The sequence below is a fragment of the Blautia sp. HA8986 genome (assembly GCF_056504635.1).
In genome coordinates this window covers 1,732,648-1,847,990 of the sequence record NZ_JBWLUQ010000001.1, presented here as the reverse complement: position 1 = coordinate 1,847,990, position 115,343 = coordinate 1,732,648, and the positions used below count along the sequence as shown (strand labels likewise).

Genomic DNA, 115,343 nt, shown 5'->3' with positions numbered 1-115,343 from the left:
TGTGACATCATGTGCGACCTGCTGATCAAAGAGAATTACCTGAATGACTCCGGCTCGCAGACGGTAAACAGCAAGCTGGAGCTGCTGTCTAATATCTATGGGGGAAGAATTCTCATTGTGGACAGGGATTTCAGAATTATCAAGGATACTTACGGCGTGGATGAAGGAAGGACTCTTGTATCCCAGAAAGTAGTGAATTGTTTTAAGGGAGAAGATGACTACCGTTATGATTCGGCCAGCCAGAAGATCGTTCTGGCAGTCCCGGTAAAAAGCCCGGAAGTGAATCAGGTGCAGGGGGCTATGATGATCATGGCTTCATCCAGTGAAGTAACAGCGACCATACGTGAGCTGGAACAGAAAGGGATCCTGATCATCGGAATCATTGTAGTGCTGGCGATCTTCCTGGGATATATTTTGTCCACAGTGCTTGTGAAACCTTTTGCAAGAGTAACGAAAGCAATCGAAGATCTTACAGATGGTTATCAGAACGAAGAAATCTCAGTTCCGGATTATACAGAGACAGCCCTGATTACGGAGGCATTTAATAAGATGCTTTCCAGAATGAAGATTCTGGATGAATCCAGACAGGAATTTGTATCCAATGTGTCTCATGAGCTGAAGACACCGATGACTTCCATGAAAGTACTTGCAGATTCCCTGGTAGGACAGCAGGGCGTGCCGGAAGAACTTTATCAGGAATTTCTTTCTGATATTACAGAGGAGATCGATCGTGAGAACAAGATCATCACAGACCTTCTCTCCCTTGTAAAAATGGACAAAAAAGCAGCAGACATGAACATTGTCAACATGAATATCAATGAGCTTCTTGAGAATATCCTGAAGCGTCTCCGACCTATTGCAGATCAGAGAAGCATTGCCCTGATACTGGATTCGTTCCGTCCGGTTACAGCTGATGTGGACGAGGTGAAGTTTACGCTCGCTATCAGCAACCTTGTGGAAAACGGAATCAAATACAATGTAGATGAAGGCTGGGTTCGGGTAACGCTGGATGCAGACTACAAGTATTTTTATGTGACAGTAGCAGATTCCGGACTTGGAATTCCGGAGGATTCCATTGAGAGGATCTTTGAGCGCTTTTACCGCGTGGATAAATCCCATTCCAGGGAGATCGGCGGAACTGGTCTTGGCCTTGCCATCACCAGAAGTTCCATTGTCATGCACCATGGAACCATCAAGGTATCAAGCAAAGAAGGCGAAGGAACCACATTCAATGTGAAGATTCCGCTGTCTTATATCTCATCCTAGGAGGTAGCGCATGAAAAAAACGATCTGGATCATCTGTCTGGCTGCTGCGTGCCTTCTCCTGGGAATGGTAGCGTATATAAGCTTCTCAGGTAAAAAAGAGACCGAAGAGCAGCAGTACAGTTTTTACTATATCAACAATGAAGAAACAAAGCTGAAAGAGGAGAAATATGTTCCTGAAAAAGAATCAGCAGAAGTAATGCTCCGTGATTTTTCAGAGAGTCTGAATAATCGTGAGACAAGAGATGATGGAATCTCACTTTTTCCTGACGGTGTGAAGATTTCTTCCTATTCTGTGAATGACGGCGTGCTCCGTCTGGAATTCAATGAAGCCTTCGGTAAGATGTCCCGTACCAGGGAGCTTCTTGTAAAAGCAGGAGTTGTGAAGATATTTGTCCAGGTTCCGGGAGTCGATTCCGTAGAAATCTATGTTGGGAAAAAACCTCTCACAGATACAAAAGGTGACGAAGTCGGAGCTATGAACGGCGATACCTTTGTGGAGTTTTCCGGCTCTGACGGCGATGTATACAGCTATGACACTTTTACTTTGTATTTTACCAATAAAAACGGAGACAAGCTGGTGGAAGAACAGCGAAGTGTCCGGTACAGACGAAATCTTCCGAAAGCGACAGTTGTTCTGGAACAGCTGGCGCGCGGCCCTCTGGAAAAAGGCCATTATCCTACAATCCCGGAGAACTCAGAAGTGCTTTCCCTGACAAGGGCGAACGGCATTTGCTATGTAGATTACAATTCTGTATTTCAGGATTATGCATTGAATGTTTCTGAGGAGATTCCTGTTTATTCGGTGGTAAATACACTGATCGCAGCCACCGGAGTGGATAAAGTGGAGATTTCCATTGAAGGAAACAAAGAAGTAACTTTCGGCAAAAATATGCAGCTTTATAAATTTTATGAATGGAATGACAGTCTTCTTGCCAGCTCAGCGGCAAAGAAGAAAGAGAACTGATCATTCCGACAGCAAAAAAATATAATACGGGAGAAACATATGATAAGACGTCCAATGTGTCTTCTGTGTTTTTTGATGATGCTTTCATTTGGCATTGCGGATCTGGCGGGGATTCCTCTTATCAGGGGGAATCCCCTTCCTGCCAGTGTGCAGTCCTGGATTGAAGTACATCCCGCTTCCGAGATCTGCGGGGAGGTGGAACGGTACGAAAGCACAGAATTCTCCCAGTCTGTTTATCTGAAAAAAACATATCTCATCTATCATTCAAAAAAATTTCCAATTAATAATGTAAGAGTATTTCTGAAAAAAGAAGAAGAGCTGAAGCCTGGGATGCAGATTCTTGTAAAAGGAATCCTGAAAGAAGTGGAAGGCCCAACAAATCCGGGTGGTTTTGACAGCAGTCAGTATTACGCCTGCCGCCATATTTATTATTTTATGAAAAAAGCTGTACTTCTGAAAAAAACATCCACATATTCCGGCTATCATCAGGCAATGCTTATGGTGAAGGAGAAATGCAGACAGATCCTGGAAAATACAGCAGGAAAAGATGCACCTGTTTTTGATGCCATTGTTCTTGGGGAGAAAACAGGCCTGGACCCGGAGATCCGGATGCGTTATCAGCTGGCAGGAATCGTACATATTCTGGCGATCAGCGGACTGCATATCAGTATTCTGGGGATGGGGCTTTATAATCTGCTGAAACGTGCAGGGCTTGGTATCTGGCCAGCAGGGATTTTTTCTCTGGCTGTGATGCTGCAGTATGGGATGATGACAGGGGGAAGTGTGTCTACGATGCGGGCTGTCACCATGTTTCTCATTGCAATGGGAGCCAGGATCACAGGAAGGATCTACGATATGCCAAGCGCAGTGTCTGTCACTGCCATGATGATCCTGGCAGAGTCACCGGCGTATCTGCTGGACAGTGGATTTCTTCTGTCATTTGGGTGTGTTCTGGGAATCTGTGTTGCATCAGAAAGGATTTGCGCTCTCGCAGGAGCAAAGAGAAAGGTTACGAAAGCCTTCTGGGGATCGGTGGCTCTTTGGCTTGTGACGCTTCCTGTGATGCTGAAATTCTTTGGTGAGGTATCACTGGCCGGACTGATATTGAATCTTGCGGTTTTGCCAAGTGTAGGAGTTGTTCTCTCAGGAGGTGTGGCTGCAATGCTTCTTGGCTTTGTCAGTATTCCGGCAGCCAGAGCTGTGATTTTTCCTGCGAAGGGAGTCCTGCTTCTATATGAAAAGCTCTGTGAACTGGCCGGAAGAAGCCGCTGGTGCACCTGGATTGGCGGCGAACCGGAACTCTGGCAGATTTTGGTATATTATATGATATTAATTGCTGTACTGTTTATTGGACAGCATATAAAAGAATCAGATCAGAAGAAAAAAGAACTGGAAAAGGGAGAGGCAAAGGGATTACAACACATTCTTCGTATAGCTGCCATTGTTCTCCTGACCTTGAGTATACTGACGCTGGGCGTTCGGTCTTTCGGGTATCTCTTTAAATCTGAAACCCTGAAGATCACCTGTCTGGACGTAGGTCAGGGAGACGGAATCCTGGTTCGGACCCCGGATAACAAACATTATCTGATAGATGGAGGAAGCAGCAGCCAATCAGAGCTTGGAAGATACTGCCTTCTTCCGGCTCTGAAAAGTATGGGGATTTCCTATCTGGACGGAATTTTCATTTCTCACACAGATAAAGACCATTTAAGTGGTGTGCAGGAACTTCTGGAATATATGGAAAAAGGACTCACAACTATCCGGGCCGGTCATCTTGTTCTGCCAGGATGGTCAGAACCGCCGGAAGCCTGGACAGATCTTGCCAGGACAGCCGAAAAAGCAGGGGTAAAAACAGTGACAGGAAACACAGGAGATATCATTCATTCCGGGACAGCGACATTTGAGATCCTGTGGCCGGAAAGTACGGCCAGGGGAAAAGATGTGAATGAGGAGGCTATGGTTATGGAACTTACATACGGCGAATTCCGGATGCTTTTTACAGGGGATATCGGAGCAGACACGGAGAAAAAACTTCTGACTGCAGGATGTCTTAGTGATATTGACTGTCTGAAAGTCGGCCATCATGGTTCACGATATTCATCCTCAGAGGCATTTTTAAAGAAACTGAAACCCGAGCTGTCCATCATATCCTGTTCATCCACCAATACCTACGGCCATCCGTCACCGGAAACGATACAGCGTCTGAAAGACTGCGGAAGTCAGATTGAATACACCATGAAAAATGGCGCGATCACCCTGGAAACCAATGGGAAAAATCTCAGGATCCTCAGATTTTACAGCAACTGAAAAACCCCCGAAAAACATGAAAAAAACAGGTGACTTTTGCTGATACTTGTTGTAGAATAAACAGGGTTTGTGTGAAAATGAAACATATAAAAGTAACACAAGATAAGGAGCTTTTATTTATGAAATATGACGTACTGATCGTAGGAGCAGGTCCTGGAGGAATCTTTGCAGCCTATGAACTGATGAATAATGATCCGGAGAAAAAGATCGCGGTTTTTGAGGCTGGTCATCCCCTGGAAAAGAGAAAATGTCCAATTGACGGAAAAAAAGTAAAATCCTGTATCCACTGCAAAACATGTGCCATCATGAAAGGATTCGGAGGCGCAGGAGCTTTTTCCGATGGAAAATATAATATCACCAACCAGTTTGGCGGAACTTTGTATCAGCATATCGGCAGGGAAACAGCAACAGAGCTGATGGAGTATGTAGATAAACTGAACCTGATGCATGGTGGCGAGGGAACTAAGCTCTATTCTACAACAAACAGTGAGATCCGCAAGCTTTGCCTTCAGAATGGGCTGCATCTTCTGGATGCTTCTGTCCGTCATCTGGGAACTGATATCAACTATGTAGTTCTTCAGAATCTTTATGATGAAATGAAAGATCATGTAGATTTCTATTTTGATGCGTCTGTTGATAAAGTGGAAAAAACAGAAGAGGGTTATGCAGTTCTGACAGGTGACCAGCGTTACGAGGGAACATACTGCATCATTTCAGCAGGACGAAGCGGAAGTAAATGGATGGAATCTGTATGTACTGATCTTAGGATTCCGACACTTTCCAACCGTGTGGATATTGGTGTGCGTGTGGAGCTTCCGGCAGAGGTATTCAGCCGCCTGACAGACGAGCTTTATGAGAGTAAGATTGTTTACAGAACAGAGAAATTCGAGGATATGGTACGTACTTTCTGTATGAATCCGAGAGGTGTTGTTGTTAATGAGAACACCAACGGAATCATCACAGTAAACGGACACAGCTACGAAGATCCTGCAAAGCACACCAACAACACAAACTTTGCACTTCTTGTATCCAAGCATTTCTCCGAGCCGTTCCACGACAGCAACGGATATGGCGAAAGTATCGCAAGACTTTCCAATATGCTTGGCGGCGGTGTTATGGTTCAGCGTTTCGGAGATTTGATCCGTGGAAGACGAAGCACAAAAGCACGTGTTGACGAGAGCTTTGTAACACCGACACTTTCTGCCACACCAGGAGATTTAAGCCTTGTTATGCCGAAACGTATCCTTGACGGCATCATTGAGATGATCTATGCACTGGATAAGATCGCACCTGGAACAGCAGACGATGATACTTTGCTTTATGGTGTGGAAGTTAAATTCTATAATATGGAAGTTGAGATCGATGAGAATCTGGAAACCTGCCACAAAGGTCTCTTTGTTATCGGAGACTGCAGCGGCGTGACACATTCTCTTTCCCACGCATCAGCCAGCGGAGTTTATGTTGCAAGATATCTTGATCAGGAATACTTTAATCGAAGCAAGTAAGTCCCCTGCTTCAATTGAGAATATTCGCCTGACTAAATAATTTGAACCAGAGAGACCGCAGATCAGGTGAAATTATAGATTCTATAAAAATAAAACATATATCATGCATAGGTATGCCTGGTGTGCATGAATATTTGAAAGCATTCTGACAATAACACAAATATTTTGAGGGGGATTTTGGAATAGTCCGACAGTAAGCTTGACATTTTTGTAACTTTGTGGTAAAAAAGAAGAAACCAGATTAAATTGAATATGTGCAAATGTTATAACGATAAGGTTGCATCAGAACCGATGCGCAAAAGAGAATCCGGTGCGAATCCGGAACGATACCGTCACTGTGAAGGGGAGTGGCTTTTGAGAACCACTGGGAGACCGGGAAGGAAAGGCTACGCTGAACCAAGTCAGGAGAACTGCCTTATTGTGAGATCTTAGATTCGCGGTTTACGAATCTGTATTCTCCATAACAATACAGAACTTCTTTTTATGTATTGCGCAGAGAATCCTATGTAGGAGCAGGCGGCCGCGTTAAGCTGCCGCTTTTTTGTACATGTTGGTTATCTGGAAATACATGAAAAGAGGACTATAAGAAATGAAAAGAAAAACTATGTTAGCTCTGATGCTTGCAGTTTCCATGACATGCTCTATGGGTGCAGCTACAACAGCAATGGCAGCTGATGATTCCGCTACAGAGGAAGCAGCTGATACCACAGCAGAAGAAAATACTGAGGCAGCTGATACCACAGAGGCTTCTGATGAGGATCAGAAAGCAGCTGATAATGTAGCAGCACTGATCGACAAGATCTATGTTCAGGAGAGAACAGATACAACAGATGAGGACTGCAAGGCAGCTAAAGAAGCATGGGATGCCCTGACAGACGCACAGAAAGAGCTGGTAGAAGGCGAGAATGCTGATCCGGATTACTTCGGACGTGATACAGGAGATGCTTCCAAAGACGATCCGCGTAACCAGGATGAGATCGGTGAGAACGAGCTTCTTGTTGTAAGCTTTGGTACTTCCTTCAACGACAGCCGTGCTGAGGATATCAAGGGAATCGAGGATGCTCTGGCAGCAGCATATCCGGACTGGTCTGTAAGAAGAGCTTTCACAGCACAGATCATCATCAACCATGTTGAGGCAAGAGATGAGGAGAACATCGACAACATGCAGCAGGCTCTTGACCGTGCAGTAGAGAATGGCGTTAAGAATCTTGTTGTTCAGCCTACACATCTGATGCATGGCGCTGAGTATGATGAGATGACAGAAGCTATTAACGGATATAAAGATAAATTCGAGTCTGTGGCAATTGCAGAGCCAATGCTTGGTGAGGTTGGAGATGATGCAACTGTTATCAATGATGACAAGAAAGCAGTTGCTCAGGCAATCACAGATGAAGCTTGTAAAGAAGCCGGATTCGACAGCATGGATGCAGCAGCTGAGGCTGGCACTGCATTTGTATTCATGGGACATGGTACATCCCATACAGCCAATATTACATATGATCAGATGCAGACACAGATGGAAGACCTTGGATTCAAGAACGCTTTCATCGGTACTGTAGAAGGTAAGCCGGAAGACACAGCATGCGATAAAGTTATCGAGAAAGTAAAAGAAGCAGGATACAAGAATGTTGTCCTTCGTCCGCTGATGGTTGTTGCAGGAGACCACGCTAATAATGATATGGCTGGTGATGACGAGGATTCCTGGAAGAGCCAGTTTGTAGCATCCGGAAACTTTGAGAATGTTGACACTCAGATTGCAGGTCTTGGAAGAATCGAAGCAGTTGAGCAGATCTATGTAGATCACACAAAAGCAGCTATCGATTCTATCGGAAGCACTGATGAGTCCGCAGATTCTGATGCAGCAGCAGATACAGAGGCTGATTCCGCTGAGGATTCCGCAGAATAAACAGTATAGAATATCCGTGTAGAAGCGGATATATATAAGAAATAAAGTAACTGCCCGGAAAGATCAAAAAGACTGTCTTCCGGGCAGATTCTTGTCACAGGGAAGGGAGAAACAATCATGAAAAAACGTTACGTAAATCTTCTTCTTGCAATGGTAAGTGCATCTGCCCTGATGCTTGGCTCCGTACCGGTACTGGCAGAGAGTGATTCTGCGAAAACGGAATCCGGGGAGAATGCAGAAGCAGCTGATGAGAAAGATGTATCCACAGATAAAGAGAACACCTTGGAAGATGGCGTTTACACAGCTGAGTTTGACACAGACAGCAGCATGTTCCATGTAAATGAGGCAAATGACAAAAAAGGAAAGCTCACAGTCAAAGATGGCGAGATGACTATCCATGTAAGCCTGGTTTCCAAGAAAATCGTAAATCTGTTTGCGGGAACAGCTGAAGATGCACAGAAAGACGGAGCAGATATCATTGAACCGACCACAGATACTGTAAAATACAGCGATGGTTATACAGAAGAAGTGTATGGATTTGATATCCCTGTACCTGCCATTGACGAGGAGTTTGATGTAGCGATCCTGGGAGAAAAGGGTAAATGGTATGATCATAAAGTAAGTATTAAGAATCCGGTAAAAGAAGATGCAGCAGAAACTGCTGATGATTCCGACGAGAAAGATGACGATAAACAATCCAAAGGCAAAAAGCTGAAAGATCTGAAGCTTGAGGACGGAACTTATGAGACAGAAGTAACTCTTACAGGCGGTACAGGAAAAGCAACTGTGGAATCTCCTGCAAAGGTAGAGATCAAGGACAAAGAAGCGACAGCGACCATCATCTGGAGCAGCCCGAATTACGATTATATGATCGTTGACGGTGAGAAATATGAGCCTGTAAATAAAGACGGAAACTCTACATTTGAAATTCCGGTCAGTGTTTTTGATGCAGAGATGGAAGTGACTGCAGATACAGTGGCCATGAGCACTCCTCATGAGATCGACTACACCCTGAATTTTGATTCTTCAAGCATGAAAAAGGCAGACAAATGAAAAAAATAATCTCCTACATATTTCTGACGATAGCTCTTATCCTGGGCTGTACATCAGGCGTACAGGCAGCTGAAAAAGAGCATACGCCTGCAGATATCCCGGGACTTACTTTTGACCACAGCATGGAGCTTTCCTATGCGAAAGAGTTCAATGTAGACTATTATGATGACGGCTACGCACTGATCACTATTGATCAGGAAGGACAGTTTCTTGTAGTTCCGGAGGGAAAAGAAGCTCCGGAAGGCCTGGACAGTGATATCGCAGTGCTGAAACAGCCATTGGATCATATTTATATGGTGGCAACTTCCGCTATGGATCTTTTCCGCGCTATTGACGGAATCGACAGCATCAATCTTTCCGGTACAAAAGAGGACGGATGGTATATCCAGGAAGCGAAGGATGCCATGGAACAGAATAAGATGATCTATGCAGGCAAATACAGTGCACCGGATTATGAGCTGATCTTAAATGAAGGCTGTGATCTGGCAATCGAGTCCACCATGATCCACCATAATCCGGAAGTTCAGGAAAAACTGGAGCAGTTTGGAATCCCTGTTATGGTAGAGCGTTCCAGCTACGAGAGCCATCCGCTTGGAAGAACAGAATGGATGAAGCTTTATGCAGTTCTCCTTGGAAAAGAAGATCTCGCAGAAAAAGTTTTCAAGGAGCAGACAGACAAGCTGGATAAAGTTCTCACAGCAGATAAGACAGACAAGACCGTAGCGTTCTTTTATATCAACTCTGTAGGCGCAGTAAATGTGCGAAAGAGCGGAGATTATGTTTCTGAGATGATTTCTCTTGCAGGTGGCAATTATGTCCCTGAAGACACAGGAGAGAATGATAATGCCCTTTCCACCATGAATATGCAGATGGAAGAATTTTACGCGAAAGCGAAAGATGCAGATTATATCATCTACAACAGCACAATTGACGGAGAGCTGAATACTATAGATGAACTTCTTTCCAAGAGCGAGCTTCTTGCAGATTTCAAGGCTGTAAAGAACGGCAATGTCTGGTGCACAGGTAAAAATCTTTTCCAGGAGACAACGGGGCTTGGAACTATGATCGAGGATATCCACACCATGCTTACCAGTGACGATGATTCTCTGGATGAGTTGACCTATATGCATCGTCTGAAATAAATAAAAATACTATTAAAACCAGGAAAACAGATTGGGCGGATTGAGAAGATCCGCCTGATCTGCTATAAATAAACACGGAGGGAGACATACAGAAAAATGAACGACCGAAAACGTGCAGTCCGATACGGAATCTCATTTGTGATTCTTGCAGTACTGCTGATAATTTTATTTATATGGAATGTAAATTCCGGAAGTATCCATCTCTCTGTGAATGAGATCCTGAATATCATATTCAAACGTCAGGGAGATCAGACTTCCTATAATATTGTGTGGGAGATCCGTCTTCCGCGAATTCTGGCAGTTATCATCCTGGGTGGGGCATTGTCTGTATCCGGATTTCTGCTGCAGACATTTTTTAACAACCCTATTGCAGGACCGTTTGTACTGGGTATTTCTTCCGGAGCCAAGCTGATCGTGGCACTGCTGATGATCTTTCTTTTAAGCAGATCCGTATCCATCGGTTCCGGAGCCATGATCCTGGCTGCTTTTGCAGGTTCCATGATTTCCATGGGCTTTGTTCTCCTTGTGGCAAAAAAAGTCCACAACATGTCCATGCTGGTTATCAGTGGTGTTATGATCGGTTACATTTGCTCAGCCATCACGGATTTTGTGGTGACATTTGCGGACGATTCCAATATCGTCAACCTCCACAACTGGTCTCTGGGAAGCTTTTCCGGTATGACCTGGGGCAATGTGCGGACAATGGTCGTGGTGGTACTGATTACCATGGTAATCGTATTTTTTATGTCAAAACCCATTAGCGCATACCAGCTGGGAGAGACTTACGCTCAGAATATGGGAGTAAATATCAAGCTGTTCCGGATTCTTCTGATCCTGCTTTCCAGTATTCTCTCTGCCTGTGTTACTGCTTTTGCAGGACCGATCTCCTTCGTTGGAATCGCAGTTCCCCACATTGCAAAAAGCCTTCTGAAAACAGCAAAGCCGATCCTTGTAATCCCGGCCTGTTTTCTTGGGGGTGCGGTGTTCTGTCTGTTCTGCGACCTGATCGCAAGAACTGTTTTTGCACCGACAGAGCTCAGCATCAGTTCTGTAACGGCGGTATTCGGAGCACCGGTGGTTATCTATATTATGATTCGCAGACAACAGAGGATATAAAAGATGAAATCATATTTTTTCTATACAGATCAGCTTACTGTAGGTTATGATGGAAAACCGCTGATCAAAGAGATCAATATCAGACTGAACAAAGGCGAGATCCTGACACTGATCGGCCCAAACGGAGCTGGTAAATCCACGATACTGAAAAGCATCACAAGACAGCTTTCCCTGATCAGTGGTACTGTTTATCTGGAACAGGCTGAAATGAGCCGTATGACAAATAAAGAAGTTTCAAGGAAGCTGGCTGTTGTGCTTACTGAACGGATGCGCCCGGAACTTATGACATGTGAAGATGTAGTAGCAACCGGACGTTATCCTTATACAGGAACCTTGGGGATTCTTTCTGAGGAGGATAAAAAGAAGGTTCAGAATGCAATGGAAATGGTTCACGCATGGGACTTAAAAGACCGGGATTTTACAGCGATCAGTGATGGACAGAGACAGAGGATCCTTCTGGCGAGAGCAATCTGCCAGGAGCCGGAGATCATTATCCTGGATGAACCTACCTCCTTTCTGGATATCCGCCATAAGCTGGAACTTCTTGCTATCCTCAAAAAGATGGTACTGGAAAAACAGGTGACAGTAATCATGTCTCTTCATGAGCTGGATCTTGCCCAGAAGATATCCGATCAGGTGATCTGTGTTCACGGAGATTACATTGAAAAATACGGCGCACCGGAAGAGATTTTTACATCAGATTATATTAAGAATCTTTACGGAATTACCCGCGGAAGCTATAATGCAGAGTTTGGATGTGTGGAGATGGAGCCGCCATCCGGAGAACCGGAGATATTTGTGATCGGAGGCAACGGAAGTGGGATTCCGGTATATCGTAAACTTCAGAGACAGGGAATTCCTTTTATCACAGGAGTTCTTCATACCAATGATGCGGATTATCAGGTGGCAAGGGAGCTTGCCGGTAAGGTGATAGCAGAGAAACCTTTTGAGTGCATTTCACGGGAGAATTATCAGAAGGCACTGGAAGCCATGAAAAAATGTCGGGAAGTTTACTGCCCGCTGAAAGATTTCGGCACCATGAATGCCGGAAATCAGGAATTGCTGAAAGAAGCGGAAAAGTTGGGAAAATTAAAGAAAATCGGATAATATCTATATGGAGCGACAGTATATTGGGTATTTGGAGAGACCATTTCTCAGAGATGGTCTTTTTTTAATTACAAATATCTATACAACTGTGTTATAATATGAAACAGAAAAAACGTCAGTAAACTTATAGCAGCAGTTTATAAAAAAGCTATAGTACAATTAACCTGAAAAGTCATAAATTGGAGGGAAATTCAATGAAGAAAAGAAATTTGATCGCAGCATTACTCTGCAGTGCATGCCTTGTTGCGGGCAGCGTAAATCCAGTAATGGCAGATGCAGCCAGAGTTGTAACACTTGGTGCAGACCTTACAGATGCACAGAAACAGACTATGATGAAATATTTTAATGTAAGTTCTGATCAGGTACAGATCATGACCATTACCAATCAGGATGAGCATAACCATCTGGACAATATCGCACCGCAGTCTCAGATCGGTACCAGAACTTTGAGCTGTGCATATGTGAAGCCTACACAGTCCGGAGGAATCAAGGTACGTACTGCGAACCTGAACTGGGTAACAGGTAATATGATCGCAACCACACTTTCCACATCTGGCGTAAAGAACTGTGAAGTTGTTGCAGCCTGCCCGATGGAAGTATCCGGAACAGGTGCTCTTACAGGTATCCAGATGGCATATGAGCAGGCCAGTGGAAAGAAGCTTGACGAGACCAAGACAAAACTTGCAAACGAAGAGATGGTAGTTACCGGAAATCTTGCAGATCAGGTTGGAAAGAATGAGGCAACTACAGTTGTAAACCAGTCCAAGATGGACGTGATCCAGAACAATGTTCAGAATGCAGATGAGATCCAGAATATTGTTATCAATGTGGCAGAGCAGAACAATGTTTCTGTAAGCCAGGAGGAGATTGACAAGATCGTATCTCTTCTCGAGAAGATTGCAGAGCAGGGCTACAATTACGATGATGTAAAAGAAACTCTGGAGCAGGTTAATGAGAACACAACCGGCCAGGCGTCTTCAGGTGATGATACTCTGGACGGAGAGAACAAAGATGATACTGTAGAGGTTGACGGTGATTCAGATGATATCACAAACAGTGTAGATGACAGCGTACTTGGCGATGATGTGATCCAGAGTTCTACAGAAGATCCCACACTTGAGATCGAGACAGATAATTCTTCAGACAGCAGTGACGGAAACGGAACAGGAATCCCGGATGCAACAGATGACGGAACTTACAGCGGCAGCTCTGATGAGAGCACATCTGACGAAAGCGGCAGCTCTGATGAGAGCACATCTGACGAAAGCGGCAGCTCTGATGAGAGTGCATCTGATGAGGCTGCATCCACAGAGACTGACAGCACAGAACCTGATACTTCTGTACTCAGCGAGGAAGCCAGAAATAATTATGATAAATTTGCACTTTTTGCAAAAGGAGAGTATGAGGGAGATCCAGATTCTCTTCTTGCAGCAACTGAGAATACAGAAGAAGCTGCAACAGTGACACTGGATGAGCAGACAGGTAAGAATCTGGCTGCTACAGTTGAGAAGGACTACTACGATATCCTCAATAATGGAACAGATTCCTATGAGGCAGATGGAACTGAAACTTACCAGAGCACAGAGCTTAACATGATGGATAAGAAGCTTAAGAAGCTTTTTGGTATTGACGATTCCGAGGAGGATACAGATGTTACAGACGAGACTAAAGCCCTTCTTGCTGATGTCACAGAGGAAGATAAAAAGACTCTCTATAAAGACACTATAAAATTTCTTGCAGGACTTTATGGTGAGAGTACAGATTCTGCAGCAGATGAGTCTGCAGCAGAATAATATCAGAACAGCATTTTATTAAAAAATCAAGTATGACCCGCGGCAGAAGTTTTTTAACCTTCTGCTGCGGGTCTTTTATATAAGAAAAATATCTGCCGGATAAGTATTCGGGGAACTCTGTTAAAGGAATCGGACAAGTTCGCAGCTTATGAAATTTCTGTGATTTATATTAAGGATTTGGGTAAGCACTGGAAAAATGATTTTTTCTGTGATAGAATTGTCCTTAAATTGGTTTATACACAGGCAGTGAGAGGAATTTATCCAATTTATTTCTGCGCTGCCTCGGGAAATGAGAAAGGGAAAAGGTAGAATTTATGAGCCTGGCAGTAGTAACATTAAAAAAAGGCGAAGGAAGATTTCTGAAATCAGGAGGCCTATGGGTATATGATAATGAAATTTCAAGTATCATGGGAAGTTTTAATAACGGAGATATTGTGCTGGTTCACGATTTTGACGGTTATCCCATGGGAAGAGGGTTTATCAACACCAATTCCAAGATCGCGGTTCGTATGCTTACCAGAGACGAACATACAGAGATCAACGAAGAATTTTTGAAACAGCGTGTCCGTGACGCATGGGATTACCGCAGGAAAGTGGTAGATACCGGAAGCTGCCGTATCATCTTCGGTGAGGCTGATTTTCTTCCGGGACTTGTTGTGGACAAGTTTTCGGATGTTCTTGTCGTACAGTCCCTGGCTCTGGGAATCGATCGCCTGAAAGACACCATTATCCGCGTGCTGAGAGAGATCCTGGAAGAAGACGGGATCCATATCAGAGGCGTGTATGAGAGAAGTGACGCGAAAGTACGCCGCCAGGAAGGAATGGAACTTACCAAGGGATTTATCGGAGAAGAATTTCCGACCATCGTTCAGATCGAAGAAAATGGCGTGAAATACGAAGTAGATATCAAAGACGGACAGAAAACAGGATTTTTCCTGGATCAGAAATATAACCGTCTGGCGATCCAGAGACTCTGTAAAGGAGCAAAAGTTCTGGACTGCTTCACCCATACAGGATCTTTTGCCCTCAATGCGGGAATTGCAGGGGCTAAGAGTGTAACGGGTGTAGATGCTTCTGAGACAGCTGTAAAGCAGGCAACACGCAACGCAGAACTTAACGGGCTGGACAGGAAAGTGAAATTCATCTGCGAGGATGTTTTTGAGCTGCTTCCTGAGCTTGAGGAGAAAGGTGAGAAGTTTGATGTGGTTATCCTTGACCCGCCGGCTTTCACGAAATCCAGAAGCTCTGTGAAGAATGCAGTAAAAGGATACCGTGAAATCAATCTCCGTGCTATGCGTCTTGTAAAAGACGGCGGCTTTCTGGCAACCTGCTCCTGTTCTCATTTTATGACATATGAGCTTTTTACACAGACCATCGGACAGGCAGCGAAGAACGTTCATAAGAGACTGCGTCAGGTAGAATACCGCACACAGGCTCCGGATCATCCGATCCTCTGGTCAGCAGACGAGTCCTATTATCTGAAATTCTACATTTTCCAGGTATGCAATGACAGATAAGAACTGTCATTGTGAGAGGTAAATGTAAAGGAGACAGATTTTTATGAGAGACAAATTTAATAAATTTATGCAGGGACGTTACGGTGTGGATGAGCTTTCCAGATTTACGATGGGAGTTGCCCTGGCACTTATCATACTGACTATGTTTGTGAACATTGTAAACCGCAGTGTAGGAAGTGTGCTTGATTTCCTGGGAATCGCGGCTATCGTGTATGCGTATTTCCGTATTTTTTCCAGAAATATCCAGCAGCGTTATGCAGAGAACCAGAAATATCTTCAGATGACATCGAAGCTCCGTCTTCGTTTCAATAAAGAAAAGAATTTAATGAAACAGAGAAAAACTCATCACATCTACGCCTGTCCGGGCTGCGGACAGAAGATCCGTATTCCACGAGGCAAGGGAAAAATCGAGATCGAATGTCCCAAATGCCATACGAAATTTGTAAAGAGGAGCTGACATGTTTGGATATGTGACAGTCAACAAACCTGAGATCAAATTCAAAGATTTTGATATGTACCGCTCTTTTTACTGCGGCCTGTGCCGGGAGCTGCGGGAGCGTTACGGGATTCCGGGACAGGTATCCCTGACCTATGATATGACCTTTGTGGTGCTGCTTTTAAGCGGGCTTTATGAGCCGCCTACCAGAAAGGGAAAATCCCGTTGTGCCGTCCATCCGCTGAAAGCGCAGCCTGTGCGGAAAAACGAAGTGACAGAGTACTGCGCAGATATGAATGTGATCCTTTCTTATTATAAGTGTATGGATGACTGGCAGGATGAAAGAAAGCCCTTCCGTTATGCCTATGCCATTCTTCTTAAGAATATCGGTCGGAAGCACATGTCGGGTTATCCGGAGAAAATGCGCAGGATTCAGGAAACACTTTCAGAGCTTTCCGGGCTGGAGAAAGAAGGAGAGACAGATGTGGATCTGGTAGCCGGCTGCTCCGGCAGGATCATGGAAGAGGTTCTGGCTTTTCGTGAGGATATGTGGGAATCCTCTCTTCGCAGAATGGGCTTTTACCTGGGAAAATTTATTTACATCCTGGATGCCTACGATGATGTGGAGAAAGACGCAGAAAACGGAAATTACAATCCGTTTCTCAAAAAATATAAGATGGAAGGGTTCGAGGAGGAAATCCGCAGGATGCTGGTCATGATGCTTTCCGAGGCATGCAGGGAATTCGAGAAACTTCCTGTTATCCGTTATGGAGATATCCTCCGAAATATTTTATATTCCGGCGTGTGGTGCCGTTTTACGGCAATCGGACAGAAGCGCAAGGGAGAACGGGAGAAAGAAAAACAATGTTAGATCCATACAGTGTGCTGGGAGTTTCCAGAAACGCATCTGATGACGAAATAAAAAAAGCATACCGCAAACTCAGCAGGAAGTATCATCCGGATGCCAATATCAACAATCCGAATAAGGATCAGGCTGAGGAGAAATTCAAGGAAGTACAGCAGGCATACGAACAGATCATGAAAGAACGGGAGTATGGCAGCAGCTCAGGCAGTGATTATGGCGGATACGGAAATTACGGCGGATTCGGCGGCTATGGAAGCAATGGTAATTCCACGGCCTACCAGGATGAGGAGAGTATGCGCAGACGTGCAGCCGCCAATTATATACAGAGCGGTCATTATCAGGAAGCTATGAATGTACTGAATTCTCTTGGACAGAAAAATGGTGAGTGGTATTATCTGGCTGCCATGGCCAATATGGGACTTGGAAACAATGTGACAGCCCTGGATCAGATCCGGGAAGCAGTCCGCCAGGAACCGAACAACATGCAGTACCGTATACTGCTTCAGCGTATGGAAGGCGGAGGCGGCTGGTACCAACAGCAGCAGGGGCCTTTTGGAGGTATGCCCACAGCAGGGGATGATATGTGTGATGCCTGCTGCAGGACCATGGCCTGTGCCATGTGCTGGCCGGGCGGTATTTTCTGCTGCTGATGCAGCGGATTTAAAAAAGTTTGTAAGGCGGATCCTGCAGACCCGTTTTGCGATATAGATTGCAGATGACTGAAACTGCATCTGCAAAGAAAAAGAGGAGGAAATCGTTATGAGCATAAGAATTGGTATTTTAGGTTACGGTAATCTGGGCCGCGGTGTGGAGTGCGCCATCAAACATAATCCGGATACAGAGCTGGTTGCAGTATTTACCAGACGTGATCCGGAGACTGTAAAGATCCTTACTGAGACAGCTAAGGTGTACTCTGTAAAGGATGCTGAGAAAATGAAAGATGAGATTGATGTTCTCATCATCTGCGGAGGAAGCGCAACAGACCTTCCTGTTCAGACACCGGAATATGTAAAATATTTCAATGTTGTAGACAGTTTTGACACACATAAGAGAATTCCGGAGCATTTTGCGAATGTTGACAAGGCAGCAGAAGAGACAGGACATGTAGGAATCATCTCTGTAGGCTGGGATCCGGGAATGTTCTCCCTGAACCGCATGTATGCAAATGCGATCCTTACAAATGGAAATGACTATACATTCTGGGGCAAGGGTGTAAGCCAGGGACATTCCGATGCAGTTCGCCGTATCAAAGGTGTAAAAGACGCAAAACAGTATACAATTCCTGTAGAGGCTGCTCTTGAGTCTGTAAGAAACGGAGAGAATCCTGAGCTTACAACACGCCAGAAACATACTAGAGAGTGCTTTGTAGTAGCTGAGGAGGGTGCTGATCTTGCACGTATCGAGGAAGAGATCAAGACTATGCCGAACTACTTTGATGAGTATGATACAACTGTACATTTCATCTCCCAGGAAGAGCTTGACCGTGATCACAGCGGAATCCCGCACGGCGGCTTTGTGATCCGCAGCGGCAAAACCGGCTGGAACAACGAGAACAGCCATGTGATCGAGTACAGCCTGAAACTGGATTCCAATCCGGAGTTCACATCTTCTGTTATCGTTGCCTATGCAAGAGCTGCATATCGCATGAACCAGGAAGGACAGAAGGGCTGCAAAACTGTATTTGATGTTGCACCTGCATACTTAAGTGCACTTGACGGAGCAGAGCTTCGCAAAAAATTCCTGTAAGAATCTGTAACAGATCTGTTATAAACAGCTGTACGCTGGTTAAATGATCGTATCCCCGGAATGTCTGTAAATATCAGATGTCCCGGGGATTTTCTACGTAAAAATATCACAAAATACTGGTTATAGTTATGTGCAAATGGTGGAAAAAACAGAAAGAGTTGACGTAGAGTAAAGAATGGTATATAATATGGACGTAAATTTGTAACAGAATTGTAATGAATTCAGCAGCTAACGATCAGCCGGACTTCAGAAATAGTAAATATCAATTATCTATCAAAGGAAGGTATGTATGCGAAAATTAAGCAGGAAATGGAAATTTTGGGGACTTTTTTTGATCTTGATGTTTTTTGCAGCTGGGGCGACTGTACACACAACTGCAACAGATGTACAGGCTGCAACCAAGAAGGGCTTTAAGACAGAAGGCGGAAAGTCTTATTACTACAAGAATGGCAAGAAGGTTAAGGGATGGCTTACACTGAACGGCAAGAAGTATTACTTCAATGCTTCCACAGGCGTGCAGGTAAAGGGCTGGACCAAGGACAGAAAAGGTAAACGTTACTTCTATAATGCCAACGGTGTCAAAGGATACATGGCAACAGGCTGGCTTACAGACAGTAAGAAGAACACCCGTTACTTCAATACAAGCACAGGATACATGACGACCAGATGGGCGACCATTAGTAAGAAGAAGTATTATTTCTACAGTGGCAATGGTGTTGCTGCCAAGAACATATTTCTTACAGATACTAAGAAGGTTACCCGGTATTTTACCAGCAAGTGCTTTATGGCAACCGGTTGGGCAACAAACAGTAAATCCCAGAAACGTTACTTTGATCCGAGTACAGGAGCTATGTACAAGGGATTTAAGAAGATCGGAAATAATACATATTATTTCTACAGTGGCAGCGGTGTTATGGCAACTGGCTGGGTGAAGAATACATCCAAGGGATATAAATATTACTTTAATCCATCTACCGGTATCATGGTAACCGGTACTGTGACCATTGACGGTAAGAAATATACATTCAACAGCAGCGGAATTCTGCAGGTGAATAATAATCCTAATACGACACCATCCACAGGAACCAGAACTATTAAGAATTTCCTGGCCAATGCGTTGAAGCCGGTTGGACAGACACTTTATGTATGGGGCGGAGGACATAATGATTCCGATGCAACCAGAAAGGGTGTAAGCCCTAGATGGAAACAGTGGTACGACAGTAATTCCAGTTCTTATAATTATAAATATTATATGGATCTTACAGAAGCTACAGAGCAGAAAGGTCTTGACTGCTCCGGCTATGTAGGATGGTCTGTATATCAGATCATGCAGAATAAATCCGGCGGTGTGAACTATACAACAGTTTCAGGAAGCATCGGATCTTTATATTCAGGCAGAGGAATGGGAACAATCGTTTCACAGGCGCAGCTTGCAAGCTCCGGATATAAGCTTTATCCTGGAGATATTGGATATAATGGCGGACATACATGGATGGTTCTCGGACAGTGTGCAGATAAGAGTGTTGTGATCCTTCACTGCACACCGAATGCAGGTGTTCAGATTTCCGGAACCCCGACACCGAGCGGAACATATGGTAGCCAGGCTATCGCACTGGCAGAGACTTATATGGCCAGGTATCCTGGAGTTACCAAATATGACTATCATGAGTCAAGTGGTAACTATATCCGTAACGGAGCATACTTCAGATGGAACAGAAATACACTTTCTGATCCGGAAGGCTATCTGAATAAGACAGCGAATCAGATCCTTGCAGATCTGTTCTGAATTAGAAGAACAGCTGATATAAAAGAAAAAAATATGTAACAAACAGAACAGGGGAATCCTTGATGCGTCAGGTTCCCCTGTTTTTTAATGTCAAAACCATTAATAAATGTTACAAAGTTTTAAACTAAATAATAGAAAATCCTTGCAATCCAAATAACACTGTGTTAATATATAAAAAGATTGAAACAAGATATTGCAAAAATATTACACGGACTGTTAAAAATGAAATAACAACAGACGTGAGTAAACTTGAAACAGCGGAGAACTTTTGCCGCTATAGAATCAGAATTAGATTGTGAGGGTGAACAGTCATGAAGAAAAGAATATTATGTCTGACACTGGCGCTCATCATCAGCGGAGCACAGGTAGTCAGCGTAAGCGCAACAAGAGAAGATGAAGCAGCACTTCAGCAGGAGATGGATGCAACCAATGACCAGCTGAACGCTACATACTCCAGATTGGATGAGCTTTCCGCTCAGAAATCCCAGATCGAAGGTGAGATTTCTACTCTTGATGCGAATCTTGTAAACGTGATGGTTTCTATTCAGACACTGGAAGGAGATATCTCCAATAAAGAAGCCGACATTGCATCTACACAGACTAACCTTGAGAAGGCTAAGAACGCCAAGGCGAAGCAGTACGAGGCAATGAAGAAACGTATTCAGTATCTTTATGAGAAGGGTGGCGACGATGCATGGTTTCAGATGATGCTTAATGCAGAGAACCTGTCAGAGCTTCTTACAAGAGCTGAGTACACACAGAAGACATATGAGCAGGATAGAAAAAGTCTTGAGAAGTATTCCAACACGATTCAGCAGGTAGCCAACCTGGAGACACAGTACACACAGGAGAAAGCAGAGCTTGAGGGAATGAAGCAGGAATATGAGGCGGAGTCCCAGAACCTGCAGGTACAGCTGGATGAGAAACGTGCCACATCCGCAGATTACGATAATGAGATTGCTTATGCACAGCAGCAGGCAACTGATTATGCGAACCTTCTTGCAGAGCAGACGGCAGAGCTTCAGAGATTAGAGGCTGAGCGTATTGCTGCTGAGGAAGAGGCGAGACGTCAGGCTGAAGCTGAGGCTGCAGCGAGAGCACAGGCTGAGGCAGAAGAGGAAGCAAGACGCCAGGCTGAAGCAGAAGAGCAGCAGGCAGAAGAAGATCAGAGTGAAGATGTTCAGTATGATGAGAATGGCGATGTGATCGAGAATACAGACGAAGACACTGCAGAAGACGATGATGAGTATGTAGAGGGAGACACAGATGACAGTGAGGACGATGGTGTTCAGTATGACGAGGATGGAAATGTGATCTCTGATAATACAGATGAAGCAGAAGACAACACAGACGCTGATTCTGATAACGGTGATTACTCTGAGGCAGATACTTCAGAGGATACATCTTCTTCCGAAAGTGAGAGCTCTTCTTCCTCTTACAGCAGTGGTTCCGGTTCTTCGGTTGTAAATTATGCAACACAGTTTGTCGGCAACCCATATGTATGGGGCGGTACAAGCCTTACTAATGGAGCAGACTGCTCTGGTTTTGTGCAGAGTGTATATGCAAACTTTGGCGTCAGCCTTCCGAGAACATCCTATGAGCAGCAGAATGCAGGTACAGAGGTGTCCTATGCAGATGCACAGCCAGGAGATCTGATCTGTTACGGTGGACACGTTGCAATTTACATGGGCAACGGACAGATCGTCCATGCATCCAACTCACAGGACGGAATCAAGGTCAGCAATGATGCTACATACAGAACAATCGTGTCTGTAAGACGTCTTGTATAATTTTGTTCAAATGCGGATGCTTTTGTCCGTCTGATAACAATAATATACAGCATCCCGGTGGTTTTCTGCCGGGATGTTTTTTGATGAAAAGTTTGAAAAAAGTTTTCAAAATATATTGACATATAATTAACATGGTGTTATTATGATGTCAGTATAATTCCATATTGAACATAGCAAGTGCTGCGGGAGTCTGACAGTTATCTGATAATTATCGGAATCTCACAGAAAAGGGAATCAGGTGAGAAACCTGAGCGATCCGGTCACTGTAACGGAGGAGCGAATCTCATAATCCATTGTACATATGTATGAGAAGGAGAGACAAGCCATGATCCCGGAGCCAGGAAACCTGCTTGTTATGGCGAGGTTAAACTTCCGTGTAAAGTGTAACAACCATTTCAGGGACTCCGCACCCCTGGGACGTTGTCTACTTTTTTACGAGAGTAGGCATTTTTTTATGGAATGCGCCTGTTCATATGAATTATACATGATTAAATGGCAGGCGATACTACTCCGGATACATTCGTTCCCTCCGCGCACTCATGAACGGATTATATTTCTACCCCGGGGTGGCATCGCTACCTCTTTTTTTATGGGAAAAATCATGAGTGTACAACCTTGGGAGGAGGTAACGATCATGGCAAAACCATATTGGGAGGGGAAGGAGTTTTCCTATTTCAGTCATAAGAACTGTGAATATTTTCCATGCCATACAGGAGCAGATCCGGATAATTTCAACTGTCTGTTCTGCTATTGTCCTTTATATGCACTGGGAGATAAATGCGGTGGTAATTTCCGTTTCCTGGACAGCGGTATTAAGGACTGTTCCAGATGTAAGGTTCCGCATAAGAAAGAGAATTTCGGGTATATCACAGGCAAGTACAAGGAACTTGCGGAACTTGTTCGTAAACAGAGGGAGAATTCCACGGAAAATGTGAAGAAACCGTATTAAGAAAATAGATATAGAAATAAATACATTAGATAAAATAAAAGCCAGCTCTGATACAGGATAAAAATGTCAGAGCTGGCTTTTTTCAGAATTAAACAGGTTTTCTTGTCTGCAGAAATACTTTCAGCTTCGGAATCTGATTGTTTAATATCAGGCTCTCCGGAAACATGGCCTGATGGACAAAATCAGCGGCATATGTAAAGTCGCCGATATGTTCCGGTCCGTGGCTGTCACTGGAAAGAAGCAGTGGTAGGCGGTATTTGCGGCAGTAATGAAGGATCTTGAAACAGTTCTCCCTGGTATCACCACGATAGCCATATGGTGCAAGAGAAGCCTCGTTGATCTCAAAGATCGTGCCGGTTTCCTTAGCAGTCCTGGCAAGCACATCATAATTAACCGGGTAATGAGTGTTATCACTATGTCCGAGGATCTTCACACAGGGGTTTTTCATGACATTGATAAAAGCTTCTGTATTTTCGGCTCTGGTGCCACAGCGGTAATTCCAGGAATGCATGCTGGCAATGGCATAATCAAGCTTACATAATAATTCCTGATCCAGGTCTACGCTGCCGTTTCTGTCGAGGATATTCAGTTCGATTCCGTAGAGAAGCTCTACTCCGAAATGCTTTTTTGGAGAGTAGGTAAGGCTGCGGAAATAAGAAGAAGTTCCGGCTGCCAGAGTGCCGGGGCCATGATCTGTGATCCCCAGGAGACGAAGACCCTTCGCAGCAGCAGCACGGGCCATATTGGTGATCGTACATTCAGTGCCATGGCCGCTGGCAATGGAATGCGTGTGCATATCGGAAAGATACATAAAATCAACACCTCTTTTACAGTTAAAATAACGAGTTTTTTACTGAGAATAAAAGAACTTCCTATATAAAAACAAGTATGGCAGAGCGGAAAACCAAAGTCAATATATAAAATATCAAATTTGCACAAAACAAACAAAACAGACATAATCGGATTGATAAAAACCACAGAAACAGCAATAAATGAGTGTTGGATTTCGTTGACACTGAATTGCGGGTGAGGTATAATAAAATTACATGAGCACATAGCCGGAAGTGTGGAAAAATCACCAGAAACAACCGGCTGTGAGAAAGGAGAATCATGGAGAAATTTCATATAGCAGATATCCCGAAAACAGACAGAATCACCCATCTGGTAGATAACCTCTATGCGAAGATGCCGGTGATCGAATCAGCCAGAGCCAAGCTGATCACAGAATCCTACAAGGCAACAGAAGATGAGCCGATCATCACAAGAAGAGCCAAGGCTTTTGCACACATCCTGCACAATATCCCTATCATCATCCGTGATGAGGAACTGATCGTAGGAAGCAGCACACTGGCACCAAGAGGATGTCAGACATTCCCGGAGTATTCCTTCCAGTGGCTGGAGGATGAGCTGGACACAGTAGCCACCAGAACAGCCGATCCATTCTATATTGCGGAGGAGACTAAGGCCGAACTTCGCGAGGTACATAAATACTGGAAAGGTAAGACAACCAGCGAACTGGCAACCTCCTATATGGCACCGGAAGCAATTCTTGCTATTGACCATAACATCTTCACACCGGGAAATTATTTCTACAATGGTGTAGGTCATGTAACTGTTAAATACGAAGAGGTGCTGGCTATCGGTTATGAAGGAATCATTGCAAAAGCTCAGAAAGAGCTGGATGAGTGCAATGTAGGGGATGGCGATTACGCAAAAAAATCCCGCTTCCTGGAAGCAGTTATCATAAGCTGTCAGGCGGTTATCGACTATGCACATCGTTATGCTGAGCTTGCAGAGCAGATGGCATATCAGTGCCAGGATCCGACAAGAAAACAGGAGCTCCTTCAGATCGCATCCAACTGCAGCCGCGTACCGGCTAAGGGTGCACGCAACTTCTACGAAGCATGCCAGTCCTTCTGGTTTGTACAGCAGCTGATCCAGATGGAGAGCAGCGGACATTCCATTTCACCGGGACGTTTTGACCAGTATATGTATCCATATTATAAGAGTGATATGGAGGCAGGCAACCTTACAAGAGAATTCGCCCAGGAACTGATGGACTGCATCTGGGTTAAATTAAATGACCTGAATAAATGCCGTGACGCTGCATCCGCAGAAGGCTTTGCAGGCTACAGCCTTTTCCAGAACCTGATCGCAGGTGGACAGAACAAGGAAGGCGAGGATGTGACCAATGATCTCTCCTTTATGTGCATCCAGGCATCTATGCATGTACATCTTCCGGCACCATCTCTTTCAGTAAGAGTATGGAACGGATCTCCTCATGAATTCCTGATCAAGGCTGCTGAGCTTACAAGAACAGGAATCGGACTTCCGGCTTACTACAATGATGAGGTGATTATTCCGGCACTGCAGAACCGGGGACTGTCCCTTGCAGATGCCAGAGAGTACAACATCATCGGATGCGTAGAACCGCAGAAAGCAGGTAAGACAGAGGGCTGGCATGATGCTGCATTCTTTAACATGTGCCGTCCGCTGGAGATGGTTTTCTCAAATGGTATGGACAAAGGGGTGCAGATCAGTGTTCAGACCGGCGATGTCACAGAGATGAAGACTTTTGACGAGTTCTATGAGGCATATAAGAAACAGATGGAATATTTCATTTCTCTGCTTGTAAATGCTGACAATTCCATTGATGTGGCACATGCGGAGAGATGTCCGCTGCCATTCCTTTCCTGTATGGTGGATGACTGCCTGAAACGTGGTAAATCCGTTCAGGAAGGAGGAGCTGTTTATAACTTTACAGGTCCTCAGGGATTTGGTATCGCCAACATGGCAGATTCCCTGTATGCAATCCGCAAGCTTGTATATGAAGAGAAGAAGATGACCATGGAAGAGCTGAAGGAGGCTCTGGCATGGAACTATGGCAAAGGCATTGATGCACAGTCTGCGGCAGATATCACTACCGTTGTAATGAAGAAGCTTCAGGAGAATGGTATCAGTGTGAATGAGCAGACAGCAACAGCCGTTATGACAGCAGCTCTCGGAACAGAGCCATCTCCTGAGAAGAAAGCAAGATTCGAAGAGATCCACAAGATGATCGAGGAGGTTCCGAAATTCGGAAACGATATCCCGGATGTGGATTATTTTGCAAGAGATGTGGCTTATACTTACACCAAGCCGCTTCAGAAATATATGAACCCACGAGGCGGACATTATCAGGCCGGACTTTATCCTGTATCTGCAAACGTTCCTCTTGGCGAACAGACCGGCGCAACACCGGATGGCCGTTATGCACATACACCTGTTGCGGATGGCGTTTCCCCGTCAGCAGGCAAGGATGTGAAGGGACCGACAGCGGCAGCTACTTCTGTATCACGTCTGGATCATTTCATTGTATCTAACGGTACACTGTTCAACCAGAAATTCCATCCGTCAGCACTTGCCGGAAGAGAAGGCCTGGAGAAATTCGTGGCACTGATCCGTGGATACTTCGATCAGAAGGGTATGCACATGCAGTTTAACGTTGTCGACAGAGAGACACTTCTGGATGCACAGAAACATCCGGAGAAATATAAACATCTGGTTGTACGTGTTGCAGGTTACAGTGCGTTGTTTACAACTCTTTCCCGTTCTCTGCAGGATGACATCATCCGCCGTACCGAACAGGGATTTTAACCGGATTTAAGAGGTAAATTATGGACTATTTGGATACAAAGGGCAGGATCTTTGATATTCAGAAATATTCGGTGCATGACGGTCCGGGAATCCGTACTATCGTATTCCTGAAAGGCTGTGTCCTTCGCTGTCGCTGGTGCTGTAATCCGGAATCGCAGGAGTACAGGATTCAGAACATGAAAGTACTGGGCGAGGACAAGGTGATCGGCCGTGATGTGACAGTCCGTGAGATGATCGAGGAAGTAGAAAAAGACCGTGCATATTATTACCGTTCAGGAGGGGGAATCACCCTCTCCGGCGGTGAATGTATGTGTCAGGCAGATTTTTCCAGAGATCTGCTACGGGCAGCCAAAGAACGCGGTATCAATACAGCCGTGGAGAGTATGGCCTGTGCCCCGTGGGAAAAGATCGAGCAGGTTCTTCCGTATCTGGATGTATATCTGATGGATATCAAGCACATGAATCAGGAGAAACACAAGGAATTCACAGGACGCGCCAACGGACTGATGCTGGAGAATGCAAGAAAAGTTGCCCTCTATGGAAAAACAAAGCTTGTGATCCGTGTCCCGGTTATTCCTACATTTAATGATTCTGTTGAAGAGATCCAGGCAATCGCCAGATTTGCGGATTCTCTTCCGGGCGTAAATAAGATTCATCTGCTTCCTTATCACAGACTTGGACAGGATAAGTATGAAGGCCTTGGAAGACCCTATTTAATGGAAGGAATTCTTCCACCGACTGCCGAACATATGCAGATGCTTAAGGGTGCTGTACATGCTGTATGCGGTCTGGACTGCCAGATCGGAGGCTGAAAGACAGCACTTTATAAAGAATGAGATCCTTTTTCAAAAGAAAACATAAAAAACAATAAAAACAACATAAAAAGCAACAAGAAACCAACATAAAACAACGGATTGCCCTTGACTTATTCTGTGGTATGGAGTAAAATATTGACAGAAACAAAATAGTGCAATCCAATGCTCAAGGAGGAAATTAAGCATGGTAAACGAGTTTGAAATCAAAAAACAGCTTTGTGACATCGGTAAAAGAATCTACAACCGTAACATGGTTGCAGCAAATGACGGAAACTTTTCTGTTAAGATCGCAGAGAACGAGTATCTTTGCACACCAACAGGTGTATCTAAAGGTTTCATGACACCAGAGTTCATCTGTAAAGTAGATGGCAAGGGTAATGTAATCCAGGCTAACCCGGGATTCAAACCATCATCTGAGATCAAGATGCACATGAGAGTATATGAGAAGAGACCGGACGTAGGATCTGTTGTACATGCTCATCCGATCTATGCAACATCTTTCGCAATCGCAGGTATCCCGCTTACACAGCCGATCATGCCGGAGGCAGTTATCGCTCTCGGATGTGTTCCGATCGCTGAGTACGGTACACCTTCCACAATGGAGATTCCGGATAACCTTGAGAAATACCTTCCATATTTCGATGCAGTACTTCTTGAGAACCACGGAGCACTTACATGGAGCACAGACCTTAACGCTGCATACATGAAGATGGAGTCTGTAGAGTTCTACGCACAGCTTCTGTATCAGACAAAACTTCTTGGTGGCCCGAAGGAATTCGACAAAGAGAACATCGAGAAACTGTACGCTATCCGTCGTAAATTCGGTATGCCAGGTAAACATCCGGCAAGCCTTTGCCTGAACAAAGACGGAAAGAACTGCCACAACTGCGGCGGCGCATGCCACAATGATGATTACAAACAGTTCCCAGGATATCAGTATGATTTCGTTGGAAAAGACTGTGATAAAGAAGCTGCTCCAGCAGAAACACCGGCTAACAACGATGCAGAGCTTGTAGCTCAGATCACAAAACAGGTTATGGCTCAGCTTGGCCTGAAATAATCTTTTGACGGAATAATTAAGGAGGACAATCTCATGCCAATAAGTGAGAATATGGTACAGGAAATTGTACAGGAAGTTATGGCAAAGATGCAGATTGCAGATGCTCCGGCCGGAAAACATGGCGTTTTCAAGGATATGAATGATGCTATCGAAGCAGCCAAGAAGGCTCAGCTGGTAGTTAAGACAATGTCTATGGACCAGAGAGAAAAGATCATCACCTGCATCCGCAAGAAGATCAAAGAAAATGCGGAAGTACTGGCACGTATGGGTGTTGAGGAAACTGGTATGGGTAATGTGGGAGATAAGATCCTGAAGCATCACCTGGTAGCAGACAAGACACCTGGAACAGAAGACATTACAACAACTGCATGGTCCGGAGACAGAGGACTGACTCTGATCGAGATGGGACCGTTTGGTGTTATCGGTGCGATCACACCATGCACTAACCCAAGTGAAACAGTTCTCTGCAACACAATGGGTATGCTGGCAGGCGGAAATACAGTAGTATTCAATCCACATCCGGCAGCAGTTAAAACTTCTATTTACGCAATCAATCTTTTAAATGAGGCTTCCCTGGAATCAGGCGGCCCGGATAATATCGCTGTCACAGTTGAGAAACCAACCCTCGAGACAAGCAATATTATGATGAAACATAAAGATATCCATCTGATCGCAGCAACAGGAGGTCCTGGTGTTGTGACAGCAGTTCTTTCCTCTGGTAAGAGAGGAATCGGTGCAGGAGCAGGAAACCCGCCGGCACTGGTTGATGATACTGCTGATATCCGTAAGGCAGCTCAGGATATCGTAAACGGATGTACATTCGATAACAACCTTCCATGTATCGCAGAGAAGGAAGTTGTTGCAGTATCCTCCGTAGTTGATGAGTTAATGCACTACATGCTTACAGAAAATGACTGCTACCTTGCATCCAAGGAAGAGCAGGACAAGCTTGTTGAGACTGTACTTGCAGGCGGCAAGCTGAACCGTAAATGTGTAGGACGTGACGCGAAAACACTTCTTTCCATGATCGGAGTTCAGGCACCGGCTAATACCCGCTGCATCATCTTCGAGGGACCGAAGGAACATCCGCTTATCACAACAGAGCTTATGATGCCGATCCTCGGAATCGTAAGAGCAAAGGATTTTGATGACGCTGTAGAGCAGGCTGTATGGCTTGAGCATGGCAACCGTCATTCCGCACATATTCATTCCAAGAATATTGATAACATTACAAAATATGCGAAAGCAATCGACACAGCAATCCTTGTAAAGAACGGCCCGTCCTATTCCGCGCTTGGATTCGGTGGAGAAGGCTTCTGTACATTTACCATTGCAAGCCGTACCGGTGAGGGACTTACAAGCGCAAGCACATTCACAAAGAGAAGACGCTGCGTAATGACAGACAGCCTTTGCATTCGTTGATCAGGAGGAACATAAATCATGGATATGAACAATGTAAATATCGAAGAAATCGTTAAACAGGTTCTTTCCGGCATGACAGGAAACGCTCCTGCAGCAGCTGCTGCAAGCGCTCCGGCTGCTCCGGCAGGAAATACAATTCCTAAAAAAGCAAGAGTGGCAATGATGACAGAGAAGAAACATTTTGAGCTTCAGGAGTATGATCTTCCGGAAGTTGGTGACGACGACATCCTTGTTAAGGTTGAGGGATGCGGTGTCTGCGGAACAGATGCTCATGAGTACAAAAATGATCCGTTTGGTCTTATTCCGGTAGTTCTCGGACATGAGGGAACCGGCGAGATCGTAAAAATGGGTAAAAACGTTAAGGTTGATACAGCTGGCAAACCGGTTAAAGTCGGAGATAAGATCGTTACATGTATGATCTTCAAAGATGATCCGGAAATCACAATGTTCGACCTCAACAAGAAAAACGTAGGCGGCGCTGACGTATACGGACTTCTTCCGGACGATGATGTTAAATTCAACGGATGGTTCGCTGATTACATCTTCATCAGAGGCGGAAGCTTCGGTTCCACATTCTTCAATGTAAGTGATCTGGATCTTGATTCCCGTATCCTCATCGAGCCATGTGCAGTACTTGTACATGCAGTAGAGAGAGCAAAAACAACGGGAATCCTGAAATTCAACAGCAGAGTTGTTGTTCAGGGCTGCGGACCGATCGGTCTGATCTGTATCGCCGTTCTTCATACAATGGGTGTTCACAACATCTGTGCAGTAGACGGAAACGAGCAGCGTCTTGAATTCGCCAAGAGAATGGGCGCAACTACAACTGTAAACTTTATGAACTTCAAGGGTGTTGAGGCACTTACTGAGGCTGTGAAAGAGGCTCAGGGCGGACATCTTGCAGATTTCGCTTTCCAGTGCACTGGAAATCCTCATGCTCATTCCAATATCTACAAATTCATCCGCAACGGCGGCGGCCTCTGCGAGCTTGGATTCTTCATCAACGGTGGAGATGCAACCATCAACCCGCATTTCGACCTCTGCTCCAAAGAGATCAACCTTGTTGGTTCCTGGGTATACAACCTCAGAGATTATGCAACAACATTTGATTTCCTTAAGAGAGCAAAAGCAATCGGACTTCCAATGTCTGAGCTGATCACTGACAAGTATCCGCTGGAAGAGATCAACGAGGCACTTGAGAAGAACCTGTCAATGACAGGTCTTAAGATTGCGGTTGTTAACAAATAACCTTAACGGGAAAGGAGAAGCAACATGGCAGAAGCTGTAGGAATTCTGGAGGTCTTCGGACTTGCGACAGCCTTTGTGGCAGCTGACGCCGGGTGCAAGGCTGCAAATGTCCACCTGGAGGTATTCGATAAGAATAAACCGGCGAATGCGGACAGCCTGCCAGTACCGCTTCTTGTCTGCATCAAGTACCGCGGAAGCGTGTCAGATGTCACAGCAGCGGTAGAAGCCGGCATGAAGGTCGCAGAGAGCATGACAGGTGTGGTACAGCATTACATAATCCCCAACCCGGAACCAGGTACACAGAAAATGCTGAAGATCAGCGCCCTGGATAAAGATTAAGAGGATTTCGGAACTTAACTTTACAAAAGTTGCGGAATCATATATGATAAAAAAGTAACGAATGTAAGATTCAGGAGGATAGAATCATGGCACAGGAAGCATTAGGAATGGTTGAGACAAGAGGCCTCACAGCTGCAATCGAAGCAGCAGATGCAATGACAAAAGCAGCAGAGGTTGCTCTGGTAGGAACAGAGAAGATCGGTTCCGGTCTTGTAACTGTTATGGTTCGTGGAGACGTAGGCGCTGTAAAAGCAGCAGTAGAGAGCGGAAGCGCAGCAGCATCCAGACTTGGAGAGCTTGTAGCTACACACGTGATCCCGAGACCTCATACAGATGTTGAGAAAATTCTTCCGAAGCTTTAATTCAGGCTTTGAAAGAAAGAGAAATTAATTAAGGAGTTCGCTCATGGGAAAATCATATGGATTTATAGAAATCACAGGTGTCGTTGCGGCTATCAATGCCCTGGATATCATGTGCAAAACGGCAGACGTTGAGTTGGCGTCATGGGAGCGTAAGCTGGGCGGACGACTGGTGACCCTGATCGTACAAGGCGATGTATCAGCAGTTACAGCAGCTGTCAATGCAGCAGTAGAACAGGCTATCAAGAAGCCTGCCAGCTATGCGGTAATTGCCAATCCACACGAGGAAATCGTCAAACTGGTTGAGCTGAGTGCAAGCCGATGGAAAAAGAAACAGCAGGAAAATCCGGAAGAAGCACTGGAAAGCAAAAACAGCAGCAAAAAATAAGCTGCTGCACCAAAATAGTCAGAAGTAAACAGAACAAATAAAGCATTTATAATCCACAAGGAGGATATGATCATGACACAGGAAGCATTAGGAATGGTTGAGACAAGAGGACTTACAGCAGCTATCGAGGCAGCTGACCAGATGTGTAAAGCAGCTAACGTTGCACTGGTAGGAACAGAGAAAATCGGTTCTGGTCTCGTAACAGTTATGGTTCGTGGAGATGTAGGAGCAGTTAAATCTGCAGTAGAGAGCGGAAGCGCAGCAGCATCCAGACTTGGAGAGCTTGTAGCTACACATGTAATCCCGAGACCTCATACAGACGTTGAGAAAATCCTTCCGGTTCTTAAATAATCTAACTGATCAGTTCCAAGACGCACCGGCCTGAGGGCCATTAAGGCTTCGAGCCGGTGCGTTTTGAGTTAAGTTCAGTATGAAACCGAAAGAAAGCAGGTGTACTCTTGGAAACGAATAATATTGAAATGATCACAAAAATGGTGATCGATGCGATCAACAAAAACGAAGACAAGGGCAATGGTTTCGTTGTTCCTATCGGAGTTTCCGCAAGACATATTCACCTGACACAGGAGCATGTGGAGGCATTGTTCGGAGAAGGCTATCAGCTCACAAAGAAAAAAGATCTGATGGGCGGACAGTTTGCATCCAACGAAACAGTTACCATTGTGGGACTGAAGCTCCGTGCGATCGAGAATGTAAGAATCCTCGGACCTGTCCGCAGTAAATCACAGGTTGAGGTTTCCGCAACAGATGCGATCAAGCTGGGAATGAAGGTTCCGGTACGTATGTCCGGTGATCTTGCAGGAAGTGCACCGATCGCCATCGTCGGACCGAAAGGTGCCATTTATCTGAAAGAGGGATGTATTGTGGCTATGCGTCACATCCACATGGCTCCGAAGGATGCCCAGGCTGCGGGTGTACATGATGGTGATGTTGTTTCCGTCAAAGCTGACAATGAGCGCGGAACGATCTTTAATCAGGTTAAGATCCGTGTTGATGACAGCTTTACACTGGAAATGCATATTGATACAGATGAAGCAAATGCAGCAAGAATTGCCACAGGCAATACAGTTACCATAATTAAATAATATTCCTCCTTCGGGGATGCCGCTTAATGGCATCCCTAATAGAGGATATAGAGAAAAAACGGAGGCTCATATGATCGTAGGCAAAGTAGTTGGAAGTATTGTTTCCACACGAAAAAGTGAAAAACTGATAGGAAATAAATTCATGATCGTGGAGCCGGTGCATCATATGAAAGCCGAGCACAGCCAGATTGTTGCCATCGATATCATCGGTGCAGGAATCGGCGAATATGTATTGGTGGCACAAGGAAGCGCAGCAAGAATTGGCTGCGGCGTAGAAACAGCACCGGTAGATGCCGCAATCGTCGGAATCGTAGATGACGGTGCAGGATTGGAGTAACGCCATGGATATCAAAGAATTACAGAAAATTATGCAGGAGAATGGTGTTGTCGGAGCAGGTGGAGCAGGTTTCCCTACATACATGAAGCTGACAGACAAAGCTGAAATCATTCTCATGAACTGTGCAGAGTGCGAACCATTACTGAAACTTCACAGACAGTTGTTGGAGAAGCACGCATACGAGATCATGAAAACATTCGATATGGTTGCGGAGACAGTAGGAGCTTCCCAGGCCATTATCGGAATCAAAAAATCTTATGTACAGACGATCAATGCTTTAAATCAGCATATTGAAGAATTCCCAAGGGTTAAGATCCATCTTCTGGATGAGGTTTATCCGATGGGTGATGAGGTTGTTCTTATTTATGAAGCAACCGGACGTGTGGTACGGCCAGGAGGACTGCCGATCGAGCAGGGAGTAGCCGTATTCAATGTAGAGACTCTCTACAATGTATACCGCGCGGTAGAAGAACACAAACCGGTAATAAGCAAATATGTTTCCGTTGTTGCTGAGGTCGAGAATCCTGTTACAGTGAAAGTTCCACTGGGATGTACACTGGAAGAGGTTGTTGCCCAGGCAGGCGGTACAACTGTAAAGGATCCTGTATATTTCGTTGGCGGCCCGATGATGGGACGTATCGGAAACGGTTCCGACCCGGTTACAAAAACAACGAACGCAATCCTGGTTCTTCCAAAGGACCATGTTATTGTTATGAAGAAGCAGCGGACTTCTTCTATAGATCTGAAGAGAGCAGCATCTATCTGCTGTCACTGCCATACATGTACGGATCTTTGTCCGAGACATAATCTGGGACACCCGATCGATCCGGCAATGTTCATGATGGCAGCATCCAACCAGGATTTCAGAAATGTAAATCCTTATATCAATTCTGCATTCTGCAGCTCCTGTGGTGTCTGCGAGATGTATGCGTGTCCGCAGAGCCTGGCTCCGAGAACACTGCTTGCAGATATGAAAGGCGGACTTCGTAAGGCCGGAATCAGACCACCTCAGGGTGTTCAGCCGAAGCCGGTACAGGAGTCAAGAGAATACCGCAAGGTTCCTGAAGAGCGCCTGATGGCACGTCTGGGACTTACCAGATATGACAAGGATGCACCACTTCAGGAAGAACTTGTAAACGTATCAAAGGTAAAGGTTCTCTTAAGCCAGCATATCGGTGCACCGGCACAGGCAATCGTAAATGTAGGCGATATGGTAACAGAAGGACAGATGATCGCACAGCCTGCACAGGGATTAAGTGTCGGAATTCATGCAACCATCAGCGGTAAGGTTACAGAAGTGACAGACCGCCATGTTGTAATTGCAAGAAATTAGAAAGGACGTGCACAAAATGAGTAGAGCAATCGGAATGATTGAGTTTAAAACCACACCAGCTGGTATCACTGCAGCAGATGCCATGGTTAAGACATCTGAAGTAGAGATCGTGGAGGCGCAGACAGTATGTCCGGGAAAATATATTGCAATTATCACCGGAGATTTAAGCGCAGTGAAAGCTGCTGTAGACACAGCTGTAACAACATACGAGGACAAATGCATTGACAGCTTTGTACTGGGCAATCCGCATGAGTCCATTTTCCCAGCGATCTACGGAACCACACAGGTTGAGGAGATCAGTGCCCTGGGAATTCTTGAGACCTATGATGCAGCATCTATTATTGAAGCAGCAGATCAGGCAGCTAAGACAGCTATCGTTGATCTGATCGAGCTTCGTATCGCCAAGGGTATGTGCGGTAAATCCTACATGCTTCTTACAGGCGAGGTTTCTGCAGTAGAGGCTTCTATCGAAAGAGCAAAAGAGCTGGTAGCTGAGAAAGGAATGTACATGGATTCCTCAGTGATCGCTCATCCGGACAAGAGAATGATCGATACGATCCTTTAATATTGTTTTTTATATCTGAGGGATATCCTTTTGAAGGATATCCCTGCAATGACATCTGAAAAGGAGGCATCTTATGCTAGCGTTAGAGAGAAGAAATCTGATTCTCGAGAAATTACAGGAAGAGAAAAGGGTTGTTGTAAGTGAACTAAGCCAGCTTTACAGTGTCTCAGAAGAAACAATCCGCCGTGATCTGGACAAGCTGGAAAAAGAGGGACTTGCCACAAAGAGTTATGGCGGTGCGGTGATCAACGAAGATGTCGGTATTGATTTACCATTTAATATTCGTAAAAACCAGAATGTACAGGGAAAGCAGAAGATGGCAGAGATTGCTGCTTCCATGGTGAATGACGGAGATCATATTTTTCTGGATGCCAGCACAACTGCAGTTTTTGTAGCCAAGGCACTGAAAGAAAAAGAACGTCTCACAGTTGTTACCAATTCAATGGAAATCCTCCTGGAGCTCTCTGATGTATCCGGATGGAATATTATTTCAACCGGTGGAGTGATGAAGGAGGGATATCTTGCATTTCTTGGTGCCAGAACCGAGGAAGTGATCCGCTCTTACTATGTGGACAAGGTTATTTTTTCCTGTAAGGCATTAAATGAAGATATGGGGATCATGGAATCCAAAGAAGCTTTTGGAACAACAAAAAAAGCCATGATCAATTCCGGAAAAATGCGTATTCTGGTGGTAGACAGCACGAAATTTGATCAGACCGCCTTTTCCGTGGCAGGACAGTTGCGGGATATCGAGATGGTTATTACAGACAAAAAACCATCTGAAAAATGGCTGAAGCATTTCAGCGATCATAAGATCGAATGCATCTACCCGAAATAGACTGAACATATATCGGGAAATGATTATGTTTATGAGCATGCAGTGTATGCGGAATGCGGAGATCCGCTTTACTTTATCCGAACACAGGCAGACAAAAGAGAACTGTGTTACGGTATGACGAGAGGGAGCAGTTTCTATGAATACATTTGAAATGAAAACAGCCATCCACTTTGGAGCTGATGCCCTGGGAAGACTGAAAGATATTCCATACAAAAGAGTCCTTGTTGTCACGGATCCGTTTGTCGTAAAAAGCGGAATGATCGACATGATCACAAAACCGCTTCAGGCAGGTGGAAAAGAATTTGATATTTTCTGTGATGTTGTTCCGGATGCACCGGTTGGGAAAATTGCCGAAGGAGTCAAAAAATTCCTTCAGTATCAGCCGGAAGCGATTGTTGCAGTAGGCGGTGGCTCTGCTATCGATTCTTCCAAGGCAATCCGTGAGTTTGCCCTGAAGATCAACAATTACGGAAAGGTTGGACTGGTTGCCATTCCTACAACAAGTGGCACAGGTTCCGAGGTTACTTCTTTTGCTGTTGTAAATGATACAGAAGCACATGTGAAATATCCGCTGATCTCAGACAGCCTGACAGCAGATGAGGCGATTCTGGATGCTGAGCTTGTACGCAGTGTTCCACCTGCAATCACAGCAGATACAGGTATGGATGTTCTGACTCATGCAATTGAGTCTTATGTCAGCATCAATCATAATGAATTTACTTCTGCACTTGCCGAGAAATCTATTGAGATCTGTGGTGTATATCTTTACCGTGCGTATGTTGATGGTAATGATATGCATGCAAGACAGAAAATGCATGTAGCATCCTGTCTGGCAGGACTTTCCTTCAATGCAGCAGGTCTTGGTATCACTCACAGTATGGCTCATCAGCTGGGTGCTATTTTCCATATTCCTCACGGAAGAGCTAATGCGATGCTGTTGCCGCATATTGTTGAATACAATGCAAATATCAACAAACGCAGCAGAAGCCAGAAAGAATATCTTCCGGCAGTAAAGAGATATTCCAATATTGCACATCTTCTTGGACTGAGCAATTATAACGAAGTTATGAGCGTAAGATCTCTTGTGAACTGGATTCAGTTTATGCAGAAAGAGATGAATATCCCGCTTACTATCGAAGAGATGAAGACGATCACACCGGATGCATATTTTGCGGCGGTTGATAAGATGGCGGATATGGCACTTGCGGATGCCTGCACAGCGGCAAATCCGCGTGTACCGAAGAAAGAGGATATTGTTAAGATTTATACTAAATTGTGGTCTTTTTAAAAAGAAAAGGAAATCGCAAAGGAATAGCAAAGGGGCCGCAAAGCCGCGGCCCCTCTGCACACCCCTCGGGCTTTTTTTAGAGTGCTTGACTGTGGCGGGCGGAAGGGTATTGACTTTTGTCTGTATGCTGCGGTTGTTTCGGGTTGAACGTTGTGCCGATTAATTGTCGAGGATTGTAAAATTGGTCTGATATGGATAGGCTTATTTATCAGGTGTTGCTGGGAGGTTGAGCTGGTATGGAGGTTTATACCGGATATGGTGATAAGGGGATGACGGATCTTTCCCATACGAAGAATGTTTCCAAGTCGGATGATCGGGTTTGTCTGATGGGGTCAGTTGAGGAACTGATGAGTCATATTGGGCTTGTGCGCGTTCTGGTATCGGACGGGGATGTTGTCCGGATGCTGGAGAAGATTTCGGAGTCTCTGAAGAAGATTACGGATGGGGTTTCTGATCCTTATAACAGAGAATTTAAGGTGAATGAAGACCGGACAGAGCTTCTGGAGGAAGAGATTGGCCGGATGAAAGAAATTTTTTCCGGGGAGAGACTTCCGGTTCTTCCTGGGGATTCCAGAGTTGCAGCTGAGATTGATGTGACAAGAGCTGTGGCAAGGAGAGCAGAGAGAGAGCTTGCGCTGGTGAGTGTGAAGTTTGGATCTGACACAGGTGCCAAGAAGTTCATGAATCGGCTGTCCGATTATTTTTATGTGCTGGCAAGATATGTGGATGCTGCGAAGATCGGAGAGAAGAATGCAGAAACTGCTGAAGGTGTTCAGAGATCTGTGAAATCAGAAACTGCCGGGATTGAGGATAATGTTGGGGCAGAGGCTTCAGGAACTGTGACAACAACAGCGGGAGGAAATACGGCGATGGCACAGAATGACAGTATGGCAGTAAACACGGCGATAATCCAGGAAGTACTGAAGCGTATGGGTATCCAGGGACGTATCACCTTGGATTCTGCCAAGAGGCTTATTGAGAAGATCGAGCAGGAAGCACAGCGGAGAAACAAGCCTTCTGTGATCGCAGTATGCAGCCCGGACGGAAATCCGGTTGCGGTTCATGTGATGGACGGATCTTTTCTTGTAAGCTTTGATATGGCAGTAAAAAAGGCCTACACATCTGTGGCAGTAAAAATGTCAACTATGGAGCTTTCCAGACTGACACAGCCGGGCCAGACGTTTTACGGTCTTGGCAAGATGAGCGACAATATCGTAATATTCGGAGGTGGAGTACCGCTTAAAGTCGGAGACACCATTATCGGAGGTCTTGGTATCAGCGGTGGTACCGGCGAAGAGGATAACAGCCTCGCGGAGTATGGACTGCAGATTCTGAATGAAGTACTGTAGGATAAAGGATAAAAATAAAATGTACAGACAGCTCAAAGAGCATAAATAAAAGGGACGTGCTGCAGTGATGATTTTTAAATCAATACTGCAGCACGTCCCTTTTGTGAACATTTTACAGAAGGATAGCTTACTTCCAGTTAAGCTTCAGGCATTTGATGGAAATATCACTTTTTTCCGGTGCCTGAACCATATTTTGGATAAAATAGGTCTTTGTCATAGTTTTTCCGGGCTTCAGGTTCAGTGTCAGAGTTTTTGTCCAGTATATCTGGTCATAGATACCGGAGCCTGTGGTGATCTGTACTTTTGCTTTGGTGATGGTTTTCGCAGAAGTATTAGTGAATTTTAAGGTATAATAGGTTTTCATGTCATTAGGGCCGTACTTGATGCCGGCAACACTGATCTTCAGATTTTTTGCGGTAGGTTTGGTGGCCGGGGCGGATACGGTAATGGTGATCTTGCGATTAACACCATTTAATTTTACGGTAACTGTGGCTGTCCCTTTTTTCTTTGGGACAAGATAGTTTCCGGAAATGGCAAGTACAGAAGGCTTGCTGGATTTTGCATTTTTGATGGTCAGACTGGTACCTCCCTTCAGATTAATGAGGGAACGCATGGTAATTTTAGAGCCAACCCTAAGCGTAGTTTTGGAAGCGCGGAAGGTTGCTACGGTTTTTGATGGAGATGTTACTTTTCCGGTCAGTTTACAGGCTGTGGCTTTGGGGTAGGATAAAGTGATCTTTGCGGATCCGGCTTTCATGCCCTTCAGAGTAACTGTGAAACGGCTGCGTTTTTTTGAATCCTGAGAGATGCTCTGCACCTTGAGAACAGAGCTGTTGGAAGAAGTAACCTTGAATTTTGATTTGCTGATGGTTTTTACGTAAGGATCAGAAATTCTCAATTCCGATTGAAGTAGTTTTTCCGGTTCGGATACTCTGGGTCAGATAATTGTTGTTGATGATAAAAATTTCCGGAATTGCCTGTTTGATGGTGACTTCATAGTCGCAGTCTACAGGCACCGGACATTCTTTATTGCCGAAATCGAATTCCAGGTAGCCGTCCTCCAGGTTGTCATCGTAGGTGAAAAAAGTCTCTTTGTATGCCAGTGGTGTATAATTTGAAGTGTTCAGCTTAACTACATTGATCCCATCAATAGAAAATGTGGTGCTTTTGGGTATGACTCCTTTAGGAGAATAAAAGCTTACACGGACGGTTATGGCATAGATTCGTTTTTGGCATTTGGCATTTTTGATGTTGATCGGGAAATTAATGTCTGAAAACTCATCTTCGATCACACCATCGGTATCACGGATCGTGGAAGTGGTTCCTTTGGTCACTACCCGGACTTTGGCGTGGGCATCCTGGGGAAGCAGGAGCATGATAACTGAAAAAAGAAGCAGGAAAAAAATTGCCTCGATGGTTTTTATTTTTCTTTTACACATAATAACTCCTCCTTTTTTGAGTATTCCGGCTGTCACTGATCAGAAGAACCGGATACTATATGAATGCATGGTTCAATGTAATGGGACAGTATAAACAGACTTTTTCATTTATATCATTATAGCAGGTAAATACACAGAGGTAACTTTGTGATTTTTTACGATCAATTGGCAATTACCCGAAAAATATGTTAAAATTAAACATTCGGAAAACAGCAGCAATTTGGATATATATAAGCAGCGAATGCGGATGATTTGTCCGCTTGATTAAAGAAAGGATCATGTCGATTTATGACGAAACAGGAACTTTTAAAGACCCACTTCGGGTATGATACTTTCAGAGAAGGGCAGGAAGCAGTGATTGATGCACTTCTTGCAGGAAAAGATGTTCTGGCAGTGATGCCAACCGGAGCAGGAAAATCCATCTGCTATCAGGTGCCGGCACTGATGCTGAAGGGGATTACGTTGGTAATATCACCGCTGATTTCTTTGATGAAAGATCAGGTGCGAAGCCTGAACCAGGCAGGAATCTCGGCGGCTTATCTTAACAGCTCTCTGACGCAGGGACAGTATTTCACAGCTTTGCGTTACGCAAAAGCAGGACGTTATCCGGTCATTTATGTGGCACCGGAGCGGCTTACTACCGAGGCATTTCTGGATTTTGCGCTGAGTGCGGATATCTCCATGATCGCAGTAGATGAGGCACACTGTGTATCCCAGTGGGGACAGGATTTCCGGCCAAGTTATCTTAAGATCGCGGAGTTTGTGGCACAGCTTCCGAAGCGACCGGTGATCAGTGCATTTACAGCCACAGCAACGAAGGAAGTACGGGAAGACATTGCAAGACTTCTGGACCTTCGAGATCCCTTTTGCACAACAACAGGATTTGACAGAGAAAATCTTTACTTTGCAGTGAAAACCCCGAAGGATAAATATAAAGAAGTACATGATTACATAATGGAACACCCGGACGACAGCGGTATTATCTACTGCCTTACCAGAAAACTGGTGGAAGAAGTCTGCGGAAAACTGATCCGGGACGGGATCTCCGCAACCAGGTATCATGCAGGCCTTTCTGATGAGGAACGCAGGAATAATCAGGATGATTTTATCTACGACAGATGCCATGTGATGGTGGCTACCAATGCTTTCGGAATGGGAATCGACAAGTCGGATGTGCGGTATGTCATTCATTACAATATGCCGAAAAACATGGAGGGCTATTATCAGGAGGCGGGCCGTGCAGGACGCGACGGAGATCCTGCGGAATGTATCCTTCTCTATGGCGGCAAGGATGTTGTCACTAACCAGTACCTGATCGAGCGCGGACAGGAGAATCTGGAGATGGATGCGGCAACACAGCAGCTGATAAGAGAGAGGGATCAGGAGAGACTGAGACAAATGACTTTTTACTGTTTTACCCATGACTGTCTCAGGGAATATATCCTGAAATATTTTGGCGAATATGGAAAAAGCTACTGCGGAAGCTGCCTGAACTGCCAGACAGAATTCGAGGAAAAAGATATCACAGAGGAAGCCGGAGCTATGGTCCGCTGCGTGCAGAGCTGCGGCCAGCGTTATGGCGTCAATGTGATCCTGGATACCATCCGCGGTGCATCCACAGCCAAGATCCGGCAGTACCATATGGAGGAGAATCCTGCATACGGAGACTGCGCTAAGATCCCTGCACATAAGCTGCGTCAGATTTTTAATTATCTGGTGCTTCGTGACTATCTTGCCCTTACAGATGACGGCTATACGATTGTGAAGCTTACAGGTTCCTCAGAGAGCCTTCTTGACGGGGAAAAACATCTCACAATGAAGATGCCGAAAGAACAGGAACCAAAGCGAAAAGAGAAGCGCAGCCGCCTTTCAAAGGCTAGCGCAGGGGAACTTGGAGAACAGGACGAGCCGCTTTTTCAGAGGCTCCGTGCGCTCCGCCTGGAGATTGCCCGGGAAGAAAAAATTCCTCCATATATGGTATTTTCCGACAAAACTCTCATTCATATGTGCATTCTGAAGCCGGGAAATGAGGAAGAAATGCTGAATGTGACAGGAGTAGGCAGACACAAGTTCGAAAAATACGGAAAAAGGTTTATTGATGCGGTGCAGAATATGTAGGAAAGAGCCGTTTGCCGTCAGAAAATGCAGAGCGAAATGTTCCGGATTGTCTTGCATTTAAAGGTCACATTTGTTAGAATAAGACAAGCAGGAGACATCCGGCGGACATTATACAGCCGGATGTGCACACCTTGCGGACTATTTTCTGTCTGCACATTCCGGTGCAGTGTACAGGCATTTCGCAAGCAGAGTTCTATGCAGCCGTGGAATCCCTTCAAATAAATGGAATCGACTTACGTCGGTCAGAAGCAAGCAGTGAGGTGGATGGTCGTATCCGCTTTCCATTAAGACATAATCTGTTGCTGTTCCCAGGCGCGAAGGAACAGTGATCAGAATCATACACGATCTGCGTCGGCTTTTTCATGCAGAAAATCTGCCCTGCCGGCTTTTTTCTCATACATAAGAGAAGCGTGTATTCCTAAACATGAACGTAGCCTGCCCATGAAGCAGGAATCAGTTCCGGTACAGCGTTTCTGCTGTAAGGCCGAAAAAAGAGGTGTTAGTTACATATAGCTGTATGCTGGTCGCAGATACGGAGAAGCAATCTCCAGTGCAGCAGCCAGTTATAAATTACCAGACAGCTTAAATCTGAAAAAAGCAGGATCTCCGCATATGCGTGTGCGAAATCCTGCTTTTGGTCTTTTATCGTCGCTTATACTTTCCGGGTGTAACCCCCTTATATTTTTTAAATGTCCGGATAAAATAACTCAGGTCATTAAATCCGTTTCGGTATGCGATCTCTGTAATGGAATCATCAGTAGTAGCCAGCTGGCAGCAGGCCTGCTCGATCCTCTGCCTGTTCAGGTAGTCCATAGGAGTCTGATGTGTCATCTCGGAAAAAAATCTGCAGAAGTATTTCGGTGACATGGAAACAGAGGCCGAAAGCTCCTGGAGGGTGATGGGATTTGCGTAGTTCTTCTCAATGAATTCAACGACCTGCTTCAGCTGGACGATACGCTTGTAGTCACGGCGGGTTTTGCGCAGGCTTTCCAGGTAGTAATGATTACCAAAAACCAATCCGAAAAAGTGGTAAAATTGTCCAAACACAATCAGCTCATATCCAGGCTTTTTCTGCCAGAAAGAATCGAAAAGAGAATTGACGGTCTGCCGGATATCCGGATGTCTCTCGGTAAAATGGTGATAAATAAGAAGCTCCTGATGGCTGAGCTTCTGCATGTATTCTGTACAGACAGAATTGAATTTCAGAAACATGTTCATATCAAAAACAATGCACTGATAGATACAATCATGAGGAATTCCGGAATGGAGCACTCCACTATTGACAAAAATAACATCTCCGGCTTTTGCTGTAAAACTTTTTTCGTCTAAAGTGACGGTGAGAGTGCCCTGGAGTATCCGCATGATTTCACATTCCACATGCCAGTGATAGGACATGACGTAGCGGGGATGCGTGCTGTCAATGTGGTGAAACTCAAAAGGAAATTCATAGGTACCCCGGAGCCGGTCTTCGTTTCTTCCAAGATCGTGCAAAATAAAACCCTTCTTTCATAAATTTTATAGATTTTTTAGGAACTTATATGGAAAAGTGAATATTGTACTATTTTTTGCTATTATAACACAAGTAATTTATAAGATGCAATCGTATAATAAAATCATCAATCAGGCAAAGGATGCCTGAACACAAATTGTGAAGCAGGAATCTATGCTTTGCATTATGAAACAAGTTCATACTAATAACGAAGAATATATATGTAGGAGGTAATTTTTACTATGGCAAAGAGCAGATTAGTAGGAAGCTATCCAGTTATCGGTATCAGACCGACAATCGATGGACGTAGAGGAGCACTGGATGTAAGAGGATCTCTGGAAGACCAGACAATGAACATGGCTAAATCCGCAGCCAAGCTTTTCGAGGAGAACCTGAAATACTCCAACGGTGAGCCTGTAAAGGTTGTAATCGCTGATACAACAATCGGACGTGTTGGCGAGAGTGCTGCATGTGCTGATAAATTCCGTAAAGAGGGTGTAGATATCACTCTTACAGTTACACCATGCTGGTGCTACGGTGCTGAGACAATGGATATGGATCCGCAGACGATCAAGGCTGTATGGGGATTCAACGGAACAGAGAGACCTGGTGCTGTATATCTTGCATCCGTTCTTGCTACACATGCACAGAAAGGACTTCCGGCATTCGGTATCTACGGACATGACGTTCAGGAAGCTGATGACACATCTATTCCGGAAGACGTTAAAGAGAAACTGTTAAGATTCGGCCGCGCAGCAGTTGCAGCAGCATCCATGAGAGGTAAATCCTATCTGCAGATCGGTTCTGTAACAATGGGTATCGGCGGATCTATCATTGATTCTGATTTCATCGAGTCCTATCTTGGAATGAGAGTTGAGTCTGTTGATGAGGTAGAGATCATCCGTCGTATGACAGAAGGCATCTACGATCACGAAGAGTTTGAGAAAGCTCTCAAATGGGCAAAAGAAACCTGCAAGATCGGCTGGGACAAGAACCCGGAAGAACTTCAGTTCTCACCGGAGAAGAAAGAGGAGCAGTTCGAGTTTGTTGTTAAGATGGCAGTTATCATCAAAGAACTGATGAACGGCTGTGACAATCTTGCTCCGGAATTCTCCGAGGAAGCAATCGGACACAATGCTCTTGCAGCTGGATTCCAGGGCCAGAGACAGTGGACAGACTTCTATCCGAACGGTGACTTTGCAGAGGCTATGCTGAACACTTCCTTTGACTGGAATGGTGCTCGTGAGCCGTACATTCTTGCTACAGAGAACGACGTTCTCAACGGACTTGGAATGCTGTTCATGAAACTCCTTACAGGACGTGCTCAGATTTTCGCTGATGTTCGTACATACTGGAGCCCGGAGGCAGTTAAGAAAGCTACAGGATATGACCTTGAGGGTGTTGCCAAAGAAGCTGGCGGATTCCTTCATCTGATCAACTCCGGTGCTGCCTGCCTGGATGCTAACGGACAGGCTAAAGAGGCTGACGGAACACCGGTTATGAAACAGTGGTGGGATGTTACAGAGGCAGACCAGAAAGCTATCATGGAGAATACAGAGTGGTGTATGGCTGACAACGGATACTTCCGTGGAGGCGGATATTCCAGCCGTTATGAGACACGTGCCCAGATGCCTGCAACAATGATCCGTCTGAACCTTGTAAAAGGACTTGGACCGGTTCTTCAGATTGCAGAGGGATGGACAGTAGCTCTTCCGGAAGAGGTATCTGACAAACTCTGGAAACGTACAGACTACACATGGCCATGCACATGGTTCGCTCCAAGATGCGATGGCAAAGAGGGACCGTTCAAGACAGCTTACGATGTAATGAACAACTGGGGTGCTAACCACGGCGCAATCTCCTACGGACACATTGGTGCAGACCTTATCACAATGTGCTCTATGCTGAGAATCCCGGTATCCATGCACAACGTTCCTGAGAAGGATATCTATCGTCCGGCAGCTTGGAATGCATTCGGTATGGAAAAAGAGGGTGCAGACTTCCGCGCTTGCAAGAACTATGGACCACTTTACAAATAAATCATACTGTTAAAATAACAGAATATCGATCCCCCGGCATGTATGTGCCGGGGGATTTTTTGGGCTATAGTGCAGGATAGTCAGGAAACACTCTGTTCGGATTCCGGGAAAAAAGTTATAATGGGAACAGATTTATAAACAGATATATAAGAATACAGGAGGTTACTGAAATGAAATATATACAGCTGAACAATACTGATCTGAATGTCAGCCGTATCTGCCTTGGAACAGCAGGATTCGGGGATAAACTGGATCATGAAAAAAGCTTTAAGGTACTGGACACTTTTGTGCAGGCAGGCGGAAATTTTATTGATACAGCCAATGTGTACTGCAAGTGGCTGGAAGGACACGGAAACTGCAGCGAACAGATTATCGGAAAATGGCTGAAGGACCGGGGAACACAGGGAAAAGTGATCGTGGCTACCAAAGGTGCACATTATTCTTTTGAAGATCAGGGCCGCAGCAGAGTAAACAGAGAAGACATTCGCACAGACCTGGATGAAAGCTGCCGTACACTTGGAACGGATGTGATTGATTTTTACTGGCTTCACAGAGATGATCCGAAGAAACCGGCAGAGGAAATCGTTGACATTCTGGAAGAACTGCAGAAAGAAGGAAGAATCCGGTATTTCGGATTTTCCAATTACAGGACAAAAAGACTGAAAGAGATCCAGAAATGTCTGGAAGAAAGAAATCATCCGGGAATCACGGCAGTTTCCAACCAGTGGAGCCTGGCCGGGATCAATCCGGGAGGAAACACCAATCCGGATCCGACACTTGTAGAATTTTCCAGGGAGGAATATAAATGGCACTGTGAGACAAAAACTGCGTCCATTCCGTTCTCATCCACTGCTATGGGATTTTTCTCCAAGCTTCAGAAAATGGGAGTTCTTTATACAGAAAAAGTGGATACATTCTGGATGCGGAATATGGAATCACAGATCGCAGATCTTTCAGAAAGCATAAAAAAATCATACTGGAATGAGACAAATCTTCGCACATACCAGAAGCTTCTGAAACTTCAGAAAGAAACAGGACACAGCCTGCAGTCTTTGTCTCTGGCGTACTTTTTCCATCAGCCGTTCCAGACGGTGCCTGTAACAGGAGTCAGCAATCTTAACCAGTTAAAAGATGCTCTTGCTGCCTGTGATATTGATTTTGAACCGGAGCTGTTTGGTGGTTGGGTGATAGACGGAGGTGATAGATGAAGCTGATCCATTTATCGGACCTTCATCTTGGAAAAAGAGTGAATGAGTTTTCCATGATCGAAGATCAGAAATATATTTTAAATCAGATACTGGGTATCATTGATGAAGAAGCACCGGATGGGGTCCTTCTTGCAGGAGATATCTATGACAGACCGGTTCCCTCTGCGGAGGCCGTACAGCTTCTGGACAGTTTTCTTACCAGACTGGCGAAGCGAAAGATACCGGTTTATGCCATCAGTGGCAATCATGACAGTGCTGAGAGGATCGCATTTGGCTCCCACATTATGAGCAACAGCGGGATCTGCATGTCACCTGTATATGACGGAAAAACAGAAAAGTACTGTTTAATGGACAGTTATGGAGAAGTGTGGATTCATCTTCTTCCGTTTATCAGACCGGCAGTAGTACGCCATGCACTTCAGGGAGAAGAAGGTGCAGAGGAGATCCGCAGCTATCAGGAAGCTGTACAGGCTGCAGTAGAGCATATGGACATTGACACCGAGAAACGAAATGTTCTGGTTGCGCATCAGTTTGCAGTAGGAGCTATGAGCTGTGATTCCGAGGAGATCGCAGTTGGAGGAATCGACCAGATTGAAGTGTCTGTATTTCAGGACTTTGATTATGTGGCACTTGGGCATATCCACAGTCCCCAGAATGTGGGAAGCAATCAGATCCGTTATTGCGGAACACCGCTGAAATACTCTTTTTCCGAGGCAGGACAGCAGAAATCCGTGACTGTAGCGGAGCTTTTTGAAAAAGGAGATCTGGAAGTGCGGGAGATTCCGCTGAAACCTTTTCGGGATATGAGAAAGCTGAAAGGCACATATATGGAGATTACCTCACTGGCCAATTATCAGGATACTAACACAGAGGATTATATGCAGATCACTCTGACAGATGAGGAGGATATTGTGGACGGAATGCAGAAGCTGCGTGCTATTTATCCAAATTTGATGAGGCTGGAATACGACAACCGCAGAACAAGAGAAAATCAGGAAATCTCCGGAACGGAGACAGTGGAAAAAAAATCCGAGCTGGAATATTTTCAGGAATTTTTTGAGCTGCAGAATAATCAGCCTATGAATGAGGAACAGCGGAAATTTTCAGAAGATCTGATCCGAAAGATACAGGAGGTGAGCATTTGAGACCGGAAAAACTGACCATCAGTGCCTTCGGGCCTTATGCAGACAGAACAGAGATTGATTTTTCCAGGCTTGGGGACAGTGGCCTTTATCTCATCACCGGAGATACGGGAGCTGGAAAAACTACTATATTTGATGCAATCACTTTTGCACTTTACGGCCAGGCAAGCGGCCAGGTAAGAGACTCTGCCATGTTCCGAAGCAAGTATGCAGACACTGCCACGGAGACTTTTGTGGAGCTTGTTTTTTCTTATCAGGGAAAAAAATATCAGGTCTTTCGAAGTCCGGAATATATGGCACCAAAGAAAAGGGGCACAGGACTGACTCTCCGGAAAGCGGAGGCACAGCTTATTTATCCGGATGAGCGTCAGCCCGTGACAAAGGCAAGAGATGTGACAAAAGCCATCGAAGAATTGCTTGGACTTGACTACGAGCAGTTTACCCAGATCGCCATGATCGCACAGGGAGATTTCCAGAAGCTGCTTCTTGCAGGAACAGTGCAGCGAGGGGAGATATTCCGGCAGATCTTTCATACAGGGATTTATCAGCAGGTACAGCTGAAGCTTAAGGAGGCGGCACAATCCAGATATAAGGAGTACGATGAAATGCGCAGAAGCATTGCACAGTATCTGGACGGGGTGAAGCTCCGGCAGAGAGAAGGGACAGAAGCAGAGGAATTTGCAGAATTGAAAAAGGGGAAATTCGAAGGTAAGCTGGAGCGGAGCCTTGAGATTTTGAAGAGCTTTATTGATCAGGGAGAAAAAAGGGAAAGCGAGCTTCTGAAACAGGAACAGGAGGTGGATCAGAAGATTCGCACAATGGAAAATATACTGCATCTCTCTGCGCAGAAGCGGAACCTTGAACAGAAAAAAGATTTTGCCAGGAAGCAGCTTGAGCAGCTTCTTCCGGATCTTGAGAAGGCTTCCGGGGAGGCGGAAAAATATAAAGATGCAGACCAAAAATGCGAAGCACTGGGGATTCTGATCCGTGAAAAACAGGAGCAGCTGAAAAAATATCAGGTTCTGGAACAGCTTAAGAAGGAACTGGATGAAATCAGGATGCAGCTGAAAAAATGCAGAGCCGGACAGGAAGCAAATATCCGCCAGGAACAGCAGCTTCATAAAGATATGGAACAGCTGAAAAAGGAGCGTTCCCTGCTGGAAAATTCTCAGCTGGATCTGCAGAAAGCAATAACAGAGAAGGAAAAACGGACACAGAGAAAGTCGGAACTGAATGGGTTTGAAACAGAAATGCGGGAATTCAAAGGCCTTTATGAAGCCACAAAAGAGCAGCAGAAAAAGTATCAGGCTGCATATGAAAAAGCACAGCAGCAGAGTGAATACTATCAGCAGATTTTTCACAGCTTTCTGGACGCCCAGGCAGGGATCCTGGCACAGGAACTTAAGGAAAATGAGCCCTGCCCGGTGTGCGGTTCTTTAAGCCATCCACACCCGAGAATAATCTCCAAAGGTCGCACTGTTACTTCGGAAATACTGGATAATGAGAAAATCAAACTGGATAAACTGGAAAAGATTTCCGCAGACCAAAGCCTGGAAGCCGGAAAATTAAAGGAACGGAGCAATGCCTCCTGGAAACAGATCGTGTCCGGTGCAGAAGAGCTTCTGGAAGAGTTCCAGGAATTCCGTAAGGAAACAAAAAATGGAAATGGACAGGCGGGAGATTTCAGGACTGTATGGAAACAGATGATCCTCATGATAAACCGGGAAAAAGAACAGTGCAAAAATCTTTTGACAGAAAGTGACAGAAAGATCAGGGAAGCAGAGGAAAACACAAAAAGAAAGCAAAAAGTGGAAAAACTTCTGGAAAATCTTGAAAAAGAAAAAGATATACTTCAGGAAAAAAAGAATTCCTGTGACCGGGAACAGACCGGGCTTACAACAAAAGCATCCGAAAATGAAAAACAGCAGAAAAATGCAGCAGAAGAAATCAGACAGGTCCATTCGGAGGTAGGAAAAGAAGTTCTGGAAAAAGAGATCAGGGAAAAACAGCAGGAATATATTGATCTAAAAGAAAACAGCAGAAAGATGAAAGAAACCTTTGAGAGATTTCAGGCAGAAAAGGCAAGGATAACTTCCACGATAAAAACTCTTGATGAGCAGCAAAAGGAGATCGGGGAGATACGGGAAGATGAAATTCGGGAGCAGTATACAGAAAGTACAACGCAGAAAACAGAACTGGCAGAAAAAAGAAAAGAACTTTTTTCCATTCAGAGCGGAAACCTGGAAATTTTCCGGAAGGTACAGAAACGGAAGGAAGAGATGACAAAAGCCGAAGCAGAATACGTCTGGATGAAAAATCTCTCAGATACAGCCAACGGCAATTTAAACGGCAAGGCCAAGATCGAGCTGGAAACCTATATCCAGATGGCATATTTCGACAGAATCCTCAGAAGAGCCAATGTCCGCCTTATGACCATGAGCAGCGGTCAGTATGAGCTGAAGCGTCAGGAGCAAAGCGAGAACCGCAAGGAAAAAGCTGGTCTTGATCTTAATGTTATTGACCATTACAACGGAACGGAAAGAAGTGTAAAAACTCTTTCAGGAGGGGAATCCTTCCAGGCATCCCTGTCCCTGGCACTGGGACTTTCTGATGAAATCCAGGCCAGCGCAGGAGGCATCCGCTTGGATTCCATGTTTGTAGACGAAGGTTTTGGCTCTCTGGATGAAGAGGCTCTTTCTCAGGCTGTGAAAGCCTTAAGCAGTCTTGCGGACGGCCACCGTATGGTAGGAATCATTTCCCACGTGGCGGAACTGAAAGATCGGATCGAAAACAAGATCATTGTGACCAAACAATGCAGCGGAAAAGGTGTTGGCAGCAGCATTCAGATTCAGTAGAATGCAGAAAACTATCAGCTGGCTTTTTCAATGTCTTTTCTGAAACAGAAATTCCATAAAAGTCTGTCTGGCATTTTTTGCCAGCTTCTGGCTGACCGGAACCTGATTTCCATTATCCATAACAAATACCGTACCATCAAAATCAACAGCGTGTTCCAGATTGATCACAATTCCCCGGTTGCACTGATAAAACCGGGGATCCATTTTCAGAAGAGCGTTAAAAGCTTCAAAAGACTGTCTGGTAACAAGCTCTTTTGCTTTTGACGTGTGAATATGGATCATATGGGAAAAATGCTCTGCATATATGATGCTGCGGAAAGGAACCTGTATATTACTTCCGTTTACCTTTACATCAATATATTTCCCGGAATCAGGAATACGGGAAAGAATCTCATCGATCAGATCCGAAAGCTCTTTTATGTTATAAGGTTTTACAAGATAGTGCAGGGCACGGACCTTAAAGCCCTCCAGAGCATGGTCAGTAGAGGTTGTAGTAAAAATCAGAAGACAATCCGGATCAGATTTTCGAAGTTCTCTGGCAATCTCCACACCGTTTGCACCATTCATATAAATATCCAGGAACAAAACTGTGAAAGGCCGTTCCCTGGAAGCTTTCAGAAAAGCTTCTCCATTTTCAAATTCAGTCAAGTCAGCGTGAACACCACGTTTCGTCAGCTGTTCTTCCAGCCGTGTATGCAAGAGCACCCGTTCGCTGTGAATATCATCTACAATCGCAATTCGCATAACTATTTTCCTCTCTATCTGTCTGTCAACAGTATAGCATAAAATATCAGGCCAAACTATGGTCTGTGTTGGAATTTCGTGCCATTTTAAGTGGTTTCGTGCCAGATGGATTGAAAAACGGCAGGATTTTTTTATAATGTGGTTAACATGTGAAGGAAAAAATCGAACAGAAAAGGAGGGCGATTTGTGTATTGCATTGATGTATTGACGGATAAAGCGCAAAGTGGTCGGGAATACACAGAATATATTTTGAATTGCTGCGCTGAAAGAAATATATTTCCGCTGGTTCAGGTTTATTATGATCAGGAAAAATTTTTTGCACAGATACAAAAGACTGTGCCGGCCATTGTACTTCTGATACTGCCGGGAGTGAAAGGACTCAATGCAGCAGAGCATCTTCGGTCTCTGTATCCGAGATGCAGGATCATCTGGAGCAGTGACCTTGATTTTTCCCTTCATGCATTCAGACTGCGGGTGGAATATTTCTTCATGGAACCGGTAGAAGAACAGAAGATCAGGGAAGGACTTGCTGCCTGTTTCGGACACAGCAGATAATTTTTTAATTCAGGAGGAAGATGATATGAAAAAAAGAGCGATAATTCTTGCAGTGATCACAGCTATGCTTACGGTTAATTCCGGTTATGCGGCAAATACTGTTTCTGCGGAAGAAATGCAGAAGGAAGAATCACAGGCATCAGAAATTCAGGCAGAATCCGGAAGTGAAGAAGCTTCTCAGGTTCCCATAAAGCCACTTTCCTCAAAGGTGGTTTCTGAGAATCCATACATGGCAAAAGCTGATGCCAATATCCATCACGACTGCTATAACACGGACAGTACGGACGAAGTGCTGCCGGTTGGAATTTATCCTGAGATCAATGTTTCCTACGAAAAGGTAAATGCAAACGCATCTCCGGCGATCTTTTTTGATTCTTACGGTCATGCGGTGGTTCCTCTTCTTGGAGGTCTTGCAATCCGTGATATCAATGCGGATGAGACACAGACAGAAGGATATTTTTCCCCGAAACAGCATGACAGCGGCGACTATGTGATTCAGAGCTCCTATTCTTTTGTTGATGAGAGCAACCGGATCGTGTGTCCTACCAGCAACAACCATGTGCTGATGCTGAAAGCCACAGATGAGGAAGGAAATGTGCTGCCTGAATTCGAAAAAGTACTGGATATTGATATCAAAGCTGCAGCAGAGGCAGTTCTTGGAAAAACACTGGATCAGAACCTTCTTTCTGTAGTATTTGACTATGACGGGAATTTATGGTTTGCCACCGGTGGATTCCGTATTTATCCTGACCGAAAACAGCAGGGGGCAGTTGGCTATATTTCCCGCAGTGCCATTGATGCTATCTTAAACGGAGAAGAAGCAGATCTTACAAATGCTGTGTTTGTATATGAACTGACTCCGGGCGAGGGTGCGGAAAATGGCATTGCTTCCTCCAAAGAGGGTGCGGTGATCCTGACCAATCTCAACTGCTATCTGTTTTCTGCTGATAATGGAGTACAGAAAGTATGGGAGACTCCTTATGAGAGCGTTGGTGCAAAAGAGAGCAAGGAGGGAGATGCCACTACAGGTGGCGGCCTTGCATGGGGAAGCGGCTGTTCTCCGTCTATGACAGATAATCTGGTCATGTTTACAGACAACCAGAATCCTGTGAATCTTCTTGCTGTTGATATGAAAACAGGGGAAAAAGTTGCAAGCCTTCCTGTGATCGATGAGCTTCCGGAGGAAAAACAGGTTTCTGTGGAAAATTCAGCGATCGTATATGATAACGGAGAGGGAACGGTAAGCACCATTGTATGCAACTGGTTTGGTGCCGGAAGTGCAAATCTCGGAAAAGAGGACAGTGATTCTTCCATTCAGAGTTATGCAAATATTTATGATGTAAACTGGCTGAGCCAGGGAAATAAGATGATCATGCCAGGTGTGGAGCGAGTGGACACTATCAGAACAGAGAATGGATATGAAATGAAGAGTATCTGGTGCAGAAGTGATCTGTCTGATACTTCCATGATGAAGCTTTCCACTGCGACCGGATATATTTATGGTTATGTCCAGAATCTGGAAACAGGTATGTGGCAGTATATCATGCTTGATTTTGAGACAGGGGAAACAGTATTCTCCATGGATGTTTCCAGCAAACCGGGATACAACAATATGGCCATAGGCATGTATGCAGGAAACAGCGGAAATGCACTTTACTGCCCGACCGGATATCTGGAGCTGTTAAGACTTCAGGACAGATTCGTTTATCTGCCGGAAATGCCTTACCGAAAAGTGGATCTGGACAAGGCAATGAGAAATGTGCTGACCCAGGAAAAATTCGAGGCAGATGGAGGTCAGGGCAGCGTCTGCGGATGGCTGAGTACGGTAACTGTGGAAAATATCCACCCGAATACTACAGTTGCACTTCGGATGAAAGGGCTGTCAGGTAGCGCAGATGCACTGAAACTCTACGGTTATGGTACAGACGGTACGCTTAAAGAAGTACCGCAGGATTTGTGGCATATCCAGACAGAAAGCGGAGAAACACCGGAGACGCTTTCAGAAGATGTTCTGTATGAGGTCCATGTTTCCGTACAGGATGGCGGTGACTTCGATCTCAGCGAAAACGAAGACGAAAAAGAAATAAAAATATCAGTTGTTACGGTTCAGTAAATACCTGCAAAACATTAAACGGGCTGTCTGCTAATAGACAGCCCGTTTTAAAATATACTATTTTTGTTTTTTCTCAGCTTTTGCTTCGCAGGTGAGTTCAACACCAAGCTTACGGAAGCTGATCACATCCACATCAGAGAGCATAACAGAAGTATGAACCTGGCATCCGCGAATATTCGGGATCTGCTCCAGGGCAAGACGTGCGGCATCACTTGTGGCAGCACTCATAGAGAGGGCAATCAGGATCTCATCAATGTGAAGGCGAGGGTTCTTGCTTCCAAGATATTTGGTCTTCAGCTGCTGGATCGGATGGATGGCATCAGGGGAGATCACGTGGAGCTCGTGATCAATACCTGCAAGCTCTTTCAGTGCATTGAGGAGAAGAGCTGCAGATGCACCCAGAAGGTCGGAAGTTTTTCCGCATACGATCTTTCCGTCCGGAAGTTCCATTGCAGCTGCCGGGCCGCCTGTTGCTTCTTCTTTTGCCAGGGCAGCAGGAACGACCTTGCGGTCATGAAGTTCTGCGTGAGCCTGCTGGAGAAGGAGCTCGATCTTGCGGACCTCGTTTTCAGTGCCGGAACCGGAAACAAGTGCATTCATGCTCTTATAGTAACGGCGGATGATCTCCTGACGGGATGCTTCCTGGCAGGCTTCATCGTCAATAATGCAGTTGCCGGCCATATTGACACCCATATCAGTAGGAGATTTATAAGGACAGCTTCCCATGATTTTCTCAAACATTGCCTGTACAACAGGGAAAACTTCCACATCACGGTTATAGTTGACGGTTGTTTCGCCGTAAGCTTCCAAATGGAACGGGTCGATCATATTAACATCGTTAAGATCAGCGGTAGCTGCTTCATATGCCAGGTTTACCGGATGCTTCAGCGGGAGGTTCCAGATCGGGAAGGTCTCAAATTTCGCATAGCCGGCCTTTACACCGCGTTTATATTCATGGTAGAGCTGGGAAAGGCAGGTGGCCATCTTTCCGCTTCCGGGTCCTGGAGCTGTGATCACAACCAGGGGTCTGGTAGTCTTGATATAATCATTCTTTCCATATCCCTCATCACTTACGATGAAAGAAGTGTTGCTTGGATATCCAGGGATCAGGTAAAGCTTGTAAACACGGATTCCCAGTTTCTCCAGGCGTTTCTTGAAGAGATCGGCACTTTCCTGGCCGGAGTACTGTGTGATGCACACGCTTCCCACATAGAGGCCACGGCTTGTAAATTCACCCATGAGACGAAGAACATCCTCGTCATAGGTAATGCCAAGGTCGCCACGTACTTTATTCTTGTCAATGTCATTGGCACTGATAACAATAACGATCTCCGCCTGATCAGAAAGCTGCATCAGCATGCGGAGTTTGCTGTCTGGTTCAAAGCCCGGAAGAACACGGGAGGCATGGTAGTCGTCAAAAAGCTTGCCGCCGAATTCAAGATAAAGCTTGTTTCCGAACTGGCTGATTCGTTCCCGGATGTGTTCTGACTGCATTTTCAGATATTTGTCATTATCAAAACCTATTTTCATTTGTCTGATTTCCTCTCCTCTTTTAATTTTCCAAATCACTGGGAACAGTATACTACAACTTACTATTTACTGGCAATATCCAGTATGTGTTTTTTTACATTACCGTTCATTGGCAATATCCCGTAAAGTTTTTTTACCTTTTATTTTTATAATATCGCGGTTGATTTATGCAGGTTTTATCTTTATAATAAAGAAATGACAAGAGGAGGAAAAAAATGAATAATCAACTGAATAATGATCAGGGCGGGAAACAGCCTGATAACAAAGATCCCAAGAACCAGGGATCCAATAAGAACCATCAGTCGATTCTGGCTTTTCTGATATGCCTCCTGGTAACACTGGTCTGCTTCGCATTGTTTACCAACATGCTGAAGGACAACAGCAGTGAGATATCCTATGATAAATTCATCGATATGGTGGATAAGGACCAGGTTAAGGAAGTAACGATTCAGTCCAGTACACTGACGATCGTACCGAAGAAGCAGAATTCCGAGTACGAGGATATGAGCTACTATACTACGAAAACCGAGGATAGCACAGCCCTGACCAAGAGACTGGAAGGTAAGGGCATCAAGTTTAAGACTGACCCGCCGGATGTGTTTGGCGAGTTTGTTGCAATGATCTTAAGTGTGGTACTGCCGACACTGCTTCTTTTTGGGCTTCTGATGTTCTCCATGCGCCGTATGAACAAAGGCGGCGGTATTATGGGAATGGGCGTAGGCAAGAGCAAGGCCAAGGCTTATGTTCAGAAAGAAACAGGTGTCACCTTCAAGGATGTGGCAGGACAGGATGAGGCCAAGGAATCTCTTCAGGAAGTGGTGGATTTCCTTCACAATCCTGGGAAATACACAGCTATCGGAGCGAAGCTTCCGAAAGGTGCCCTTCTTGTGGGACCTCCTGGAACAGGTAAGACACTTCTTGCCAAGGCAGTTGCAGGTGAGGCGCAGGTACCGTTCTTCTCACTTTCCGGTTCGGAATTTGTGGAGATGTTCGTAGGTGTAGGTGCATCTCGTGTCCGTGATCTTTTTGAGGAAGCCAAGAAGAATGCTCCTTGTATCGTGTTTATCGATGAGATCGATGCCATTGGTAAGAGCCGTGATTCCCGTTACGGCGGAGGCAACGATGAGCGTGAGCAGACACTGAACCAGCTTCTTGCAGAGATGGATGGATTTGATACTTCCAAGGGTCTTCTGATCCTGGCAGCTACCAATAGACCTGAAGTTCTTGATCCTGCACTTCTCCGTCCGGGACGTTTTGACAGACGCGTGATCGTAGACAGACCGGATCTTCGAGGACGGGTGGATATTCTGAAAGTACATGCCAAGAATGTGCTTCTGGATGAGACGGTTGACTTTGAGACCATTGCACTTGCAACATCCGGAGCAGTAGGATCTGACCTTGCCAATATGATCAATGAGGCAGCGATCCTTGCAGTTAAGAAAGGCCGTAAGGCTGTATCACAGAAAGATCTTGAGGAGTCCGTTGAGGTAGTTCTTGTTGGTAAAGAGAAGAAAGACCGTATCTTAAGCAAGCAGGAACGCCGGATCGTTTCCTACCATGAGGTTGGACACGCTCTGGTAAATGCCCTTCAGAAGGATTCAGAGCCTGTACAGAAGATTACCATTGTACCACGTACCATGGGAGCTCTCGGCTACGTTATGCAGGTTCCGGAGGAAGAGAAATATTTAAACACCAAGAAAGAACTGGAAGCTATGCTGGTTGGATATCTCGGCGGACGTGCCGCAGAGGAGATTGTTTTTGACACGGTGACAACCGGCGCAGCCAATGATATCGAGCAGGCGACCAAGGTGGCGCGAGCCATGATCACTCAGTATGGTATGTCTGAGAAATTCGGGCTGATGGGACTGGCTACACAGGAGAATCAGTATTTAAGCGGAAGAGCAGTTTTAAACTGCGGTGATGATACAGCAACAGAGATTGATCATGAGGTCATGAAGCTTCTTCACCACTCTTATGAGGAGGCCAAGAGAATACTGGGCAGCCACAGAACAGAGATGGATAAGATCGCAGAGTATCTGATCCGAAAGGAGACCATCACCGGAAAAGAGTTTATGAAGATTCTCCGCGCAGTACAGCAGGGAATGGATATTCCTGAGAATCTGGAAGATCTGGTGCTTTCCGAGAATGAGAAAGCAGTGTCCAATAAACAGGACAGTGTAAAGATCGAGTCTGTACCGGAGGCTGATACAGCAGTAGTACATGAACTCCGGTCAGCAGAGAATCCTGAGATGCAAAGTTGTGATGCACAGGATCAGACAGAAACAAAAGAAAAGCCGGGACCGCAGGCATAAAACAAGGTCATACAAAAACCGGGAGTGATCCCGGTTTTTGCAGTATTATACCGGAAACAGCAGTTATAAGCATCAGGAGAGAGTATATGTTCATAATTGAGGAAGAATTAAAGAAACTGCCGGGGAAACCGGGAGTCTATATCATGCATGGTGAAAAAGACGAGATCATCTACGTGGGAAAAGCCGTCAGCCTTAAGAACCGTGTGCGCCAGTACTTCCAGAGCAGCCGCAACAAAGGCGCAAAGATTGAGCAGATGGTAACGCATATCACCAGGTTTGAGTACATTATTACGGACTCTGAACTGGAAGCACTTGTTCTGGAATGCAACCTGATCAAGGAACACCGTCCGAAATACAACACCATGCTGAAAGATGACAAGAGTTATCCTTTTATCAAGGTAACAGTTAATGAGCCATATCCAAGAGTGCTTTTTGCCAGAAGAATGAAAAAAGACAAGGCCAGATACTTCGGCCCATACACAAGCGGCAGTGCAGTAAAAGATGTGATAGAGCTGGTGAGAAAGCTTTATCAGGTGCGTTCCTGTAACCGTACCCTGCCAAGAGATACAGGAAAGGACAGACCTTGTCTGTATTATCACATGAAGCAGTGTGATGCACCTTGTCAGGGATATATCAGTCAGGAAGAATACCGTAAAAACATCAGTAAAGTGGTCCGTTTTCTGAATGGTGATTTCAAGGCCACTATTGACGAGCTTACAGAGAAAATGCAGAAAGCTTCCGAGGAGATGCGTTACGAGGATGCAATGGAATCCCGTGACCTGATCCGCAGTATCCAAAAGATCGGGGAACGCCAGAAAATCACAGGATATGGCCGGGAAGACCGCGATATTATCGCAGTAGCTATGGATGAGAGTGAAGATCTTAGGGATCAGGATGCGGTTGTGCAGGTATTTTTTATCAGAGATGGCAAGCTGATCGGCAGGGATCACTTCTATCTCCGGGTAGCAAAGGGCGATACAAAAGCTCAGGTGCTCTCAAGCTTCCTGAAGCAGTTTTATGCAGGAACACCGTTTATCCCGTCTGAGATCATGCTCCAGAGTGAGATCGAGGATGCGGACATTATCGAAGAATGGCTTACTGCCAGAAGAAAGCAGAAAGTGCATATCCGTGTCCCGAAGAAAGGTACCAAGGAGAAACTGGTAGAACTTGCCCTGGAAAATGCCCGCATGGTTCTTTCCAAAGACAGAGAGCGGATCAGGAGAGAAGAAGGACGTACCATCGGCGCCGTCCATGAGGTAGAAGACTGGCTGGGACTTAAAGGTGTAGTCCGCATGGAAGCCTACGATATCTCCAATATCAGCGGTTTTGAGTCTGTAGGTTCCATGGTCGTTTATGAAAAAGGCCGCCCGAAACGCAGCGATTACCGCAAATTCAAGATCAAATGGGTTCAGGGTCCTAACGATTATGCAAGTATGGAGGAGGTTCTGACCCGAAGATTTACCCATGAAAGCAACGGTGAATTTGACAGCTTTGCAAGGCTCCCGGATCTGATCCTTATGGATGGAGGAAGAGGCCAGGTAAATATAGCTCTTAAAGTTCTGGATAAGCTTGGAATCAGCATTCCTGTATGCGGCATGGTAAAGGACGATCACCATCGAACAAGGGGCCTGTATTACGACAATGTGGAAATCCCTGTTGACACATCTAGCGAGGGATTCCGCCTGATCACAAGAATCCAGGATGAAGCTCACCGTTTTGCCATTGAATACCACCGTTCCCTCAGAAGCAAGGGACAGGTGCATTCTGTTCTGGATGATATCCCCGGAATCGGAGATGCAAGGAGGAAAGCTCTTCTTCGAAAATTCAAATCTGTGGAAAATATCCGGGATGCTTCGGAGGAAGAACTGGCACAGACAGAGAGCATGAACACAGGAAGTGCCCGTCAGGTGTATGAATTTTTCCATAAATCCTGATGCCGCATTGCAGTTTTTATCATGATTGTGTATAATTAAACATAAGGTGTCTCACGCCCCGGTAAAACGGCAGTGAGAATGCAAACTTTCAGTGAAAAGGAGATAAAAAAGTATGAAGGGTGTACAGTTGACAAAGATGGCACAGGAACTGGAGCTTACCAATCTGACTCCGGAAATCGACCTGTCAGGCATCGTGATCAAGACTGCAGAGATCAACAGACCTGCGCTTCAGCTTACCGGATATCTGGAGCATTTTGCAAATGAGCGTGTTCAGATTATCGGATATGTAGAGTATACGTACCTGATGCAGCTTAATGAGGAGGAGAGACGTTTTAAATATGAGCGTTTCATCTCCAGCAAGATCCCATGTGTTATTTTCAGTACTATGACACGTCCGTCTCAGGATATGATCGATCTGGCTGTTAAATATAATGTCCCAACATTCGTGACAGAAAGAACAACTTCAAGCTTTATGGCAGAGATCATCCGTTGGCTTGGCGTACAGCTTGCTCCTTGCATTTCCATCCATGGAGTACTTGTGGATGTTTACGGTGAGGGTATCCTGATTACAGGTGAGAGCGGAATCGGTAAGAGTGAGGCAGCCCTGGAGCTGATCAAACGTGGACACCGCCTTGTCAGTGATGATGTTGTTGAAATACGTAAGGTCAGTGATGTAACACTGGTAGGATCTGCTCCGGATATCACACGTCACTTTATCGAGCTTCGTGGTATCGGCATCATCGATGTAAAGACTTTGTTCGGTGTAGAGAGCGTTAAGGATACACAGTCTATTGACCTTGTTATCAAGCTTGAGGAGTGGGACAGAGACAAGGAATATGACCGTTTGGGACTTCATGAGGAGTATACGGAATATCTTGGAAACAAGGTTGTATGCCATTCCCTTCCGATTCGCCCAGGTCGTAACCTGGCAATCATTGTTGAGGCAGCAGCTGTCAACCACAGACAGAAGAAGATGGGATACAATGCAGCAGAGGCATTGTATAAGCGTGTGCAGGCAAACCTTGCTAAGAAGAGAGAGAATCCAGAGGACGAAGAATAAGAGGGGATAAGAAATGAGAACATATTGTTTTGGAATTGATGTAGGCGGAACAACTGTAAAATGCGGACTTTTCCGCACAGACGGAACTCTTGTTGAGAAATGGGAGATCCCGACTCGCAAGGATAATAACGGAGAGCAGATCCTTCCGGATGTGGCTGCGGCCGTAAATGCCAAGATCGAAGAGAAAGGCATTTCCAAAGATGATGTAGAAGGTGTTGGAATCGGTGTTCCGGGACCAGTGAACTCCAAAGGTGAAGTACCGCGTGCAGTAAACCTTTACTGGGGATATAAGAATGTTGTAGGCGAGCTGGAAGAAATGACAGGACTTCGCGCGAAAGCAGGAAATGATGCCAATGTAGCAGCACTTGGTGAGGCATGGAAGGGTGCAGCAGCAGGTTCCTCGGATGTGATCATGGTAACGCTTGGAACTGGTGTCGGCGGCGGAATCATTGTTGACGGCAAGATTGTAACAGGACATCACGGAGCTGGCGGTGAGATCGGACATGCCAATGTGGATCATCATGAGACAGAGTCCTGCAACTGTGGAAACAAAGGCTGTCTGGAGCAGTTTGCTTCTGCAACAGGAATTGTCCGCATGGCAAAAAAAGAACTTGCAGCATCCGGTGAGAACAGTGTTCTCCGCGATATGGATGATATCTCTGCAAAAGCTGTTCTGGACGCATTTAAGGAGAATGATCCGGTAGCTGTGGCAACGATGGAGAAAGTAGGCGAGCAGCTTGGCGGCTCCCTGGCAATATTTGCCTGTGTGACAGATCCGGAGACTATCGTGATCGGCGGCGGTGTTTCCAAGGCCGGACAGCCTCTGATCGACTGTATCCGGAAATATTACAAAGAGTATACTTTTTCATCCTGCAAAGATACGCCGATCGTGATCGCAACACTTGGTAATGATGCCGGAATCTACGGTGCCGCTAAGATGGTTCTGTAATTGAACGAATATAAGTGTGAATTTCTGAAAAAAATACCGACCCCTGGATATCAGATTAATATCTGACATCCGGGAGCCGGTATTTTTTTAGAAATCAGTAATATTCTACAGGGTCCTCTTCGGAACCGCCGCCGTCATCACCGCTGCCATCGTCACCGGTATCATCACCAGTGTCACCGCCGCCAGAGTCATCACCATTATCGCCATTTCCGGAATCGTCAGTATTATCACCGGAACCATTATCTGTGCTGTCCGTATTATCTGTACTGTCGCCGTTGTCTGTGCTATCCGTGCTGTCAGGAGCAGCGCTTGGAATTGCTTCTGCTGCTGAGTCGGTGTCTGTATCTTCATTATAGTAGTCTTCATCGTAATCATAACTGCTTTCATAGAAGTGCTGATCACAGTATTCAGTTGGAAGACTGGAAATATCGAAGTACTCTGTGATAGTCGGGCAGCCTGCACGCGGCAGGAGACCTGTCTCAGAGCAGACACTTGCTTTCTCAACACTTGCCGGCATTTCGAAATCTTTGTCCTCCAGTCCTTCGTGGATACGATTCATAACTTTTTTCCAGAGATTCTTGTGGAAATTGCGGGCATCTTCCGGAATCTTCTCATTATTATCATAACCGGACCATACAGCACATGTGTAATATGGTGTATAACCTACAAACCAGAGGTCATTGTAATCCTCGGTAGTACCTGTCTTACCTGCAACTGTCATATTGTCAAGCTGGCAGGCTGTACCGGTACCTTTTTTGACAACATCTTCCATGGCACTTGTAAGAAGATAGGCTGTGCTGTCTTTGATGACGGATCTGGAAACAGAAGAGTTCTCAATGAGAACATTGCCGTCATGATCAAGAATCTGTGTATAATAGATCGGTTTGATATAATTTCCGTTGTTTGCAATAGCTGCATAAGCGGCACAGAGCTCAACGTTCTTGACACCGTTGGTAATTCCGCCAAGTGCAGTTGCAAGGTTGGCGTCACTCCATACATTTCCGTTGGCATCCTTATCTGCGTCTGTTCCGTGGGCCAGTGTGGTAAATCCGAAATCATCCAGATATTTAAGACCAAGAGAAGGAGTAACCTGCTCCAGGCATTTAACAGCTACAACGTTGATGGAGTTCTGGATCGCTTTACGGATGGTTGTCTCGCCGCCGTAACTACGGCTTGCATTGTTGACCGGAGAACCGTCCGGATATTCATAGGGTTCATCCATAAAGGTAGTTGCCAGTGTATCCCCTTTTTCATTGAGAGCCGGTGCATAGGTAGATACGATCTTGAAAGTAGAACCAGGCTGTCTGGTTGTATCTGTTGCACGGTTCAGGGTAAGGCTGGCAGTTTTTTCGCCGCGGCCGCCGATCAGGGCTTTCACATATCCGGTGTGCTGGTCGATGACAGTCATGGAAGACTGCGGCTGTGGGGCGAAGTTGACACGTTCGGAAACAACAGTGCTTCCGTCGGCAAGGATATTGGCTTTGTATTGGTCAACATACTGCTGTCCTTCTTCAGGAGAACTGAAAAGAAGGTCAAATTCAGGATCCTGATCACGGAAATAAAGCTGCAGCATTTCCTTGCTGTAGTTGACCTGCTCTCCGGACGGAGTCTGTACAGTCAGTGCATAATCCAGCTCGTACTGAGTATCAGCCGGATAGTTGGATGGATCTGCATATTCTTCATCCAGTATCTGCTGGATATTGGAATCCAGAGTAGTCATGATCTTCAGACCGCCGCTGTAAAGAAGGTTGGTAGCCTGTGTCTTGGTATATCCTTTGATGTTCATCAGATCGCTGATAACCTGATTGGTAACTTCATCTTCAAAATATGTGTAGACAGTGCTTTCTTCCTCTGTATTTTCCATCTGTGCAAGCTGGATCCGGGAGTAAACATCGTCATTTAATGCTGCCGTATATTCATCCTGGGAAATATATTTCTGATCCAGCATATGATCCAGGACTTCCTTACGTCTCTTGGCATTAGCCTTGGGATTTGTAATAGGGTTGAACTTGGTCGGATTCTGGGTGATGCCTGCAAGTGTGGCACATTCAGAAAGGTTCAGGTCCCATACATCTTTATTAAAATATTTCTTGGATGCAGCCTGTACACCGTAGGAACCTGCGCCCAGGTTGATGGTGTTCAGGTAATTCTCAAGGATCACATCTTTGCTGTATTTTTTCTCAATCTGCACGGCAAGATACTGTTCCTGAAATTTACGTGTAAAACGTTCCAGCTGTGTGGATTCGTTAGTCCAGTCTGTAAAAACATTGTTCTTCAGAAGCTGCTGTGTGATGGTACTGGCACCCTCCGAAAAATTACCGGTTGTGATTGCTTTCATACCGGCACGTGCAATACCCCGGACATCAATACCGTTATGTTCATAAAAACGTTCATCCTCAATAGCCACCACTGCATGCTGCAGGCTGACCGGGATCTGCTCCAGAGCTACCGGGAGACGGTTGGATGTAGGTGCTGAAAGCTGCCGCATCTGAGTTCCCTGATCATCATACAGGAACGTTGCATATCCGAGAGGTGAAATATCCACATCATTGACATCAGGTGCACCGGCGATCACGCCTCGGAAAGAACCGATGCCAAGGCAGATAACCATGACGCAGACAGCAATCAGAGCTGTAAATAAAACCCGGATAAACGAAACGTGAGCTCTTTTTTCCAGCATGGAAGTACGGGAGATCAGAGCATTCCGCTTCTTAGAAGTGGATCTTTTTCCGTAGTTCATGTTATTCCTCCTTTATAATCCGTTCCATTATATCAAATATGGAATGCTAAATAAACCCTTAAAAAAAATTTCACAAATCGCGATATTAAATCAGGAAACGTTATCTGAATACCATTGATTCACTAGTGATATTCCGCGAGGTGTTTTGTGTGAGCGAAGGTCACAGAAAACCTGAGAATTGCTGTAGTCATTGATATCTTATACATTGCGCAAAGCTGTCAATTATTATACAATAAAGAAAACAGGTAACTGTAAGTTACGAAAACTCAGAAAAAACGGAGGCATAAAAGATATGCTGGAACACTATAAAACCATATATGAAGGCGGAGAAGGGGAGCTGGTTGAGAAGAAATCCCGCTTTATTGCAACTGTCCGTCCTGTGGAGACAGAAGAAGAGGCACTTGCCTTTATCGAAGAAATGAAGAAGAAATACTGGGATGCACGGCATAACTGTTATGTATATTCTGTAGGAATGAACAGGGAAGCTACCAGATGCAGCGATGACGGAGAGCCGTCCGGAACAGCTGGAAGACCGATGCTGGATGTGCTTCTTGGTGCAGGAATCTATAATGCGGCAATTGTTGTGACAAGATATTTTGGCGGCGTGCTTCTTGGAACCGGCGGGCTTGTACGGGCCTACTCAGGTGCTGTGCAGGCCGGACTTGCAGCAAGTACTGTGATCGAAAAACATCATGGGATCTCCCTTCAGGTAACAGCAGATTATACAGGAATCGGAAAGATCCAGTACATAGCAGGAGAAAGAAAGCTTCCGATCCTGGATTCTGAATACACAGATAAAGTAGTTCTCAGGCTTCTTGTACCGGATGACCAGATTGAAGAGGTGAAGAAAGCAATCACAGAAGGAACCAACGGAAGAGCCGGACTTGAAAAAGATGCAGAGCTTTATTTTGCAAAAGTCAATGGAGAAGTGAAAACTTTCGATAAATAAGAAATAGTCGATATATTGATTTTTCGGATAGCCATAGTTTCCGATAATATAAAAAATCCCGGTAAGTGAACAGGCATATCATATTACGATATACTATCCATTTTCCGGGATTTACTTATATTACAAATTACAGTTTTCCTGCGGAAAAAATACTTCTTAGCATTTCTCCGGTTCCGGATAATCCACGCCAAAAGTCTCAACAGTCATGGATTTGATCTTCTGCTCGTCAAGAGGACGGTCACTGTAGTCAGTGTCTGTCTCAGCAATAGCATTTACAACATCCATTCCCTCGATGATCTGTCCGAATGCAGCGTAGCTTCCGTCAAGATGCGGAGCAGCCTTGTGCATGATAAAGAACTGGCTTCCGGCAGAGTTCGGATTCATAGCTCTTGCCATGGAGAGAACGCCTGGTGTATGTTTCAGATCATTCTTGAAACGGTTCTGGGAGAACTCACCCTTAATGCTGTATCCGGGACCGCCCATTCCGGTTCCGTCCGGGCATCCGCCCTGGATCATGAAACCGTTGATAACACGGTGGAAGATCAGTCCGTCATAGAAACCTTTCTTAACAAGGCTGATAAAGTTATTTACAGTATTAGGTGCAACTTCCGGATATATTTCCGCTTTCATTACATCGCCATTATCCATAGTAATAGTAACGATAGGATTAGACATAGTTTTCGCACTCCTTTTCAAAAAGTATTGTATTTCGCTGTTCGCTCTATTATAATATGCAAAGAATAATTGTGCAAGAAAAAGGTGGAAAATATGATCATAGAAACGCATGATCCGGAGGAAACATTCGAGGCCGGAAGAAAGATCGGAATGAATGCGAAACCGGGACAGATCTACACACTGACAGGCGACCTTGGAGTTGGGAAGACAGTCTTTACCCAGGGTGTGGCTGCAGGACTTGGGATTACAGAGCCTGTGAACAGTCCTACATTTACCATTATCCAGGAGTATGAAGACGGCCGTCTGCCATTTTATCATTTTGATGTATACCGTATCGCAGATCTGGAAGAAATGGAAGAAATCGGATACGATGATTACTTTTTCGGACAGGGAATCTGCCTGATCGAATGGGCAGAACTGATCGAGGAGATACTTCCGGAAAAAAGGATCGAAGTTACTATTGAGAAAGATCTTGACAAGGGATTTGATTACAGAAAGATTACTATCGAGGAGAGAGGAGAAGAGACAAAATGAGAGTTTTGGCACTGGACAGTTCCGGTATCGTGGCATCCGTAGCCGTTGTGGAGGATGAGACGCTGGTAGCGGAATATACGGTTAATTATAAAAAAACACACTCACAGACACTTCTTCCAATGCTGGATGAGATCGTGAAGATGACAGAGCTTGATCTTGGAACCATTGATGCCATTGCAGTAGCGAAAGGACCTGGATCTTTTACAGGACTTCGTATCGGTTCTGCCACAGCCAAGGGACTTGGACTTGCTCTTGATAAGCCGCTTGTGGGAGTTCCGACAGTGGAGGCACTTGCCTATAATCTCTATGATGTAAATGGACTGATCTGTCCGATCATGGATGCAAGAAGAAAACAGGTATACACGGGAATCTACCGTTATGAGGATCATAAGCTTGCAACTGTGAAAGACCAGATGGCAGTGGGAATCGAGGAACTTCTTTCCATGCTGAATGAAATGCAGGAGCCGGTGACTTTCCTGGGAGACGGAGTGCCTGTATTTAAGGATATTATTGCAGAGAAGCTGAATGTGCCGTATTCTTTTGCACCGGCTCACCTTTCCAGACAGAGAGCAGGCGCAGTGGGTGCACTTGGAGTTCTTTATGTTAAAGAAGGCAGAACAGAGACAGCGGCTGAACATAAGCCGGACTATCTCCGTGTGTCCCAGGCAGAGCGGGAACGTGCCGGGAAACTGAAAGCAGAAGGTGAAAAAGCATGATCTTGCGGGAGATGCTGGCAGATGACCTGGATCAGGTCATGGAGATCGAAGAAGAGCTTTTTTCCGTTCCCTGGACAAAAGAGGGATTTTTTACATTCCTTATGAAAGATAATGCAATGTTTCTTGTTGTGGAAGAGAAAGGACAGATTCTGGGATACTGCGGACTTCTTACAGTGCTGGATGAGGGCGATGTGACAAATGTTGCTGTGCGCAAAGACCGCCAGAGAGAAGGAATCGGGAATTTCCTGATGGAGAGTATGGTGCGGCTGGCTTGTGAGCGGGGCATTACCATGATCCATCTGGAAGTACGCGCAGGGAATGAAACTGCAATCAGGCTTTATGAGAGACAGGGCTTTGTGAAGGATGGACTGCGCAAAGCTTATTATACAGACCCCACGGAGGACGCTGTCCTTATGACACGTACAGATGGGAAGTAATGACAGGAAAAGAGGAAAAAAATGTTAGATGTTTGTTTGCTTGGCTGCGGTGGAATGATGCCGCTGCCGCGTAGATGGCTTACTGCTCTGATGACCCGCTATAACGGCAGCAGTTTGATGATCGACTGCGGAGAGGGAACACAGGTAGCCATCAAAGAAAAAGGCTGGAGTTTCAAGCCCATCGATGTGATCTGTTTCACCCATTATCACGGGGATCATATCAGCGGACTTCCGGGGCTTCTTCTTACAATGGGAAATGCGGATCGTACAGAACCACTGACTCTTGTAGGACCAAGAGGGCTTGAGCGTGTGGTGAACGCACTTCGCGTTATTGCACCGGAATTGCCTTTTGAAATAAAATTTATAGAGATCACGAAGCCGGAGGAAGTTCTGGAACTGAATGGTTATCGTATCACTGCGTTTCGTGTAAACCATAATGTAATCTGCTATGGCTATACCCTCGAGATCCTCCGCCAGGGAAAATTTTCTCCGGACAGTGCCAGAGAGCATGAGATCCCGCTGAAATTCTGGAATCCTCTGCAGAAGGGACAGACAGTAGAAGATGAGGGCAGAGTCTACACACCGGACATGGTGCTTGGGCCGCCGCGAAAAGGAATCAAGCTTACCTATACAACAGATACCAGACCAACGGAATCCATTTTGCGCAATGCAAAAGATTCGGATCTTTTTATCTGCGAGGGAATGTACGGGGAAGACGACAAGATCGAAAAAGCAAAAGGCTACAAGCACATGACATTTCGTGAAGCTGCAACTCTGGCACGCGATGCGAAGGTAAATGAAATGTGGCTTACCCACTACAGTCCGTCACTGGTGCGCCCGGATGATTACATGGATACAGTCCGTGAGATCTTTCCGAAGGCATGGCCGGGAAAAGACGGCAAAAGTATGGAACTGAATTTTGAAGAGGACTGAAAAATGAAAGATACATTAATTCTTGGTATTGAGAGCTCCTGTGATGAAACAGCAGCCTCCGTGATAAAGAACGGAAGGACTGTCTTATCAAACGTAATCTCATCACAGATCGAGATCCATAAACTTTACGGCGGTGTCGTACCTGAGATCGCCTCCAGAAATCATATAGAAAGAATCAATCAGGTAATCCAGGAAGCTCTGGATGAAGCGGGAGTTACTCTGGATGATCTTGATGCGATCGGCGTAACATACGGACCTGGGCTTGTTGGCGCACTTCTTGTAGGTGTGGCAGAGGCCAAGGCAATCGCTTATGCAAAAAATCTGCCCCTTGTTGGTGTGCATCATATTGAAGGACATGTTTCAGCCAATTATATCGAGCACCCGGATCTGGAACCTCCATTTCTCTGTGCTATCGTGTCCGGTGGACATACTCACCTTGTTATTGTGAAAGATTATGGGCAGTTTGAGATCCTGGGACGAACCAGAGATGATGCAGCTGGCGAGGCTTTTGATAAAGTGGCTCGTGCCATCGGACTTGGCTATCCGGGCGGCCCGAAGATAGATAAGCTGGCAAAAGAAGGAAATCCGGAGGCCATTGAGTTTCCACGGGCAAAAATTGGCGAGAATCCGTATGATTTCAGCTTTAGCGGTGTGAAATCAGCAGTTCTCAACTACTTAAACGGCGCGAAGATGAAAGGTGAGGAAGTGAATCGTGCAGATATCGCGGCATCTTTTCAGAAAGCGGTTGTTGATGTACTGGTGGAGCATACCATGCAGGCAGCAGCTGACCATGGCATGGAAAAAATTGCGATTGCAGGCGGAGTGGCTTCTAACGGGGCTCTTCGTGCAGCTATGGAGAAGGCATGTGCGGATCACGGCTACAAGTTTTACCGTCCGTCACCGATCTTCTGTACAGATAATGCAGCTATGATCGGAGTGGCGGCATATTATGAATATATCAGAGGAACACGCCACAGCTGGGATCTTAATGCAGTTCCCAACCTGAAGCTTGGCGAAAGATAGGAAATCCGGGGTAATTATCATGGGAGAATGCAGAAACACAGCTATTGTTCTGGCAGCGGGCCAGGGAAAAAGAATGCACAGTAAGATACAGAAGCAGTTCATGGAGCTGGGCGGAATGCCTGTACTCTGTTATTCTCTGCGTTGTTTTCAGGAAAGTCCACTGATACGGGACATCATTCTCGTAACAGGAGAGGAGTATGTTTCCTATTGTAGAGAGGAAATTGTGGGAAAATACGGCTTCACAAAGGTTTCCGCTGTGGTATGCGGTGGAAAAGAGCGATATGATTCTGTATACGAGGGGCTTCAGGCATGTAAAGATACAGAATATGTTCTGATCCATGACGGAGCCAGACCATTTATTGATAATGCAATCATTGAAAGAGGACTTGCAGCAGCTTCCAAAACCGGTGCAAGTGTTGTCGGTATGCCTTCCAAAGATACCGTCAAGATATCAGATGCAGAAGGTAATGTAAGTGAAACTCCGGATCGTAGCAGTGTATGGATTGTCCAGACACCGCAGATCTTTCAGTATCCGCTGATCTATGGTGCATATACCAGCATTCGTCAAAAGGAAATGACCGGAATTACAGATGATGCCATGGTAGCAGAACATGAAACCGGGGTGAAAATCCGTTTTTCAGAAGGTTCTTATCGCAATATCAAGATCACAACACCGGAAGATCTGGTGGTTGCGGAGGCATTTCTGAGGGAAAATAGAGAGTAGAACAGGGTGAAAATCCTGGTAAATATGGACATATAGCAGAAATTGAAGCTATATGTCCAATTTTTTGAAAAAAATATCAAATTTGTTATTGACAGGTAAGATATTTGATGATAGAATACATCATGCGCTGACAAAACAGCACAAAAAATGTTGGGAAACATTATATGGAGAGATATCGAAGTGGTCATAACGAGGCGGTCTTGAAAACCGTTTGTCCGCAAGGGCGCGTGGGTTCGAATCCCACTCTCTCCGTTGGTCAGATACAGAATAAAAACTTTTGAAAAAAGTTAAAAAGTACTTGACAACATAAAAGATACGAGATATAATATCACCTGTCGCTGAGAACGGCAGAGAGATAAATATCAGAACTACTTAGTAAGTAGGGCAATTTGGAGAAGTACCCAAGCTGGCCGAAGGGGCTCCCCTGGAAAGGGAGTAGGTCGTTAACGCGGCGCGAGGGTTCAAATCCCTCCTTCTCCGCTTTGATTTTTCTGAAGATTAAACACTTCAAAAAAATTAAAAAAGTTCTTGACAAGCAGTTGAGAATGAGATAAAATAAACGAGCTGTCTGAGAGACAGACACAACAAACCTTGATAACTAAACAGTGAAACACATACGATTCTCGAAAATTTCTTTACATTTAAAGAACGGTTTAAACAAACCAAAAGCAGTAAAAACGAGAGATAGCCAAACGGTTGTCTTGAGTAAAAGATTCAAACACTTTATCAGAGAGTTTGATCCTGGCTCAGGATGAACGCTGGCGGCGTGCTTAACACATGCAAGTCGAACGGGAAACCTTTTATTGAAGCTTCGGCAGATTTAGATTGTTTCTAGTGGCGGACGGGTGAGTAACGCGTGGGTAACCTGCCTTATACAGGGGGATAACAGTCAGAAATGGCTGCTAATACCGCATAAGCGCACAGGAGCCGCATGGTCTCGGTGTGAAAAACTCCGGTGGTATAAGATGGACCCGCGTTGGATTAGCTTGTTGGCAGGGTAACGGCCTACCAAGGCGACGATCCATAGCCGGCCTGAGAGGGTGAACGGCCACATTGGGACTGAGACACGGCCCAGACTCCTACGGGAGGCAGCAGTGGGGAATATTGCACAATGGGGGAAACCCTGATGCAGCGACGCCGCGTGAAGGAAGAAGTATCTCGGTATGTAAACTTCTATCAGCAGGGAAGAAAATGACGGTACCTGACTAAGAAGCCCCGGCTAACTACGTGCCAGCAGCCGCGGTAATACGTAGGGGGCAAGCGTTATCCGGATTTACTGGGTGTAAAGGGAGCGTAGACGGATGGACAAGTCTGATGTGAAAGGCTGGGGCTCAACCCCGGGACTGCATTGGAAACTGCCCGTCTTGAGTGCCGGAGAGGTAAGCGGAATTCCTAGTGTAGCGGTGAAATGCGTAGATATTAGGAGGAACACCAGTGGCGAAGGCGGCTTACTGGACGGTAACTGACGTTGAGGCTCGAAAGCGTGGGGAGCAAACAGGATTAGATACCCTGGTAGTCCACGCGGTAAACGATGAATGCTAGGTGTCGGGTGAGCAAAGCTCTTCGGTGCCGCCGCAAACGCATTAAGCATTCCACCTGGGGAGTACGTTCGCAAGAATGAAACTCAAAGGAATTGACGGGGACCCGCACAAGCGGTGGAGCATGTGGTTTAATTCGAAGCAACGCGAAGAACCTTACCAAGTCTTGACATCCCCCTGACCGGAACTTAACCGTTTCTTTCCTTCGGGACAGGGGAGACAGGTGGTGCATGGTTGTCGTCAGCTCGTGTCGTGAGATGTTGGGTTAAGTCCCGCAACGAGCGCAACCCCTATCCTCAGTAGCCAGCATTTAAGATGGGCACTCTGTGGAGACTGCCAGGGATAACCTGGAGGAAGGCGGGGATGACGTCAAATCATCATGCCCCTTATGATTTGGGCTACACACGTGCTACAATGGCGTAAACAAAGGGAAGCGAGCCTGCGAGGGTAAGCAAATCCCAAAAATAACGTCCCAGTTCGGATTGTAGTCTGCAACTCGACTACATGAAGCTGGAATCGCTAGTAATCGCGGATCAGAATGCCGCGGTGAATACGTTCCCGGGTCTTGTACACACCGCCCGTCACACCATGGGAGTCAGTAACGCCCGAAGTCAGTGACCTAACCGCAAGGGAGGAGCTGCCGAAGGCGGGACCGATGACTGGGGTGAAGTCGTAACAAGGTAGCCGTATCGGAAGGTGCGGCTGGATCACCTCCTTTCTAAGGAAAAAAGTAGAGAAACAGAGAATGTGTTTTACTGTTTAGCTATCAAGCTGAAAGATTTCTGGTGCCGATGCGGTTGGGGGACACACCCGTTCCCATCCCGAACACGACGGTTAAGACCCAATCGGCCGATGGTACTGCACTGGAGACGGTGTGGGAGAGCAGGTGGGCGCCAGATCAAAAAAAGAAAAACAGGAGAGATCCTGATGAGAATATATGCTGGTTTTACCAGTGATCTGAGAGAAAAAGCTATTTTCCTTTCAGATGGCTGATAAAACATCAGTCAGCATTGTACCTTGAAAACTGCATACATGAAATTTGATTAAGTTAATCAAATATCCTTAAACGCAAAGTATTAAGAAATTAATGCAAACGCAAAGATAGGAAGACATCGATTTATCTGTTATGAACAGAGTAATCAAACACATGTCGGAAGATACGCGAGTATCGGATACGACAGAGAATCAAGAGACCGCATCACCTACGCTAGGGTGATGAAGCGAAAGGTCAAGCAATAAGGGCACAGGGCGGATGCCTTGGCACTAAGAGCCGATGAAAGACGTGATAAGCTGCGAAAAGCTTCGGGGAGGAGCAAATATCCCGTGATCCGGAGATGTCTGAATGGGGAAACCCGCATGAGAAGACCTCATGCATCCATACGCCAATCCATAACGTATGGAAGGGAACCCGGGGAACTGAAACATCTAAGTACCCGGAGGAAAAGAAAGAAACATCGATTCCGTAAGTAGCGGCGAGCGAACGCGGAGGAGCCTAAACCGGTGTGCGTGCATGCCGGGGTCATGGACTGCATTTAAGATTCAGCGAAGTTAACAGAACGGTTTTGGGAAAGCCGGCCACAGAGGGTGAAAGCCCCGTACGTGAAAGCCAAGCTGACTGAGCAGGATCCGGAGTACCACGAGACACGAGGAACCTTGTGGGAAGTAAGGGGGACCACCCCCTAAGGCTAAATACTACTTAGTGACCGATAGCGCATAGTACTGTGAAGGAAAGGTGAAAAGGACCCCGGGAGGGGAGTGAAAGAGAACCTGAAACCCTGTGTCTACAAGCTGTGGAAGTGCTTTATATGCACAACCGCGTACTTTTTGTAGAACGGTCCGGCGAGTTACGCTTACTGGCAAGGTTAAGCACTTCAGGTGTGGAGCCGTAGGGAAACCAAGTCTTAAGAGGGCCAGAGTCAGTAGGAGTAGACCCGAAACCGGGTGATCTATCCATGTCCAGGTTGAAGCTGCCGTAAGAGGTAGTGGAGGACCGAACCCACATCCGTTGAAAAGGGTGGGGATGAGGTGTGGATAGGGGAGAAATTCCAATCGAACCCGGAGATAGCTGGTTCTCCTCGAAATAGCTTTAGGGCTAGCCTCGGTGTGAGTCTTGCGGAGGTAGAGCACTGAATTTCCTAGGGGGCGTCAAAGCCTACCGAAGAATATCAAACTCCGAATGCCGTGTAGATATCACCGGGAGTCAGACCGCACGAGATAAGTTGGGCGGTCAAAAGGGAAAGAGCCCAGACCTACAGTTAAGGTCCCAAAGTGCGCGTTAAGTGGAAAAGGATGTGGGATTTCGAAGACAACCAGGATGTTGGCTCAGAAGCAGCCATACATTCAAAGAGTGCGTAATAGCTCACTGGTCGAGAGGTCCTGCGCCGAAAATGTCCGGGGCTGAAACGCGCCACCGAAACTAAGGAATCCGAAAGGATTGGTAGAGGAGCATTGTATATGGGAAGAAGCAGTACCGTAAGGAGCTGTGGACTGTATAGAAGAGAGAATGCCGGAATGAGTAGCGAGATAGAGGTGGGAATCCTCTAGGCCGAATATCCAAGGTTTCCAGGGTAAAGCTGATCTGCCCTGGGTGAGTCGGGACCTAAGGTGAGGGCGGGAGCCGTAGCCGATGGACAACAGGTTGATATTCCTGTACTGCAGTATAACAGAACTGTGGGGACACGTAAGGAGAGCGGGAGCCGGGAATGGAAAGTCCGGTACAAGCGAGGTACCAGTATGGTAGGAAAATCCGCCATGCAATGGGAAGACGTGATGTGGAGCGAATTTTAGTAGCGAAGCCCGTGAGCCATGCGTCAAGAAAAGCCGCTATTGTTTATACTGTACCCGTACCGTAAACCGACACAGGTGGATGAGGAGAGAATCCTAAGGCCGGCGGAAGAAGTATTGCCAAGGAACTCGGCAAAATGGCCCCGTAACTTAGGGAGAAGGGGTGCCTGCGAGAGCAGGCCGCAGAGAATAGGCTCAAGCAACTGTTTAGCAAAAACACAGGTCTATGCGAAACCGAAAGGTGAGGTATATGGGCTGACGCCTGCCCGGTGCTGGAAGGTTAAGAGGAGAGGTTAGACGTAAGTCGAAGCTTTGAATTTAAGCCCCAGTAAACGGCGGCCGTAACTATAACGGTCCTAAGGTAGCGAAATTCCTTGTCGGGTAAGTTCCGACCCGCACGAAAGGCGTAATGATTTGAGCGCTGTCTCGGCAATACATCCGGTGAAATTGAAGTGCCAGTGAAGATGCTGGCTACCCGCGCCAGGACGGAAAGACCCCATGGAGCTTTACTCCAGTTTGGCACTGGGGTCCGGTGTTGCATGTACAGGATAGGTGGGAGGCTGAGAAACGGTAACGTCAGTTGCCGCGGAGCCGCTGTTGGGATACCACCCTTGTGATATTGGGCTTCTAACCAGCCGCCGTAATCCGGCGGTGGGACAATGCCAGGCGGGGAGTTTGACTGGGGCGGTCGCCTCCGAAAGGGTATCGGAGGCGCCCAAAGGTTCCCTCAGAATGGACGGAAACCATTCGAAGAGTGCAAAGGCAGAAGGGAGCTTGACTGCGACACCGACGGGTGGAGCAGGTACGAAAGTAGGGCTTAGTGATCCGGTGGTATTAAGTGGGAATGCCATCGCTCAACGGATAAAAGCTACCCTGGGGATAACAGGCTTATCACTCCCAAGAGTTCACATCGACGGAGTGGTTTGGCACCTCGATGTCGGCTCATCGCATCCTGGGGCTGTAGTAGGTCCCAAGGGTTGGGCTGTTCGCCCATTAAAGCGGTACGCGAGCTGGGTTCAGAACGTCGTGAGACAGTTCGGTCCCTATCCGGCGTGGGCGTAGGATATCTGAGAGGAGCTGTCCTTAGTACGAGAGGACCGGGATGGACGGACCGCTGGTGGACCGGTTGGCTTGCCAAAGCCATGGCCGGGTAGCCAAGTCCGGAAGGGATAAACGCTGAAGGCATCTAAGCGTGAAGCCCCCCTCAAGATGAGATATCCCATTCTTAGTGAAGTAAACCCCCTTGAAGACGACGAGGTAGATAGGGCAGAGGTGGAAGTGTGGTAACACATGGAGCTGACTGTTACTAATCGGGTGAGGGCTTGACCAAGAAACGCAGGTTAAGAATTGATTCAAAGAGTTTGATTGACCATCAATAAGCATGTATGTAGTTTTTAAGGTATAAGCCTTAAATTAAATATTCCTCCTTAGCTCAGTCGGTAGAGCATGCGGCTGTTAACCGCAGTGTCGTTGGTTCGAGTCCAACAGGGGGAGCATGGTGCCATAGCCAAGTGGTAAGGCAAAGGTCTGCAACACCTCTATCCCCGGTTCAAATCCGGGTGGCACCTCTTAGAAAGCCTTGGAAAGATAAATTTCCAGGGCTTATTTTTATTATAAAAATGTATTTGCTGAAGACAGTGAAGACAGACTTCTGGAAGATCGGACAGCATCCGGAAAGGATGCTGTCCGACAAATCAGGAATTTTTTTCTACAATCAGGATTCTTTTGCGGTTATAAACTAGATGAAGGTACATGGCATCCTGGGCACGAAGAGTCTATCCGTCTGATGGCAGAGCAGTTCCCGGAAATGCTTGTGGGAGCAGGTACCGTACTTACAACTGAGCAGGTAGATGCAGCTGTTGGCGCCGGAGCAAAATTTATCGTAAGCCCAGGCTTCAATCCAGAGATCGTAGACTACTGCCTGGAAAAAGATATTCCTGTTTTCCCGGGATGTATCACTCCATCTGAGGTTGCACAGGCAGTGAAAAGAGGCCTTAAGGTAGTAAAATTCTTCCCGGCAGAACCGGCAGGCGGAATTTCAATGATCAAGGCTATGGCAGCTCCTTATACAGGAATCAGATTTATGCCTACAGGTGGGATCAATGCGAAAAACCTTGAGGAATATCTTTCCTGTGACAAAATCCTTTGCTGCGGCGGAAGCTGGATGGTAAAAGGAGATCTTGTAAAGGCAGGAGAATTTGATAAAATAAAAGAGCTGACAGCAGAAGCAAGAAAGCTCGCTGATTCCATAAGAAAGTAATCAAAATTAATACACATATTCAATAAAAAAGCAGAACCCTGCACAATCAGGCAGAGTTCTGCTTTTTTGTCAATTATTGTGAAAATAGATCAATGAAGTATGATCAGAAGAAGCTTTTTCCGGATTAGCGACAGAATCAGCTGCCGGATCAGCAGAAGTTTTCCGAAGATCCATTCGGTAAAGATAAAGAATTCCACCGAAGAATCCGGGTATCAGTCCGGCGTATCCACCGGTACATAAGATCACAGTCAGTTTCACCATCAGTTCTGTCTGAAGTCCCAGACAAACAAGTAATCCGGACAAAATTCCGGCTGCACTCCATCCAGCTGTCAGAAGTGCAAGAAAAACAGCAGGTGCAGGGGCCTTTTTTTTATTTTGAGCTAAGTGATTCCACAGTGTTTTATACATAATCCATTCCTCCCATTTTGATGGAATTATACTTCTGCTGTTGTCAGCAACAGTCAGCCATAATATTGATTTCCTTTATCTGTCTGTATTATAGAAAAGAAATGTAAAATACAAATGCGCAGGAATGAAAAATCTTTGTAAAATATAAGTAGAAATTGCATTTTGAATGAAGAACCGATATACTTATAAATATATTTACAGACATATCGATTACAGATGAAGGGATATTACCAAACAGCTGTGATATTGAGGCGGGGAATAAAAAGGGGGCAAGTAAAAGCCCCCTGAAATTATAGAGAGAGCAAAGAGGAGGATGAGAATGGAGCATACGGAAGATTATGTGAAGCTGGAAAATGTATCCAAAATCTATGGCTCAAAAGAAGTGAAGATCATAGCGGTGGATGAGATCAGCTTCCGGATAAAAAAAGGAGAATTTGTAGTTGTGGTAGGACCCAGCGGTGCCGGAAAGACAACGGTGTTGAATATCCTGGGCGGAATGGATAAAGCTACATCCGGCAATGTCTGGATCGATGGGAAAAATATCGCAAAATATACAGACCGGCAGCTGACCGGATACCGGCGTGAGGATATTGGCTTTGTATTCCAGTTTTATAATCTGGTGCCAAATCTGACTGCACTGGAGAATGTGGAGCTTGCTCTTCAGATCTGTAAGGATCCTCTGGATGCCAGGAAGGTTTTGGAGGAAGTAGGATTGAAGGAGAGGCTGACCAACTTTCCGGCACAGCTTTCCGGCGGTGAGCAGCAGAGAGTTTCCATAGCCAGAGCTCTGGCAAAGAATCCCAAGCTTCTGCTCTGTGATGAACCTACAGGAGCGCTGGATTATCAGACCGGCAAGTCAATCCTGAAGCTTCTTCAGGATACCTGCAGGGAACGAGGCATGACTGTCATTGTCATTACCCACAACTCTGCACTGACACCTATGGCCGACCGTGTGATCAAGATCAAAAACGGAAAAGTTTCCAGGATGACCGAAAATGCACATCCCACACCAGTGGAAGAAATTGAATGGTAGGTGACGGAATGAAAGCATTACACAAAGATTTCTGGATGGAGATCCGGAAAAGTAAAGCACGTTTTATCTCGATCTTTCTGATCGTGGCATTGGGCGTTGCATTTTTTTCCGGGATCCAGGCGTCTTCTCCGGATATGAGATATTCCGGAGATGCCTATTATGAAGCGGCAAAGCTGATGGATCTGAAGATCCAGGGAACACTGGGACTGACCCAGCGTGATGTAAAAGCGGTATCAGACATTGACGGTGTAGAGCTGGCTGAGGGTGGTTACTCTACGGATGTTATGAGTGGAGAGGACGATGCCAGGAAGGTTCTTCATCTGGAATCCATCAGCAGCAATTTTAATCTGCTCACAGCAGATGAAGGAAGGATACCGGAAAAAAGCGGCGAGATTTTTCTGGACAAGCCATTTGCAAAGAACCGTGGCTATAAAATCGGGGATACCATATCTGTCAATGAGGATGGAGACAGTGAACTTCTGAAAAAGACAACCTATACAGTTGTGGGAATCGGAAGCAGCCCTCTTTATATTTCATTTAACAGAGGAAATACGACTCTTGGGTCAGGTGAAATCAGCGGTTTCGGATACATCCTTCCGGAGGATTTTGATCAGGAGGCTTTTACCCAGATCTATATTATGGTCCATGAATCCGGGGATGTGATCAGCTATACCGATGCCTACGACAATCTTATCAAAAAGATACGGAAGCGTGTGGAAGGCATCGAAAAAGAACAGTGCAGCCTGCGCTATGATGAGATCGTCGCAGAAGCCAATGAAAAACTGGATGACGCCAGAAAAGAGCTTGAGGACGGAAAGAAGGAATCAGAAGAAAAGCTTGGCGATGCGAAGAAAAAGCTGGATGATGGGCAGAAGAAGTATAATGATGGAAAAAAAGAGTACGAAGATGGAAAACAGCAGCTCAATGATGCAAAAAAGAAGCTGATCGATGGAAAACAGCAGCTTGCAGACGGCAGACAGCAGATCGCAGATGGATGGTCTCAGCTTAACAGTGCAAAGCAGCAGGTGGAAGACGGGCAGACCCAGTTAAATGCTGCCAGATCACAGCTTGTCAACTCCGAAGCACAGATAAATGAGAAGCAGTCAGAGCTGACTGCCGGATACGAACAGCTGACTGATGCAAAAAAGCAGGTAAGTGACGGTGAGGCTCAGTTCCGGGAAGCGGAGAAAACATTGGAAAGCAAACAGGCTGAGCTTGACACCGGAAGAGAACAGCTGGAAGCCGGAAAAAATACGATTAGAGAAACAAAGGCATCTCTCACCAGTCAGAAAGAACAGTGTGAGGCAGGGCTTGCACAGATTTCCGAGGGCGAAGCCCAGATCAGTTCCAGTGAAGAAGCCCTTTCCGGGCAGCAGGCACAGCTGGATGAACTGACCAGCCAGAAAGAGACATTAAGCAGTCATGTGGCGGAGCTGCAGGCTCAGTATGACGCCGGTGCGGAAGCAGGAAAAACCGAGGAAGAGCTGGCGGAGCTTTCCGCGCAGATCCAGACATTAAATGACCAGATCAGTGCAATGGAAGAACAGATAAATTCCGGTCAGGCGCAGATCGACGGGGCGCAGGCTGAGCTTACAGCAAAAAAATCAGAGCTGGCCCAGACCCGGGCTGAACTGGAGAGCAGCCTCACTCAGATCAATGAGGGTTTCAGTCAGATCGAAGAACAGGAAGAGACACTTTCCGGGACAGAGACACAGCTGAACGCAGGCCAAGAAGAACTGGATAAAGGAAAAAAAGAACTGGAGGCAAAGAAAACAGAGCTTTCTGCAGCCAAAGAAGAAATCGAGACCAATCAGGCAGCTCTTGATGACGGTCAGAGCCAGCTTGACGCTGCCAAAGCCCAGTTAAGTTCCGGAAGACAGCAGCTGGAGGAAAAACAGGCCCAGTTAAATGCAGGACAGGCAGAGATCCAGGCAAATACGGAAAAGCTTACCAGCAGTCAGGCTGAAATGGATGCAAATGAACAGAAAATCCTGGATGGTGAAAAAGAGATCCAAGAAAACGAACAGAAATTAAAAGACGCCAAAAAAGATCTGGAGGACGCAAAAAAGAAGCTTTCCGATGGAAAGAAAGAATATCAGGACGGCAAAAAAAAGGCCGATGACAAAATTGCGGAAGCCCGGCAGAAGATCGAGGATGCCCAGAAAGAGGTAGATGATATTGAAACACCGGAGTGGATCATCACAGACCGCAATGACCTTCCGGAATATTCGGATTTTGGTGATAACGCAGAGCGGCTGAAAAACATCGGAAAAGTTTTCCCGATGATATTCTTCCTTGTAGCGGCTCTGATCAGTCTTACCACAATGACACGAATGGTTGAGGAGCAGCGAACCCAGATTGGAACCATGAAAGCATTGGGCTACGGAAAAATATCTATTGCATCCAAATATCTCTGTTATGCCTTCCTTGCAACAGCAGGAGGCAGCATCGTGGGTATTCTTTTCGGAGAAAAGGTTCTTCCGTTTATCATTATCCAGGCATATGGGATCATGTACTGGAATATTGGTGATCACATGCAGCTGAATTATGAAATGCACTATGCACTGATCGCTTCCGGAGCAGCGGTGATCTGTACTATGGGTGCAACACTTTTTTCCAGCGCAAAAACTCTGGCAGAAACACCGGCATCCCTGATGCGTCCGCCTGCACCAAAAGAGGGAAAACGGATACTTATTGAGCGGATCGGCTTTATATGGAAGCATCTGAGCTTTTCCTGGAAATCGTCCATGCGAAATCTTTTTCGTTATAAGAAGCGACTCTTTATGACTATTTTCGGAATTGCAGGAAGCATGGGACTGATGCTTGTAGGATTCGGACTTTACGATTCGATCATGGATATTGCGCTTCTCCAGTATGACCAGATCCAGCACTATGATGCCATGGTGATCAACGATGATGATGCTACACAGAGCCAGAAAAAGGAACTTCTGAAATTCCTGGACGGAAACAGCGAGATCGATCACTATACTCGTGTGCAGCTCACCAAGATGACGGCACCAAAAGAAAAGGGAAGTGTCAGTATCTATGTGTATGTTCCGGAAAATACGGAAAATTTTAAAGAGGATGTAACGTTACGTGACCGAAAGTCCCACGAGCAGTATGAGCTTACCGATGACGGAGCCGTGATCTGTGAAAAAACAGCTTCTCTTATCGGTGTGAAAGCAGGAGACGAGATTGCCCTGGAGAAAGACAACAGAAAGTATAAAGTAAAGATCACTGCTATCACAGAGAACTATATGGGACATTATGTTTACATGACCCCATCCTGCTATGAAAAAACATTCGGGGAGAAACCGGAGTATTCAAGTACAGTATATACTATGAAAGAAGATGCAGGTAGTGATCTGGAGACTCTTGGAAATGAGATCCTGAAATATCCGGCAGCTTTAAGTATCAGCTATACAAGCAGCACGGCCGGTCAGGTAGAGCGAATGCTGGGCTCCCTTGGAGCGGTGATCTGGGTCCTGATCATTTCTGCCGGAATGCTGGCATTTGTGGTACTGTATAATCTGAACAACATCAATATCACAGAGCGTCAGAGAGAGCTTGCAACATTGAAGGTCCTGGGATTTTATGATGGCGAGGTTTCCCAGTATGTATTCCGGGAAAATATCCTGCTGTCCTTTATAGGGATCCTGGCAGGTGCAGTATTCGGAATCCTCCTTCACCGGTATGTGATCACAACCGTTGAGGTAGATGCGGTGATGTTTGGAAGAAATATCAAGCCAATAAGCTTTGTCTACAGTGGGATCATTACATTTGGATTCTCCATGTTTGTAAATATGGTAATGCATTTTAAGCTGAAAAAGATCAATATGGTAGAGTCACTGAAGAGCGTGGAATAAAATATTAAAATGCCAGAAAGGTACTTGTATCTGGAAATATGTGAAATCCCAGGAAAAGCAGGCCTTTGTCTTGACAAAAAAAGAAAATTTCATTATAGTAGGAACATGGTAAAGGCGTTGAATAAGAGGAGTATGCAGGTCTACGCTGACAGAGAGAGATGCACGGACGCGGGAGAAGCGCAGGCTGGAAGGCATTTTCAGATGGAAGACTGCAGAAGGTAGCTTAGGAGCCGGGAGACTGAAGGCAGAAATGCAGAACAGATGCAGATGCTGTTGCGTAGGTTTTCACGTATCCCGCGTTAAGGGATAAGAGATAGATGGGAATAAAATATAAGACATTTTTCCCGGATAATGAAGGTGGTACCGCGAGAATGATCGCCCTTCGCACAGGAGTTTTTTGGATTCCCGTGTGGAGGGCGTGCTTTTTCTTGCAGAAAACAGGAGTGTTCAAAGCTCCCATAATCAGAAAAGGCTGTCAGAAAGACAGCTTGATTCCAAGAAAGATTCAGGAGGAAAACATGAGCAAAGAACTTGCAAAGACTTATGATCCCAAAGGTATTGAGGATCGTCTGTACAAAAAATGGATGGACAACGGATACTTCCATGCAAAAGTTAATCCGGACAAAAAACCTTTCACAATTGTAATGCCGCCGCCCAATGTAACCGGACAGCTGCATATGGGCCATGCACTGGATGAGACCATGCAGGATATTCTGATCCGTTTCAAAAGAATGCAGGGCTATGAGGCTCTCTGGCAGCCGGGAACTGACCATGCAGCCATCGCTACAGAGGTTAAGGTAACAGAGAAGCTCCGTAAGGAAGGTATTGACAAGAACGAGATCGGTCGTGAGGAATTTATGAAACATGCCTGGGCATGGAAAGAGGAGTACGGCGGAAAGATCATCAATCAGCTGAAAAAGCTGGGGGCATCTGCAGACTGGGAGCGTGAGCGCTTTACCATGGATGAGGGCTGCTCCAAGGCTGTTCAGGAGGTATTTATCCGTCTCTATGAGAAAGGCTATATTTACAAAGGCTCCAGGATCATCAACTGGTGTCCTGTATGCCAGACCTCTATTTCTGATGCAGAGGTTGTACATGAGGATCAGGACGGATTTTTCTGGCACATTAATTATCCCATCGTAGGTGAGGAAGGTCGTTTCGTTGAGATTGCAACCACACGTCCTGAGACACTTCTCGGCGACACAGCAGTTGCTGTAAATCCGGAGGATGAAAGATATAAAGATCTCGTAGGCAAGATGCTGAAGCTTCCGCTTACAGACAGAGAGATTCCGGTTATTGCTGATGAATATGTTGATAAGGAATTCGGAACAGGCTGCGTTAAGATCACACCGGCACACGACCCTAACGACTTTGAGGTTGGACGACGTCATAATCTTGAGGAAATCAACATCTTAAATGATGATGCGACTATCAACAGCCTTGGCGGAAAATATGCAGGTATGGACCGTTATGAGGCACGTAAGGCAATGGTAGAAGACCTGAAGGAGCAGGGGCTCCTTGTAAAGGTTGTTCCGCACAGCCACAGCGTTGGTACACATGACCGCTGCGGTACAACTGTAGAGCCGATGATCAAACCACAGTGGTTTGTAAAAATGGATGAAATGGCAAAAGCAGCCATCAAGACTCTGGACGACGGAAACCTTCAGTTTGTTCCTGCACGCTTTGACAAGACTTATCTTCACTGGCTGGAGAACATCCGTGACTGGTGCATTTCCCGTCAGCTCTGGTGGGGACACAGAATTCCGGCTTATTACTGCGATGAGTGCGGTGAGATGGTGGTTGGAAGAGAGATGCCGGAGAAATGCCCGAAATGCGGATGTACACATATGCATCAGGATGAGGACACTTTGGATACCTGGTTCAGTTCTGCACTGTGGCCATTCTCCACACTTGGATGGCCGGACAAGACACCGGAGCTTGAGTACTTCTATCCGACAGACGTTCTGGTAACCGGATATGATATCATCTTCTTCTGGGTTATCCGTATGGTATTTTCCGCACTGGAGCAGACCGGTGAGACACCGTTTCACCATGTGCTGATCCACGGTCTGGTACGTGACTCACAGGGACGTAAAATGAGTAAGTCTCTTGGAAACGGTATCGATCCGCTGGAGGTTATCGATAAATACGGCGCAGATGCCCTTCGTCTGACACTGATGACAGGTAACGCACCTGGAAATGATATGCGTTTCTACTGGGAGCGTGTAGAATCCAGCCGTAACTTTGCAAATAAGATCTGGAATGCTTCCCGTTTCATTATGATGAACCTGGAAGGCAGGACAGTAACAAAGCCGGAAGACCTGAACGCACTGTGCAACGAGGACAAATGGATTCTTTCCAGACTGAACACAGTGATCCGTGATGTTACTGAGAACATGGATAAATATGAGCTTGGAATCGCCGTACAGAAGGTCTATGACTTCCTGTGGGATGAGCTCTGTGACTGGTATATCGAGATGGCCAAGGTAAGACTGTGGAAGGCAGAGGAAAACCCGGCAGCAGCAAACGATGCACTGTGGACACTTCGCACTGCACTGACACAGGGACTGAAGCTTCTTCATCCGTTCATGCCGTTTATCACAGAAGAGATCTACTGTACACTGCTTCCTGAGGAAGAGTCCATCATGATCTCCGACTGGCCGGTATACAGAGATGAGATGAATTTTGCAGATGCTGAGAAAGCAGTTTCAAGCTTCCAGGAGGTTGTACGTGGAATCCGTAACACCAGAAACGAGATGAACGTACCACAGAACAGAAAAACAAATATTTATATCGTAGGCAAGGATGCTGAGAGCTGTGCACGTTTTGAGTCATGTAAGAAATCCTTTACAAACCTTGCGTTTGCAAAAGAGATTCACGTACAGCAGGATAAGAACGGAATCGGTGAGGATGCAGTCTCCATCGTTGTGGCAGACGGTGTGGTATATCTGCCACTGGAGGATCTGATCGACCGTGAAAAGGAGATCGAACGTCTCACAAAAGAGCAGGAGCGTCTTACAAAAGAAATCGCACGCTGCGAGGGAATGCTTAACAACCCGAATTTTGTGAACAAGGCACCTGCAGCCAAGGTAGAGGCAGAGAAGGAGAAACTTGAGAAATACAAAGAGATGAAAGAGAAAGTGAACCTGCAGTTAACACAGATGGTGAAATAACGAAGGAGTGTTTTAATGAAGTGGTGTAACTTTTTCAATAAGATTTCGCTGATACTTCAGGCTCTGGGCTGTGCAGTCCTGTACTTTGTGATCGAGGCCATATGCAGGCACTCGTTCACAGAGGCGTGGACCTACATGACCACAAAGCCGCTTGTATTTGCTTATAATGCAGCGTTTATCTTTACGACGATGCTGATTGTTTATCTCTTCCGAAAGAGAATTTTCTGGCGCATTTTTATCGGCAGCTTATGGCTGTTTCTGGGAATCGTAAACGGTGTGCTTCTTCTCAACCGTGTCACACCGTTTACAGGACCGGATGTAAAGAACCTGACAGATGGTCTCAGTATTGCAAAAAAATATCTGACCCATACCCAGATGACCGTAGGTGCGGTCCTTCTGGGGCTTGCGGTTATTATCCTTCTGATCATACTGATAAGATCGCCGAAGTACAGAGGCAAACTGAAATACAAGGTGAATATTCCGCTGGTTCTGGCCGGGATACTTGCCTTTGGAGGAATTACACAGCTTGCTCTGGAAAAAAGAGTACTTTCCAATTATTTTGGAAATATTGCCATAGCTTATGAGGATTACGGATATCCCTACTGTCTGGCAACGACAATTTTTAATACCGGAATCAGTGCGCCGAGAGATTATTCCGAAAAAGAAATCAGCAGGATCGAGAAAACAGAGGAGAATCTTCCTGCGACAAAGGATGGAAGTCATCCGAATATCCTGTTCTTACAGCTGGAGTCCTTTTTTGACCCTACACTTGTCAATTATCTGGATATTTCTGAGGATCCGATTCCCAATTTCCGAAAACTGATGGAGGAGTATTCTTCCGGTTATTACAAGGTTCCGTCTGTAGGAGCCGGAACTGCCAACACGGAGTTTGAGTCCATTACCGGAATGAGCCTTCATTATTTTGGGCCGGGGGAATATCCTTACAAGAGTATTCTTAAGGAAACTACCTGTGAGAGCGCACCATATGTTCTGAAAAATCTTGGTTATACTGCGCATGCAGTACATAACAATGAGGCGAATTTCTACGGAAGAAGAAGCATTTTCCCTAATCTGGGATTTGATACCTTTACTTCTGCAGAGTACATGAAGGATGAAAATCAGAAGAACCCGCTGGGCTGGACTAAGGACAGTGTTCTCACGGATGAAATCGTCAAGTGCCTGGATTCCACAGAAGGACCTGATTATGTATATACTATTTCCGTACAGGGACATGGAGATTATCCTTCAGAACCGGTGCTGGAAAATCCGGAGATCACAGTTTCCGGGGCACCTACTGACGAGCTGAACAATAAGTGGGAGTATTATGTAAATCAGATCCATGAGATGGATAATTTTGTCAAAGAGCTGACTGACAGGCTGGCAGATTATCCGGAGGATGTGGTACTGGTTATGTATGGTGATCATCTGCCGACCATGGGACTGACTGTGGAGGATGTGGATAACAAATATCTGTTCCAGACAGAGTATGTGATGTGGGATAATTTCGGACTTAAGAAAAAGAAAGAAAATCTTGCGGCATATCAGATGGCAGCAGAGGTTATGGACCGTGTAGGTATCCATGAGGGAAATATTTTCAAATATCATCAGGCAAGAAGAAACACCAAGAATTATCAGGTGGATCTGGAAACTCTGCAGTATGATCTTCTCTACGGAAAACAGTATACCTATGACGAAAAGAATCCTTTTGAGCGGACAAAGATGCACATGGGAATCTACGATACGACTCTGGAGTCTATCCAGGTAGTGTCTGAAACAGACCATACTTATTATATTCAGGGAACCAATTTTACGCCATCCAGCCAGGTGAAGATTAATGGTGAGTGGTATGATACGGTTTATGTGAATCCGACCAAGCTGATTATTACCGGAAAGGAACTGGATGATTTTGACAGGCTTTCGGTAGTACAGCGAAGCAACAGCTCCACCAGAAAGGCCATGACAAAGAGTCATGACCGGGCGGTTTATGCGCTGCTCTCTGACAGCAGGTGGAAGCTCGACAGTGAAAAAAATGCTTCTGACACAGCGGAGGCTGAAGAATCAGACACAGCAGAGACAGCTGCAGCTGAGACTTTCGGTGGGGAAAACAGCACAGAAAGTCGGTAAAAAGCCCACGAAAAATACTTCGATACAAAAAATGTCGGATAAAATATTACGATTAGGACTGGACATCTTCCACCACTATTATATAATGGTATCGTAACGAACAGGAGGGGAGAAGCTTTTCTCCCTAAAAGTTCTTTACGAATACATTATAGATAAGTGATGGTTTTTTTTATGAATTACAAAGAAGCAGTTGCGTATATTGAAGATATACCGAGATTTACAACCAAGAACAGCCTGGACCATACCAGAGAATGTTTAAGAAGACTTGGAGATCCGCAGAGAAAATTCCGTGTGATCCATGTGGCAGGAACTAACGGAAAGGGAAGTACCTGTGCTTTTATCACATCGGTTCTTCGGGAGGCAGGATATTCCTGCGGACTTTTTACATCGCCTCATCTGGTGGAGATCAATGAGCGTTTTCAGATCAACGAGGATGTGATCGATGACGATACATTCCTTTGTGCTTTTGAAAAAGTTAAAAAGCTTTCCGATGAGCTGGTTGCAGAGGGAAGCTATCATCCCACATATTTTGAAACCTTGCCGCTTATGGGAATGGTGATTTTTGCAGATGCAGGAGTGGACTATGTAACACTGGAGACAGGTCTTGGCGGCCGTCTGGATGCTACTACAGCAGTTGAGAATCCGGCAGCCTGTGTGATCACATCCATAAGCCTTGACCATATGCAGTATCTTGGAAATACGGTTTCCGAGATTGCAGGAGAGAAGGCAGGGATCATGGTGCCGGGTGTTCCGGTGATCTACGATGGAAATGATCCGGATGCAGTTAAGGTAATGCGTGAGCATGCGAGGGAGCTTGGATGTCCTGCATATGAACTTACAAGAGCGGATACCGAGATCCATAAGATTGCGAAAGACGGGATTGATTTTTCTCTGAAAGATGAAGCTTATGGAGATACTGTTTTCAGTATTCCGTTTATTGCACGCTATCAGGTAATGAATGCAGCCCTTGCAGTAAAAACGATTCAGGTTCTCAATCGTGAGATACCGGTATCTATGGAGGAGCTGAAAGCAGGCATGGCGAAGACACGCTGGCAGGGAAGAATGGAGACAGTTCTCCCGGGTGTGATCGTAGATGGCGCACATAACGAAGACGGTGTTGAGAAGTTTGTGGAGACAGCTGAGCATTTTCAGAAGGAATTTCCGCTGACACTGCTGTTTTCCGCTGTGGATGACAAGGATTACACAGATATGATCCGTACCATCTGTACAAGGATCAGCTTCCGGCATGTGATCGTCACACAGGTTGGAGGATATCGTAAAGTTCCGGTGGAAGAGCTTGCAGAGATTTTCCGTAAGGATGGAGTACCGGAAGTAGAATCAGCAGAGGATGTTCCGACGGCATTTGAGCTTGCACTGAAAGAGAAAGGCGAGGACGGTATGCTGTTCTGTGTGGGATCGCTTTATCTTGTAGGCGAGATCAAAGCCTGGATCAGGAGGAATAAATTATGATCGATTATGAAGAGGAACTGAAGAAATTTGAACCATGTCTGGATGTGGCAGATGTAGAAGGTGCAATCTATGACCGTGAGATCACCGATATCATGGATGTGCTCCAGGAGATGCTGCGGGAGGTTAAGAGCAACAGACGTGTAAGATAAGGAGAAGTGAATGAACTGCATTAACTGTGGAGCGTTCCTGACAGATACAGATCTGGATTATTGTCCGCACTGCGGAGCCAATGTACTGATCCAGAAGAAGGTTGACTATCTTTCCAAGCTCTATTACAACCAGGGGCTGGAGAAAGCCAGCATTCGTGATCTGTCTGGAGCGATCAGCTGTCTGAAGCAGAGTCTTGCCTATGATAAACGAAATATCCGTGCAAGAAACCTTCTTGGTCTTGTGTATTTTGAGACAGGCGAGGTGGTTGCTGCACTGAGTGAGTGGATCATCAGCAAAAATATCCAGAAGAGCCGTAACCTGGCATCTGAATATATTGAGAAGCTTCAGGCGAACCAGAATAAACTGGAAACGATCAATGAAAGCATCAAGAAATATAACAATGCCCTTGCCATGTGCAGGGAAGGCCATGAAGATATGGCAGCCATCCGTCTTAAGAAGATCCTGGCACAGAATCCCAAGCTGATCAAGGGATATCATCTTCTTGCACTGATCCAGATGAAGAATCAGGAGTGGAACAAGGCGAGAAGAACGCTCAAGAAAGCGGCAAGGATTGATAAGACCAACACCACGACGCTCCGTTTCTTAAGAGAAATCGATGAGCAGACGGGTGTTACTACAAAGATGGAGAACAGACGGAAGAGTCTTATTCGGGACAATGAAAAGGAAAAGGATAATATTTCCGGAGAGATCGTTGTAAGACCGTCCACATACAAAGAAAGGTCAAAAGTTTCCCTGTTCTTTACTATGGTACTGGGATTTGCAGCAGGTGCTGCGGCATTCTGGCTGCTTGTACTTCCGGCAGTGAAGCAGGATGTGTACAGACAGGCAAATGAGCAAATCGTGCAGTACAGTGAGTCACTTTCCAGCCAGGGAGTGGCACTTTCCAAAGCCCAGGGAGAAGCAGAGCAGTCCAATAGTACTGCGGATGCCACAGCTAAGCAGGTTGAGGAAGAGAAAAAGAGAAGTCAGAGTTATGAGGCTCTGTTTTCTGCTTATACAGCCATGCAGCAGGAGGATCTGGATACTGCAGCAGTGGAGATCCAGCAGGTATATGTAGATACACTTTCTGATTCTGCGAAAGGTATTTATAATACTATCTGTGAGAAGACTGGTGTATCGGGAATTACCGGTGATTCATCAGGCAGTGACAATACCGCTTCAGCAGCTTCCGCAGATGGAAGTACAACTGCAGACGGAAGTGCAGCTTCAGATGGAACGTCTGATGGCGGCGACAGTTCATCTGATGGAAGCGGCGACGGTACTTCTGATGGATCAGACCAGTCATCTTATGATGAGAGTGGAGATACCGGCTATGATTCGTCTTACAGCGATGGCTATACAGGAGAATGATCGATACAGAATACAGGTGAGAAACCTCGGAGAAGGGGAATGTGTTTCGACACATTCTTCTTTTTTGTGCGATTTTTTATAGAAGATTTTTTGCATAAAAATAAAAAAATGGGGGAATGATAAAGTGGAATCAGTGTTTGAAATATCAGGAGCTGTGATGACAGTTCATTTGCCTGTAGATCTGGATCATCCGGTGTCTGACAGTATTCGAAGAGAAACAGACCGGATTATTGGACAGCAATATATAAAAAATATGGTTTTCGACTTCTCAGAGACCGTTTTTATGGACAGTTCCGGGATTGGACTGCTCATGGGAAGATACCGGGCACTGGGAATGCGAGGTAAATGTGTGCAGGTGATCCATGCAAACAGCCATATCAGAAAGCTTCTGAGACTTTCCGGGATCGGCAGATACATAGACATCTCCGAGGCGGAAAAAACATCAGCAGAACAGGAGGGCGCATACTATGGAAAACACAAATGAAATGACGATCATTTTTGACAGCAGACCAGCCAATGAAGCTTTGGCCAGAGTGGCAGTTGCATCTTTCTGCACGCAGCTGAACCCCACACTGGAGGAAGTTTCAGATCTGAAGACAGCAGTTTCTGAAGCTGTGACCAATTGCATCATACATGGGTATGGAGGCGAGGTACATAAGATCCGGGTGGACTGTTCTCTTTGCGGACAGGAGCTTAAAGTGGATGTTACAGATCACGGAACCGGTATCCCGGATATTAAGAAAGCCATGGAACCTTTGTTTACCACCAGACCGGATAAAGACCGTTCGGGCATGGGATTTACATTTATGGAGGCATTCATGGATGAAGTTTCTGTGGAATCGGAGGTTGGCCGCGGAACTACCGTGCACATGAAAAAGATCATCAGGAGGTAACTATGGATCGTACTCTTGCCCTCATCGGGCGTGCACACCAGGGGGATAAAACGGCAAGAGATATTTTGTTTGAGGAAAATACAGGGCTGATCTACAGTGTGGCCAGACGTTTTCTGGGAAGAGGAGTGGAGATGGAAGATCTGTTCCAGATCGGCAGCATCGGACTTCTGAAAGCTGTGGATAAATTTGACATGTCTTTTGATGTGAGGTTTTCAACGTACGCAGTGCCCCGATGATCTCAGGAGAGATCAAACGTTATCTCCGGGATGACGGGATGTTGAAAGTCAGCCGGTCTTTAAAAGAGAATCATTACAGGATCTATTCGGTGAGGGAAGCATTGACCAGGAGGCTGGAAAGAGAGCCTACTGTGGAAGAGCTTGCCTGCGAAATGGGAATATCAGTGGAGGAGCTTGTGTTTACTCTGGAATCCGGAGCAGAGGTGGAATCCCTCCATAAGACGATCTATCAGGGAGAAGGAACAGAAATTTCTCTGATGGACAAGCTTCCTGAGAAAGAAAACCGTCAGGAAAAAGTACTGAACCGGATCTTTCTGGAAGAGATACTGGGGACTCTGAAGGCAAAGGAGCGAAAACTGATTTATATGCGGTATTTTCAGAACAAGACCCAGACGGAAATTGCTTATGAGCTTGGGGTATCCCAGGTGCAGGTATCCAGAATGGAAAAAAGGATTCTGCGCAGTCTGCAGAAATCAGCAGAGATAAAATAAAAGGGAGCCATGAGAAATGCTGCTGTTTTCTCATGGCTCTCTTTTGGGGGCAGCAGATCTTGTCAGACTGCTGCTTTTTTATGAAAAAGTACATTTTTGTATTTGGAAAGTGCTCCAAGAAGGATCATACCGATCACACCGGCTGAGATAAATTCACCGGCTCCTACTGTGAGCATCATAAACGGGATAGGAAGGTTAATGCCATATCCGTAACGAAGCACAAGAGGAACGATCACAATGTTGGAAACAATCGGCGGGATCGGGGCTGTCCATTTGCCTGTATTGCGAAGCTTGTAGGTAAAGAATGCACCGATAAGTGTGGCAATGCTTCCGAAAATGATGTCAACCGGAATCGCACCGCCAAGAAGATTGGCAATGATACATCCCACGAACAGTCCCGGGATGGCAGCCGGTGTGAAGAACGGAAGCACAGTCAGAGCCTCGGAAAAACGGATCTGAACTTCACCGAAGCTAAGTGGTGCGAATACCAGTGTCAGGACAACATATACAGCTGCAATGGCAGCTCCCTGCACCAGAAAATGAGTACCTTTGTTTTTCATATTCAATATTCTCCTTTAGTTTTGTTTTACGAGTGGAAGGTCACGAACACTCGGCACATTTATAGGCGGTGACCGCCTTGTAAGCCCTGTACGACCTTGGTTTTTGCGGGCTTTTGCAGCGAAACTGAGTATAGCATAAAGGGCGTGGAAATGCAAGGTACGATCCTGGCTATTTGATGACCCTGGCCTGTGTGGACAGCCCCTGACTCTGAAGCAGCTTTTTGTAAGAAGAAAGTTTGTTTGCCGGAACCTTTACAGTCAGTTTTTTGTAATTATTCTGACCTGCTCTTGTGAAGATATATTTACCTGAGCTTTTGGAAGTAAGACGTCCTGTCTGTATGGTGACAGAGGTAAGGGCCTTACAGTCACAGAAAGCTTTCGTGCCGATCGCAGAAACTCGGGAACCGATTTTTACAGTACGAAGACTTGTGCATCTCTGGAAGGCTCCGGCACCTATGCTTGTGATATTTCCTGAAATCGTTACCTGTTTCAGGTTTTTACAGTTTTTGAAGGCATTGGCTGCAATGGCTGTGACTTTGTAGGTTTTTCCGTTAGCTTTGACAGTGGCCGGAATCTTTGCAGTGACAGTATTGCGTGAACGTGGTCCCTTCAGTGCTACGGAAGTCCCGGTGGTATTGACTGTGTAGACATTATAGGCATCCCGGAATGTTTTTGCAGTCTGTGGCTTTGGTGTGGCTGCAGGAGTGATCTGGAAATTTAAGGTGATGGTTCCGTAGAAATGGTTATCACCGATGATCTTCAGGGTAGCAGTTCCTGCTTTTTTATTGTTCTGGTATGTCACATGATAATCATTGATGCCAGAAAGCTTTGCTTTTCCAAGAGTTACGGTTGGAACGGGCTTTATGTCAGAGCTTGTATAGGTATATGTTTTTTTGATCCCTGTTACAGATGCATCGGAAATATTGCATGCATATCTGATATTGTTTTTCTTGGCATATGTAACTGCGTAAGAGCCGTACGGAGCATGGATCTTGCAAAAATATGCATGAGAGCTGTCAGACCAGTAATAGCCGCACCACACAGCATCCGTTCCAATGCTTTTAACGGTATCAGGTATGTTGATCCTGGATAGATTGTTACAGTAGGCGAAAGCTTCTTTTCCGATCTTTGTGACCCCTTTCTGGATGTCCACCTCTTTCAGCTCAGGAAGATAAACAAAGGCCCTTTCGGAAATACTTGTGATCCCGGGCTTTATTATTACCTTTCTGATCTGGTTTTTGATAGCTTTCCAGGAGGAATCGCTGGAGAAGGAAAACCAGCTGTTTGTTGAAGAGACTGGGTATCGGTTGTTTTCCTCTGTGGAAATAGAAAGTGGTCCGTAGCCGGAGATCGTAAGGATACCGTTTTTGAAATTCCAGGTTGCGTTGTCACCTGCGATATGGTAAGTTTTTTTGTCAGCTTTTCCGTTGTCGGAATTAATGGAATAAAAGTTCAGGGTGTTGGAGTTTGAAGCATAATAAACGACCTTGGAATCCTTTACCACAGGCTGACAGTCAGAAATCGGAGCAGCTGTTGTAAACTCTTTGCTGAGGCTCTTTCCTTTTCCGTCCACAAAAAGATAATGAAGGGTGCTGGAAGAGAGCGGATCGTTAGCGGAAGAGTTTTTCTTGTTATCGTCGGAGACGTATTCTTCCCAGGAAATCATAAAACGGTTGTCATTTATTTTGGTGATCTTTACGCCCGCAAAGCTTTTTCCTCCGCCTGTAAAGTTGGTAAGCTTCCTGGTAGCGGTTGCTTTTTCGGAAAAGTCAGATATTGGTGTGACGGACAGATAAAGATTATGAGGCGTGTTTTCAGATACCTTATCATATTTGGACTGATCGATGGAAGTGCCGACGCATAATACACTGTCAGAGGAAACAGCCATGCCGTCAACGCTTGCGTAGCAGGCCAGTGCCCACACAGAAGTACGTGAGCCTCCGTATGGCAAAAGTTCTATGGTGGTGCGGTCAAGTGTATTGCTGTTATATCTGGAAAGCTTTGTACATCGTGAACCCTCACTCTGCTCCAGTACGTAGAGATAAGAACCATGTGATTTGATATACTGTGCAAAGGAATGCCACAGATCGCAGGAAACGATCTTTCCTTTCATGGTTGCCTGGTCGATCTCGGCCATAAGGAAGCCCTGATGTCCCTGACCGACAGAGGAATCCACATATCCTTCGTGACCGGTAACAACATAGAGCTTGCCGTTGCTTTCTGTCATTTCCACACAGCCATAGTCAAAGGGCGTGCGGACCTCACCGCCAAAAAGCTCAGGGTTACTGGTAATTGCTGCTGCACCGTTCCGGTTCCAGTTTGTGTCGTAGCGGATGACGCGGATAACCTCAGCGGAATCGTTTTCCTTGTTGTTTGTCTGGCCTTCTACCAGATAATATCCGTCAGATCCGGCATAAAAGCCACCCCACAGCGGAAGCTCCATGTTGATCTTGCGTTTGCTTCTGATCTTCAGATCATTATCATAGTATTCAACGCCGATAGAATTTTTCTGGTGGAAGACCCTCATGTATCCGCCGGAAACAGGAACAAGGTCAGAGGTACGGCGTAACCTGACATTGAGATTGTCCTGTGCGGTTGGCGTAAGAGAGCCTGCTCGGGCTGTCTGCGGAAACAGGATCAGACAGAAGCAAAGACAGCAGAACAGAAATAGCAGAGATGTTAATTTTTTTAGCTTTTTCATAAGTTTCTCCTTTATATGTGTTTTTAGATGATCTCCTGTTTAGATTATAATTCATGGGACAGAATTTACAATACAAAATCGGGAGTTATGGAACTCCCGATCCTCAGGATTTCTGTAAATTCTGTTCACAAAAACATCTTGAGGAAATACTGCCGGTGGGCAGTAACATCAGCAGCAGGAACCTTATGGAAACAGGGGCTTTTTTCTTGACAGTTTTTTGTGATATTGATAAAATATATTTCAGTATATAGGTTAAAGGGGCATTGGTTTTGATCTAAATCAATGTCTTTTTATTTTATGTATCACACATATTACACCAGGGAGGTAGAAAGATGTTAAAAGTATGGATCGCAGGTGCCAACGGACAGATCGGACGGGCACTGAATGATGTTCTGGATCCAATGCAGATCGAGACTCTGAACACAGACCTTGACGAGCTGGATATCACAGACACAGATGAAGTGATCAACTTCGGTTCCATTAACCGTCCGGATGTGATCATCAACTGCACCGGTATCACAGATACCGATGAGTGTGAGAAGAACCCGGAACATGCATACCGTGTCAATGCACTGGGAGCAAGAAACTTAAGTATCGTGGCAAGAAAATGCGGAGCAAAGATCGTACAGCTTTCCACAGATGATGTCTTCGACGGAAAGAGCAAAAAACCGTATACAGAGTTTGACGATACCAATCCGCTGACTGTTTACGGCCGTTCCAAGAGAGCGGGAGAGAACTATGTAAAAGAGTTCACACACAAACATTTCATTATCCGAAGCAACTGGGTATATGGAAAAGGCGGGCACAATTTTGTAAACCGTGTGCTTGAGACTGCAGAAAAAGGTCAGGCACTTTCCGTTGCTTCTGATCAGTTTGGATCACCGACCAGTGCCAAGGATCTGGCAAGAATGATCCTGTATCTTATCGATACCAACGAATATGGAACTTATCACGTAACCTGCAGCGGTGTATGCAACCGTTATGAGTTCGCAACAGAGATCCTTCGCCTTGCAGGAAAGGAGATCGAGCTGAGATCCGTGCCGACAGAGCAGTCAGATCTTTCTTCTGTCAGACCGCCGTATGCCGTTCTTGATAATTTTATCCTCCGTATCATTGAAGTGTATGATATGCCAGACTGGAAAGCATCATTGAAAGAATATATGGATGAAAGAACGGAGGATTAGGATGAAAGAAAAAAATATAAAAGAGAAAACACAGCAGAAAAAGAAAATGGGTCTTACCACGAAGATCTTTGTGGCGCTGATCGCAGGTGCGATACTGGGAATCATTCTCTGCTATTTGGTTCCTGACAGCAGCTTCAAAAAAGACGTGATCGTGGAGGGAATCCTTTATGTGATCGGACAGGGATTTATCCGTCTGATGAAAATGCTGGTTGTACCGTTGGTATTCTGTTCCCTTGTCTGCGGAAGTATGTCCATCGGTGATACCAAGAAGCTTGGAACCGTAGGTGTGAGAACACTGGTATTTTATCTGGCGACTACAGCTCTGGCTGTTTCGGTTGCTCTGACTGTAGGTAATCTGATCAATCCGGGTGTGGGACTCGATATGAGCTCTATTCAGTCCTCCGCTTCCTCTGTGGAGACTATGGAGGCGACCTCTCTTACGGATACCATCCTGAATATCATTCCGGACAATCCAATCAATTCCCTGGCAAGCGGAACCATGCTTCAGGTTATCGTATTTGCCCTGATCGTTGGTGTGATCCTTGCGAAAATGGGAGAGCGCGCAGAGACAGTAGCGAACTTTTTCAGTCAGTTTAATGATATCATGATGGAGATGACCATGATGATCATGGCACTTGCACCGATCGGTGTATTCTGCCTCATCAGCAGAACTTTTGCAAACATCGGTTTCAGTGCGTTTATCCCGCTGGCAAAATATATGATCGGTGTTCTCCTTGCACTGGCGATCCAGTGTTTCGGCGTATACCAGATCCTGCTGAAGATCTTTACAGGACTGAATCCGATAAAATTCATCAAGAAATTTTTCCCGGTTATGGCATTTGCATTCTCAACAGCTACATCCAATGCCACGATCCCGATGTCCATTGATACCCTGTCCAAGAAAGTGGGTGTTTCCAAGAAGATTTCTTCGTTCACCATTCCTCTTGGAGCTACCATCAACATGGACGGTACCTCCATCATGCAGGGTGTTGCCGTAGTATTTGCGGCACAGGCCTTCGGTATTCACTTAAGTCCGATGGATTATGTGACAGTTATCGGAACTGCAACCCTTGCTTCTGTAGGAACTGCCGGTGTACCAAGTGTTGGTCTTGTTACCCTGACTATGGTATTTAACTCTGTAGGACTTCCGGTTGAGGCTATTGGTCTGATCATGGGTATTGACCGTATCCTGGATATGACCAGAACAGCGGTTAACATTACCGGTGATGCAGTCTGCACAACCATCGTTGCACACCAGAACAATGCACTGGATAAAAAAGTGTTTAACGAATCAAACTAAATATCCGGTTCAGAAAGAGATCCGACTCTGTCGGGTGAGATAAAAAACGAAAAACGGCTGTACATATCGTAAGAGCGATATGTGCGGCCGTTTTTTAACGGATCTGAGAGGAATCCTGTAAAGCTGCCTATTCCTGCTCCAGAACACCCATGACAGAGGGCAGTTCCAGCTGCTGATAGGTGTGAAGGATCTTTTCCAGCTCAAAGATAGCAGGGGTAAGAAACTTATTCTTGTGATAGACCAGCTTGAATTTCCGGTTCCATTCCCCTGCTTCGTTGCAAAAGACCCGGACTGAACGGTGACGGATCTCATGATGCATAAGACGGATGGACATAACAGAGAGCATCTGGTTATACAGTACCGCGTTGAGCAGTGCCTGTGGACTGTGGGCTTCCCAGGCAGTCAGGATCTTCAGATCATGGCGAAGTGTATAGTCCTCAAAAAGCTGTCTGGTACCGCTTCCATATTCCCGGACTGCAAATTTCTGGTTGTTCAGCTCCTGGACATGGATGCGTCCTCTGCGGTAAAACGGGTGCTTTTTTCCGGCGGCAAGGACCAGACAGTCGTCGATGATGGGAAGAACGACAAGGTCCGGGGAATGGATCTCACCTTCTACCACAGCAGCGTCCAGCTCAGAACGCAGAAGCTTCTGTTCGATATTTTGCGTGTTGGTGACAAAGGAGTAAACGTCAAGGTCCGGGATTTTTTTCTGCAGATCCAGGATAATGGATGGGGTCAGGCAGGTTCCCACAGTGAGGGTGGAGCCAAGCTTCAGGGTGGAAGACTGTCCCTGGTTCTGCATCAGCTCTTCCAGCTGCTGAAACTGGCGGATCATTTCACGGGCATGGGGAAGAAGAATCTTTCCCCGTTCTGTGAGATAAAGCTTTTTTCCAAGACGTTCAAAGAGAAGGCCGTTATAATGAGCTTCCAGCTCACGGATGGCCTGACTGACTGTTGGCTGGGAAAGATAAAGATGTTTGGCAGCAGCACTCATGGAGCCCTGTTCCGCAACGGCCGCAAAAACAGTGAGATGGCGGATGGTCATATGGAATCTCCTTTTATTGTAAATTGGTATATAGGTAAAACCTATCATTTTTATAAAATAATATCATTTCTCAAATACATCTTCAAGTGGTATAGTAGGAAGTACGTGAAAACGATTTCAACATTGCAAAATACAGGGCAACGATACCGTGGGAAAGTATCGGAATGCCGGTGAGACCAGGAGGAGGAAATATGTCAGCATTAACTGTAAGCAAAGAGGAAGAGAAAAGACTGAAGGGGCAGGGGTTTTTAAATAACCGGGGAACCGATGAATTTTCTGCACGGGTGATCACTGTAAACGGAAAGGTGACAGCGGCACAGCACAGATGTATGGCGGAAGCAGCAGAGAAATTCGGCAACGGAAATCTTACCTACACGACCAGGCTCTCCGTGGAGATCCAGGGAATCCCCTATGAAAAGATCGAAGAGTTTCAGGAATTTATTGCGAAGGAAGGTCTGGAGACAGGAGGAACAGGAGCAAAGGTCCGACCGGTAGTATCCTGCAAGGGAACCACCTGTCAGTATGGACTTCTGGATTCCTATGCAATTTCAGAAGAGATTTTCCAGAGATTCTATAAAGGCTACCGTCAGGTTGCACTGCCGCATAAATTTAAGATCGCAGTAGGCGGATGCCCGAATAACTGTGTGAAACCAAATCTGAACGATGTGGGGATCATCGGACAGAGGATCCCGCACTTTGACAGCGAGGCCTGCAAGGGCTGTAAAAAATGTGCCATTGAAGCTGCATGTCCAAACAAAGTGGCGAAAGTCGTTGACGGGAAACTGCACATTGATGAGGAGCTTTGCAGACACTGCGGAAGATGTGTGGGAAAATGTCCGTTCCATTCCATCCCGGACGGTACCTACGGATTCAAGATCTATATTGGTGGACGCTGGGGAAAGAAAATTTCTCACGGAAAGGCCCTGAACCGGATCTTTACGTCAGAGGAAGAGGCACTGGATGTTATTGAGAAGGCAATCCTGCTTTTTAAGGACCAGGGATTAAAGGGAGAACGTTTTGCCGAGACTATAGAACGAATTGGATTCGAAAATGCAGAAAAACAATTATTGGAAAAAAATCTTCTGGAAAGAAAAATGGAAATTTTGTCCAAATAGAGATATAAAAAAACTTCCTATTATATAAGCTGTCTGAAACTGAAAAAATGCGAGCAATAATATAAAAAAATTTTATTTCATTTATATAAAATTTTATTATATCACAATATTAACAAAAAACTAAGTGAAAATTCTATTTGAAATATGCAAAATAATGTGATAAAGTATTAACAATACATGAACGGAGGTAAAAAGAGTGGAAAACTACATGTATTTGGTGCCGGTGGCAGCAGTACTGGCACTTCTGTTCGCAGCATACCTTGCAGCGAAGGTCAGCAAGCAGGATGCAGGAACAGACAGAATGAAGGAGATCGCAGGTGCGATCGCAGAAGGTGCCCGCGCCTTCTTAACAGCAGAGTACAAGATCCTGGTTATTTTCGTGGCCGTACTTTTTGTACTGATCGGAATCGGAGTTGGAAGCTGGGTAACAGCAATCTGCTTCGTAGTAGGTGCTCTGTTTTCAACAATCGCAGGATACTGCGGTATGACCGTTGCAACAAAGGCTAATGTAAGAACAGCAAATGCAGCAAAAGAGGGAGGAATGAACAAGGCTCTTTCCATTGCATTCTCCGGCGGTGCTGTTATGGGTATGTGTGTTGCAGGCCTTGGTGCACTTGGTGTCAGCGTTGTGTATATCATCACAAAGAACGTTGACGTACTTTCCGGATTCAGCCTTGGTGCTTCTTCCATCGCACTGTTCGCACGTGTTGGTGGCGGAATCTATACAAAGGCAGCTGACGTAGGAGCTGACCTTGTAGGTAAGGTTGAGGCAGGAATCCCGGAGGATGACCCTCGTAACCCTGCTGTTATCGCTGATAACGTAGGTGATAACGTAGGTGATGTTGCCGGTATGGGCGCAGACCTTTTCGAGTCTTATGTAGGATCTCTGGTATCTGCTCTTACACTTGGTGCGGTAGCCGGAGCAGTTTCCGGTGTTCTCTATCCGCTGGCTATTGCAGGCTGTGGACTGATCGCATCCATCATTGCAACATTCTTTGTAAAGGGTGATGATAATTCCAATCCGCAGAAAGCCCTCACAAGAGGAAGCTATGTATCTGCAGCACTTGTTATCATCGTGTCCCTGATCCTCAGCAAGACTCTCTTCGGAGACATGAAAGCAGCCATCGCTGTTATCGCAGGTCTTGTTGTTGGTGTCATCATCGGAAACATTACTGAGTACTATACATCTGCAGATTACAAACCGGTTCAGGGAATCGGCGAGCAGTCTGAGACAGGTGCAGCTACAACTATCATCAGCGGTATTGCAGTAGGTATGAAATCTACAGCATTCCCGATCCTGCTGATCTGTGTTGGTATTTTTGTAGCATACGGTGTGGATGGATTATACGGAATCGCTCTTGCAGCAGTTGGTATGCTTTCCACAACAGGAATCACAGTTGCAGTTGACGCATATGGTCCAATCGCTGACAATGCCGGTGGTATTGCAGAGATGTCAGGTTTGGATGAATCTGTTCGTGAGATCACAGATAAGCTTGACTCTGTAGGTAACACAACAGCAGCTATGGGTAAAGGCTTTGCAATTGGTTCCGCAGCACTTACAGCACTTGCTCTGTTTGTATCTTATGCAAATGCAGTAAATCTGGATGCAATCAATATCCTTGCTCCTCGTGTTACGATCGGTATCTTTATCGGTGGTATGCTTACATTCCTTTTCTCAGCTTTCACTATGGAATCTGTTTCCAAGGCTGCTTACAAGATGATCGAGGAAGTAAGACGTCAGTTCCGTGAGAAACCAGGTATCATGAAGGGTACAGAGAAACCGGATTACAAATCATGCGTTGCGATTTCAACAACAGCAGCTCTTCATGAGATGATGCTTCCTGGAATCATGGCAGTTGTTGTTCCGGTTATTGTTGGAGTTGTTCTTGGTGTTGAGGCTCTTGGAGGACTTCTTTCAGGTGCTCTTGTAACAGGTGTACTGATGGCAATCTTCATGTCCAACGCAGGTGGTGCATGGGATAATGCCAAGAAATATATTGAGACAGGACATCATGGCGGAAAAGGCAGCGAGGCGCACAAAGCAGCCGTTGTCGGCGATACAGTCGGCGACCCGTTCAAAGATACTTCAGGTCCGTCCATCAACATCCTGATCAAGCTTATGACTATTGTATCTCTGGTATTCGCTCCTCTGTTTTTATCCATCGGAGGACTTCTGTAATCAGAAAAACAGTAAACCCATATTATATAAAAAAAGCTCTTTGCAGAGGAATCTGCAGGGAGCTTTTTTACATCATGCAAAGGTCGCTCAAGGTGATCTGCAGCAGATAAAGAATACGGCAGGCAGACCTCTTTCTTACATGATCTGCGGATGTTCTGTCCAGAGCTGGTACAGGATTTTGCCTATATTTCTTTAGCAGGGTTCTGCGTCCGTTCTGACTGTTCGATCAGTGTCTGGTTCACATCATCCTCGTAGGTACGCATCTGCACCTGCATGGGAGTAGGATCATCGGAAAGCTTCGCATGACCGAAGTGGTTGAAAAAGATCAGAACTCCAAGTCCGATCCCGACAGAATAGGAAATCTCCAGAACCGTAAATCCGTTGGAGCTTTTTCCCATAACAAGGGTGTAGAGCTGGTCAAAAAGACCTCCGAGGTCAACGTCATTATTGAAAGTCATAATAGAGAAGGCTGCCCCAAAAAAAGAAACCAGGCATACGAAGAAAATTTTAACATAGCGAAATATCGTGCCTGTGGAAGAGCTGATCCGGTAGGTGATGATAAAATCCGTTTCTCCGATGGGAGAAATATTAATGGAAGGTTCCACTTTCAGGATCATTTTCAGAAGATCCGAGACGGACATTACATATCGGCCAGGTTTCATGGGATCCAGGACCATTACCTGCATGACGCGGAGGCGGTTGAGCTTTTTTGCATCAGCCATGGAAAGGGCGGCAATGTCCTGGAGATATACATGAGGATTTGTGACCTCAATGTTCTGATCGAGCTGCAGATATAAGGTATCACTCATGAAAAGACATCTCCTTTTTATTTTTTCATCTTAGGACGGAAGAGGAAGCTGGCCAGATAGGAAAAGATGAGAGCCGAGGATACACCGGCTGCGCAGGCGGTAAAACCTCCGGTAAAAAGGCCGAGAAGCCCATCTTCTTCAATGGCTTTTTTCATGCCTTCCCATAATACATGGCCGAATCCGATCAGGGGTACAGAAGCTCCTGCTCCCGCAAAATCCACAAGAGGCTTATAAAAACCGACTGCACTGAGAAAGGCACCGGCGCAGACAAGAAGCACCATGACGCGGCCGGGCATCAGCTTGGTTTTGTCCAGAAGAATCTGGACCAGGGCGCAGATCAGTCCGCCTACCCAGAATGCGTTGAAATAATTCATGATCATACCTCCACATGTTCAATGACAACAGCGTGGGCAATGCCGGGGATGCTGTCACCTTCGTTGAAACTTACCTTGGAAAGAAGTGCTCCTGTTGGTACAAAAAGAATTCGTTTCCATTCGCCGGATACAACTTTGGGAAGAATATAGGCGGCAAGAACTGTGGCAGAACAGCCGCAGCCGCTTCCTCCTGCGTGGGTATCCTGTGTCTCGTTGTCATAGATCAGGATTCCGCAATCCTGATGTATAGGAGAGAGATCGATATTCTGCTCGCCCAGAAGATCCAGAAGGATTTTTTTTCCGATAACACCAAGGTCGCCTGTAAAGACTGCATCATAATCAGAGGGAGTGCGTCCGAAGTCTGCAAAATTCCGGGTAATGGTATCGCAGGCGGCAGGAGCCATACATCCACCCATATTCATGGAATCTTTCAGACCGTAGTCCATGACTCTGCCGGCAGTGAGACCTGTGATGGCAGCACAGCCGCCGGAAGAGCGGAGAGGAGAGTTTTCCCCGGGAGGAGCAGTGTTTAAGATACAGGCTCCGCTTCCGGTGACAGTCCAGGTTGCAGAAAAAGGCCGCTGGTTTCCATATCCAAGTGGAAAGCGGAACTCTTTTTCCGCGCTGGCAAAATGACTGGAGGTTGTGCATAGAACACGGCTTCCGAAACCGGCAGTGAGAGCCAGGGAACCAAGGGAGAGAGATTCGCCCATGGTAGAGCAGGCTCCGTACAGTCCGTAAAAGGGAATTCCGATTCCGGCAGAGCCGAAGCTGGTAGCTGCAGTCTGGGCAAGCAGGTCTCCTGCGAACATCAGCTGCACGTCTTCAGGAGTAAGACTGCAGCGGTTCATGGCAAGCGTGGCGACCTCTTTTTGAAGGGTGCTTTCTGCCGATTCCCAGGTATCACAGCCAAACATAGGATCTTTGCAGATCATGTCAAAAAGATTTCCCAAAGGTCCGTCTCCTTCTTTCTGGCTCACAATAGAAGCACAGCTTTCAAAATAAAGAGGGGAGTCGAAACCAATGCTTGCAGCACCATTATGAAGATTTTTTATCATGAGATCACCTCCAGAATTTTCAGGATGTAGTAGATCACGCCAAGAGCCCAGGCACTCATAATGCCGTAGAGAATCACAGGACCTGCAATGGTAAAAATCTTGCAGCCAATACCGAATACCTGTCCTTCTGCCCGGAATTCAATAGCAGAAGCTGCTACGGAATTGGCGAAGCCTGTAATTGGAACAAGACTTCCTGCACCGCCGAATTTGCCGATTTTCGGATAGATACCGAATCCGGTGAGAATCACACTGAGCAGGATCAGAAGGACAGAACACCAGGTTCTGGCGTCAGACAGGTCCGCGCCAAGAGAGTGGGCGGTATCTGTGATAAATTGTCCAAGCAGGCAAATCAGTCCTCCTGTAAAAAAAGCTTTCAACATATTTAAAGGGAGACTATGCGTTGGGGTAATCTGTTTGACATATTTTTCGTATTTTTTTTCATCGATATTGCGCATGAAAATGCTCCTTTCGCAAAAATGTGAATAATTGGATGCGAATATCTGTTTGATAATTTTGGCATCCGGTTTTGTACATTACATCCAGCCCTGTGCATAATAAAGAAGAGAACCTAAGGTTTTTCCGGCAGCAATTGAAAGGATCACGAGTGACATTCCAGGGGAAAGCTTTATCCTTCGGACAAATACAGGGAAAACTTTTGCAATCTCTGCAAGTGCGAGAATCCAGCCGCCAAGGAAAATGCCGAAGAAAACGCCGCACAGTGCAAGAAACCATGTGCCAAGGGGAAGCGGGATATGAAAGAGAAAAACTACAGTGCCGGCCACAGTTCCCAGAAGGGACATGTCTTCGTACAGAAAAATATAGTCAGCTGTATGTGTGACCCCAGCATAGCGTGGGACGATAGAAAGGCCGATCAGAAGCCCGGAAACACCTCCAGCTACAATGATACCGGCGCAGAATCCTACAAAGCACAGAAAAATCAGTTCAGGCATGATAAGAACCCTCCTTTGACAGTAAAGTTAGTATTGGAAAATATAAAAATTTTATGCGCAGATCTTAAAAAATAAGAATATCTGTACATTTTCAGCCGCAGATAGTATAATAAAGTTGCTGTTTACACGACAAGCAGCAGACGAATGAAGAGAAATGTGGAAACATTGGAAGTTAAATGTTTTTGCAGTGGAAATACATGGAATAGCAGAGGAGGACGGATATGCAGGATGCTTTTTCTCGTATGGAATTGCTTGTGGGAAATACAGGCGTAAAAAAACTCAGCAGGGCGAAGATCGCAGTATTCGGCCTTGGCGGAGCTGGTTCCTGCGCAGTCGATGCGCTTGCAAGATGCGGCGTGGGCAGTCTGACTCTGGTAGATCATGAGAAGATTACGCTGCCTGATATAAGCAGTCAGATCCTTGCAGTACATTCCACAGTCGGGATGAGTAAGGTTGAGGTTGCGAAGAAGAGGATCCATGATATTGATGAGGGAATCCTGGTGCATACCTATGAGACATTTTATAAAGAGGAGACAGCGGGGATGTTTGACCTGCGGTCTTTTGATTATGTAGTGGATGCTATGGGGACACTTTCTTCCAAACTGCTTCTGATCAGCAGAGCGAAGGAAGCCCGTGTGCCGGTGATCTCATGCCTGAATATGGGAAGTAAGCTTGATCCGTCCAGACTGGAAATCACAGATATCTCAAGAACAGCTGTATGTCCGGCTGCCAGGATTATGAAGGCGGAGCTTCGTAAACGGGGGATCCGTAAACTGAAAGTTCTTTATTCCAAGGAGCGTCCGGCAAGGGAGAAGCTTTTCAGGCGTGGCCGTAATGGGGCAGTTCAGCCACAGGAAGGAAATATTTCTTTTGTGTTTGGTGCTGCAGGATGTTTTCTAGCGGGAGAAGTGGTGCGAGATATTTTGACAACAGGAACCACTGGCAGAAGCTGATATAAAAGGAGACGGGGAAGGATACTTTTATCCTTATGACATATAAATAGAAATAAAACAGAAAGACAGAGGAACGGGAATTTTGAATCAGGAAATTAAAAAAATATTTTGCGATCTTCTTGGCGAAGATCGTGTTTTTACTGATGAACCTATGAAGCAGCATACAACTTTCAAAATCGGGGGACCGGCCGATTATTTTCTGGTGCCGGAGTCTGGGGAGGAAGCTGGTGAGATCATAAAGATCTGTAAACAGACAGATATACCGTATTTTATTCTTGGAAACGGAAGTAATCTTCTGGTGGGAGACGGCGGTTATCGTGGTGTCGTGATCCAGATTTACAGAAATATGTCAGCAGTGACCACAGAAGGAACTATCATCACAGCACAGGCTGGTGCACTGCTTTCTTCGGTGGCAGCAGTTGCTAAGAATGCTTCTCTTACGGGCTTTGAGTTTGCAGGCGGCATTCCGGGAACTGTGGGCGGTGCGGCTGTTATGAATGCAGGTGCTTACGGCGGTGAGATGAAAGATGTTCTTGTGGAAGTCACAGTGATGGATGCAGATGGAAATATTTTTACGATTCCTGCAGAGAAGCTGGAACTTGGATATCGTACCAGCATCATCAAGAAAGCCGGCTACATTGTGTTGGAAGCGAAGATTCGTCTGGAAGAAGGCAATCAGGAAGCAATCAGGGAGCGGATGAAAGAGCTGACGATCCAGAGAACCACCAAGCAGCCGTTGGAATTTCCAAGTGCAGGAAGTACCTTTAAGAGACCGGAAGGATATTTTGCAGGAAAGCTTGTAATGGACAGTGGTCTCCGGGGATATCAGGTTGGAGGAGCCCGGGTTTCTGAGAAACACTGCGGTTTTGTGATCAATGCAGGTGGAGCCACAGCGAAGGATGTCCGTACGCTGATGGAGAATGTTCGTGATATCGTATATAAGAAATATGGAGTTACCCTGGAACCGGAAGTGAAGTTCCTGGGTGAGTTTGAATGAATTAAGATAAACCGGGAATCAGGGAAAGGAAGAGAAAGTATGCGTTTTGTAATTGTGACAGGAGTTTCGGGGGCCGGAAAAACAGCTGCGCTTAAGATGTTGGAGGATATGAATTATTTCTGCGTGGATAATCTTCCAATCCAGCTTCTGGAAAAATTTGCTTCTCTTCTTCCTGAGATGCAGGGAGAGAATGTGAGAAACGTTGCGCTTGGGATTGATGCAAGAAGCGGAAGCGCACTGGATGAACTGGAAGTTGTTCTGGACCGGATGAAGAATACCGGATATGAGTATGAGATCCTTTTTATGGATGCAGAAGATTCTGTGCTTGTGAAGCGTTACAAGGAATCCAGAAGAAGTCATCCTCTTGCAAGAACAGGAAGAATCGATGAAGGAATCCGTCTGGAAAGAGAGAAAACAAAATTCCTGCGCAGACGTGCAGATTATATTATTGATACCAGCCATCTTCTTACAAGGGAGCTTCGCCAGGAGATCGAGAGGATATTTGTAGATGACAGAGAGTTCAGTAATATCATGATCTCTGTTCTTTCCTTTGGCTTCAAGTACGGGATCCCGGCAGATGCTGACCTTGTGTTTGATGTGCGTTTTCTGCCGAATCCCTATTATGTGGATGAACTCCGTCCTCTTACGGGACTTGATGATGCAGTATTTAATTATGTGATGGAGAGTGACACAGCGAAGACTTTTGCTGGCAAGCTGGAAGATATGATTCGTTTTCTGATTCCAAATTATATTAAAGAGGGAAAAACAAGCCTTGTGATCGGCATCGGATGTACAGGTGGCAAGCACCGCTCTGTTACCATTGCCAGAGAACTTTTTTCCAGGCTGTCCAAGTCCGAGGATTATGGAATACGCCTGGAACACAGGGATGCAGAGAAGGACAGGCTTCTGAAAAAATAATAAAAAGAGGGTTCGGGATGTCATTTTCGGGAAAAGTCAAAGAGGAGCTTGCAGGACAGATAAGTACTGCAAGGCACTGTCAGGTTGCGGAGATGGCCGCTCTGCTCTGCGGATGCGGCCATGTGGAAAATCTGACCGATGGAAGCAGAAAACTGTGGATTCAGACAGAAAATGAAGCAGTTGCAAGAAAAAGCTTTACATTATTGCGAAAAACCTTTAATATAGAGACAGCGATTGTTATCCGGGAAGGGTCCCAGCTGAAACGGGGTAAGGTGTATCTGGTAGAGGTGGCTGATCCTGTAAGAGCAGAACAGGTGCTGCAGGGGACGAAGCTTTCCGTGGATAATGAAACCGGGTTACTTGAAATGGATAATTCGCTTGTGGTTCAGATGAATTGCTGCAAGCGTGCATTTATTCGCGGCACTTTTCTGTCGTCGGGTTCGATCAGTGATCCTGAGAAGGGATATCACTTTGAAATCGTATGCCCTGACAGCAGGAAGGCAGAACAATTAAAGGGGATTATCCGCAGCTTTCACGTGGAAGCTAAGATTGTGGTGCGCAAGAAATCATATGTGGTCTATGTGAAGGAAGGCGCGCAGATCGTTGACATGCTGGCAGTCATGGAAGCGAACGTAGCTCTGATGGATCTTGAGAATATCCGGATACTGAAAGAGATGCGTAATTCAGTAAACCGCAAGGTGAACTGTGAGGCTGCGAATATCAATAAAACGGTAAATGCGGCAGTGAGGCAGGTAGAAGATATACAGCTGATCAGCAGGACCGTCGGCTTTGAAAGTTTAAGTGATGGACTGGCTCAGATTGCCAGGCTGAGGCTTAAGTATCCGGATGCCACACTGAAAGAATTAGGTATGATGTTGAATCCGCAGGTGGGCAAATCAGGTGTGAATCACCGGCTTCGTAAGCTGAGTGAGATCGCAGATGAGCTGCGGGAGAACAAGGAGGAGCTATTATGATTAAAAAACCAATCACTATCAACTTATCCACTGGACTGGAGGCAAGACCAGTAGCGCAGCTTGTACAGGTTGCGAGCCAGTTTAACAGTGAAATATATGTTGAGATTGGCAAGAAAAGAGTTAATGCCAAGAGCATTATGGGAATGATGACGCTTGGTCTTGACGCTGGAGAAGAGATCACACTTTCTGCCAATGGTGATGATGAGAATGCAGCAATGGAGAGCATTGAGCAGTATTTAAGCAATCAGTAGTCAATCTGGACAGAGCAGTCTGTGAAGAGAATTTCTTCCAGACGTGGAACATAAAGGGATACAGACGGAAAGGAAGACCGATTCCCGCTGTATCCCTTTACGCTTCAAGTGGATTTCTACTAAGTAAGAAAGAGGAAGATTACCTATGTCGAAAGTATTAAAATTTATTGTACATCTTGTTGTAATATGTACTCTGATCTGTGTGCTGGGACTTGTTCTGCCGCCATTTTTCGGAGTAAGGACCGTGATCGTAGATAAATCAGGAGATGCAACGAACCTGCCTGTAGGCTCTGTTACATATGCGATCCCGGAGAAGTCTTCTGAGGTAAGTGTGGGAACACCGATCCTGGTACAGAATGATTCTAAGACATATAAATATACGATCACCAATCTTGATGCTGCCAAAGGAACTGGAACTGTTGCAGACCAGTCCGTTTCCGGCGGAAAGACACTCACGATCAAAGTGGGAGATTACGTTCCGAAAGTTGTTGTTACGATCGGTTTTATCGGCTATCTTCTTGTGGCAACAGAAAGTATTGAGGGACTTATCATTCTTGGTCTTGTGGTTCTTTTTCTGATTATTCTCTATGTGATCGCAGAACTCTGGAAGAAGGATCCGGAAGATTTTCAGGATGATATGGATGATCCGGAGCCTGGATATGTGAAGTCCAAGAAGGAACTCAAACGTGAGGAGAAAGCACGTGCCAGAAGAATGAAGGAAGAGGACAGAGAGATTCTTCAGGAAGAGAAGGCGCGTAAGAAAAAGAAGAAAAAAACAGATAAGCGCAAGGTCCGCACAGGCGGTTTTGTGGACGAGATTGATGAGGATGATGTTACAGAGCCTGTATCCGGCAGAAGAGTTTCTGCGATGAAGCAGACAGCACAGACAGCAGCCAGCGAAGCACATGCAGAACTGAAGAAAGAGATTGCAGCAGCAACATCTGAGGATAATGATGTAGTTGCACATCTTGAGAGAACAGAGCGTACAGTTGCAGAGAAAAAAGCAGCGAGATCGAAGAAGATACAGCCGGAAACTTTTATACCTGATGAAGAGCAAGAGCCGGTTGCTATCGGAAATCTTGCAATGCCGTCCCTTACAGCGGCACAGCTCGCCAGCCGTGTTAAGAAAGCAGGAGATGCTCCTGATATTGTGAAGGATGATATCACCAATGTTACATTATTTGATTACTCAGATATTATCAGCGGTGAACATGAAGAGCTGGATGAATAAATAACTACCTATTATATAAGAAGAAAACGGTTCAGAAATGAGCCGTTTTTTTATTTTCAAAAAAATTAAAAAAAATAAAAAAAACACTTGCATTCTTAAAGAACATCGTATATACTAATCCTTGCTGTGACATTGATAGCTATGAAGCGCGAGGTTGCTGCCACGCTGGCAGGTTTTCCGTGGAGCGAATGTCAAGTTAGGAAACTGACGACAAGTCACTGTACAAAGTTCAATAACCATCATGGGATGGGCGTGTGTGTAAATATACCATGACACACACGGAGATGTGTACAGTCGCCGCTTGTCGTACTGCTATATAAGTACGAATAGGAGGAGACTTTTTTTATGGCAAATCAGGTAATGAGAATCACATTAAAGGCATATGATCATCAGCTCGTTGATGCATCTGCAGCAAAGATCATCGAGACAGTAAAGAAGAACGGTGCAATGGTAAGTGGGCCGGTTCCGCTTCCTACTAAGAAAGAGGTTGTTACAATCTTAAGAGCTGTTCATAAATACAAAGATTCCAGAGAGCAGTTTGAGCAGAGAACTCATAAGAGACTTATCGATATCCTGACACCAACTCAGAAAACAGTAGATGCACTTTCCAGACTGGAAATGCCGGCTGGTGTTCACATCGATATCAAAATGAAAAATCGTTAATAATGTCATTTGACATTAACTATATGATTACCGAATGGTAATCCGCTATAAGGAGGAAGAAAGAAATGCAGAAAGCTATTTTAGCTACTAAAGTCGGAATGACTCAGATCTTCAATGAAGATGGAATGTTAATTCCGGTAACTGTTTTACAGGCAGGTCCTTGCGTTGTAACTCAGGTTAAAACTGAGGAGAACGATGGATACGCATCAGTTCAGGTTGGCTTCGGCGAGATCAGAGAGAAACTGGTCAACAAACCGGAGAAAGGCCACTTTGACAAAGCTGGTGTAGCTGTAAAGAGATTTGTAAAAGAATTCAGATTTGACAATGCCGGCGAGTATGAGGTTGGACAGGAAATCAAGGCTGATATCTTTGCAGCAGGAGATCATATCGATGCTACTGCAGTTTCCAAAGGTAAAGGCTTCCAGGGCGCCATCAAGAGACATGGTCAGTCCAGAGGACCTATGGCTCACGGTTCTAAATATCATCGTCATGCAGGTTCCAACGGCGCTTGCTCCGATCCGAGCAAGGTTTTCAAAGGAAAACATATGCCAGGTCACATGGGACATGTTCAGGTAACTGTTCAGAATCTTGAGATCGTACGTGTAGATACAGAGAATAACTTACTGTTAGTTAAAGGTGCTGTTCCAGGACCTAAGAAATCTTTGGTTACAATCAAAGAGACAGTAAAGTCCTTATAATAGGAAAGGAGGAGCATCAGAATGGCTAATGTAACTGTTTATAATATGGAAGGCAATGAAGTTGGCACAATGGAGCTGAATGACGCAGTATTCGGCGTTGAGATCAATGAGCATCTCGTTCATCTTGCAGTTGTTCGTCAGCTTGCAAATAACCGTCAGGGAACTCAGAAAGCGAAAACTCGTTCTGAGGTAAGAGGCGGCGGAAGAAAACCGTGGAGACAGAAAGGAACAGGTCATGCAAGACAGGGTTCCATCCGTGCACCACAGTGGACAGGCGGCGGTGTTGTATTCGCTCCGGTTCCGAGAGATTATGAAGTAAAAATGAACAAGAAGGAAAGAAGAGCAGCTCTTAAATCCGCTCTGACATCCAAGGTTCAGGATAATAAACTTGTTGTTGTTGACAGCCTTGCACTTGCTGAGGTTAAGACAAAAGAGATGCAGAAGGTTCTTACAAACCTGAAAGCAGAGAAAGCTCTTGTAATCACAGCTGACAACGATCAGAACGTAATTCTTTCTGCAAGAAACATCGCTGACGTGGAAACTGCAACACCGGCTACAATCAACACATACGATGTTATGAAACACAACACCGTAGTTGTTACAAAGGATGCCGTTGCATCTATCGAGGAGGTATACGCATAATGGCAAGTATTCAGTACTATGACGTAATCATCCGTCCGGTTATCACAGAGAAATCCATGGCAGACATGGGTGAGAAGAAATATACATTCCTTGTACATCCGGAAGCTAACAAGACTCAGATTAAAGAGGCTGTTGAGAAGATGTTCGAGGGAACAAAAGTTAAAAGCGTTAATACCATCAACATGGATGGCAAGAAAAAACGCCGTGGAATGGTAGTTGGAAAAACTGCTAAAACTAAGAAAGCTATCGTAGCTCTTACAGAAGAGAGCAAAGATATCGAGATCTTCGAGGGACTTTAATTAACAATTAAGTCCGAATATACGCAGTCAAAAGCGTGATGATAAAGATTGAAAGGAGAAACATCATGGGAATCAAAAGCTATAACCCATATACACCGTCAAGAAGACATATGACTGGTTCCGACTTCTCTGAGATTACAGCTGCAAAACCAGAGAAATCCCTCGTTACTTCCCTTAAGAAGAATGCCGGACGTAACAATCAGGGTAAAATCACTGTAAGACATCAGGGTGGCGGAAGCAGAAGAAAATACAGAATCATCGACTTCAAGAGAAGAAAAGATGGAATCCCTGCAACAGTTAAAACAATCGAGTACGATCCGAACAGAACAGCTAACATCGCTCTTATCTGCTATGCAGATGGCGAGAAAGCTTACATCCTCGCTCCAGAGGGACTTAAAGTAGGCCAGAAGGTTTACAATGGTCCGGAAGCTGAGGTTCGTGTTGGAAACTGCCTCCCACTGGAGCTTATCCCGGTTGGTACTATGGTTCACAACATTGAGCTTCATCCTGGAAAAGGCGGACAGATGGTTCGTTCTGCAGGAAACGGCGCACAGCTCATGGCTAAAGAAGGAAAGTATGCAACACTTCGTCTTCCTTCAGGTGAGATGAGAATGGTTCCGATCGTATGCCGTGCAACTGTTGGTGTAATCGGAAACGGAGATCACAACCTTATTAACATCGGTAAAGCCGGACGTAAACGTAACATGGGTATCAGACCTACAGTTCGTGGTTCCGTAATGAACCCGAATGACCATCCACATGGTGGTGGTGAAGGTAAGACCGGTATCGGACGCCCAGGTCCTTGCACACCGTGGGGCAAACCTGCTCTCGGCCTGAAGACCAGAAAGAAAAACAAACAGTCCAACAAGTACATCGTAAGAAGACGCGATGGAAAAGCATTATCGAAATAATAAGGAGGAGAAAGCATGTCTCGTTCACTGAAAAAAGGACCTTTTGCAGACCAGAGCTTACTTAAAAAAGTAGATGCACTCAACGCTGCAAATGATAAATCCGTAATCAAAACTTGGTCTCGCCGTTCCACAATCTTCCCGTCTTTCGTAGGACACACAATTGCTGTTCATGACGGAAGAAAACATGT

94 protein-coding genes, 4 tRNA genes, 3 rRNA genes, 2 pseudogenes and 2 riboswitches (2 of these 105 only partly in view) are annotated in these 115,343 nt (G+C 45.6%); of the genes and pseudogenes, 86 read left to right on the top strand and 17 right to left on the bottom strand.

From position 1 onward, the window contains the following. From AC04Q4_RS08655 to AC04Q4_RS08570, 18 genes are all read left to right on the top strand, one after another. A protein-coding gene (locus AC04Q4_RS08655; protein ID WP_173736873.1) for a sensor histidine kinase crosses the window boundary here: on the top strand, positions 1-1,266 show its 3' portion. Its footprint begins 165 nt before the window's first position; only the last 1,266 of its 1,431 coding nucleotides appear in the window; the start codon falls outside the window, past its left edge; it ends in the stop codon at positions 1,264-1,266. Positions 1,267-1,276: 10 nt separating this feature from the next. Then, complete coding sequence (locus AC04Q4_RS08650) at positions 1,277-2,230, top strand: GerMN domain-containing protein (protein WP_173736874.1); 954 nt, start codon at positions 1,277-1,279, stop codon at positions 2,228-2,230. 39 nt (positions 2,231-2,269) lie between these two features. Next, positions 2,270-4,537, top strand: coding sequence for a DNA internalization-related competence protein ComEC/Rec2 (locus AC04Q4_RS08645; protein WP_243873770.1), 2,268 nt, complete (start codon positions 2,270-2,272; stop codon positions 4,535-4,537). A 119-nt stretch (positions 4,538-4,656) separates the two neighbouring features. After that, entirely contained in the window at positions 4,657-6,042 is a 1,386-nt protein-coding gene (locus AC04Q4_RS08640; protein WP_173736875.1) for an NAD(P)/FAD-dependent oxidoreductase, read from the top strand. Between the two features lie 257 nt (positions 6,043-6,299). After that, positions 6,300-6,474, top strand: a riboswitch (cobalamin riboswitch). A gap of 157 nt (positions 6,475-6,631) precedes the next feature. After that, positions 6,632-7,948 (top strand): sirohydrochlorin cobaltochelatase, encoded by a 1,317-nt coding sequence (locus tag AC04Q4_RS08635; protein WP_173736876.1) that lies wholly within the window; start codon positions 6,632-6,634, stop codon positions 7,946-7,948. Between the two features lie 117 nt (positions 7,949-8,065). Beyond that, complete coding sequence (locus AC04Q4_RS08630) at positions 8,066-9,001, top strand: hypothetical protein (RefSeq protein ID WP_173736877.1); 936 nt, start codon at positions 8,066-8,068, stop codon at positions 8,999-9,001. Continuing rightward, a complete protein-coding gene (locus AC04Q4_RS08625) occupies positions 8,998-10,143 on the top strand; it encodes an ABC transporter substrate-binding protein (protein WP_173736878.1) in 1,146 nt (381 codons plus the stop codon). The genes AC04Q4_RS08630 and AC04Q4_RS08625 overlap by 4 nt, the downstream gene beginning before the upstream one ends. A gap of 96 nt (positions 10,144-10,239) precedes the next feature. After that, positions 10,240-11,259 carry a FecCD family ABC transporter permease gene (locus AC04Q4_RS08620; RefSeq protein WP_173736879.1) on the top strand — a complete coding sequence of 340 codons (1,020 nt, stop codon included), beginning with the start codon at positions 10,240-10,242 and terminating at the stop codon, positions 11,257-11,259. Positions 11,260-11,262: 3 nt separating this feature from the next. Next, on the top strand, positions 11,263-12,366 hold the full coding sequence (locus AC04Q4_RS08615; RefSeq protein WP_173736880.1) for an ABC transporter ATP-binding protein: 1,104 nt from the start codon (positions 11,263-11,265) through the stop codon (positions 12,364-12,366). 194 nt (positions 12,367-12,560) lie between these two features. Further along, positions 12,561-14,159 (top strand): DUF1002 domain-containing protein, encoded by a 1,599-nt coding sequence (locus AC04Q4_RS08610; RefSeq protein ID WP_173736881.1) that lies wholly within the window; start codon positions 12,561-12,563, stop codon positions 14,157-14,159. Positions 14,160-14,473: 314 nt separating this feature from the next. Then, positions 14,474-15,676 (top strand): class I SAM-dependent rRNA methyltransferase, encoded by a 1,203-nt coding sequence (locus AC04Q4_RS08605; RefSeq protein ID WP_173736882.1) that lies wholly within the window; start codon positions 14,474-14,476, stop codon positions 15,674-15,676. 43 nt (positions 15,677-15,719) lie between these two features. After that, positions 15,720-16,133, top strand: a complete 414-nt coding sequence (locus AC04Q4_RS08600) for a hypothetical protein (protein ID WP_173736883.1) — start codon at positions 15,720-15,722, stop codon at positions 16,131-16,133. Position 16,134: 1 nt separating this feature from the next. Continuing rightward, complete coding sequence (locus AC04Q4_RS08595; RefSeq protein WP_476388848.1) at positions 16,135-16,983, top strand: DUF5685 family protein; 849 nt, start codon at positions 16,135-16,137, stop codon at positions 16,981-16,983. Continuing rightward, positions 16,977-17,627 carry a DnaJ domain-containing protein gene (locus tag AC04Q4_RS08590; RefSeq protein WP_476388847.1) on the top strand — a complete coding sequence of 217 codons (651 nt, stop codon included), beginning with the start codon at positions 16,977-16,979 and terminating at the stop codon, positions 17,625-17,627. Before AC04Q4_RS08595 ends, AC04Q4_RS08590 begins: the two co-directional genes overlap by 7 nt. A gap of 109 nt (positions 17,628-17,736) precedes the next feature. After that, positions 17,737-18,723 (top strand): diaminopimelate dehydrogenase, encoded by a 987-nt coding sequence (locus tag AC04Q4_RS08585; protein WP_173736886.1) that lies wholly within the window; start codon positions 17,737-17,739, stop codon positions 18,721-18,723. Between the two features lie 289 nt (positions 18,724-19,012). Next, positions 19,013-20,509, top strand: coding sequence for an N-acetylmuramoyl-L-alanine amidase family protein (locus AC04Q4_RS08580; protein ID WP_476388846.1), 1,497 nt, complete (start codon positions 19,013-19,015; stop codon positions 20,507-20,509). A gap of 311 nt (positions 20,510-20,820) precedes the next feature. Next, positions 20,821-22,299, top strand: a complete 1,479-nt coding sequence (locus tag AC04Q4_RS08575) for a C40 family peptidase (protein ID WP_173736887.1) — start codon at positions 20,821-20,823, stop codon at positions 22,297-22,299. Between the two features lie 163 nt (positions 22,300-22,462). Further along, a riboswitch (cobalamin riboswitch) is annotated at positions 22,463-22,667 on the top strand. A 266-nt stretch (positions 22,668-22,933) separates the two neighbouring features. Next, the gene (locus tag AC04Q4_RS08570) at positions 22,934-23,248 is read left to right on the top strand and encodes a cysteine-rich small domain-containing protein (protein ID WP_173736888.1); all 315 of its coding nucleotides are present in this window, start codon (positions 22,934-22,936) and stop codon (positions 23,246-23,248) included. 88 nt (positions 23,249-23,336) lie between these two features. Here the strand turns inward: AC04Q4_RS08570 and AC04Q4_RS08565 are convergent, their stop codons facing one another. Further along, positions 23,337-24,059: a PHP domain-containing protein gene (locus AC04Q4_RS08565; protein ID WP_476388845.1), complete on the bottom strand. Its 723-nt coding sequence runs from the start codon at positions 24,057-24,059 to the stop codon at positions 23,337-23,339. A 299-nt stretch (positions 24,060-24,358) separates the two neighbouring features. Here AC04Q4_RS08565 and AC04Q4_RS08560 point away from each other — a divergent pair, with 299 nt between their 5' ends. The 16 genes from AC04Q4_RS08560 to AC04Q4_RS08485 all read left to right on the top strand — a co-directional run bounded on the left by AC04Q4_RS08560 (position 24,359) and on the right by AC04Q4_RS08485 (position 39,328). Next, on the top strand, positions 24,359-26,884 hold the full coding sequence (locus AC04Q4_RS08560; RefSeq protein WP_476388844.1) for a pyruvate formate lyase family protein: 2,526 nt from the start codon (positions 24,359-24,361) through the stop codon (positions 26,882-26,884). A 20-nt stretch (positions 26,885-26,904) separates the two neighbouring features. Continuing rightward, the gene (locus AC04Q4_RS08555) at positions 26,905-27,696 is read left to right on the top strand and encodes a glycyl-radical enzyme activating protein (protein ID WP_173736891.1); all 792 of its coding nucleotides are present in this window, start codon (positions 26,905-26,907) and stop codon (positions 27,694-27,696) included. A gap of 187 nt (positions 27,697-27,883) precedes the next feature. Next, positions 27,884-28,759, top strand: coding sequence for a class II aldolase/adducin family protein (locus tag AC04Q4_RS08550; protein ID WP_173736892.1), 876 nt, complete (start codon positions 27,884-27,886; stop codon positions 28,757-28,759). A 33-nt stretch (positions 28,760-28,792) separates the two neighbouring features. After that, entirely contained in the window at positions 28,793-30,181 is a 1,389-nt protein-coding gene (locus tag AC04Q4_RS08545; RefSeq protein ID WP_092070142.1) for an aldehyde dehydrogenase family protein, read from the top strand. Positions 30,182-30,199: 18 nt separating this feature from the next. Further along, positions 30,200-31,429 carry a zinc-binding dehydrogenase gene (locus AC04Q4_RS08540; RefSeq protein WP_118513162.1) on the top strand — a complete coding sequence of 410 codons (1,230 nt, stop codon included), beginning with the start codon at positions 30,200-30,202 and terminating at the stop codon, positions 31,427-31,429. Positions 31,430-31,453: 24 nt separating this feature from the next. Beyond that, positions 31,454-31,768 (top strand): BMC domain-containing protein, encoded by a 315-nt coding sequence (locus tag AC04Q4_RS08535; protein ID WP_015525953.1) that lies wholly within the window; start codon positions 31,454-31,456, stop codon positions 31,766-31,768. Between the two features lie 86 nt (positions 31,769-31,854). Then, positions 31,855-32,130 (top strand): propanediol utilization microcompartment protein PduA, encoded by a 276-nt coding sequence (gene pduA / locus AC04Q4_RS08530; RefSeq protein ID WP_015525952.1) that lies wholly within the window; start codon positions 31,855-31,857, stop codon positions 32,128-32,130. 43 nt (positions 32,131-32,173) lie between these two features. After that, positions 32,174-32,515 (top strand): BMC domain-containing protein, encoded by a 342-nt coding sequence (locus tag AC04Q4_RS08525; RefSeq protein WP_021651544.1) that lies wholly within the window; start codon positions 32,174-32,176, stop codon positions 32,513-32,515. 72 nt (positions 32,516-32,587) lie between these two features. Beyond that, entirely contained in the window at positions 32,588-32,866 is a 279-nt protein-coding gene (locus AC04Q4_RS08520; RefSeq protein WP_005427721.1) for a BMC domain-containing protein, read from the top strand. Positions 32,867-33,006: 140 nt separating this feature from the next. Beyond that, positions 33,007-33,618 (top strand): phosphate propanoyltransferase, encoded by a 612-nt coding sequence (locus tag AC04Q4_RS08515; RefSeq protein WP_373152625.1) that lies wholly within the window; start codon positions 33,007-33,009, stop codon positions 33,616-33,618. A gap of 70 nt (positions 33,619-33,688) precedes the next feature. After that, complete coding sequence (locus AC04Q4_RS08510) at positions 33,689-33,955, top strand: EutN/CcmL family microcompartment protein (protein WP_015525950.1); 267 nt, start codon at positions 33,689-33,691, stop codon at positions 33,953-33,955. Between the two features lie 4 nt (positions 33,956-33,959). After that, positions 33,960-35,288 carry a 4Fe-4S dicluster domain-containing protein gene (locus tag AC04Q4_RS08505; RefSeq protein WP_173736894.1) on the top strand — a complete coding sequence of 443 codons (1,329 nt, stop codon included), beginning with the start codon at positions 33,960-33,962 and terminating at the stop codon, positions 35,286-35,288. 16 nt (positions 35,289-35,304) lie between these two features. Further along, positions 35,305-35,853 carry a BMC domain-containing protein gene (locus tag AC04Q4_RS08500; RefSeq protein WP_015525948.1) on the top strand — a complete coding sequence of 183 codons (549 nt, stop codon included), beginning with the start codon at positions 35,305-35,307 and terminating at the stop codon, positions 35,851-35,853. A 73-nt stretch (positions 35,854-35,926) separates the two neighbouring features. After that, positions 35,927-36,691: a DeoR/GlpR family DNA-binding transcription regulator gene (locus tag AC04Q4_RS08495; protein ID WP_173736895.1), complete on the top strand. Its 765-nt coding sequence runs from the start codon at positions 35,927-35,929 to the stop codon at positions 36,689-36,691. A 136-nt stretch (positions 36,692-36,827) separates the two neighbouring features. Continuing rightward, positions 36,828-37,979, top strand: a complete 1,152-nt coding sequence (locus AC04Q4_RS08490; RefSeq protein WP_118070753.1) for a 1-propanol dehydrogenase PduQ — start codon at positions 36,828-36,830, stop codon at positions 37,977-37,979. Between the two features lie 236 nt (positions 37,980-38,215). Beyond that, entirely contained in the window at positions 38,216-39,328 is a 1,113-nt protein-coding gene (locus tag AC04Q4_RS08485; RefSeq protein ID WP_476388843.1) for a cob(I)yrinic acid a,c-diamide adenosyltransferase, read from the top strand. Positions 39,329-39,455: 127 nt separating this feature from the next. On the opposite strand, the gene AC04Q4_RS08480 is transcribed toward AC04Q4_RS08485, so the two are convergent. Together AC04Q4_RS08480 and AC04Q4_RS08475 are read right to left on the bottom strand one after the other, a co-directional pair. Continuing rightward, positions 39,456-40,226 (bottom strand): hypothetical protein, encoded by a 771-nt coding sequence (locus AC04Q4_RS08480; RefSeq protein ID WP_476388842.1) that lies wholly within the window; start codon positions 40,224-40,226, stop codon positions 39,456-39,458. Next, a complete protein-coding gene (locus AC04Q4_RS08475) occupies positions 40,213-40,767 on the bottom strand; it encodes a hypothetical protein (RefSeq protein WP_476388841.1) in 555 nt (184 codons plus the stop codon). The genes AC04Q4_RS08480 and AC04Q4_RS08475 overlap by 14 nt, the downstream gene beginning before the upstream one ends. A 288-nt stretch (positions 40,768-41,055) precedes the next feature. On the opposite strand from AC04Q4_RS08475, the gene recQ reads away from it, so the two are divergent. Continuing rightward, a complete protein-coding gene (gene recQ / locus AC04Q4_RS08470) occupies positions 41,056-42,885 on the top strand; it encodes a DNA helicase RecQ (RefSeq protein WP_178773985.1) in 1,830 nt (609 codons plus the stop codon). A gap of 642 nt (positions 42,886-43,527) precedes the next feature. Here the strand turns inward: recQ and AC04Q4_RS08465 are convergent. Then, on the bottom strand, positions 43,528-44,376 hold the full coding sequence (locus tag AC04Q4_RS08465) for an AraC family transcriptional regulator (protein ID WP_173736899.1): 849 nt from the start codon (positions 44,374-44,376) through the stop codon (positions 43,528-43,530). A gap of 240 nt (positions 44,377-44,616) precedes the next feature. On the opposite strand from AC04Q4_RS08465, the gene AC04Q4_RS08460 reads away from it, so the two are divergent. The 4 genes from AC04Q4_RS08460 (at position 44,617) to AC04Q4_RS08445 (ending at position 51,618) form a co-directional block, all read left to right on the top strand. After that, positions 44,617-46,413, top strand: coding sequence for an L-fucose isomerase (locus AC04Q4_RS08460; RefSeq protein WP_119239003.1), 1,797 nt, complete (start codon positions 44,617-44,619; stop codon positions 46,411-46,413). Between the two features lie 170 nt (positions 46,414-46,583). After that, a complete protein-coding gene (locus tag AC04Q4_RS08455) occupies positions 46,584-47,621 on the top strand; it encodes an aldo/keto reductase (protein ID WP_476388840.1) in 1,038 nt (345 codons plus the stop codon). Then, entirely contained in the window at positions 47,618-48,766 is a 1,149-nt protein-coding gene (locus AC04Q4_RS08450; protein WP_476388839.1) for an exonuclease SbcCD subunit D C-terminal domain-containing protein, read from the top strand. Before AC04Q4_RS08455 ends, AC04Q4_RS08450 begins: the two co-directional genes overlap by 4 nt. After that, positions 48,763-51,618 (top strand): AAA family ATPase, encoded by a 2,856-nt coding sequence (locus tag AC04Q4_RS08445; RefSeq protein WP_476388838.1) that lies wholly within the window; start codon positions 48,763-48,765, stop codon positions 51,616-51,618. The genes AC04Q4_RS08450 and AC04Q4_RS08445 overlap by 4 nt, the downstream gene beginning before the upstream one ends. A gap of 27 nt (positions 51,619-51,645) precedes the next feature. Here AC04Q4_RS08445 and AC04Q4_RS08440 read toward each other — a convergent pair whose 3' ends face one another. Then, the gene (locus AC04Q4_RS08440; protein WP_173736903.1) at positions 51,646-52,362 is read right to left on the bottom strand and encodes a LytR/AlgR family response regulator transcription factor; all 717 of its coding nucleotides are present in this window, start codon (positions 52,360-52,362) and stop codon (positions 51,646-51,648) included. Between the two features lie 186 nt (positions 52,363-52,548). On the opposite strand from AC04Q4_RS08440, the gene AC04Q4_RS08435 reads away from it, so the two are divergent. Both AC04Q4_RS08435 and AC04Q4_RS08430 read left to right on the top strand, forming a co-directional pair. Continuing rightward, complete coding sequence (locus AC04Q4_RS08435; RefSeq protein ID WP_173736904.1) at positions 52,549-52,917, top strand: response regulator; 369 nt, start codon at positions 52,549-52,551, stop codon at positions 52,915-52,917. Between the two features lie 25 nt (positions 52,918-52,942). After that, complete coding sequence (locus AC04Q4_RS08430; protein ID WP_476388837.1) at positions 52,943-55,030, top strand: NHL repeat-containing protein; 2,088 nt, start codon at positions 52,943-52,945, stop codon at positions 55,028-55,030. A 57-nt stretch (positions 55,031-55,087) separates the two neighbouring features. Here AC04Q4_RS08430 and AC04Q4_RS08425 read toward each other — a convergent pair whose 3' ends face one another. Then, the gene (locus tag AC04Q4_RS08425) at positions 55,088-56,560 is read right to left on the bottom strand and encodes a DUF1846 domain-containing protein (RefSeq protein ID WP_173736906.1); all 1,473 of its coding nucleotides are present in this window, start codon (positions 56,558-56,560) and stop codon (positions 55,088-55,090) included. Between the two features lie 215 nt (positions 56,561-56,775). On the opposite strand from AC04Q4_RS08425, the gene ftsH reads away from it, so the two are divergent. From ftsH to AC04Q4_RS08405, 4 genes are all read left to right on the top strand, one after another. Beyond that, positions 56,776-58,872: an ATP-dependent zinc metalloprotease FtsH gene (gene ftsH / locus AC04Q4_RS08420; RefSeq protein ID WP_476388836.1), complete on the top strand. Its 2,097-nt coding sequence runs from the start codon at positions 56,776-56,778 to the stop codon at positions 58,870-58,872. 86 nt (positions 58,873-58,958) lie between these two features. Then, on the top strand, positions 58,959-60,806 hold the full coding sequence (gene uvrC / locus AC04Q4_RS08415; protein ID WP_173736908.1) for an excinuclease ABC subunit UvrC: 1,848 nt from the start codon (positions 58,959-58,961) through the stop codon (positions 60,804-60,806). A gap of 112 nt (positions 60,807-60,918) precedes the next feature. Further along, on the top strand, positions 60,919-61,866 hold the full coding sequence (hprK, locus tag AC04Q4_RS08410; protein ID WP_173736909.1) for an HPr(Ser) kinase/phosphatase: 948 nt from the start codon (positions 60,919-60,921) through the stop codon (positions 61,864-61,866). 13 nt (positions 61,867-61,879) lie between these two features. Next, positions 61,880-62,815, top strand: coding sequence for an ROK family glucokinase (locus AC04Q4_RS08405; protein WP_173755479.1), 936 nt, complete (start codon positions 61,880-61,882; stop codon positions 62,813-62,815). Positions 62,816-62,909: 94 nt separating this feature from the next. Here the strand turns inward: AC04Q4_RS08405 and AC04Q4_RS08400 are convergent, their stop codons facing one another. Next, complete coding sequence (locus AC04Q4_RS08400; protein ID WP_173736911.1) at positions 62,910-65,555, bottom strand: transglycosylase domain-containing protein; 2,646 nt, start codon at positions 65,553-65,555, stop codon at positions 62,910-62,912. Between the two features lie 292 nt (positions 65,556-65,847). Here AC04Q4_RS08400 and AC04Q4_RS08395 point away from each other — a divergent pair, with 292 nt between their 5' ends. After that, positions 65,848-66,504 carry a YigZ family protein gene (locus AC04Q4_RS08395; RefSeq protein ID WP_173736912.1) on the top strand — a complete coding sequence of 219 codons (657 nt, stop codon included), beginning with the start codon at positions 65,848-65,850 and terminating at the stop codon, positions 66,502-66,504. Positions 66,505-66,660: 156 nt separating this feature from the next. Here AC04Q4_RS08395 and AC04Q4_RS08390 read toward each other — a convergent pair whose 3' ends face one another. Continuing rightward, positions 66,661-67,179 carry a peptidylprolyl isomerase gene (locus AC04Q4_RS08390; RefSeq protein WP_173736913.1) on the bottom strand — a complete coding sequence of 173 codons (519 nt, stop codon included), beginning with the start codon at positions 67,177-67,179 and terminating at the stop codon, positions 66,661-66,663. 93 nt (positions 67,180-67,272) lie between these two features. On the opposite strand from AC04Q4_RS08390, the gene tsaE reads away from it, so the two are divergent. The 14 genes and pseudogenes from tsaE to eda form a co-directional block, all read left to right on the top strand. After that, entirely contained in the window at positions 67,273-67,713 is a 441-nt protein-coding gene (tsaE, locus tag AC04Q4_RS08385; RefSeq protein WP_173736914.1) for a tRNA (adenosine(37)-N6)-threonylcarbamoyltransferase complex ATPase subunit type 1 TsaE, read from the top strand. Continuing rightward, the gene (gene tsaB / locus AC04Q4_RS08380; protein WP_173736915.1) at positions 67,710-68,429 is read left to right on the top strand and encodes a tRNA (adenosine(37)-N6)-threonylcarbamoyltransferase complex dimerization subunit type 1 TsaB; all 720 of its coding nucleotides are present in this window, start codon (positions 67,710-67,712) and stop codon (positions 68,427-68,429) included. The genes tsaE and tsaB overlap by 4 nt, the downstream gene beginning before the upstream one ends. Continuing rightward, entirely contained in the window at positions 68,426-68,866 is a 441-nt protein-coding gene (gene rimI / locus AC04Q4_RS08375; protein ID WP_173736916.1) for a ribosomal protein S18-alanine N-acetyltransferase, read from the top strand. The genes tsaB and rimI overlap by 4 nt, the downstream gene beginning before the upstream one ends. A gap of 21 nt (positions 68,867-68,887) precedes the next feature. Continuing rightward, positions 68,888-69,799 carry a ribonuclease Z gene (locus AC04Q4_RS08370; protein WP_173736917.1) on the top strand — a complete coding sequence of 304 codons (912 nt, stop codon included), beginning with the start codon at positions 68,888-68,890 and terminating at the stop codon, positions 69,797-69,799. Between the two features lie 3 nt (positions 69,800-69,802). Further along, on the top strand, positions 69,803-70,822 hold the full coding sequence (gene tsaD / locus AC04Q4_RS08365; RefSeq protein WP_173755478.1) for a tRNA (adenosine(37)-N6)-threonylcarbamoyltransferase complex transferase subunit TsaD: 1,020 nt from the start codon (positions 69,803-69,805) through the stop codon (positions 70,820-70,822). A 19-nt stretch (positions 70,823-70,841) separates the two neighbouring features. Continuing rightward, on the top strand, positions 70,842-71,546 hold the full coding sequence (ispD, locus tag AC04Q4_RS08360; protein WP_173736919.1) for a 2-C-methyl-D-erythritol 4-phosphate cytidylyltransferase: 705 nt from the start codon (positions 70,842-70,844) through the stop codon (positions 71,544-71,546). A 166-nt stretch (positions 71,547-71,712) separates the two neighbouring features. Beyond that, positions 71,713-71,798: transfer RNA gene (locus AC04Q4_RS08355), tRNA-Ser, on the top strand. 139 nt (positions 71,799-71,937) lie between these two features. After that, positions 71,938-72,026 (top strand) — tRNA-Ser (locus tag AC04Q4_RS08350). Between the two features lie 243 nt (positions 72,027-72,269). After that, a 16S ribosomal RNA gene (locus AC04Q4_RS08345) occupies positions 72,270-73,802 on the top strand. Positions 73,803-73,865: 63 nt separating this feature from the next. After that, positions 73,866-73,983, top strand: a 5S ribosomal RNA gene (gene rrf, locus AC04Q4_RS08340). A 327-nt stretch (positions 73,984-74,310) separates the two neighbouring features. Next, positions 74,311-77,198, top strand: a 23S ribosomal RNA gene (locus AC04Q4_RS08335). Together the 16S, 23S and 5S rRNA genes with 4 tRNA genes alongside form the textbook arrangement of a ribosomal RNA operon. 91 nt (positions 77,199-77,289) lie before the next feature. After that, positions 77,290-77,362, top strand: a tRNA-Asn gene (locus AC04Q4_RS08330). Positions 77,363-77,365: 3 nt separating this feature from the next. Beyond that, positions 77,366-77,436: transfer RNA gene (locus tag AC04Q4_RS08325), tRNA-Cys, on the top strand. Between the two features lie 200 nt (positions 77,437-77,636). Beyond that, a pseudogene (gene eda / locus AC04Q4_RS08320) lies at positions 77,637-78,128 on the top strand (bifunctional 4-hydroxy-2-oxoglutarate aldolase/2-dehydro-3-deoxy-phosphogluconate aldolase); the annotation flags it as partial. A 69-nt stretch (positions 78,129-78,197) separates the two neighbouring features. On the opposite strand, the gene AC04Q4_RS08315 reads toward eda, so the two are convergent. Beyond that, positions 78,198-78,536, bottom strand: a complete 339-nt coding sequence (locus AC04Q4_RS08315; RefSeq protein ID WP_195456688.1) for a hypothetical protein — start codon at positions 78,534-78,536, stop codon at positions 78,198-78,200. A gap of 319 nt (positions 78,537-78,855) precedes the next feature. Between AC04Q4_RS08315 and AC04Q4_RS08310 the strand changes: the two genes are divergently transcribed. The 10 genes and pseudogenes from AC04Q4_RS08310 (at position 78,856) to AC04Q4_RS08265 (ending at position 93,343) form a co-directional block, all read left to right on the top strand. Then, on the top strand, positions 78,856-79,569 hold the full coding sequence (locus tag AC04Q4_RS08310; protein WP_119240638.1) for an ABC transporter ATP-binding protein: 714 nt from the start codon (positions 78,856-78,858) through the stop codon (positions 79,567-79,569). Between the two features lie 8 nt (positions 79,570-79,577). Continuing rightward, entirely contained in the window at positions 79,578-83,435 is a 3,858-nt protein-coding gene (locus AC04Q4_RS08305) for an FtsX-like permease family protein (RefSeq protein ID WP_476388835.1), read from the top strand. A gap of 518 nt (positions 83,436-83,953) precedes the next feature. Next, positions 83,954-86,608 (top strand): valine--tRNA ligase, encoded by a 2,655-nt coding sequence (locus AC04Q4_RS08300; RefSeq protein ID WP_476388834.1) that lies wholly within the window; start codon positions 83,954-83,956, stop codon positions 86,606-86,608. Positions 86,609-86,623: 15 nt separating this feature from the next. After that, positions 86,624-88,732 carry a sulfatase-like hydrolase/transferase gene (locus AC04Q4_RS08295; protein WP_476388833.1) on the top strand — a complete coding sequence of 703 codons (2,109 nt, stop codon included), beginning with the start codon at positions 86,624-86,626 and terminating at the stop codon, positions 88,730-88,732. Positions 88,733-88,903: 171 nt separating this feature from the next. After that, complete coding sequence (locus AC04Q4_RS08290) at positions 88,904-90,202, top strand: glutamate ligase domain-containing protein (protein ID WP_476388832.1); 1,299 nt, start codon at positions 88,904-88,906, stop codon at positions 90,200-90,202. Then, positions 90,199-90,351: a hypothetical protein gene (locus tag AC04Q4_RS08285; RefSeq protein WP_021977044.1), complete on the top strand. Its 153-nt coding sequence runs from the start codon at positions 90,199-90,201 to the stop codon at positions 90,349-90,351. The genes AC04Q4_RS08290 and AC04Q4_RS08285 overlap by 4 nt, the downstream gene beginning before the upstream one ends. A 10-nt stretch (positions 90,352-90,361) precedes the next feature. After that, complete coding sequence (locus tag AC04Q4_RS08280) at positions 90,362-91,723, top strand: hypothetical protein (RefSeq protein WP_178774290.1); 1,362 nt, start codon at positions 90,362-90,364, stop codon at positions 91,721-91,723. A 124-nt stretch (positions 91,724-91,847) separates the two neighbouring features. After that, entirely contained in the window at positions 91,848-92,207 is a 360-nt protein-coding gene (locus AC04Q4_RS08275; RefSeq protein ID WP_173738849.1) for an anti-sigma factor antagonist, read from the top strand. Beyond that, the gene (gene spoIIAB / locus AC04Q4_RS08270) at positions 92,191-92,616 is read left to right on the top strand and encodes an anti-sigma F factor (RefSeq protein ID WP_173738848.1); all 426 of its coding nucleotides are present in this window, start codon (positions 92,191-92,193) and stop codon (positions 92,614-92,616) included. The genes AC04Q4_RS08275 and spoIIAB overlap by 17 nt, the downstream gene beginning before the upstream one ends. Positions 92,617-92,618: 2 nt before the next feature. Further along, a pseudogene (locus tag AC04Q4_RS08265) lies at positions 92,619-93,343 on the top strand (SigF/SigG family RNA polymerase sporulation sigma factor). A 62-nt stretch (positions 93,344-93,405) separates the two neighbouring features. Here AC04Q4_RS08265 and AC04Q4_RS08260 read toward each other — a convergent pair. Further along, on the bottom strand, positions 93,406-93,903 hold the full coding sequence (locus AC04Q4_RS08260) for a QueT transporter family protein (protein ID WP_015526895.1): 498 nt from the start codon (positions 93,901-93,903) through the stop codon (positions 93,406-93,408). Between the two features lie 169 nt (positions 93,904-94,072). Then, on the bottom strand, positions 94,073-96,604 hold the full coding sequence (locus AC04Q4_RS08255) for a leucine-rich repeat protein (RefSeq protein ID WP_476388831.1): 2,532 nt from the start codon (positions 96,602-96,604) through the stop codon (positions 94,073-94,075). A 332-nt stretch (positions 96,605-96,936) separates the two neighbouring features. Here AC04Q4_RS08255 and rfbD point away from each other — a divergent pair, with 332 nt between their 5' ends. Next, positions 96,937-97,788, top strand: a complete 852-nt coding sequence (rfbD, locus tag AC04Q4_RS08250) for a dTDP-4-dehydrorhamnose reductase (protein ID WP_173738844.1) — start codon at positions 96,937-96,939, stop codon at positions 97,786-97,788. A gap of 1 nt (position 97,789) precedes the next feature. Then, on the top strand, positions 97,790-99,088 hold the full coding sequence (locus tag AC04Q4_RS08245) for a dicarboxylate/amino acid:cation symporter (RefSeq protein ID WP_173738843.1): 1,299 nt from the start codon (positions 97,790-97,792) through the stop codon (positions 99,086-99,088). Positions 99,089-99,215: 127 nt separating this feature from the next. Here the strand turns inward: AC04Q4_RS08245 and AC04Q4_RS08240 are convergent, their stop codons facing one another. After that, positions 99,216-100,133, bottom strand: coding sequence for a LysR substrate-binding domain-containing protein (locus AC04Q4_RS08240; RefSeq protein ID WP_476388830.1), 918 nt, complete (start codon positions 100,131-100,133; stop codon positions 99,216-99,218). A gap of 191 nt (positions 100,134-100,324) precedes the next feature. Here AC04Q4_RS08240 and AC04Q4_RS08235 point away from each other — a divergent pair, with 191 nt between their 5' ends. Both AC04Q4_RS08235 and AC04Q4_RS08230 read left to right on the top strand, forming a co-directional pair. After that, positions 100,325-101,248, top strand: a complete 924-nt coding sequence (locus AC04Q4_RS08235; protein WP_118169340.1) for a 4Fe-4S binding protein — start codon at positions 100,325-100,327, stop codon at positions 101,246-101,248. Between the two features lie 196 nt (positions 101,249-101,444). After that, positions 101,445-103,427 carry a sodium-translocating pyrophosphatase gene (locus AC04Q4_RS08230; RefSeq protein ID WP_044961021.1) on the top strand — a complete coding sequence of 661 codons (1,983 nt, stop codon included), beginning with the start codon at positions 101,445-101,447 and terminating at the stop codon, positions 103,425-103,427. Between the two features lie 182 nt (positions 103,428-103,609). Here AC04Q4_RS08230 and AC04Q4_RS08225 read toward each other — a convergent pair whose 3' ends face one another. From AC04Q4_RS08225 to AC04Q4_RS08205, 5 genes are all read right to left on the bottom strand, one after another. Further along, on the bottom strand, positions 103,610-104,236 hold the full coding sequence (locus AC04Q4_RS08225; RefSeq protein ID WP_173738841.1) for a stage V sporulation protein AA: 627 nt from the start codon (positions 104,234-104,236) through the stop codon (positions 103,610-103,612). Between the two features lie 17 nt (positions 104,237-104,253). Continuing rightward, on the bottom strand, positions 104,254-104,610 hold the full coding sequence (locus AC04Q4_RS08220; RefSeq protein WP_173738840.1) for a SpoVA/SpoVAEb family sporulation membrane protein: 357 nt from the start codon (positions 104,608-104,610) through the stop codon (positions 104,254-104,256). 2 nt (positions 104,611-104,612) lie between these two features. Beyond that, positions 104,613-105,668 (bottom strand): stage V sporulation protein AD, encoded by a 1,056-nt coding sequence (locus AC04Q4_RS08215; RefSeq protein ID WP_173738839.1) that lies wholly within the window; start codon positions 105,666-105,668, stop codon positions 104,613-104,615. Next, positions 105,665-106,123, bottom strand: a complete 459-nt coding sequence (locus tag AC04Q4_RS08210; RefSeq protein WP_173738838.1) for a SpoVA/SpoVAEb family sporulation membrane protein — start codon at positions 106,121-106,123, stop codon at positions 105,665-105,667. Before AC04Q4_RS08210 ends, AC04Q4_RS08215 begins: the two co-directional genes overlap by 4 nt. A 78-nt stretch (positions 106,124-106,201) precedes the next feature. Continuing rightward, positions 106,202-106,618, bottom strand: coding sequence for a stage V sporulation protein AB (locus AC04Q4_RS08205; RefSeq protein WP_173738837.1), 417 nt, complete (start codon positions 106,616-106,618; stop codon positions 106,202-106,204). 221 nt (positions 106,619-106,839) lie between these two features. On the opposite strand from AC04Q4_RS08205, the gene AC04Q4_RS08200 reads away from it, so the two are divergent. From AC04Q4_RS08200 to rpsS, 12 genes are all read left to right on the top strand, one after another. Beyond that, positions 106,840-107,571, top strand: coding sequence for a ThiF family adenylyltransferase (locus AC04Q4_RS08200; RefSeq protein ID WP_178774283.1), 732 nt, complete (start codon positions 106,840-106,842; stop codon positions 107,569-107,571). A gap of 82 nt (positions 107,572-107,653) precedes the next feature. Continuing rightward, positions 107,654-108,568 (top strand): UDP-N-acetylmuramate dehydrogenase, encoded by a 915-nt coding sequence (gene murB, locus AC04Q4_RS08195; RefSeq protein ID WP_173738835.1) that lies wholly within the window; start codon positions 107,654-107,656, stop codon positions 108,566-108,568. Positions 108,569-108,607: 39 nt separating this feature from the next. Continuing rightward, entirely contained in the window at positions 108,608-109,486 is an 879-nt protein-coding gene (gene rapZ / locus AC04Q4_RS08190; RefSeq protein ID WP_173738834.1) for an RNase adapter RapZ, read from the top strand. Positions 109,487-109,503: 17 nt separating this feature from the next. After that, the gene (whiA, locus tag AC04Q4_RS08185; protein WP_173738833.1) at positions 109,504-110,460 is read left to right on the top strand and encodes a DNA-binding protein WhiA; all 957 of its coding nucleotides are present in this window, start codon (positions 109,504-109,506) and stop codon (positions 110,458-110,460) included. Then, on the top strand, positions 110,457-110,711 hold the full coding sequence (locus tag AC04Q4_RS08180) for an HPr family phosphocarrier protein (protein ID WP_015526913.1): 255 nt from the start codon (positions 110,457-110,459) through the stop codon (positions 110,709-110,711). Before whiA ends, AC04Q4_RS08180 begins: the two co-directional genes overlap by 4 nt. 145 nt (positions 110,712-110,856) lie before the next feature. Next, entirely contained in the window at positions 110,857-111,942 is a 1,086-nt protein-coding gene (locus AC04Q4_RS08175; RefSeq protein WP_173738832.1) for a hypothetical protein, read from the top strand. Between the two features lie 345 nt (positions 111,943-112,287). Beyond that, entirely contained in the window at positions 112,288-112,605 is a 318-nt protein-coding gene (rpsJ, locus tag AC04Q4_RS08170; RefSeq protein WP_015526916.1) for a 30S ribosomal protein S10, read from the top strand. Positions 112,606-112,670: 65 nt separating this feature from the next. After that, positions 112,671-113,303 carry a 50S ribosomal protein L3 gene (gene rplC / locus AC04Q4_RS08165; RefSeq protein WP_092069546.1) on the top strand — a complete coding sequence of 211 codons (633 nt, stop codon included), beginning with the start codon at positions 112,671-112,673 and terminating at the stop codon, positions 113,301-113,303. 21 nt (positions 113,304-113,324) lie between these two features. After that, positions 113,325-113,945 (top strand): 50S ribosomal protein L4, encoded by a 621-nt coding sequence (rplD, locus tag AC04Q4_RS08160; protein WP_021976669.1) that lies wholly within the window; start codon positions 113,325-113,327, stop codon positions 113,943-113,945. Further along, positions 113,945-114,244, top strand: coding sequence for a 50S ribosomal protein L23 (rplW, locus tag AC04Q4_RS08155; RefSeq protein WP_119240269.1), 300 nt, complete (start codon positions 113,945-113,947; stop codon positions 114,242-114,244). Before rplD ends, rplW begins: the two co-directional genes overlap by 1 nt. Positions 114,245-114,309: 65 nt before the next feature. Then, entirely contained in the window at positions 114,310-115,155 is an 846-nt protein-coding gene (gene rplB / locus AC04Q4_RS08150; RefSeq protein ID WP_015526920.1) for a 50S ribosomal protein L2, read from the top strand. Positions 115,156-115,170: 15 nt separating this feature from the next. Further along, positions 115,171-115,343, top strand: the 5' portion of a protein-coding gene (rpsS, locus tag AC04Q4_RS08145) for a 30S ribosomal protein S19 (RefSeq protein WP_015526921.1). The gene runs 109 nt beyond the window's last position; only the first 173 of its 282 coding nucleotides appear in the window; it begins with the start codon at positions 115,171-115,173; its stop codon lies off the right edge, out of view.

Coding starts and splice junctions, on each gene's coding strand:
- AC04Q4_RS08650 (WP_173736874.1), top strand. CDS start 1,277: ATGAAAAAAACGATCTGGATCATCTGTCTGGCTGCTGCGTGCCTTCTC.
- AC04Q4_RS08645 (WP_243873770.1), top strand. CDS start 2,270: ATGATAAGACGTCCAATGTGTCTTCTGTGTTTTTTGATGATGCTTTCA.
- AC04Q4_RS08640 (WP_173736875.1), top strand. CDS start 4,657: ATGAAATATGACGTACTGATCGTAGGAGCAGGTCCTGGAGGAATCTTT.
- AC04Q4_RS08635 (WP_173736876.1), top strand. CDS start 6,632: ATGAAAAGAAAAACTATGTTAGCTCTGATGCTTGCAGTTTCCATGACA.
- AC04Q4_RS08630 (WP_173736877.1), top strand. CDS start 8,066: ATGAAAAAACGTTACGTAAATCTTCTTCTTGCAATGGTAAGTGCATCT.
- AC04Q4_RS08625 (WP_173736878.1), top strand. CDS start 8,998: ATGAAAAAAATAATCTCCTACATATTTCTGACGATAGCTCTTATCCTG.
- AC04Q4_RS08620 (WP_173736879.1), top strand. CDS start 10,240: ATGAACGACCGAAAACGTGCAGTCCGATACGGAATCTCATTTGTGATT.
- AC04Q4_RS08615 (WP_173736880.1), top strand. CDS start 11,263: ATGAAATCATATTTTTTCTATACAGATCAGCTTACTGTAGGTTATGAT.
- AC04Q4_RS08610 (WP_173736881.1), top strand. CDS start 12,561: ATGAAGAAAAGAAATTTGATCGCAGCATTACTCTGCAGTGCATGCCTT.
- AC04Q4_RS08605 (WP_173736882.1), top strand. CDS start 14,474: ATGAGCCTGGCAGTAGTAACATTAAAAAAAGGCGAAGGAAGATTTCTG.
- AC04Q4_RS08600 (WP_173736883.1), top strand. CDS start 15,720: ATGAGAGACAAATTTAATAAATTTATGCAGGGACGTTACGGTGTGGAT.
- AC04Q4_RS08595 (WP_476388848.1), top strand. CDS start 16,135: ATGTTTGGATATGTGACAGTCAACAAACCTGAGATCAAATTCAAAGAT.
- AC04Q4_RS08590 (WP_476388847.1), top strand. CDS start 16,977: ATGTTAGATCCATACAGTGTGCTGGGAGTTTCCAGAAACGCATCTGAT.
- AC04Q4_RS08585 (WP_173736886.1), top strand. CDS start 17,737: ATGAGCATAAGAATTGGTATTTTAGGTTACGGTAATCTGGGCCGCGGT.
- AC04Q4_RS08580 (WP_476388846.1), top strand. CDS start 19,013: ATGCGAAAATTAAGCAGGAAATGGAAATTTTGGGGACTTTTTTTGATC.
- AC04Q4_RS08575 (WP_173736887.1), top strand. CDS start 20,821: ATGAAGAAAAGAATATTATGTCTGACACTGGCGCTCATCATCAGCGGA.
- AC04Q4_RS08570 (WP_173736888.1), top strand. CDS start 22,934: ATGGCAAAACCATATTGGGAGGGGAAGGAGTTTTCCTATTTCAGTCAT.
- AC04Q4_RS08565 (WP_476388845.1), bottom strand. CDS start 24,059: ATGTATCTTTCCGATATGCACACGCATTCCATTGCCAGCGGCCATGGC.
- AC04Q4_RS08560 (WP_476388844.1), top strand. CDS start 24,359: ATGGAGAAATTTCATATAGCAGATATCCCGAAAACAGACAGAATCACC.
- AC04Q4_RS08555 (WP_173736891.1), top strand. CDS start 26,905: ATGGACTATTTGGATACAAAGGGCAGGATCTTTGATATTCAGAAATAT.
- AC04Q4_RS08550 (WP_173736892.1), top strand. CDS start 27,884: ATGGTAAACGAGTTTGAAATCAAAAAACAGCTTTGTGACATCGGTAAA.
- AC04Q4_RS08545 (WP_092070142.1), top strand. CDS start 28,793: ATGCCAATAAGTGAGAATATGGTACAGGAAATTGTACAGGAAGTTATG.
- AC04Q4_RS08540 (WP_118513162.1), top strand. CDS start 30,200: ATGGATATGAACAATGTAAATATCGAAGAAATCGTTAAACAGGTTCTT.
- AC04Q4_RS08535 (WP_015525953.1), top strand. CDS start 31,454: ATGGCAGAAGCTGTAGGAATTCTGGAGGTCTTCGGACTTGCGACAGCC.
- pduA (WP_015525952.1), top strand. CDS start 31,855: ATGGCACAGGAAGCATTAGGAATGGTTGAGACAAGAGGCCTCACAGCT.
- AC04Q4_RS08525 (WP_021651544.1), top strand. CDS start 32,174: ATGGGAAAATCATATGGATTTATAGAAATCACAGGTGTCGTTGCGGCT.
- AC04Q4_RS08520 (WP_005427721.1), top strand. CDS start 32,588: ATGACACAGGAAGCATTAGGAATGGTTGAGACAAGAGGACTTACAGCA.
- AC04Q4_RS08515 (WP_373152625.1), top strand. CDS start 33,007: ATGGTGATCGATGCGATCAACAAAAACGAAGACAAGGGCAATGGTTTC.
- AC04Q4_RS08510 (WP_015525950.1), top strand. CDS start 33,689: ATGATCGTAGGCAAAGTAGTTGGAAGTATTGTTTCCACACGAAAAAGT.
- AC04Q4_RS08505 (WP_173736894.1), top strand. CDS start 33,960: ATGGATATCAAAGAATTACAGAAAATTATGCAGGAGAATGGTGTTGTC.
- AC04Q4_RS08500 (WP_015525948.1), top strand. CDS start 35,305: ATGAGTAGAGCAATCGGAATGATTGAGTTTAAAACCACACCAGCTGGT.
- AC04Q4_RS08495 (WP_173736895.1), top strand. CDS start 35,927: ATGCTAGCGTTAGAGAGAAGAAATCTGATTCTCGAGAAATTACAGGAA.
- AC04Q4_RS08490 (WP_118070753.1), top strand. CDS start 36,828: ATGAATACATTTGAAATGAAAACAGCCATCCACTTTGGAGCTGATGCC.
- AC04Q4_RS08485 (WP_476388843.1), top strand. CDS start 38,216: ATGGAGGTTTATACCGGATATGGTGATAAGGGGATGACGGATCTTTCC.
- AC04Q4_RS08475 (WP_476388841.1), bottom strand. CDS start 40,767: ATGTGTAAAAGAAAAATAAAAACCATCGAGGCAATTTTTTTCCTGCTT.
- recQ (WP_178773985.1), top strand. CDS start 41,056: ATGACGAAACAGGAACTTTTAAAGACCCACTTCGGGTATGATACTTTC.
- AC04Q4_RS08460 (WP_119239003.1), top strand. CDS start 44,617: ATGGCAAAGAGCAGATTAGTAGGAAGCTATCCAGTTATCGGTATCAGA.
- AC04Q4_RS08455 (WP_476388840.1), top strand. CDS start 46,584: ATGAAATATATACAGCTGAACAATACTGATCTGAATGTCAGCCGTATC.
- AC04Q4_RS08450 (WP_476388839.1), top strand. CDS start 47,618: ATGAAGCTGATCCATTTATCGGACCTTCATCTTGGAAAAAGAGTGAAT.
- AC04Q4_RS08440 (WP_173736903.1), bottom strand. CDS start 52,362: ATGCGAATTGCGATTGTAGATGATATTCACAGCGAACGGGTGCTCTTG.
- AC04Q4_RS08430 (WP_476388837.1), top strand. CDS start 52,943: ATGAAAAAAAGAGCGATAATTCTTGCAGTGATCACAGCTATGCTTACG.
- AC04Q4_RS08425 (WP_173736906.1), bottom strand. CDS start 56,560: ATGAAAATAGGTTTTGATAATGACAAATATCTGAAAATGCAGTCAGAA.
- ftsH (WP_476388836.1), top strand. CDS start 56,776: ATGAATAATCAACTGAATAATGATCAGGGCGGGAAACAGCCTGATAAC.
- uvrC (WP_173736908.1), top strand. CDS start 58,959: ATGTTCATAATTGAGGAAGAATTAAAGAAACTGCCGGGGAAACCGGGA.
- hprK (WP_173736909.1), top strand. CDS start 60,919: ATGAAGGGTGTACAGTTGACAAAGATGGCACAGGAACTGGAGCTTACC.
- AC04Q4_RS08405 (WP_173755479.1), top strand. CDS start 61,880: ATGAGAACATATTGTTTTGGAATTGATGTAGGCGGAACAACTGTAAAA.
- AC04Q4_RS08400 (WP_173736911.1), bottom strand. CDS start 65,555: ATGAACTACGGAAAAAGATCCACTTCTAAGAAGCGGAATGCTCTGATC.
- AC04Q4_RS08395 (WP_173736912.1), top strand. CDS start 65,848: ATGCTGGAACACTATAAAACCATATATGAAGGCGGAGAAGGGGAGCTG.
- AC04Q4_RS08390 (WP_173736913.1), bottom strand. CDS start 67,179: ATGTCTAATCCTATCGTTACTATTACTATGGATAATGGCGATGTAATG.
- tsaE (WP_173736914.1), top strand. CDS start 67,273: ATGATCATAGAAACGCATGATCCGGAGGAAACATTCGAGGCCGGAAGA.
- tsaB (WP_173736915.1), top strand. CDS start 67,710: ATGAGAGTTTTGGCACTGGACAGTTCCGGTATCGTGGCATCCGTAGCC.
- rimI (WP_173736916.1), top strand. CDS start 68,426: ATGATCTTGCGGGAGATGCTGGCAGATGACCTGGATCAGGTCATGGAG.
- AC04Q4_RS08370 (WP_173736917.1), top strand. CDS start 68,888: ATGTTAGATGTTTGTTTGCTTGGCTGCGGTGGAATGATGCCGCTGCCG.
- tsaD (WP_173755478.1), top strand. CDS start 69,803: ATGAAAGATACATTAATTCTTGGTATTGAGAGCTCCTGTGATGAAACA.
- ispD (WP_173736919.1), top strand. CDS start 70,842: ATGGGAGAATGCAGAAACACAGCTATTGTTCTGGCAGCGGGCCAGGGA.
- AC04Q4_RS08315 (WP_195456688.1), bottom strand. CDS start 78,536: ATGTATAAAACACTGTGGAATCACTTAGCTCAAAATAAAAAAAAGGCC.
- AC04Q4_RS08310 (WP_119240638.1), top strand. CDS start 78,856: ATGGAGCATACGGAAGATTATGTGAAGCTGGAAAATGTATCCAAAATC.
- AC04Q4_RS08305 (WP_476388835.1), top strand. CDS start 79,578: ATGAAAGCATTACACAAAGATTTCTGGATGGAGATCCGGAAAAGTAAA.
- AC04Q4_RS08300 (WP_476388834.1), top strand. CDS start 83,954: ATGAGCAAAGAACTTGCAAAGACTTATGATCCCAAAGGTATTGAGGAT.
- AC04Q4_RS08295 (WP_476388833.1), top strand. CDS start 86,624: ATGAAGTGGTGTAACTTTTTCAATAAGATTTCGCTGATACTTCAGGCT.
- AC04Q4_RS08290 (WP_476388832.1), top strand. CDS start 88,904: ATGAATTACAAAGAAGCAGTTGCGTATATTGAAGATATACCGAGATTT.
- AC04Q4_RS08285 (WP_021977044.1), top strand. CDS start 90,199: ATGATCGATTATGAAGAGGAACTGAAGAAATTTGAACCATGTCTGGAT.
- AC04Q4_RS08280 (WP_178774290.1), top strand. CDS start 90,362: ATGAACTGCATTAACTGTGGAGCGTTCCTGACAGATACAGATCTGGAT.
- spoIIAB (WP_173738848.1), top strand. CDS start 92,191: ATGGAAAACACAAATGAAATGACGATCATTTTTGACAGCAGACCAGCC.
- AC04Q4_RS08260 (WP_015526895.1), bottom strand. CDS start 93,903: ATGAAAAACAAAGGTACTCATTTTCTGGTGCAGGGAGCTGCCATTGCA.
- AC04Q4_RS08255 (WP_476388831.1), bottom strand. CDS start 96,604: ATGAAAAAGCTAAAAAAATTAACATCTCTGCTATTTCTGTTCTGCTGT.
- rfbD (WP_173738844.1), top strand. CDS start 96,937: ATGTTAAAAGTATGGATCGCAGGTGCCAACGGACAGATCGGACGGGCA.
- AC04Q4_RS08245 (WP_173738843.1), top strand. CDS start 97,790: ATGAAAGAAAAAAATATAAAAGAGAAAACACAGCAGAAAAAGAAAATG.
- AC04Q4_RS08240 (WP_476388830.1), bottom strand. CDS start 100,133: ATGACCATCCGCCATCTCACTGTTTTTGCGGCCGTTGCGGAACAGGGC.
- AC04Q4_RS08235 (WP_118169340.1), top strand. CDS start 100,325: ATGTCAGCATTAACTGTAAGCAAAGAGGAAGAGAAAAGACTGAAGGGG.
- AC04Q4_RS08225 (WP_173738841.1), bottom strand. CDS start 104,236: ATGAGTGATACCTTATATCTGCAGCTCGATCAGAACATTGAGGTCACA.
- AC04Q4_RS08220 (WP_173738840.1), bottom strand. CDS start 104,610: ATGAATTATTTCAACGCATTCTGGGTAGGCGGACTGATCTGCGCCCTG.
- AC04Q4_RS08215 (WP_173738839.1), bottom strand. CDS start 105,668: ATGATAAAAAATCTTCATAATGGTGCTGCAAGCATTGGTTTCGACTCC.
- AC04Q4_RS08210 (WP_173738838.1), bottom strand. CDS start 106,123: ATGCGCAATATCGATGAAAAAAAATACGAAAAATATGTCAAACAGATT.
- AC04Q4_RS08205 (WP_173738837.1), bottom strand. CDS start 106,618: ATGCCTGAACTGATTTTTCTGTGCTTTGTAGGATTCTGCGCCGGTATC.
- AC04Q4_RS08200 (WP_178774283.1), top strand. CDS start 106,840: ATGCAGGATGCTTTTTCTCGTATGGAATTGCTTGTGGGAAATACAGGC.
- rapZ (WP_173738834.1), top strand. CDS start 108,608: ATGCGTTTTGTAATTGTGACAGGAGTTTCGGGGGCCGGAAAAACAGCT.
- whiA (WP_173738833.1), top strand. CDS start 109,504: ATGTCATTTTCGGGAAAAGTCAAAGAGGAGCTTGCAGGACAGATAAGT.
- AC04Q4_RS08180 (WP_015526913.1), top strand. CDS start 110,457: ATGATTAAAAAACCAATCACTATCAACTTATCCACTGGACTGGAGGCA.
- AC04Q4_RS08175 (WP_173738832.1), top strand. CDS start 110,857: ATGTCGAAAGTATTAAAATTTATTGTACATCTTGTTGTAATATGTACT.
- rpsJ (WP_015526916.1), top strand. CDS start 112,288: ATGGCAAATCAGGTAATGAGAATCACATTAAAGGCATATGATCATCAG.
- rplC (WP_092069546.1), top strand. CDS start 112,671: ATGCAGAAAGCTATTTTAGCTACTAAAGTCGGAATGACTCAGATCTTC.
- rplD (WP_021976669.1), top strand. CDS start 113,325: ATGGCTAATGTAACTGTTTATAATATGGAAGGCAATGAAGTTGGCACA.
- rplW (WP_119240269.1), top strand. CDS start 113,945: ATGGCAAGTATTCAGTACTATGACGTAATCATCCGTCCGGTTATCACA.
- rplB (WP_015526920.1), top strand. CDS start 114,310: ATGGGAATCAAAAGCTATAACCCATATACACCGTCAAGAAGACATATG.